The 112,342-nt window shown below is 68.3% G+C and carries 113 protein-coding genes and 4 pseudogenes (1 of these 117 cut by a window edge); 51 read left to right on the top strand and 66 right to left on the bottom strand.

Features of this window, described 5'->3' with window-relative positions:
* The 4 genes from EVU97_RS15130 to EVU97_RS11460 form a co-directional block, all read left to right on the top strand.
* Positions 1-514 carry the 3' portion of an antitoxin gene (locus tag EVU97_RS15130; RefSeq protein ID WP_205744896.1) on the top strand. Its footprint begins 251 nt before the window's first position, so the window shows 514 of its 765 coding nt (coding positions 252-765); its start codon lies off the left edge, out of view; the stop codon is at positions 512-514.
* A 183-nt stretch (positions 515-697) separates the two neighbouring features.
* A complete protein-coding gene (locus tag EVU97_RS11470; RefSeq protein ID WP_129665923.1) occupies positions 698-2,488 on the top strand; it encodes a DNA integrity scanning protein DisA nucleotide-binding domain protein in 1,791 nt (596 codons plus the stop codon).
* 85 nt (positions 2,489-2,573) lie between these two features.
* Positions 2,574-2,951 (top strand): DUF6394 family protein, encoded by a 378-nt coding sequence (locus EVU97_RS11465; RefSeq protein WP_047310957.1) that lies wholly within the window; start codon positions 2,574-2,576, stop codon positions 2,949-2,951.
* A gap of 13 nt (positions 2,952-2,964) precedes the next feature.
* The gene (locus EVU97_RS11460) at positions 2,965-4,692 is read left to right on the top strand and encodes an NAD-binding protein (protein ID WP_129665921.1); all 1,728 of its coding nucleotides are present in this window, start codon (positions 2,965-2,967) and stop codon (positions 4,690-4,692) included.
* Here the strand turns inward: EVU97_RS11460 and EVU97_RS11455 are convergent.
* Together EVU97_RS11455 and EVU97_RS11450 are read right to left on the bottom strand one after the other, a co-directional pair.
* Positions 4,674-5,297, bottom strand: coding sequence for a GNAT family N-acetyltransferase (locus tag EVU97_RS11455; protein WP_129665919.1), 624 nt, complete (start codon positions 5,295-5,297; stop codon positions 4,674-4,676). The genes EVU97_RS11460 and EVU97_RS11455 overlap by 19 nt on opposite strands.
* 32 nt (positions 5,298-5,329) lie before the next feature.
* Positions 5,330-5,719 (bottom strand): VOC family protein, encoded by a 390-nt coding sequence (locus EVU97_RS11450; RefSeq protein ID WP_047310955.1) that lies wholly within the window; start codon positions 5,717-5,719, stop codon positions 5,330-5,332.
* 138 nt (positions 5,720-5,857) lie between these two features.
* Between EVU97_RS11450 and EVU97_RS11445 the strand changes: the two genes are divergently transcribed.
* The 3 genes from EVU97_RS11445 to EVU97_RS11430 all read left to right on the top strand — a co-directional run bounded on the left by EVU97_RS11445 (position 5,858) and on the right by EVU97_RS11430 (position 10,294).
* Positions 5,858-6,286: a hypothetical protein gene (locus EVU97_RS11445; RefSeq protein ID WP_129665917.1), complete on the top strand. Its 429-nt coding sequence runs from the start codon at positions 5,858-5,860 to the stop codon at positions 6,284-6,286.
* A 110-nt stretch (positions 6,287-6,396) separates the two neighbouring features.
* Positions 6,397-8,667: a hypothetical protein gene (locus EVU97_RS11440; protein ID WP_129665915.1), complete on the top strand. Its 2,271-nt coding sequence runs from the start codon at positions 6,397-6,399 to the stop codon at positions 8,665-8,667.
* Between the two features lie 580 nt (positions 8,668-9,247).
* Entirely contained in the window at positions 9,248-10,294 is a 1,047-nt protein-coding gene (locus EVU97_RS11430; protein WP_240730213.1) for a GH25 family lysozyme, read from the top strand.
* 50 nt (positions 10,295-10,344) lie between these two features.
* Here EVU97_RS11430 and EVU97_RS11425 read toward each other — a convergent pair whose 3' ends face one another.
* From EVU97_RS11425 to EVU97_RS11410, 4 genes are all read right to left on the bottom strand, one after another.
* Complete coding sequence (locus EVU97_RS11425; RefSeq protein WP_129665913.1) at positions 10,345-11,289, bottom strand: AAA family ATPase; 945 nt, start codon at positions 11,287-11,289, stop codon at positions 10,345-10,347.
* 26 nt (positions 11,290-11,315) lie between these two features.
* On the bottom strand, positions 11,316-11,915 hold the full coding sequence (locus EVU97_RS11420) for a TIGR00730 family Rossman fold protein (protein ID WP_129665911.1): 600 nt from the start codon (positions 11,913-11,915) through the stop codon (positions 11,316-11,318).
* 66 nt (positions 11,916-11,981) lie between these two features.
* Positions 11,982-12,503 (bottom strand): DUF1697 domain-containing protein, encoded by a 522-nt coding sequence (locus EVU97_RS11415; protein ID WP_129665909.1) that lies wholly within the window; start codon positions 12,501-12,503, stop codon positions 11,982-11,984.
* A gap of 69 nt (positions 12,504-12,572) precedes the next feature.
* Positions 12,573-14,108 carry an amino acid permease gene (locus EVU97_RS11410; protein ID WP_129665907.1) on the bottom strand — a complete coding sequence of 512 codons (1,536 nt, stop codon included), beginning with the start codon at positions 14,106-14,108 and terminating at the stop codon, positions 12,573-12,575.
* Between EVU97_RS11410 and EVU97_RS11405 the strand changes: the two genes are divergently transcribed.
* Positions 14,107-14,349, top strand: a complete 243-nt coding sequence (locus EVU97_RS11405) for a hypothetical protein (protein WP_129665905.1) — start codon at positions 14,107-14,109, stop codon at positions 14,347-14,349. The genes EVU97_RS11410 and EVU97_RS11405 overlap by 2 nt on opposite strands.
* Positions 14,350-14,352: 3 nt before the next feature.
* On the opposite strand, the gene EVU97_RS11400 is transcribed toward EVU97_RS11405, so the two are convergent.
* Entirely contained in the window at positions 14,353-15,042 is a 690-nt protein-coding gene (locus tag EVU97_RS11400) for an HAD family hydrolase (protein ID WP_129665902.1), read from the bottom strand.
* 62 nt (positions 15,043-15,104) lie between these two features.
* Positions 15,105-16,475 (bottom strand): hypothetical protein, encoded by a 1,371-nt coding sequence (locus EVU97_RS11395; protein ID WP_129665900.1) that lies wholly within the window; start codon positions 16,473-16,475, stop codon positions 15,105-15,107.
* Positions 16,476-16,605: 130 nt separating this feature from the next.
* Between EVU97_RS11395 and EVU97_RS11390 the strand changes: the two genes are divergently transcribed.
* From EVU97_RS11390 to EVU97_RS11380, 3 genes are all read left to right on the top strand, one after another.
* Complete coding sequence (locus tag EVU97_RS11390; protein WP_129665899.1) at positions 16,606-17,541, top strand: hypothetical protein; 936 nt, start codon at positions 16,606-16,608, stop codon at positions 17,539-17,541.
* Between the two features lie 31 nt (positions 17,542-17,572).
* Positions 17,573-18,025: a VOC family protein gene (locus tag EVU97_RS11385; protein ID WP_129665897.1), complete on the top strand. Its 453-nt coding sequence runs from the start codon at positions 17,573-17,575 to the stop codon at positions 18,023-18,025.
* Positions 18,026-18,188: 163 nt separating this feature from the next.
* Entirely contained in the window at positions 18,189-19,457 is a 1,269-nt protein-coding gene (locus EVU97_RS11380) for a hydroxyacid-oxoacid transhydrogenase (RefSeq protein ID WP_129665895.1), read from the top strand.
* Between the two features lie 104 nt (positions 19,458-19,561).
* Here EVU97_RS11380 and EVU97_RS11375 read toward each other — a convergent pair whose 3' ends face one another.
* Positions 19,562-19,795 carry a hypothetical protein gene (locus EVU97_RS11375; protein WP_129665893.1) on the bottom strand — a complete coding sequence of 78 codons (234 nt, stop codon included), beginning with the start codon at positions 19,793-19,795 and terminating at the stop codon, positions 19,562-19,564.
* Positions 19,796-19,944: 149 nt separating this feature from the next.
* Between EVU97_RS11375 and EVU97_RS11370 the strand changes: the two genes are divergently transcribed.
* The 5 genes from EVU97_RS11370 (at position 19,945) to EVU97_RS11355 (ending at position 23,772) form a co-directional block, all read left to right on the top strand.
* Positions 19,945-20,676: a DsbA family oxidoreductase gene (locus EVU97_RS11370; protein ID WP_129665891.1), complete on the top strand. Its 732-nt coding sequence runs from the start codon at positions 19,945-19,947 to the stop codon at positions 20,674-20,676.
* 148 nt (positions 20,677-20,824) lie between these two features.
* Positions 20,825-21,718 (top strand): amidohydrolase family protein, encoded by an 894-nt coding sequence (locus EVU97_RS11365; RefSeq protein WP_240730212.1) that lies wholly within the window; start codon positions 20,825-20,827, stop codon positions 21,716-21,718.
* A 110-nt stretch (positions 21,719-21,828) separates the two neighbouring features.
* Positions 21,829-23,112, top strand: coding sequence for a threonine/serine exporter family protein (locus EVU97_RS11360; protein ID WP_205744895.1), 1,284 nt, complete (start codon positions 21,829-21,831; stop codon positions 23,110-23,112).
* Positions 23,109-23,270 carry a hypothetical protein gene (locus EVU97_RS14995; RefSeq protein WP_165357948.1) on the top strand — a complete coding sequence of 54 codons (162 nt, stop codon included), beginning with the start codon at positions 23,109-23,111 and terminating at the stop codon, positions 23,268-23,270. The genes EVU97_RS11360 and EVU97_RS14995 overlap by 4 nt, the downstream gene beginning before the upstream one ends.
* A gap of 118 nt (positions 23,271-23,388) precedes the next feature.
* Positions 23,389-23,772: a hypothetical protein gene (locus EVU97_RS11355; RefSeq protein ID WP_047310940.1), complete on the top strand. Its 384-nt coding sequence runs from the start codon at positions 23,389-23,391 to the stop codon at positions 23,770-23,772.
* 69 nt (positions 23,773-23,841) lie between these two features.
* Here EVU97_RS11355 and EVU97_RS11350 read toward each other — a convergent pair whose 3' ends face one another.
* The 9 genes from EVU97_RS11350 to EVU97_RS11310 all read right to left on the bottom strand — a co-directional run bounded on the left by EVU97_RS11350 (position 23,842) and on the right by EVU97_RS11310 (position 33,556).
* Positions 23,842-25,134 carry a lipase family protein gene (locus tag EVU97_RS11350; protein WP_129665887.1) on the bottom strand — a complete coding sequence of 431 codons (1,293 nt, stop codon included), beginning with the start codon at positions 25,132-25,134 and terminating at the stop codon, positions 23,842-23,844.
* A 123-nt stretch (positions 25,135-25,257) separates the two neighbouring features.
* Positions 25,258-26,262, bottom strand: a complete 1,005-nt coding sequence (locus EVU97_RS11345) for a methylenetetrahydrofolate reductase (protein ID WP_223059602.1) — start codon at positions 26,260-26,262, stop codon at positions 25,258-25,260.
* Between the two features lie 39 nt (positions 26,263-26,301).
* Complete coding sequence (locus EVU97_RS11340; protein WP_129665885.1) at positions 26,302-26,832, bottom strand: hypothetical protein; 531 nt, start codon at positions 26,830-26,832, stop codon at positions 26,302-26,304.
* Positions 26,833-26,996: 164 nt separating this feature from the next.
* Positions 26,997-27,662 (bottom strand): DedA family protein, encoded by a 666-nt coding sequence (locus EVU97_RS11335; RefSeq protein ID WP_129665883.1) that lies wholly within the window; start codon positions 27,660-27,662, stop codon positions 26,997-26,999.
* Positions 27,663-27,739: 77 nt separating this feature from the next.
* Complete coding sequence (locus EVU97_RS11330; RefSeq protein WP_129665881.1) at positions 27,740-29,026, bottom strand: ABC transporter permease; 1,287 nt, start codon at positions 29,024-29,026, stop codon at positions 27,740-27,742.
* A gap of 89 nt (positions 29,027-29,115) precedes the next feature.
* Positions 29,116-30,861 carry a pyruvate dehydrogenase gene (locus EVU97_RS11325; RefSeq protein WP_129665879.1) on the bottom strand — a complete coding sequence of 582 codons (1,746 nt, stop codon included), beginning with the start codon at positions 30,859-30,861 and terminating at the stop codon, positions 29,116-29,118.
* Between the two features lie 211 nt (positions 30,862-31,072).
* On the bottom strand, positions 31,073-32,341 hold the full coding sequence (locus tag EVU97_RS11320; protein WP_129665877.1) for a Dyp-type peroxidase: 1,269 nt from the start codon (positions 32,339-32,341) through the stop codon (positions 31,073-31,075).
* Positions 32,342-32,405: 64 nt separating this feature from the next.
* On the bottom strand, positions 32,406-32,873 hold the full coding sequence (locus EVU97_RS11315) for a copper chaperone PCu(A)C (protein WP_129665875.1): 468 nt from the start codon (positions 32,871-32,873) through the stop codon (positions 32,406-32,408).
* Positions 32,874-33,010: 137 nt separating this feature from the next.
* Entirely contained in the window at positions 33,011-33,556 is a 546-nt protein-coding gene (locus EVU97_RS11310; RefSeq protein ID WP_129665873.1) for a hypothetical protein, read from the bottom strand.
* An 87-nt stretch (positions 33,557-33,643) separates the two neighbouring features.
* Between EVU97_RS11310 and EVU97_RS11305 the strand changes: the two genes are divergently transcribed.
* Both EVU97_RS11305 and EVU97_RS11300 read left to right on the top strand, forming a co-directional pair.
* Positions 33,644-34,213, top strand: a complete 570-nt coding sequence (locus tag EVU97_RS11305; protein WP_129665871.1) for a dihydrofolate reductase family protein — start codon at positions 33,644-33,646, stop codon at positions 34,211-34,213.
* Positions 34,214-34,378: 165 nt separating this feature from the next.
* Positions 34,379-34,687: a hypothetical protein gene (locus EVU97_RS11300; protein WP_129665869.1), complete on the top strand. Its 309-nt coding sequence runs from the start codon at positions 34,379-34,381 to the stop codon at positions 34,685-34,687.
* Positions 34,688-34,867: 180 nt separating this feature from the next.
* On the opposite strand, the gene EVU97_RS11295 is transcribed toward EVU97_RS11300, so the two are convergent.
* The 6 genes from EVU97_RS11295 to EVU97_RS11270 all read right to left on the bottom strand — a co-directional run bounded on the left by EVU97_RS11295 (position 34,868) and on the right by EVU97_RS11270 (position 41,121).
* Positions 34,868-35,752, bottom strand: a complete 885-nt coding sequence (locus EVU97_RS11295; protein WP_129665867.1) for an SDR family NAD(P)-dependent oxidoreductase — start codon at positions 35,750-35,752, stop codon at positions 34,868-34,870.
* A 46-nt stretch (positions 35,753-35,798) separates the two neighbouring features.
* A complete protein-coding gene (locus tag EVU97_RS11290) occupies positions 35,799-37,169 on the bottom strand; it encodes an NAD-dependent succinate-semialdehyde dehydrogenase (RefSeq protein WP_129665865.1) in 1,371 nt (456 codons plus the stop codon).
* A 151-nt stretch (positions 37,170-37,320) separates the two neighbouring features.
* Positions 37,321-38,340: an FAD-dependent oxidoreductase gene (locus EVU97_RS11285; protein WP_129665863.1), complete on the bottom strand. Its 1,020-nt coding sequence runs from the start codon at positions 38,338-38,340 to the stop codon at positions 37,321-37,323.
* Between the two features lie 37 nt (positions 38,341-38,377).
* Positions 38,378-38,938 (bottom strand): rhodanese-like domain-containing protein, encoded by a 561-nt coding sequence (locus EVU97_RS11280; RefSeq protein ID WP_047310932.1) that lies wholly within the window; start codon positions 38,936-38,938, stop codon positions 38,378-38,380.
* 24 nt (positions 38,939-38,962) lie between these two features.
* Positions 38,963-39,760, bottom strand: coding sequence for a sulfite exporter TauE/SafE family protein (locus tag EVU97_RS11275; protein WP_129665861.1), 798 nt, complete (start codon positions 39,758-39,760; stop codon positions 38,963-38,965).
* Positions 39,761-39,765: 5 nt separating this feature from the next.
* Positions 39,766-41,121 carry an MBL fold metallo-hydrolase gene (locus EVU97_RS11270; protein WP_129665859.1) on the bottom strand — a complete coding sequence of 452 codons (1,356 nt, stop codon included), beginning with the start codon at positions 41,119-41,121 and terminating at the stop codon, positions 39,766-39,768.
* A 283-nt stretch (positions 41,122-41,404) separates the two neighbouring features.
* On the opposite strand from EVU97_RS11270, the gene EVU97_RS11265 reads away from it, so the two are divergent.
* From EVU97_RS11265 to EVU97_RS11255, 3 genes are all read left to right on the top strand, one after another.
* Entirely contained in the window at positions 41,405-41,668 is a 264-nt protein-coding gene (locus tag EVU97_RS11265; RefSeq protein ID WP_047310930.1) for a metal-sensitive transcriptional regulator, read from the top strand.
* A 77-nt stretch (positions 41,669-41,745) separates the two neighbouring features.
* On the top strand, positions 41,746-42,762 hold the full coding sequence (locus EVU97_RS11260; RefSeq protein WP_129665857.1) for a glutathione S-transferase family protein: 1,017 nt from the start codon (positions 41,746-41,748) through the stop codon (positions 42,760-42,762).
* 232 nt (positions 42,763-42,994) lie between these two features.
* Complete coding sequence (locus EVU97_RS11255) at positions 42,995-44,395, top strand: cytosine permease (protein ID WP_205744894.1); 1,401 nt, start codon at positions 42,995-42,997, stop codon at positions 44,393-44,395.
* Here the strand turns inward: EVU97_RS11255 and EVU97_RS11250 are convergent.
* Positions 44,346-44,813 carry a carboxymuconolactone decarboxylase family protein gene (locus EVU97_RS11250; RefSeq protein ID WP_129665853.1) on the bottom strand — a complete coding sequence of 156 codons (468 nt, stop codon included), beginning with the start codon at positions 44,811-44,813 and terminating at the stop codon, positions 44,346-44,348. The genes EVU97_RS11255 and EVU97_RS11250 overlap by 50 nt on opposite strands.
* 267 nt (positions 44,814-45,080) lie before the next feature.
* Here EVU97_RS11250 and EVU97_RS11245 point away from each other — a divergent pair, with 267 nt between their 5' ends.
* The 3 genes and pseudogenes from EVU97_RS11245 (at position 45,081) to EVU97_RS11235 (ending at position 47,815) form a co-directional block, all read left to right on the top strand.
* Positions 45,081-46,040, top strand: coding sequence for a pirin family protein (locus tag EVU97_RS11245; RefSeq protein ID WP_129665851.1), 960 nt, complete (start codon positions 45,081-45,083; stop codon positions 46,038-46,040).
* A 33-nt stretch (positions 46,041-46,073) separates the two neighbouring features.
* Positions 46,074-46,406: pseudogene (locus EVU97_RS11240) on the top strand (GNAT family N-acetyltransferase); the annotation flags it as partial.
* A 5-nt stretch (positions 46,407-46,411) separates the two neighbouring features.
* Positions 46,412-47,815, top strand: a complete 1,404-nt coding sequence (locus tag EVU97_RS11235) for an NAD(P)/FAD-dependent oxidoreductase (protein ID WP_129665849.1) — start codon at positions 46,412-46,414, stop codon at positions 47,813-47,815.
* Positions 47,816-47,894: 79 nt separating this feature from the next.
* On the opposite strand, the gene EVU97_RS11230 is transcribed toward EVU97_RS11235, so the two are convergent.
* The 3 genes from EVU97_RS11230 to EVU97_RS11220 all read right to left on the bottom strand — a co-directional run bounded on the left by EVU97_RS11230 (position 47,895) and on the right by EVU97_RS11220 (position 51,252).
* Complete coding sequence (locus EVU97_RS11230; protein ID WP_129665847.1) at positions 47,895-49,802, bottom strand: BCCT family transporter; 1,908 nt, start codon at positions 49,800-49,802, stop codon at positions 47,895-47,897.
* A 189-nt stretch (positions 49,803-49,991) separates the two neighbouring features.
* Entirely contained in the window at positions 49,992-50,411 is a 420-nt protein-coding gene (locus EVU97_RS11225; protein WP_118913589.1) for a DUF6157 family protein, read from the bottom strand.
* A gap of 157 nt (positions 50,412-50,568) precedes the next feature.
* The gene (locus EVU97_RS11220) at positions 50,569-51,252 is read right to left on the bottom strand and encodes a type 1 glutamine amidotransferase domain-containing protein (protein WP_129665845.1); all 684 of its coding nucleotides are present in this window, start codon (positions 51,250-51,252) and stop codon (positions 50,569-50,571) included.
* 205 nt (positions 51,253-51,457) lie between these two features.
* Here EVU97_RS11220 and EVU97_RS11215 point away from each other — a divergent pair, with 205 nt between their 5' ends.
* On the top strand, positions 51,458-52,378 hold the full coding sequence (locus EVU97_RS11215) for a DUF2797 domain-containing protein (protein ID WP_129665843.1): 921 nt from the start codon (positions 51,458-51,460) through the stop codon (positions 52,376-52,378).
* 45 nt (positions 52,379-52,423) lie between these two features.
* Positions 52,424-52,840, top strand: a complete 417-nt coding sequence (locus tag EVU97_RS11210) for a GNAT family N-acetyltransferase (protein ID WP_129665841.1) — start codon at positions 52,424-52,426, stop codon at positions 52,838-52,840.
* Here EVU97_RS11210 and EVU97_RS11205 read toward each other — a convergent pair whose 3' ends face one another.
* The 3 genes from EVU97_RS11205 to EVU97_RS11195 form a co-directional block, all read right to left on the bottom strand.
* Positions 52,841-53,680, bottom strand: a complete 840-nt coding sequence (locus EVU97_RS11205) for an alpha/beta fold hydrolase (protein ID WP_129665839.1) — start codon at positions 53,678-53,680, stop codon at positions 52,841-52,843.
* A 56-nt stretch (positions 53,681-53,736) separates the two neighbouring features.
* Positions 53,737-54,336, bottom strand: a complete 600-nt coding sequence (locus EVU97_RS11200) for a DUF1648 domain-containing protein (RefSeq protein ID WP_118913591.1) — start codon at positions 54,334-54,336, stop codon at positions 53,737-53,739.
* A 96-nt stretch (positions 54,337-54,432) separates the two neighbouring features.
* The gene (locus EVU97_RS11195) at positions 54,433-54,834 is read right to left on the bottom strand and encodes an SRPBCC family protein (protein WP_129665837.1); all 402 of its coding nucleotides are present in this window, start codon (positions 54,832-54,834) and stop codon (positions 54,433-54,435) included.
* A 164-nt stretch (positions 54,835-54,998) separates the two neighbouring features.
* On the opposite strand from EVU97_RS11195, the gene EVU97_RS11190 reads away from it, so the two are divergent.
* Positions 54,999-55,655 (top strand): FMN-binding negative transcriptional regulator, encoded by a 657-nt coding sequence (locus tag EVU97_RS11190; RefSeq protein WP_129665835.1) that lies wholly within the window; start codon positions 54,999-55,001, stop codon positions 55,653-55,655.
* Positions 55,656-55,664: 9 nt separating this feature from the next.
* Here the strand turns inward: EVU97_RS11190 and EVU97_RS11185 are convergent, their stop codons facing one another.
* A complete protein-coding gene (locus EVU97_RS11185; protein WP_129665833.1) occupies positions 55,665-55,991 on the bottom strand; it encodes a DUF3072 domain-containing protein in 327 nt (108 codons plus the stop codon).
* 98 nt (positions 55,992-56,089) lie between these two features.
* Positions 56,090-56,290 carry a hypothetical protein gene (locus tag EVU97_RS11180; RefSeq protein WP_047310919.1) on the bottom strand — a complete coding sequence of 67 codons (201 nt, stop codon included), beginning with the start codon at positions 56,288-56,290 and terminating at the stop codon, positions 56,090-56,092.
* Between the two features lie 154 nt (positions 56,291-56,444).
* Here EVU97_RS11180 and EVU97_RS11175 point away from each other — a divergent pair, with 154 nt between their 5' ends.
* From EVU97_RS11175 to EVU97_RS11160, 4 genes are all read left to right on the top strand, one after another.
* The gene (locus EVU97_RS11175; RefSeq protein WP_129665831.1) at positions 56,445-57,218 is read left to right on the top strand and encodes a GTPase domain-containing protein; all 774 of its coding nucleotides are present in this window, start codon (positions 56,445-56,447) and stop codon (positions 57,216-57,218) included.
* 7 nt (positions 57,219-57,225) lie between these two features.
* On the top strand, positions 57,226-57,876 hold the full coding sequence (locus tag EVU97_RS11170; RefSeq protein ID WP_129665829.1) for a bifunctional 2-polyprenyl-6-hydroxyphenol methylase/3-demethylubiquinol 3-O-methyltransferase UbiG: 651 nt from the start codon (positions 57,226-57,228) through the stop codon (positions 57,874-57,876).
* A gap of 94 nt (positions 57,877-57,970) precedes the next feature.
* Positions 57,971-58,825, top strand: coding sequence for an SDR family oxidoreductase (locus EVU97_RS11165; protein ID WP_129665827.1), 855 nt, complete (start codon positions 57,971-57,973; stop codon positions 58,823-58,825).
* A gap of 167 nt (positions 58,826-58,992) precedes the next feature.
* Complete coding sequence (locus EVU97_RS11160; protein WP_240730211.1) at positions 58,993-60,423, top strand: MFS transporter; 1,431 nt, start codon at positions 58,993-58,995, stop codon at positions 60,421-60,423.
* Positions 60,424-60,550: 127 nt separating this feature from the next.
* Here the strand turns inward: EVU97_RS11160 and EVU97_RS11155 are convergent, their stop codons facing one another.
* Both EVU97_RS11155 and EVU97_RS14990 read right to left on the bottom strand, forming a co-directional pair.
* A complete protein-coding gene (locus EVU97_RS11155) occupies positions 60,551-60,982 on the bottom strand; it encodes a universal stress protein (protein ID WP_047310915.1) in 432 nt (143 codons plus the stop codon).
* Positions 60,983-61,153: 171 nt separating this feature from the next.
* Positions 61,154-61,324 (bottom strand): hypothetical protein, encoded by a 171-nt coding sequence (locus tag EVU97_RS14990; protein WP_156170170.1) that lies wholly within the window; start codon positions 61,322-61,324, stop codon positions 61,154-61,156.
* Positions 61,325-61,412: 88 nt separating this feature from the next.
* On the opposite strand from EVU97_RS14990, the gene EVU97_RS11150 reads away from it, so the two are divergent.
* Positions 61,413-61,631, top strand: a complete 219-nt coding sequence (locus EVU97_RS11150) for a DUF2945 domain-containing protein (protein WP_047310914.1) — start codon at positions 61,413-61,415, stop codon at positions 61,629-61,631.
* Positions 61,624-62,166, top strand: coding sequence for a DUF488 family protein (locus EVU97_RS11145; protein ID WP_047310913.1), 543 nt, complete (start codon positions 61,624-61,626; stop codon positions 62,164-62,166). The genes EVU97_RS11150 and EVU97_RS11145 overlap by 8 nt, the downstream gene beginning before the upstream one ends.
* 33 nt (positions 62,167-62,199) lie before the next feature.
* Here the strand turns inward: EVU97_RS11145 and EVU97_RS11140 are convergent, their stop codons facing one another.
* The gene (locus EVU97_RS11140; protein ID WP_240730210.1) at positions 62,200-63,633 is read right to left on the bottom strand and encodes an LssY C-terminal domain-containing protein; all 1,434 of its coding nucleotides are present in this window, start codon (positions 63,631-63,633) and stop codon (positions 62,200-62,202) included.
* Positions 63,634-63,864: 231 nt separating this feature from the next.
* Here EVU97_RS11140 and EVU97_RS11135 point away from each other — a divergent pair, with 231 nt between their 5' ends.
* From EVU97_RS11135 to EVU97_RS11125, 3 genes are all read left to right on the top strand, one after another.
* Positions 63,865-65,415, top strand: a complete 1,551-nt coding sequence (locus tag EVU97_RS11135; RefSeq protein WP_129665825.1) for an MDR family MFS transporter — start codon at positions 63,865-63,867, stop codon at positions 65,413-65,415.
* A gap of 159 nt (positions 65,416-65,574) precedes the next feature.
* Entirely contained in the window at positions 65,575-66,738 is a 1,164-nt protein-coding gene (locus EVU97_RS11130) for an acyl-CoA dehydrogenase family protein (protein WP_129665823.1), read from the top strand.
* 3 nt (positions 66,739-66,741) lie between these two features.
* On the top strand, positions 66,742-67,797 hold the full coding sequence (locus EVU97_RS11125) for an acyl-CoA dehydrogenase family protein (RefSeq protein WP_047310911.1): 1,056 nt from the start codon (positions 66,742-66,744) through the stop codon (positions 67,795-67,797).
* Between the two features lie 68 nt (positions 67,798-67,865).
* Here the strand turns inward: EVU97_RS11125 and EVU97_RS11120 are convergent, their stop codons facing one another.
* Positions 67,866-69,137, bottom strand: a complete 1,272-nt coding sequence (locus EVU97_RS11120) for an FAD-binding oxidoreductase (RefSeq protein WP_240730209.1) — start codon at positions 69,135-69,137, stop codon at positions 67,866-67,868.
* Between the two features lie 233 nt (positions 69,138-69,370).
* On the opposite strand from EVU97_RS11120, the gene EVU97_RS11115 reads away from it, so the two are divergent.
* Entirely contained in the window at positions 69,371-69,592 is a 222-nt protein-coding gene (locus EVU97_RS11115; RefSeq protein WP_129665821.1) for a hypothetical protein, read from the top strand.
* Positions 69,593-69,613: 21 nt separating this feature from the next.
* Here EVU97_RS11115 and asnB read toward each other — a convergent pair whose 3' ends face one another.
* The 4 genes from asnB to EVU97_RS11095 form a co-directional block, all read right to left on the bottom strand.
* Positions 69,614-71,116, bottom strand: a complete 1,503-nt coding sequence (gene asnB / locus EVU97_RS11110) for an asparagine synthase (glutamine-hydrolyzing) (RefSeq protein ID WP_129665819.1) — start codon at positions 71,114-71,116, stop codon at positions 69,614-69,616.
* Between the two features lie 136 nt (positions 71,117-71,252).
* Positions 71,253-71,564, bottom strand: a complete 312-nt coding sequence (locus EVU97_RS11105; RefSeq protein ID WP_047310908.1) for a putative quinol monooxygenase — start codon at positions 71,562-71,564, stop codon at positions 71,253-71,255.
* A 7-nt stretch (positions 71,565-71,571) separates the two neighbouring features.
* Complete coding sequence (locus EVU97_RS11100) at positions 71,572-72,120, bottom strand: type 1 glutamine amidotransferase domain-containing protein (protein WP_047310907.1); 549 nt, start codon at positions 72,118-72,120, stop codon at positions 71,572-71,574.
* A 483-nt stretch (positions 72,121-72,603) separates the two neighbouring features.
* Positions 72,604-75,282 (bottom strand): excinuclease ABC subunit UvrA, encoded by a 2,679-nt coding sequence (locus EVU97_RS11095; RefSeq protein ID WP_129665816.1) that lies wholly within the window; start codon positions 75,280-75,282, stop codon positions 72,604-72,606.
* Between the two features lie 226 nt (positions 75,283-75,508).
* Between EVU97_RS11095 and EVU97_RS11090 the strand changes: the two genes are divergently transcribed.
* Positions 75,509-76,702, top strand: a complete 1,194-nt coding sequence (locus tag EVU97_RS11090; protein WP_129665814.1) for an alcohol dehydrogenase catalytic domain-containing protein — start codon at positions 75,509-75,511, stop codon at positions 76,700-76,702.
* A gap of 534 nt (positions 76,703-77,236) precedes the next feature.
* Here the strand turns inward: EVU97_RS11090 and EVU97_RS11085 are convergent.
* A pseudogene (locus EVU97_RS11085) lies at positions 77,237-77,527 on the bottom strand (3-hexulose-6-phosphate synthase); the annotation flags it as partial.
* A gap of 124 nt (positions 77,528-77,651) precedes the next feature.
* Entirely contained in the window at positions 77,652-78,113 is a 462-nt protein-coding gene (locus EVU97_RS11080; protein WP_129665812.1) for a phage tail protein, read from the bottom strand.
* Positions 78,114-78,227: 114 nt separating this feature from the next.
* On the opposite strand from EVU97_RS11080, the gene EVU97_RS11075 reads away from it, so the two are divergent.
* Positions 78,228-79,397: a magnesium and cobalt transport protein CorA gene (locus EVU97_RS11075; protein WP_082128684.1), complete on the top strand. Its 1,170-nt coding sequence runs from the start codon at positions 78,228-78,230 to the stop codon at positions 79,395-79,397.
* A gap of 40 nt (positions 79,398-79,437) precedes the next feature.
* A complete protein-coding gene (locus EVU97_RS11070; protein ID WP_047310904.1) occupies positions 79,438-79,869 on the top strand; it encodes a pyrimidine dimer DNA glycosylase/endonuclease V in 432 nt (143 codons plus the stop codon).
* Between the two features lie 97 nt (positions 79,870-79,966).
* Here EVU97_RS11070 and EVU97_RS11065 read toward each other — a convergent pair whose 3' ends face one another.
* From EVU97_RS11065 to EVU97_RS11045, 5 genes are all read right to left on the bottom strand, one after another.
* On the bottom strand, positions 79,967-80,341 hold the full coding sequence (locus EVU97_RS11065) for an ectoine synthase (RefSeq protein ID WP_129665810.1): 375 nt from the start codon (positions 80,339-80,341) through the stop codon (positions 79,967-79,969).
* 178 nt (positions 80,342-80,519) lie between these two features.
* Positions 80,520-81,155, bottom strand: a complete 636-nt coding sequence (locus EVU97_RS11060; RefSeq protein ID WP_129665808.1) for a maleylpyruvate isomerase family mycothiol-dependent enzyme — start codon at positions 81,153-81,155, stop codon at positions 80,520-80,522.
* 97 nt (positions 81,156-81,252) lie between these two features.
* Positions 81,253-82,791 (bottom strand): sodium/proline symporter PutP, encoded by a 1,539-nt coding sequence (gene putP, locus EVU97_RS11055; RefSeq protein WP_129665806.1) that lies wholly within the window; start codon positions 82,789-82,791, stop codon positions 81,253-81,255.
* A 133-nt stretch (positions 82,792-82,924) separates the two neighbouring features.
* Complete coding sequence (locus EVU97_RS11050) at positions 82,925-83,587, bottom strand: HEAT repeat domain-containing protein (RefSeq protein ID WP_052946862.1); 663 nt, start codon at positions 83,585-83,587, stop codon at positions 82,925-82,927.
* A gap of 106 nt (positions 83,588-83,693) precedes the next feature.
* The gene (locus EVU97_RS11045) at positions 83,694-85,328 is read right to left on the bottom strand and encodes a nuclease-related domain-containing DEAD/DEAH box helicase (protein WP_225911274.1); all 1,635 of its coding nucleotides are present in this window, start codon (positions 85,326-85,328) and stop codon (positions 83,694-83,696) included.
* 364 nt (positions 85,329-85,692) lie between these two features.
* On the opposite strand from EVU97_RS11045, the gene EVU97_RS11040 reads away from it, so the two are divergent.
* A complete protein-coding gene (locus EVU97_RS11040) occupies positions 85,693-86,664 on the top strand; it encodes a DUF4268 domain-containing protein (protein ID WP_129665802.1) in 972 nt (323 codons plus the stop codon).
* 70 nt (positions 86,665-86,734) lie between these two features.
* On the opposite strand, the gene EVU97_RS11035 is transcribed toward EVU97_RS11040, so the two are convergent.
* Positions 86,735-87,205 carry a mismatch-specific DNA-glycosylase gene (locus EVU97_RS11035; protein ID WP_323132707.1) on the bottom strand — a complete coding sequence of 157 codons (471 nt, stop codon included), beginning with the start codon at positions 87,203-87,205 and terminating at the stop codon, positions 86,735-86,737.
* Positions 87,206-87,448: 243 nt separating this feature from the next.
* Positions 87,449-88,471, bottom strand: a complete 1,023-nt coding sequence (locus EVU97_RS11030) for a hypothetical protein (protein ID WP_225911276.1) — start codon at positions 88,469-88,471, stop codon at positions 87,449-87,451.
* A gap of 43 nt (positions 88,472-88,514) precedes the next feature.
* Here EVU97_RS11030 and EVU97_RS15255 point away from each other — a divergent pair, with 43 nt between their 5' ends.
* Both EVU97_RS15255 and EVU97_RS15250 read left to right on the top strand, forming a co-directional pair.
* On the top strand, positions 88,515-88,721 hold the full coding sequence (locus tag EVU97_RS15255; RefSeq protein WP_240730208.1) for a hypothetical protein: 207 nt from the start codon (positions 88,515-88,517) through the stop codon (positions 88,719-88,721).
* 48 nt (positions 88,722-88,769) lie between these two features.
* Positions 88,770-88,937 (top strand): hypothetical protein, encoded by a 168-nt coding sequence (locus EVU97_RS15250; RefSeq protein WP_225911270.1) that lies wholly within the window; start codon positions 88,770-88,772, stop codon positions 88,935-88,937.
* Between the two features lie 347 nt (positions 88,938-89,284).
* Here EVU97_RS15250 and EVU97_RS11020 read toward each other — a convergent pair.
* Positions 89,285-89,680, bottom strand: a pseudogene (locus EVU97_RS11020) (hypothetical protein).
* A gap of 27 nt (positions 89,681-89,707) precedes the next feature.
* On the bottom strand, positions 89,708-90,139 hold the full coding sequence (locus EVU97_RS11015; RefSeq protein WP_047310897.1) for a MarR family winged helix-turn-helix transcriptional regulator: 432 nt from the start codon (positions 90,137-90,139) through the stop codon (positions 89,708-89,710).
* A gap of 114 nt (positions 90,140-90,253) precedes the next feature.
* Between EVU97_RS11015 and EVU97_RS11010 the strand changes: the two genes are divergently transcribed.
* The 4 genes from EVU97_RS11010 to EVU97_RS10995 all read left to right on the top strand — a co-directional run bounded on the left by EVU97_RS11010 (position 90,254) and on the right by EVU97_RS10995 (position 93,950).
* The gene (locus EVU97_RS11010; protein ID WP_129665798.1) at positions 90,254-90,682 is read left to right on the top strand and encodes an organic hydroperoxide resistance protein; all 429 of its coding nucleotides are present in this window, start codon (positions 90,254-90,256) and stop codon (positions 90,680-90,682) included.
* A 90-nt stretch (positions 90,683-90,772) separates the two neighbouring features.
* The gene (locus tag EVU97_RS11005; protein WP_129665795.1) at positions 90,773-92,281 is read left to right on the top strand and encodes an NAD-dependent succinate-semialdehyde dehydrogenase; all 1,509 of its coding nucleotides are present in this window, start codon (positions 90,773-90,775) and stop codon (positions 92,279-92,281) included.
* Positions 92,235-92,918 (top strand): type 1 glutamine amidotransferase domain-containing protein, encoded by a 684-nt coding sequence (locus EVU97_RS11000; RefSeq protein ID WP_047310894.1) that lies wholly within the window; start codon positions 92,235-92,237, stop codon positions 92,916-92,918. The genes EVU97_RS11005 and EVU97_RS11000 overlap by 47 nt, the downstream gene beginning before the upstream one ends.
* A gap of 27 nt (positions 92,919-92,945) precedes the next feature.
* Positions 92,946-93,950, top strand: a complete 1,005-nt coding sequence (locus tag EVU97_RS10995) for an NADP-dependent oxidoreductase (protein WP_047310893.1) — start codon at positions 92,946-92,948, stop codon at positions 93,948-93,950.
* Positions 93,951-94,278: 328 nt separating this feature from the next.
* On the opposite strand, the gene EVU97_RS10990 is transcribed toward EVU97_RS10995, so the two are convergent.
* Positions 94,279-94,644 carry an ethanolamine ammonia-lyase light chain EutC gene (locus EVU97_RS10990; protein ID WP_052946860.1) on the bottom strand — a complete coding sequence of 122 codons (366 nt, stop codon included), beginning with the start codon at positions 94,642-94,644 and terminating at the stop codon, positions 94,279-94,281.
* Between the two features lie 69 nt (positions 94,645-94,713).
* On the opposite strand from EVU97_RS10990, the pseudogene EVU97_RS10985 reads away from it, so the two are divergent.
* Positions 94,714-95,025: pseudogene (locus EVU97_RS10985) on the top strand (IS3 family transposase); the annotation flags it as partial.
* On the opposite strand, the gene EVU97_RS15445 reads toward EVU97_RS10985, so the two are convergent.
* From EVU97_RS15445 to EVU97_RS10950, 7 genes are all read right to left on the bottom strand, one after another.
* The gene (locus EVU97_RS15445) at positions 95,012-95,251 is read right to left on the bottom strand and encodes a hypothetical protein (protein ID WP_197078939.1); all 240 of its coding nucleotides are present in this window, start codon (positions 95,249-95,251) and stop codon (positions 95,012-95,014) included. The pseudogene EVU97_RS10985 and the gene EVU97_RS15445 sit on opposite strands and share 14 nt — an antisense overlap.
* A gap of 29 nt (positions 95,252-95,280) precedes the next feature.
* On the bottom strand, positions 95,281-96,645 hold the full coding sequence (locus EVU97_RS10975; RefSeq protein ID WP_129665793.1) for a hypothetical protein: 1,365 nt from the start codon (positions 96,643-96,645) through the stop codon (positions 95,281-95,283).
* Complete coding sequence (locus EVU97_RS10970; protein WP_165357945.1) at positions 96,642-97,334, bottom strand: TnsA-like heteromeric transposase endonuclease subunit; 693 nt, start codon at positions 97,332-97,334, stop codon at positions 96,642-96,644. The genes EVU97_RS10975 and EVU97_RS10970 overlap by 4 nt, the downstream gene beginning before the upstream one ends.
* Positions 97,335-97,604: 270 nt before the next feature.
* Entirely contained in the window at positions 97,605-98,990 is a 1,386-nt protein-coding gene (gene dnaB, locus EVU97_RS10965; RefSeq protein WP_082128679.1) for a replicative DNA helicase, read from the bottom strand.
* A 682-nt stretch (positions 98,991-99,672) separates the two neighbouring features.
* A complete protein-coding gene (locus EVU97_RS14985) occupies positions 99,673-99,984 on the bottom strand; it encodes a DUF2316 family protein (protein ID WP_165357944.1) in 312 nt (103 codons plus the stop codon).
* Between the two features lie 80 nt (positions 99,985-100,064).
* The gene (locus EVU97_RS10955; protein ID WP_052946857.1) at positions 100,065-101,210 is read right to left on the bottom strand and encodes a peptidoglycan DD-metalloendopeptidase family protein; all 1,146 of its coding nucleotides are present in this window, start codon (positions 101,208-101,210) and stop codon (positions 100,065-100,067) included.
* A 391-nt stretch (positions 101,211-101,601) separates the two neighbouring features.
* Entirely contained in the window at positions 101,602-102,642 is a 1,041-nt protein-coding gene (locus tag EVU97_RS10950; RefSeq protein WP_129665789.1) for a peptidoglycan-binding protein, read from the bottom strand.
* Positions 102,643-103,021: 379 nt separating this feature from the next.
* On the opposite strand from EVU97_RS10950, the gene EVU97_RS10945 reads away from it, so the two are divergent.
* Both EVU97_RS10945 and EVU97_RS10940 read left to right on the top strand, forming a co-directional pair.
* Positions 103,022-104,341, top strand: a complete 1,320-nt coding sequence (locus EVU97_RS10945; protein WP_047310890.1) for an MATE family efflux transporter — start codon at positions 103,022-103,024, stop codon at positions 104,339-104,341.
* A gap of 83 nt (positions 104,342-104,424) precedes the next feature.
* Complete coding sequence (locus EVU97_RS10940; protein WP_129665787.1) at positions 104,425-105,249, top strand: serine hydrolase; 825 nt, start codon at positions 104,425-104,427, stop codon at positions 105,247-105,249.
* A 174-nt stretch (positions 105,250-105,423) separates the two neighbouring features.
* On the opposite strand, the gene rplI is transcribed toward EVU97_RS10940, so the two are convergent.
* From rplI to EVU97_RS10910, 6 genes are all read right to left on the bottom strand, one after another.
* Entirely contained in the window at positions 105,424-105,870 is a 447-nt protein-coding gene (gene rplI, locus EVU97_RS10935) for a 50S ribosomal protein L9 (RefSeq protein ID WP_129665785.1), read from the bottom strand.
* A gap of 22 nt (positions 105,871-105,892) precedes the next feature.
* Positions 105,893-106,129 carry a 30S ribosomal protein S18 gene (rpsR, locus tag EVU97_RS10930; RefSeq protein ID WP_006944621.1) on the bottom strand — a complete coding sequence of 79 codons (237 nt, stop codon included), beginning with the start codon at positions 106,127-106,129 and terminating at the stop codon, positions 105,893-105,895.
* 127 nt (positions 106,130-106,256) lie between these two features.
* On the bottom strand, positions 106,257-106,892 hold the full coding sequence (locus tag EVU97_RS10925; protein WP_047310888.1) for a single-stranded DNA-binding protein: 636 nt from the start codon (positions 106,890-106,892) through the stop codon (positions 106,257-106,259).
* Between the two features lie 33 nt (positions 106,893-106,925).
* Positions 106,926-107,213, bottom strand: a complete 288-nt coding sequence (gene rpsF, locus EVU97_RS10920) for a 30S ribosomal protein S6 (RefSeq protein ID WP_047311233.1) — start codon at positions 107,211-107,213, stop codon at positions 106,926-106,928.
* A gap of 244 nt (positions 107,214-107,457) precedes the next feature.
* On the bottom strand, positions 107,458-108,738 hold the full coding sequence (locus EVU97_RS10915; protein ID WP_052946854.1) for a hypothetical protein: 1,281 nt from the start codon (positions 108,736-108,738) through the stop codon (positions 107,458-107,460).
* Positions 108,739-108,794: 56 nt separating this feature from the next.
* Entirely contained in the window at positions 108,795-111,164 is a 2,370-nt protein-coding gene (locus tag EVU97_RS10910; protein ID WP_129665783.1) for a transglycosylase domain-containing protein, read from the bottom strand.
* A 108-nt stretch (positions 111,165-111,272) separates the two neighbouring features.
* Between EVU97_RS10910 and EVU97_RS10905 the strand changes: the two genes are divergently transcribed.
* A complete protein-coding gene (locus tag EVU97_RS10905; RefSeq protein ID WP_047310887.1) occupies positions 111,273-112,253 on the top strand; it encodes a GTP pyrophosphokinase family protein in 981 nt (326 codons plus the stop codon).
* Positions 112,254-112,342 lie beyond the last annotated feature (89 nt).

Below are 112,342 nucleotides of genomic sequence, written 5' to 3'. Positions count from 1 at the left end.
TGCAGGCACGACGACCGGTGACTTCGGCGACACGGCGGTCGGCAGCGAAGAGGCCATCGACCGCGCCATCGGACAGGACGGCCTGCAGACGGCCGACGACCAGTTCGGCGGCGAGAGCGCCGTCGATCGTGCGGTCGGCGCCGACGCACCGACGAGCTCGCTCGACCCGAACACCGCCTACTCCGTCGACGACAACGAGCCTGTCACGGACCCGGAGATCAACTCCGTCCACGGCGAGGCCGACGGTCTCGGCGAGAACCGCACCACCACCGACGGTTTCGGTGACGACGCCGGCGCGCGCGACGTGCGCAACGCCGACATCGACAACGCAGCCGTGACCGATCCCGAGATCAATTCCGTGAACGGCGACTTCGGTGACGACGCGGACACGGGCGAGGCACTGGCCGACCCGGAGGTCACCGCCCTCAGCGGCGAGGCCGAGCAGGAGAACGCGGTGCGCCGCGTCGGTGACGGCCTCCCGGAGGACGGTCCCCACGGCGACACGCTGCGCTGACCGCACGCACGACGACTGACGCTGCGCGCGTCCCGGGTTCGCCTGGGACGCGCGCAGTTTCGGTTCTTCGCACCTGGTAGCCGCGAGCCGGGGGCCGTTCTCTGACCGATGCCGGAGCCCACCGGGATCCACCGCGTGGGACGCGGGTCTTCGCACCGAAATCGGCGTGCGAAAATGCCTGCCATGGAAGCAGTTCGGGGTGGTGCTGCGTCCCTGTGGGGTGATCAGGGCGAGCTTCGGTGGTCGATGGAACGACTCGCCGACGAAGCGCTCGACCGCGCAGGCGTCGAACTCGACCCACGTGGCTTCCTCATCGGCTTCCCCGTCGACGGCAGCGACGCCGTCCTCATCGAGCCCGAGCGCAACGCGTTCGACGTCGAACCGCTCGCCGGACTTCTCGGCCGCGCCGACGCGCTCTTCGAGGAGCAGCGCCGAACGACCTGCCCGGTCTCCTGCCCCGAGGCCCGTTCGGTGGCGGCCGGGGTGCCCCACGCCGCCGACGAGGAATGGCATCCCGAGCACTACCTCACCGCGCTGCGCGAGGGCTGCCACCGTCAGGTTCTCCTCGAAGCACTCGAGGCCGCAGCGCGATTCGACGACCGCCGACTCTTCGTCGGGATGAGCGTCATCGTCGACGCCCACCGCGTCTTCCCCGTGCTCGCCGTGCTGAGCGAACCGTGGGCCGAACTGCCGAAGCTCTCGACAACCACGATCGACGGTTTCGACGCCGCAGCGTGCTTCCCCGAGGCCGTCATCGACGACGTGCTGCGCGCTGCCAGCCACGAACTCGACCGCAAACACCCGGTCTCCCTCATCGGCATCGACGCAGGTGCCGTGCTGCGTTCTGCCGCAGACACCTTCGTCAACGGGTGCGCGTCGCGCGCGGGGCAGGAGTTCGCCCTCGGCCTGCGTGACGCCCTCGACGCCGTGTCGGCACAGACCTACGAGGGGCGCGCCAGCCTCGGCACCCTCGTGCTCGCCCAACCCGGCCACGGGGCCGTTCGCTGCGATGTCGCGTTCGAGCACGAGGTGGCCGTGTCCGTGCCCCGCGCCTTCCGCAAGGCCCTCGAAATGACGGGCCCGGGCCTCGAGCTCCTGTGCGACGGGCGCAACGTGTACGGCCTCGGCACCCTCGTAGACTCCTACGACCCGGCCGACGAGCGCTGCTTCACCGTGCGTGTCGTCGGTAACGGCTCGTGGGAGTTGTGGCACGCGACGACGCCGTTCCTTCGCGTCGACAACGGCCAGCCCACGCTGCCTCGCGACCTCGTCGACGCCGACACGTTCGTGCACACCGTGCGGCGCGTCTTCCCCGAGGCCACCGACCAGCACGCGAACATCCTGTGGGACATGGCCCAGGCCTGCATCCGTCAGCAGCACGGCACGATGCTCGTCGTCCACCCCGATGCTCGCGCCGAGGGCGAACGCCTTCTCCCGCAGGCGTACACGGTGGAGCCGACCCGCCTCGGGCCCAACGCCTTCCACGCGCTGACCAAGATCGACGGCGCCGTCCTCGTCAGCCCGGAGGGCCACTGCCACGCCGTCGGCGTCATCCTCGACGGCGCGGCCACGGGCACCGGCGACATCTCGCGCGGGGCCCGGTACAACTCGGCGATCCGCTACCTCGCAGGGCGTGGCAAGGGCTCGATGGTCATCATCGTGAGCGAGGACGGACGCATCGACATCCTGCCGCAGCTCGCGCGCCGCATGCGCCGTTCGACCGTCGAACGCGTCGTGCAGCAGCTCGTCACGGCAGCCCACGAGGGGCACGACTACGAGAAGGTGGCCCGCCTCGACGCACGCGCCACCCAGCTCGAGTTCTACCTCGACGCCGAGCAGTGCGAGGCCGTCAACGACGCACGCGAGACCGTCGAGCAGCGACGGTGGGCCGAGGAGCGCGTGCGCATGCAGGTCGTTCCCATCGCGCCGCACCCTGCGATGGACGACTCCTACTTCGTCACCCCGGAGCAGTAGCCCGCGAGCCCGCGCCCACCGCGAGGAACCTTCCCATCGGCACCGCGATGGAGGGCGGACCGTTCGACGCCGTACGCTTTCACGCATGAACCTCGAAAAAGTCGTCTTCGGCTTCTTCGTGCTGCTGGCCGCCACGATGAACTTCGGTTACTTCATCGGCGACATGAGCGACCCGAAGCTGCACAACATCAACGAGCTGTATGTGGCGATCTTCGTCAACCTCATCGCGCTCGTGCTCAAGTTCGGTGACCGCACGCAAATCGGCGCTATCCACCTCGCCACGTCCCTCGTGGCTGTGCTCCAACTCGTCTCCGCGGCAGCGTTCTACGTTCTCGCCGGCGGATACGAGAACGACCCCGGCACCACCTCCAGCATCGTCTCGCTCTCCGGCGGCGCCCTGCTGGCGAACATCGTGAGCGTCGTGCTGCTCGTGTCCGAGACCATCTCCTACCGCCGACGCTGAATCCCTGCGCCCCATGAGCGCGATGCTCGCCTTCTTCGCCCGCCACAGCCACCGCCACCGCACCCGGCTGCGGCGGCCCGTGCGCATCCCCGACGAGGCACCGTCGACCGACGCGATCTTCATCGTCATCCGCCGGATGCGTTCGCCGCTCGTGTTCATCACGACGGTGTTCGCCATCTCCGTGCTGGGGCTGTCGATCATCCCGGGCAAGGACGCGAACGGAAACGCGACGCACCTGTCGCCGTTCGAGGCGTTCTACTTCATCTCCTACACCGCCTCGACGATCGGCTTCGGCGAGATCGTGCCCTTCACCACCGCCCAACGGATGTGGGTGACGGTCTGCATCTTCATGACGGTCGTCGGCTGGGCGTACGCCATCGGTACGTTGCTGTCGCTGCTTCAATCGGCGAGCTTCCAGGACGCCGTCGCGATGCAGCGCTTCCGCCGCAAGGTCAAGCGCATCCGCGAGCCGTTCCTCATCGTCTGCGGGTACGGCCAGGCCGGGCGTCAGGTCTGCCGCGAACTCGACGAGGCGGGGCGGCGCTTCGTCGTCATCGACCGCAGCGAGGACCGCATCCAGCGGATCGCCACGGACGAGTTGCAGAGCGACGTCCCTGCGCTCGAGGCCGACGCGAGCCTGCCCAGCGTGCTCGGCATGGCAGGGCTCGCCAATCTGCACTGCGAGGGCGTGCTGGCCCTCACCGACGACGACACCGACAACCTCGCCGTCGTCATGGCGACGACGTTGCTGCGCCCCGGCACGAGCGTCATCGCACGCTGCATGGACCGCGTCGTCGAGGAACGCATGGATGACTTCGCGCCGAACGCCGTCATCAACCCGAGCGACCGGTACGGCGCCTACCTCGTTCTCGCGCTGCAGCGCCCTGCCACGTACGCCCTCGTGAAGTGGCTCATGGACCCGCGCGACGACGAGATGCCCAAGCCGTTCCTGCCCCAACCCGGCGGCAGCTGGGTGGTGTGCGCCGACGGTGAGTTCTCCGAGGAGGTGACGAGCGATCTCGAACGGGCCGGCATGAACGTCACCGTCGCCGACCCCAAGGACGGCCACCCCGATGTCTCGCGGGCCAACGGATTCGTCGTCGGAACGGACAACGACACGACCAACCTCGCGCTCGCCGAGCACGCCAAGATCGCTCGCTCCGACCTCTTCGTCGCCGTCCGCCAGCAGTCGGACGCACGCGCCTCGCTCGTGAGCGCCCTCGCCATCGACTCCGTCTTCACGCCCACCGAACTCGTCGCCCAGGAGAGCCTCGCGCGCGTCGTCACGCCGCTGTTCTGGAGCTTCGTCGAGTACGCAGTCCAGCAGCCCAACGAGTTCGCCGAGGGGATCATCGCGCGCCTCACGGCGCACTGCGGCCATACCGGCAAGGAGCGGATGCTCGTCGACCTGTCGGCCCAGGGCTCACCCGCACTGCACCGCTGGCTGCTCCACGACGAACTCACCGTCGGGCAGATCCTCAAGAGCCCCGACGGCCGCGACGAGCACCTCCCGCTCGTACCGCTCGTCCTCGTCCGCAACGGCGAGCACATCTTCGCTCCCGACGAGTCGACGACCGTGACGACCGACGACCACCTGCTCGTCGTCGGTCACCGCTCGGGGCTGCTCGCGCTGCACGAAACGCAGTACTCGGACGCTGCGGCGGAGTACATCGCGACCGGCGCCCACGTGCCGGAGACGTGGCTGTGGCGCAAGCTCAAGCGTCACCGCCCCGCGGCCTGACCGCCTTCCCACTCACGGCGCAGAAGCGAGTAGAGGCACGCGTCGACGAACTTGCCGTCGATGATGCCGTCGTCGACGAAGTAGCCCTCCTGACGAAAACCGTTGCGTTCGAGCACGGTGCGCGACGCGACGTTGTCGGCGAACACATCGGCCTGAATGCGATGCACGTGCGGCTCGGCGAACAGGTGGGCGACGAGTGCTCCGACGAGTTCGGTGCCCAGGCCGCGCCCCGCCACGTGCGGTGACATCGCGTAGTGGATTCGCGCAACGAGGCTGTCGGTGGGTGCGTCGTTCTGCGTCCAGGCGCGTGCCACCTTGAAGCCGCAGTCGCCGACGACCGCCGCGTCATCGTCCTGAGCGAACGCCTCGACGACGAGCTGGACCTCGCGTTCGACGTCGTTGGCCAAGGTGGTGCGGGCCATCCGGAGCCGCAGCCTGGCCTCGAGCTGGGCGGGCGTAAGCGCACCGTGGCTGAGGTAGGCGCAGACCTCGGGCTGGGCGCGAATTGCCGCAGCCGCCGCGACGTCGTCGCTCGTCATCGGGCGCAGACGGAGGCGCGGCGTCTCGACGGGTGTGTTCGACACGAAACTCGGCAGCGTGCTCATGGCGTCACTGTGCCACGAGCGGCCCAAGCGTTTCAGCCCTGAGCTACGCCACAGCGCTCCGCGTCCGCGGTGAGGACGCAGAACTCGTTGCCCTCCGGGTCGGCGAGCACTGCCCAGCCCTCGTCAGGCTGACGTAGATCGTCGACCATCGTGGCGCCGTGGGCGAGCAGACGCTCAACCTCCTCGTCACGCGTGGTGTCGACCGGGCGAACGCACACGTGCATGCGGTTCTTGACCTGCTTCGGTTCGGGCACCTTGAGAAACACGAGGTCTCGCCCCACGGGGCCGGCCAACCAGGCCTCCTCGTCGGTCCACTCGTCCTGCTCGTCGGCCTCGAAGTCGTCGACCACGTCGGCCCACCACAGGGCCAAGGCCCGCGGGTCGGCACAGTCAATGCAGAAGTTCGCTGTTCTCGTCGTCATGAATCGAGACTGCCACGGCCCGGTGACAACCGCGGCGTTCCGCCGAGCCGCGTTCGACCGCGCGCCTCACCCGCGACGGCGCCGTCACCCGCGGCGGCTATGGTGAGCGCAGTATTTACCCCGTCAGAAAGGCACCCCATGTCTCTGTCCGAGAAGCTCCTCGCCCCCGCCGTGCGCCCCGCTGTCTCCGCCGACCTCGCGGCCACGATCGACACCGAGGTCTCGAACAAGCGCGGCCTCTCCGGCGCCGCCATCAAGACGGGCTACGCCGCCGCCAAGAAGAAGGCCGACGTGCCGAAGGTGCTCAACGAGAACCTCGAGCAGATCACCGCCATCTTCGACCCGTACTGGGAGCAGTTCGGCGGCCAGGGCGACTTCGGCGCCTACCTCGCCGGCCGCGGCGACGAGGTGACCGCCGACATCCTCAAGGTTGCCGACGCCCGCGCTCAGGCCACGAGCCGCGACCAGATCTCGAAGGTCTACGGCAGCATGCGCGGCAAGGCCGCCGACCTCATCAAGGAATCGCTGCCCGCCATCGGCGCCACACTGCAGAAGCACGCCGGCTGAATCAATCACTTCTGCCCCGAGCGTCCACCGTGACACGGTGGACGCTCGGGTGCGTTCGGGGTGACGGCGTGCCTCGCGGAATGCCGCCATGACGCGCTTTATGCTGCGGTGTGCATGTGAACTCCCCCGGCTCGTCCCTCTCTCTTCGCCGTCTCGAGGCCTCCGACGCCGTCGGTGCATTCACGTTCCTCGCCGGCGCTTTCGCCGTCAACCGAGCCGGCGTCGCCTGGCCCGACATCGCGCGTCTCGTCTTCGCGTACGGCCTCACCGTCCTCGGCCCCGGGCTCGTCATCACGCGGCGCTTCCCGACGCTCACACGGGTGGGACGGCTGAGTGTTGCCTTCACCGCCGGCCTTGCCGCGCAACTTCTCGGGTGGGCCGTCGGTGTCGCCACCGGACAGACCTGGCTGGTCCTCGTAACGCCCGCGCTGTTCGCGGGCCTGTGGGAACTCGCGTTCCGCCGCTTCGCGCCCGCACCTCGCACCCAGGAAACTGCCGAGGCGCCCCGCAGCCGCTGGTGGGCCGTCGGCGCACTCCTCGTCAGTAGCGCCGTCGCCCTGCATTCCCTGGCACTCACCCTGTGGCGCATCACGCCTCTCGACCACCACCTGCGCTGGTACCAGGACATGGAGTGGCACGTCGCGATCTCGGCACTCGCCATGCATCAGGTGCCGCCGACCGATCCCCAGTCAGCTGCCGAAGGACCCTTGTCCTACCACTGGTTCAGCAACGCCCACGGCGCGGCACTGAGCCTTGCGAGCGGGGTCGACATCGACGCGGTCTCCGTCGTCGCGTGGTTCCTGCCCGTGGGGTTGGCGACGCTCGGCCTCGCCTACGAGATGGGTCTTGCCCTTTCTCGTTCGGCCCTCGTCGCGGCCCTGGCTCCGCTGCTCATCGCCGTCCCACCCGTCGCGCTGTTCAGCGAGGTCATCGACACCGGCTCGACGTTCGCGCTCATCTGGGTCAGCCCTTCGCACCTTTTCAGCCTGCCCCTGTGCCTGTTGCTCACCTGGGTCGTCATCATCATCCTGCGAACGCCTCGCGTCCCGGTGCCGACGGCGGCGCTGGCTCTCCTGCTCGCTCTCATGGGCCCGGGTACGAAGGTGTCGATCCTGCCGACGCTCATGGGCGGTCTCGGCATCGTCACCGTGCACGCGCTGTGGCGCCGGCGCGGTGTCGTCCGGCCCATCGTGCTCGGCGCCGTCGGCGGAGCCATCGTGCTCGGGACAGCACCTCTCTTCGCCGGCGGCGGGGGCGGTTCGATCTTCCTGCTCGGTGCCACCGCCCGCCAGCTGCGGCCGTGGAGAGAACTTCAGAAGATGGGGCGCGAGCCGGGTTTCGACGTGCTCGCTCTGTTCGTCGTGGCGTTGCTCGCGACCTACGCAGCCATCCTCTTCGTGGCGGCGATCGACGACGTCGTGGCGCGCTCGATGTTCATCGGTATGTTCCTGGTAGCCGTGGCGGCCATGTTCGCGCTCGCTCACCCCTCCCTGTCGCAGGTCTACTTCATGCGCGGGCTGCAGCCCGTGTCGGCGGTCTTCATCGCCTGGGGGTTCGTCGCGTTGGTCAACGGGGCACGCAGACGCTCCGACACGCGGGCGGTGGCCCTGGCCGCTGGAGTCATCGGCGGCGCCTCGTTCGGTGTGGCCCTCGTGTGGCAACGCACGTCCGTCTACGAGCACCTCGCGCCGCTTCAGATGTCGCGTATGGCCCCGATCGCCGGTGTTGTCCTCCTGCTCGCCCTCGTGAGCATCGTGTTGCTCGCGCGCCGCAAGCGGCACCCGCGGGCCGCACTCGCACTGGGGGCTTCCGTTCTCGGCTACAGCCTGGCTGCCCCCGTCCTTGCCACTGCGTACACGATGACCCCCGAATACGCCCCGGTGGTCAAGCCCGCCAATCCGCCGACCGCCACCTCTCCACTCACCGAGGACGAACTCGAGGCGGGTCGCGCCCTTGCGCAGGCGAACCCGGAGTCGTCACTCGTGGCGACCAACGTGCACTGTGCGGCCGTCGTGACCGTCGATCACTGCGATGCACGGGGTTTCTGGGTGTCGGCCATCACGCGTTCGCCGGTCGACATCGGGGCCTGGGCCTACAGTTCCAGCGCCCGGATCCGGAACGGTGTGGGCGGTTACCGCTACATGTACCAGCCGTACTACGACACGACGGCGTTCGCCCAGAACGAGCGAGCGTTCTCGGCTCCGGATCGTCAGGTGCTCGACGCTCTCGCCGCACGCGGGGTGCGCTACCTCTACGCCGACTCCCGCGCGTCGAGGGTCTCGCCGGAGTTGGCCGACCTCACGACCACGATCTTCAGTTCGCCCACGGTCTCCGTCTACGAACTGCGCCCGCCCTCGAAGGCCGCCAGTAGCGCGAGCTGAGCCACCGAAGGGCCCGAAGGGTCGGGCGAGGTGCCTGGCCACCCATTCGGTCTGCCTACCGACTGTCGCGCTACGGTCTCGATCACATCGCGCCTCGATAACGATTCAAACCGTTGGGTCTCTTTGGGCGCACGCGATCCCTACCGTCGAATCCGCAGCCTTCCCACTGCGATTCACGTGGGCGACGGATCTCTTCCCCCGCCCCTGACGAGGAAGCCTCTCACCGTGCCGTCATTCTGACGTTCCGTCGTGCCCGCCACCGCGAGCCTCGGTCTGCTCGTCCCCGCCGAAGCGCCCGCACAGGCCGCTGCCAACTACACCTTCCGTCACGGGCTGTACCAGCAGTCGCACTCGAGCACGCTGGCCGCCTGCGAGGAGGCCCGCACGTCAGCCATCTCCACGATCAAGAAATACAAGGGCACGAGCATCAAGGCCGGCGCCTGCCACCGCATCGACGCCGGTACGGGTGCCGGCCGTCAGACCGGCTACCTCTACGACGTGAGGTACAACCGGGCGCGTACCATCTGGAACGGGGACACCAAGCTGGGCGTCGCTCATCGCCGGTGCGCACTCGTTCAAGGTGAACGGTTCCTACTCCACGAAGGCCGAAGTCGAAACCGTCGAGAAGGCGCGGGTCGCCTCGCTCCAGGCACGAACCTTCGGCGCGAAGGTGACGTGGCGTTCCGGCGTGACGCTCAACGCGGTGACGAAGAAGTGGCAGTACGAGATCGACTACAACTCTCGCGTGCCGCTGTTCTCCGGCCACATCGAGATCTCGCAGAAGCCGAACGTGACCTCCCCCTCGCTCGGTGTCGTCAAGCCCATCCCGACCAACCCGACCACCGATGCCACCACCGGCGGAACCACCGTCGTCACGCCCCCGAGCGGCGACGTGACGCCGAGCGAGCCGACCAGCGTCGCAGGCATCGACATCAGCGGCCATACGGTCCTGTCCGACTGGGCCGGGTGGAAGGAAGCCGGGGTGGCCTTCCTCTACACCAAGGCCACCGAGGGCGACTACTACAAGAACCCCAAGTTCGCCTCGCAGTACACCGGCGCGTACGACAACGGCATCATCCGCGGTGCCTACCACTTCGCGAATCCCTCGTCCGCCACCGGAGCGCAGCAGGCCGACTTCTTCGTGTCGAACGGCGGTGGGTGGTCGAACGACGGCAAGACCCTGCCCGGGGCCCTCGACATGGAGTGGAACCCCTACGGCTCCATGTGTTTCGACATGACCCAGACGCAGATGCGCACGTGGATCAACGACTTCGTCACCCAGTACCGCACGCGTACCGGCGTGAACCCGATGATCTACACCGCCTCGATCTGGTGGAACCGCTGCGTCGGCACCGATGCGAGTGCCGCAGGTTCGAACGGGACGCTCCCGCAGACCGGAACGACGCAGCAGGCCGTCGTCGTCAAGGATTCCGTTCTCGCCCAGAACCCGTTGTGGCTCGCGCGCTACAGCAGTTCGGTCGGCCCGCTGCCGACCATGTGGTCGTCACAGAACCGCAAGCACGCGATCTGGCAGAACGCCGCGCTGGATGCGAAGGGCTACGACACGAACATCTTCAACGGCTCGCTGACGCAGCTGCGTGCCTACGCGACCACCGGCAAGCTCTGATCCCCGCGTGAGCGGCGCCCGGGCCTTCGCTCGGGCGCCGCTCGCCTGCGTCAGGACTCGAGGAACGAAGCCGGATCGTTCATGAAGTGACGCCACTGCCGCACGAGCCCGGCGTCGTCGTGATCGACCTCGCGGAAGCCCCGATCGTCGAGTTCGATGATGGTGGCGCCTGGCAGCGCCGCGAGGATCGGTGAATGGGTGGCGAGCAGGATCTGGTGCCTGCCCGTGCCCATGAGCGCGGTGAGGTGACGCAGGAGGCGCAGTTGGTTGTCGAACGACAAGGCTGACTCCGGCTCATCGAGCACGTAGAGGCCGGGCCGCTTCGGCTTGAACCTCAGTTCCACGAGCGCGACGAACGACTCGCCGTGGCTGAGCTGGTGGAAGAGCGGCTCTTCGGGATCATTGCCCGGGTTGTCCTCGAGGTAACTGAAGAACGAGTGCATCGTCTCGGCGCGCAGGAAGTAGCCGCCCTTGCCCGCACCGGCGTTGCGCACGATGTGCAGCTGATCACCGAGACCGGCCTCGGTGTTGCGCGTGCGGTGCCTGCTGCCCGTCGAACCGCCCTCGGGCGCAAGGCCGTAGGCCATGGCGATGCCCTCGGCGAGCGTCGACTTGCCGCTGCCGTTCTCGCCGAGCAGCACCGTTGCGGGGCCGGGCGTGAACCCCTCGAGCAGGAACTGACGGACGGCGGGGATGCCCTCCCACCAGTGGTAGCCGGGTTCGAGCGGCGCTTCGGACTCGTCCTCTTCGGGCTCCTCCAGCGACAACCACTGACGTTGGAAGTCGGTGAGGCCGTCGTCGGGTTCGGCGGCCTGCTCGGCCGCTGCCGGCTCGGGCGTCCCGGCGGTCTCGGGTGAGTCGTCGGCTTCTTCGCCGGGCCACTCGCCGACCTCATCGTCCTCGAGCGAGTGCGCGATGAGCCGCTCGCGGACCTCGGGCCAGGCCTCGATGGTGCGCACGGGAAGGCGCGAGCGCACCCACTCCTCGTCACTCATGAGACCCCTCCTTGAGGCGACCGTGCTCAGAAACCGGGGCGCAGTTCTTGGCCGGTCACCGTGCATCGCGCGGCGAGGGCGTCGAGGGCCCGCTCGATGGTCGGCTCGACGACGGCGTCGTCGATGACGCTGCCGCGCACGAACCCTGCGTCACTGATGCCCCGCAGCGCGTCGAGCAGCGGCCGCCAGAAACCGTCGACGTCGAGGAAGCCGACGGGCTTCGAGTGGTAACCGATGGTGCGCCAGGTCCACACCTCGAAGATCTCCTCGAGCGTGCCGAGGCCGCCGGGCAGGGCGAGGAAGGCGTCGGCCCGCTCGGCCATGCCTGCCTTGCGGGTGTGCATCGTGTCGACCTCGTGGAACTCGGTGAGGTCCACGCGGCCCCACTCGCGCTCGACCATGAGCGTCGGGATGAAACCGACGACCTCGCCGCCGGCATCGAGAGCGCCCTGGCTCACAGCACCCATGAGCCCGCCGCCACCGGCGCCGTAGACGAGCACGAGATCGCGCTCGGCGATGACACGCCCCGCCTCGTAGGCAACGTCCATGAGGGCAGGGTCGTTACCCGGCGTCGAACCGCAGAAGACGGCGACGCTGCGAAGCGGCGAAGGGGGTGACGTCGACATGCGGCACACCCTAACGGGCACCGGTGACAGCGCTCGATCGCCTCGCGGTGGAGGATTACGCGAACCTCAGTCGGCGGGCAGCATCTTCTCCAGCGTGTTGAGGTTTCGCGTGGTCGTCGTCGCCTTGTACTCCCGCTTCGTGAGCAGCTTCGCCACGGGCGTCGAGGTCGTCGAGCCCTTGAGACAACGCCAGTAGAGGTCTTCCCCGAACGCCGCGACGTGCTCGTCGGTGGGCGCCGCATCGATCGCAGCCTGGGCTGCCTCGAAGGCACTGCCACCGCCCAGCACGATGTAGCGGTGGTGGGCCTCGTCGGGCGTGAACGGCCAGCTCTCGACGAGCTCGCGCAGCGACTCGGCGTCACGCACGAGCACGTACGCCTCGTAGTCGAACGCGTCCCCGATGGCCTGCTCGGCCACCTGCTTGAGCTCCTCGGCACTGCCGTCGAAGTCGAGGCGGACGTTGCCCGTGGCGAGCCACGTCATCACGTCGCGGCACCCCGCGTCGGCGAGCACCTTCCGCAACTCGGGCATCGGCACGCGAATGCCGCCGACGTTGATGCCGCGCAGGAACATGACGTAGGTGCTCATGGGTCGAGTCTGCCCCGTCGCACCGGACTGTGGGGCGCCGTGCCGCCGTCAGTCGTCAGTCGTCAGTCGTCAGACCGAATCGGAGGTCTCGGCGATGCCCTCCTCGGCGGCCTCGACGATCTCGCGGTCGCTACCGCCGCTGAACCCGTGACGCACGAACGACGCCACGAGGACGACGGCGGCCACGGCGAGGCTGAACCACAGGTTCTGGCTCTGCTCCGAGTCGAACGCCATCATGACGAGCACGAGGACGATGAACGCGATCGTCGCGTACGTGAGGCCCGGAAAAAGCCACATGCGAACCCGCACGGCCACGCCCGCGGCGTCCATCGCGCGACGCGAGCGCAACTGCGTGAACGAGATGCACAGGTACACGAAGAGCGCCGCGCAGCCGGCCGTCGACAGGAGGTAGCCGAAGATCTTGTCCGGCAGGACGTAGTTGAGTCCGACGCAGACGAAGCCGACGACGACGCTCGCGAGGATCGCCGCGACAGGAACGCCTCGGCTGTTCGTCCGTCCGAACGCGCCGGGAGCGTCACCGCGTTGGCCGAGGCTGAACGCCATGCGGCTCGCAGTGTAGAGCGCTGAGTTGAGGCAGCTCGCGACGGCGGTGAGGATCGCGAGGTCGAGGACCGTCGTCAGTTGCCCGAGGCCGATCGTCTCGAGGGTGAACTGGTACGAACCAACCTCTGCGAGCTGCGGGCTGCGCCAGTTGACGAGAGCCACGACGACGAAGATCGAGCCCAGGTAGAAGATCGAGATGCGCCAGATGACGCTGTTGACCGCGCGGCGAATGCCGCTGACGGGGTTCTTCGACTCGGCCGCGGCGATCGTCACGATCTCCGTGCCGAGGTAGGTGGTGGTCGTCGTGAGCATGGCGGCGAAGATGCCGCCGAGGCCGTCGCCGAAGAAGCCGTTGGCCGTGAGGCCGGAAAGGCCCGAGACGTCACTCGTCGGCAGCAGGCCGAGGATCGCGAGGAGGCCGACGGCGATGAACGCGATGATGACGACAACCTTGACGAGGGCGAACCAGAACTCGAACTCGCCGTAGTTGCCGACGCTCACGAGGTTGGTGGCCGTGAGGATCGCCGTGATGAGGAAGGCGAAGACCCACTGTGGCCAGTCGATCCAGTTCGTCAGGATCGTCGCCCCGGCCGTTGCCTCGACGGGGATGATGAGCGCCCAGGCCCACCAGTAGAGCCATCCGATGGAGAAGCCCGCCCACTTGCCGAGCGCGCGGTCCGCGTAGACGCTGAACGACCCGGTGTCGGGGTTGACCGTGGCCATCTCGCCCAGCATCCGCATGACGAGGACGACGACGAGACCTGCAGCCGCGTAGCTGATGATGGCGGCGGGCCCGGCCAGTTTGATCGCGTTCGCCGACCCGACGAACAGGCCCGCGCCGATGACGCCGGCGATGGAGATCATCGTGACGTGACGCGGCTTGAGGCCGGATTCGAGGTGGTCGGCGCCCGGCTCGGTGCTCGTCGCGGGCCCCTCCGGGGGCGACGCACACGTGCGCACAGGCTCGTCGTGGCGGGTGTCGTTCTGCTGCTCTGGACTCGGTGACGAACTGCGTTCGTCACCGCCTTCGTGAGTCGACATGGCGTCCACCTTCCTCCTCAGCGGCGGTGAACACCACTCGAACGCCACGATCGGCTCACGTCGTGACGGCGTGCGGCGTCAGCTCGGGCAGGGGGCGCCCTCGCAGCACGGGCGGATCCAGCCGCAGCCGTCGCAGCGTTCGTGGGAGGTTTCCCAGCGCATCATCGTTCCGCAGTTGGGGCAGGGTTCGGTGAGGTCGGCCATGCGTCACACCATGCCACGCACCGGTGACGGCCCGTGAGCCTCAGGCGAGTTCGTCGATCCACGCACCGACGCGCAGGTCGGTGACGGCGTCGTACACGGCCACCGCGCCCGCGTCCTTCAGCTCTGCGGCGGAGAAACCGCCGGTGCGGACGGCGACGCAGAGCATGCCCGGCTGCGGCACGCGACCGGCCGATTCGGCGTCCCAGGTGGCGTCACCGACGAGCACACCGCGTCGGCCACCGGCCTCCTCGAGTGCCGCGACGAGGATGTCCGGCTCCGGTTTGCTGTTGTCCGCGTCGTCGGAGGAGGTGACGGCGTCGACGTCGTCCCGCGTGAGCCCGAGCTTCTCGAGCGCGGCGTCCGTGAACTCACTCTTACCCGAGCTCGCGAGCGCCACCTTGTAGCCCTTCTCCTGCACGGCCCGCACGGCGTCGGCCGCGCCGTCGAAGGCCCGCACGTCTGGCAGCATCTGGCGGTACTCGCCCTCCCACGCGGTGCGCAGTTCGTCGCCGAGGCGCTCCTCGACGTCGTCGCCGACGACGCTCGGCACGAGCTGGTCGCCGCCCATGCCCACGGCGCGGTGGATGCGCCACATCGGCGGGTGGAGGTAGTGCTGCGCGAAGGCGCGGGACCACGCGACGGCGTGGTGGTAGGTGGAATCGATCAGCGTGCCGTCGACGTCGAACAGGACGGTGTCGATGGCCTCCGCGGCCTCATCGTGCGTACTCATGCGATCAGCCAACCGCCCTTCGGGTCGCCCGGCAAGGCAGGGCGCCCGAAGGGGTGACGGCGTCAGTCGCGCAGAGCCGCGAGGGCCGCGGCGCCACCGGAGACGAGCGAGAAGAAGATGACGAACACGAGGCCCCAGCCCACCGACGCGACGTCACTGACATTGCCGTAGTCGATGAGCCCGACGATGAAGGAGATCGCAGCGGCGACCACGATGCCCCACAGGAACTTCGCCGGAACCTTGCCGAGAAGGTGCGCGACGCCGAGGCCGATGATGGCGAGCGACAGCAGCAGGACGATGACGCCGTCGCCGTTCATGCCCGAGACCGAGCTGCCCCACACGCTGGCCCACGGGCCGAGGCATCCGATGATGACGAAGAACTGCGCCGCGAGGGAGGCGAGCAGGCCGACGCGCCCGATGCGCAGCGACCCGTCCGGGTTCTTCACCTGCAGGGCTGCGGCAGCACCCTGGCCGCCGGCACCGAACGGGCTGTTCGCGTTATTCGCGTCACCGCCCTGCCAGGCGTTGTTCTGGCCGTACTGTCCGTTGTGGCCGGGCTGACCGTTCTGGTGGCCCTGCCCGCTCTGACCCGGGAAGCCGTACTGGTTCTGGCCGTACTGCCCGCCCTGCGGGGACGAGTTGTACTGGTTCTGGTTTCCCTGCGGGCTCGACGAGCCGTACCCCGCACCGCCCTGGGGCGCTGAGTCGTACTGGTTCTGGCCGTACTGACCGCCGCCCTGCGGGGCGGAGTCGTGCTGGTTCTGATGGGTCGAGAAGCCCTGGCCGATCGACGAGTTCGCACCCTGGGGGTTCTGGCCGTACTGCGCGTTCTCGGTCTGGTTGGGCTGACCGTACTGGCCAGCCTGCGGCGTCGAACCGTAGGAGTTCTGACCGTACTGACCACTCGACGGCGGGGCGGAGTCGTACCGGTTCTGGTTGCTCTGCGGGCTCGACGAGCCGTAGCCCGCATCGCCTTGGGGCTCCGAGCCGTACTGGGGCGAGCCGTACTGGTTCTGTCCGTTCGAGAAGCCCTGACCGATCGACGAGTTGTTCTGCCCGTACTGCTGGCCCTGAGCGTTGGCGCCGTAGGGAGACTGGCCGTACTGTCCACCCTGCTGCTGCCCGTTCTGCCCACCCGCCGCGGGAGCCGAACCGTACTGAGCCTGGTCACCGGCATTCTGGGTGCCCGACTCGTTGGGAGCGGTGAAGGCCCGCGTGCGGTCCTCCGAGGAGTCGTTCTGTCCCGTCGCGCCGGTGTTCTGGGCGCCTGACTCGTTGGGGGCGGTGAACGCGCGGGTGCGCTCTTCGGACGAGTCGTGCGGGGCCTCGGCGTTGTTGCTCCCCTGAGCCGGCGAGGCACCCCACTGACGCGTCGCGTCGTCTTCCTGCCCGGGCGTGCCCTGCTCGCGCTTGGTCCAGTCGTTGTCGCTCATGACGCTCCCCCGTCGGTGGTGCTCGGTCGGTCCGATGCCGCGAGAATATCCGCCCCGCCCCCGCTACGGAGCGGTTCGGCCCACACGCGCCGTAGCGGGCCACAACTCGCCCCCGACCTACGATGGCAGCATGATCGACCCGAGCCGCCACGCCGTCCTGTGGCTGCTCATCGCGTTCGTCTTCACGACGGCGGCCACCCGCACGACGACGCGCTACATCCGCCACAAGGCCGACCGCGCCGAGGCATACCTCAAGGAGAACGCCGAACCCGGGCTCATCCGCAACATCGTCGTCGCCGGCATCCACGTGCACCACCAGGTGTGGGGCATCCTCATGGTGCTCTTCAGCGGTCTGCTGCTCATCACCTACCTGCCCGAGCGGGGGCTCGCGCTCAACGTCCTCGCGGCCCTGTTCGGCATGGGCGCGGCGCTCACGCTCGACGAGTTCGCCATGTGGCTCCACCTCGACGACGTGTACTGGCAGGAGGAGGGGCGTCAGTCGGTGACGGCGCTCATCGTCGCGGTGACGATCACCGCGGCGCTCGTCATCGGTGCCAACCCGCTCGACGTCGTGCCCACCGGCAACGACCTGCCCGGCGCACTGCTGTCGGCGCTCGGCATCGTCAACCTCGGTTTCGTCGTCGTGACGATTCTCAAGGGCAAGCTGCCCACCGGCCTCGTCGGCGTCTTCGTGCCGCTCGTCGGGATCATCGGCGCCGTGCGCGTGGCGAAGCCGGGGTCGTGGTGGGCGCAGCGGCGCTACAAGAAGGACGGATGGCTCGCGCGACGGGCCGAGCGTCGGTTCGACGCGACGTACGACGCGCGCTGGAACGCCATCCGCGACATCATCGGCGGCCGCCCCTACCCACGCGAGCAGATGCGCGAGGCGGTGCGGGAGCAGATGAAGGCGGCGCGCGTGCGTCGTCAGGAACTGCCGCTCGAGCGAGCGCAAGCGCGGGTGGCCCGCCAGGCCCGACGTCGCGAACGCCTAGGCGACATGCCTGGTGCCGCACAGCGCACCGGCTCGACCCGAGCAGGCGACGAGCGTCCACCCGAGGAACCGTGAGGAACAGCCGCCCCTCGGTAGCGTGTCGCTCATGGCCATCTCCCTGGACAACGTCGGCATTGCCGTCGGCGACCTCGACGCCGCCGTCGCCTTCTTCACCGACCTCGGCCTGAACCTCGTCGGGCGTGACGAGGTGAGCGGCGAATGGGCCGACACCGCAGTCGGCCTCGACGGCAACCACGCGAAGATCGCCCTGCTCGAGGTGCCCGACGGCTCCGGGCGGATCGAGCTGTTCGAGTACCTCCACCCCCAGGCCATCGCGACCGAACCGACCCTGCCGCACGAGATCGGCATGCACCGGGTCGCGTTCCGCGTCGACGACCTCGACGAAGCGCTCGCCATCGCCGCGCGCCACGGATGCCACCCCCTGCGCGGCGTGGCGAACTACCAGGACGTCTTTGCGCTCACCTATCTGCGCGGCCCGAGCGGCATCCTCGTCATGCTGGCCGAGGACCTGACGAAGGCGCGCACGACTCCCTCCTGACGCGGCCGCCGCGATCGTGAGGCGATGGGAGCAGAACGTTGACGATGGGCGCGTTACAGCACGCCCGTCGCACGTGTTTCGCTCCCATCGCCAGGAATGCTCCCGTCGCGAGGCTCAGCCCGCAGTCGCCCACTCGTCGCGCCTCCGGCGTAGCGTCGTCGGTATGAGCGAGACGATCTTCACCTACGGCAGCCCCCAGCTGAAGTACGGCAGCGGAGCCGCTGCCGAAATCGGTCATGACGCAACGACATTGGGCGCCCGCACCGCCGCCGTCGTGAGCGACCCCGGCGTGGCCGCCGCGGGCATCGTCACCCCGGTCGTGGAGGCGCTGGAAACGTCGGGGTTGCGGGTCGACGTCTTCACCGACTCGCACGTCGAGCCGACCGACGCCTCCCTCGAGGAGGCCACCGCGTGGGCGCGCCAGCACGGACCGTGGGACGTCATCGTCGCGGTCGGGGGCGGGTCGAGCATCGACACCGCCAAGGCGATCAACCTCATGACGACGAACGACGGCGAGTTGATGGACTACGTGAACGCGCCCGTCGGAGGGGGCGCGAACCCGACGAAGCCGCTCGTGCCCCTCATCGCCGTACCGACGACGACGGGCACGGGCAGCGAGTCGACGACGATCTGCGTCCTCGACGTGCTCGAGCAGAACGTCAAGACCGGCATCAGTCACCCTGCGCTGCGCCCGCGCATGGCCGTCATCGACCCGGACCTCACGATGAGCCAGCCGGCAGGCGTGACGGCGGCGTCGGGCATGGACATCCTGTGTCACGCCCTCGAGAGCTACACGGCGAAGCCGTACACCGAGTTCGCCCGCAAGGAAGCGTCCGAGCGGGTGCCGTACTGCGGCGCCAACCCGATCAGCGACATGTGGTCGCGCGAGGCCGTACGTCTGCTCGCCGGCTCGTTCCGCACCGCCGTCCAGAGCGGCCACGACGCCGAGGCGCGCGGGGCCATGGCGCTCGCGGCGACGTTCGCGGGCATGGGTTTCGGCAACGCGGGCGTGCACCTGCCGCACGCGAACGCCTATCCGATCGCCGGCATGGTGCGCGACTTCCGGCCTGACGGGTACGACGCCGACCACGCGATGGTGCCGCACGGCATGGCCGTGGCGCTGACGGCGCCGGCGGCCTTCGCACTGCTCTACCCCGCGAACCCGGAGCGTCACCACGAGATGGCGGCGCTGCTCGAACCGGACACATCCACACGCGACCTCGGCCGCGACGCGCTGCCGGATGCCCTGCGTCGGCTCATGCGCGACATCGGTTTCCCCAACGGCCTCGCGGCCGTGGGCTACTCGGAAAACGACGTGGCCAAGCTCGTCGAGGGCACGATGAAGCAGCAGCGCCTGCTCACCACCGCGCCGGTCGAGATCACGGAGGCCGACGTCGAGCGCGTTCTGCGGGAGTCGATGACGCTCTGGTGAGTCAGCTCTAGCCCTGACCCTCGTTGGGCAGGGTTTCCTGCGGTTGGGCAGAGTCTGCCGCTACCCAACCGCAGGGGAGTCTGCCCAGCCTGACGCTGCCCCCGTCAGCGTCCCGCGTACCCGGGCTGCTGCTTCTTCACCCACAGGAACCACGCGAGGAAACTGACGAACGGGAAGAGGAGGGTTGCGAGCAGCGCCAACGCCTTGATTCCCCACGTGTAGCTCGAGCGCAGGATTGACACGATCGTGACGACCCAGAGGGCCACCACGGCAACGGCGAAGACGACGAACGAGCCCGTGGCGACGGCTTGCGCCCCCTCGGATCGGGCCCGGGCCATCGGCCCAGCATGCCCCTCCCGTCGGGCAGCGCCGCTCGGCTCCTGTGACGGGAGGGGGCGTGCGTGTCTCCCCAGAACAACACACCGGGGTGGGGCTCCCGCCGGTGCCTGTGCGGAATCGAACCTGCCCCCACGACGTTGCACCCGGCGTGAAGATCGACATCTGGAGCGACATCGTCTGCCCGTTCTGCTACATCGGCAAGCGCCACCTCGAGCTCGCGCTCGACGGGTTCGAGCACGCCGACGACGTGGACATCGTCTGGCATTCCTACGAGCTCGACCCGACGATCGAGGCCGTGCCCGACACGACGCTCGTCGAGAAGATCGCGGCGAAGTACGGCATGACGCCGGAGCAGTCCGAGCGCAGCCAGGAGGACATCGCCGCCCGCGCGGCCGAGGTCCGCCTCGAGTTCAACTGGCGCGAAGCCAGGTTCGGCAACACGTTCGACGCTCACCGTCTCGTCCACCTGGCCGCCCAGCACGGGCGCGCCACCGAAGCGCACGAGCGCCTCATGCGCGCTTACTTCACCGAGGGCGTTGCGGTCGGCGACACGACCGAGCTGCAGCGCCTCGGCGAAGAGCTGGAACTGCCCTCCGACCAGGTGCGAGCGCTGCTCGCGGGCACCGACTTCGCCGACGACGTGCGCGGTGACGAGGAGCAGGCCCGCGCGCTCGGCATCAGCGGTGTGCCGTTCTTCGTGCTCGGCGAGAAGTACGCCATCTCGGGTGCACAGCCCGTCGAGCTGTTCGAGCAGGCTCTCGCACAGACGTGGAACGAGCTCCACGGCGACACCGCGGCCTCGACGAGCGATGATGCCGTCACGGCTCAGGCTGACCACGACCACGGCCCGTCCTGCGAAGGCGACCACTGCTCCGTCTGATCGGGACGGCCCGAAGGGTCGGTGGGCATGCAAATAACCGCGTGCCACCGGCCTTTTTGTCGTTCTACAGCCTGTTCACCCGACGCGCGCGATGAACGAACGGCCGCGTTCGCCCACCGACACCGCCCCTCTGCGGCATCCTGGCGTGGTGACTAACCCGAGCCGACACGACGAAGCTGCCCAGGTCCGCGCGTACGCCCAGCGTCTCGGGCTGCCGGGCCTCATCGACGTCCACACCCACTTCATGCCGCAGAACGTGCTCGACAAGGTGTGGCGCTACTTCGACGCCATCGAGACCACGGTGGGGCCGTGGACGATCACCTACCGCACCGACGAAGCCGAGCGCGTTGCCACCCTGCGTGACTTCGGCGTCACCCGCTTCAGCTCCCTCAATTACCCGCACCGGCCCGGCATGGCCGCGTGGCTCAACGCGTGGTCCCGCGATTTCGCGGCGAGCACGCCGGAGGCGATTCCCAGCGCGACGTTCTACGCCGAACCCGAGGCTCCCACCTACGTCGCCGAGGCCCTCGACGCGGGTGCGCAGATCTTCAAGGTGCACATCCAGGTCGGCGGCTACGACCCTCTCGATCCCACCCTCGACGACGTGTGGGCACAGCTCGAGGCGAAGGGCACGCCCGTCGTCATCCACTGCGGCTCCGGCCCGATGCCAGGTGAGTTCACCGGCCCCGACCGCGTCGAATCCCTTCTCGAGCGCCACCCCGCGCTGACGCTCCTCATCGCCCACATGGGCAACTCCGAGTACGGGCGCTTCCTCGACCTCGCCGAACGCTTCGAACGCGTCCACCTCGACACGACGATGGCGTTCACCGACTTCACCGAATCGCTCACGCCGTACCCGCGCGAGTATCTGCCGCGCCTCCTCGACATCGGCGACAAGGTGGTGCTGGGCAGCGACTTCCCCAACATCCCTTACCCCTACGTCCACCAGCTCGACGCCCTGGCGCGCCTCGACCTCGGTGACGACTGGATGCGCGGCGTTCTCCACGACAACGCCGCCAGACTGCTCGAGCCCCGCTCCTAGCTGGTGACGTTTGCTGCGGTTGGTGACGGTGCAACGTCACCAACCGCAACGAACGTCACCACGAACGCGAGGGGCGGCTCGGCACGTGAAGGCCCGCGTACCATCGTCCGGTGACTGCGAGCCCCGACGCCCTCACTGACGCCCAGACGCGTCAGCTGCTCGTCTACCTCGCGGCCGCGCACATGGCCGGCGGCGCCGGCGCCCACGAGGCCACCGAGGACGTCGTGCGCGCAGCCCGCGCGATCGGCCTGCCCGGTGCGCAGATCAACGCCACCCCGGACGGTGTCACGCTCAGCCTCGGCCACGGCGCCCCGGCGACGTTCGAGTCGATCGAGGGCTCCCTGCGCCTCGACCAGACGGCCCGCGTCGCCGGCATCCAGCACGGCCTCGAGACGGGCGCCCTGACGCCGACCGCCGCGCTCGAGGCTCTCAAGGGCCTGCGCGCGCAGCGTGCCCGTTTCCCCGTCACCGGCATGTACCTCGGTGGGTTCACCGTGGCGGCGGGCATTGCCGGCATCCTCCAACCGACGTGGCCGAGCGTGCTGTTCGCAGCTGTGGCGAGCCCCATCACGATCGCCCTCATCCGCCTCACCGGGCGACGCCTCGTACCGAGCGCCCTCCTGCCGCTCTTCGCCGGATTCCTCGTCGCTGCGGCGGCCTTCGCCGCGTTCCAAGCGGGCTTCATCACGAGCCCGCTGCGCACGATGTTGCCGCCCGTGGCCGTCCTGTTGCCGGGTGCCCTGCTGGTCACGGGCTTGTCGGAACTCGTCGCCGGGGCCATGGTCTCCGGCGCCTCACGCCTCGCCTACGGCACGACCCAGCTCGTCATGTTCGCAGCCGGGGTCGCCGGCGCGAGCATCCTCCTCGACGTGCCACCGGAAGCCTTCGCCAACGCGCGCGTCGACGAGATCGGCCCGCTCGCAGGCTTCGTCGGTCTCGTCCTGCTCACCCTCGGCATCTGCTTCATGGAGTCGGTGCCGCGCCGCCTCGCGCCCGGCGTCCTGTTCGTCACCGCCTCGACGTACGTGACGCAGTGGTCGGTGCAGAACTGGGTCGACGCCCCGGCCTGGGGTGGCGCGCTCGCAGGCGCCTTCGTCGCGAGCTTCAGCGCGTGGGTCATCGCCCTGGCCCGCCCGACGCTGTCGCGCATGGTGCTCTTCCTGCCCAGCTTCTGGCTCCTCGTTCCCGGCTCGTTGGGCCTCGTGACGGTGACCCAGCTCGGCATCGACCCGCGCGAGTCGTGGCCGACGGCGATGAACGCGACGAGCGTCGTGCTCGCCATCGCCCTCGGCCTCGTCTTCGGCACGAGCGCCGCCCGAGCCCTGCGCTTCACGATCCGCCGCGGCCTTCGCCGCCGCGCGGACGCCCGCGCGGCGTCTACCCTGGTGGAATGAGCAACTCTCCGCGTCTGCGCGTCTTCCTGCTCGGCCTCGCCGGGGTGACCCTGGGTATCGCGCTGGCCAAGCTGTCCGGAGGTTCACTCGCCGCGGTCGTCGCCATCGTCCTGGCGCTCATCTGCTTCGTCCTGTTCCGCATGCGGACCGGTCGCTGATCACAACCTCGGGAAATTACTGTCAGGTAACTGTTTCGTCTCCATTCGCCGCAGTGACGCACGCATGATCACGGCGCGTGGGCACAGTGATGGAGACCCCTTCCTGAGAGGAACCGCCATGACCAACCACACCGACCGTCGCCGCGTCGACGGTGACATCACCTTCTCTGCCGCCGCCTGGATCGCCATCGACCTCGTCGCTCTCGGCGTCCTCGTCCTCCTCCTGTGGATTTTCCAGCCGGAAAAGGGCCTCCTGCCCGAGCCGAGCTGGCTCATCGACCCGGTCGTCGGCTGGCTCATCGGCAACGTGGTCGGCTTCGTCGCCTTCCGCGCGCTGCTGCGCATCCCGCCGGCAGCTGTGGCCGCTGCCTGCCTCGTGCTCGTCGCGCTGTCGCCTATCGTTTTCGTCAAGTACCCAGCGATGGGTGCGTTCTTCGCGGGCCTCGTCATCGGGCTCGGGTCGGGTGCGCTCATCCACCGCGCCCGGGTCGAACAGGCCTGACGCTCCGCGCGCACGAAGGCGCCCACCCGTCGACTTCACGGGTGGGCGCCTTCATGCGTACCGGACGAGCTACTTGAGGCCCGCCGCGGTGGAGCAGTTGCCTGTCGCGGGCGCTCCGGAGAGTCGCTGCACGACCCAGTCACGCGCGGTGAGCTGGTCGGCCAGCATCGGGTTGGCGTGGTTGAGAAGCGACTTCGGCCCGAGCGAGAGGCCCGGAATCGGCGCGTACGTCACGTTCGCGCCCTTGCCACACCAGTCGAGTGCGAGCTGCTTCGACTGAGCGTGCGGGACGACGTCGTCCGCGACGCCCGTGGCGACGCGCACGGCCGCCGTCGGCTTCATCGTGCCAGTGCGCTGCGCGCGCACGAACCCGGTGACTTCCTCGTTGCGCGCCATGACGGCCGCGATGGGCTCACCGGTGGCCGTGAAGTCGCTCGTCTTGCGGTAGCCGTAGGACACGACGGTGTCGACCGTGCACTGACCCGACGTGCGCGAGAGCATCGTCTTGCCCGTGGCGTTGACGCTCTCGTCGGCGAACGCCTTGACGGCCGCGCTCGAGCTGGCCGCCCCGTTGATGAAGTAGCCGATGACGCCCGCGATCGGGCTGCCGTCGACACCGGCGAGCACCTTCTCGAGGTCGGCCGGCGGGGCTCCCACGTAGGCGGCGGCGACGTCGAGATCCGGGGCGTACGTCGGCGCGGCCTCGACGGCAGCGGCCGAGGCGCCGCCGCCCTGGGAGTAGCCGTACGTCGCGACCTTGGAGTTCGCCTTCACGGTGGCGCCGGGCACCTTGCTCGCGACGCGCGCGGCGTCGAGCATGGCGTGCGCCTGGTCGTCACGGTTCATGTACGTGTGCGGGCGGCCCGGCGTACCGAGCCCGATGTAGTCGGTGACGACGACGGCGACGCCCTTGGCGAGCAGGTTGTTCATACCCTGCGTCTCGTAGTTCACCCCGAGCGACCCGGGCGTCGAGAGGTTGATGGAGCTCGCCATCATCCGCGACGGCGCGCACTGGTCGCCCTGGCCGATCGTGCCGACGCCGTAGACGACGACCGGGCGCGGACCCGGGCCCTTCCACGCGGCCCACGGCTCGATGTAGGCGCCCGTGACGGCCGTGGGCTGCCCGTTGTCGTCCTTGGAGGAGTACATGATGCGGGTCGTGTTGCCCCACATGTTGAGGCCGGTGAAGAACTTCTCCGACTTCATGAGGGTGCCCGGCTGAGCCGGAACAGCAGCCGGGGGCGTGTAGAAGTCGCCCGTCGCCGCGGAGGCGGAAGAGGCGGTGGCGGTCGTGGTGACGCCGAGGCCGAGGGAGGCGGCACAGGCTAGACCGAGGGCGGCGGTGAAACGGGAGGGTCGCACGACGGGTCCTTCGTTCGTGGGGTGTGGTTTACGTCACAGTAGCCAGCCCGATCGTCCGATTGGGCCCCTTCCCGAAACTCGAAAAAGGTCGCTCGTCCGTCTCGTGGCGTCGACCGCGCGGCGTCAGCGCGTTCCGGTCCGCGCGAACGCCGAGCGCGGCGAAGCCCCGGACACACTGGACTCCGGTCCGGCCTGCGGACCCCGATCGAGAATGCGCGCGACATCCTGCGCAAGCTGCACCGTGGCCTCGATCTCCACCCTGCGAGTCGAGACGCTCTCGACGTTGAAGCCGAACGGCAACCCGAGATACCGGCAGAAGCGCGCCAGTTCGTGCGCGGCCGCGATGCAGTGTTCGTACGACGCCTCGAGCGTGTCGTGACTGCGGCGCAGTTCGTTCTGCACCCAGCGCGGCACGTCGACTCCGAGCCACTGGAGGAAGTCGAGCGTCTTCTCCGAACCGCACAGCGACAGGGTGAACACGACGCGCGCGGGCGCGACGCCACGCTCCTCACACGCATAGACGTAGTCGGAGATCACGTCCTTCGCCTCGCCCGTGTCATAGACGACCTGGCTGACGAAGAAGCCCACCCCACCGTCCTGCTTGCGCAGCAGACGCTCGTGCTCGTCCTTGCTCCGCGCGTGCCGTTCGGGAATGACGACGCCACCCAGCAGCACGTCACGCTCGACCTCGGCGTGCACCTCAATGGCGCGCGGCAGACTCGTGCGTACGGGTTTGTCCGTCGAACTCGATCCGACGAAGACGGTCGCGTCACCGTCGGCGCACCCGTGGAGGAACGAGGCCAGTTCCTGCTCGTCGTACTTACCGACGCAGCGGTAGACGATGGCGTTGCCCTGCCACGCGGACAGAGGCCCGGCGAGAAAGGCCGCAGGGTCCATCGTCTCGAGGTAGGGGAACGGGCGGTCGTCACCTGCACGGTCGGATTCGTCGTCGAGGTCGTAAAGGATGAGCGCGTCGACATCCAGTTTGTCGAGGCGCGAGAGAGCTGCGTCGGCGATCTCCTGAACCCGCTCGTCGCTCGTCGTGCGCCGCGGTGGCGTCATGGCGAACAGCAGGAGTTCGCGGTCACCGGAGACGAGGTCGGAGAAGGGCGCGGCAGGGTCACTCATGGGTGTCGACCCTAGAGGCGACCCCGCCGCGTCACCGATTCACAGGACGGAGGATGAGACGCCCACCAGCGACTGCGCCTCATGTGCGCGCGTGTCGACGTAGCGCAGCTGCGTGGCGAAGAACGAACCGGGGATTCCGCCCAGCTCGGCCATCGCCTCGGGCACCTTGCGACGCGGCACCTGGTGCGCGACGGTGACGTGCGGCAACCACACGGCCCGGCGCAGGCCCGGCACGGCAGCACGCAGGCGACCCACGGCCTCGGCCAACTCCGGATCGGGCTCGACGGGATACGCGAGGGAGACCTCGGGCCCGTCACCGAGCGCGAGGATGCCACAGACGTCGAGGCGCGCCGGCAACATCGCCCCCACGATGTCGCGCGCCAGCTGCGCCGCCCCCTCCGGCATGGATTCTGCAGTGGCCAGCACGACCCGGGGCGCGCGGGTCATCGGCGACGACGATTCCACTCCATCTGCGGTGAGGCCGGCGAACCTCAGGCTCTCCTGTGCACACTCGACGTCCGATTCGCCCCCCCGACGTCGAGCCCCCAACTCGATCATGATGTCGTTCATAAATCGATCGTCTGCATGATGGGTGTGCATGGCATCTATTTAAGAGAAGTAACCGCACGCAAATGCGCGAATAGCGTTGCCCGGCAATGATTTTCGTTGAAAAGTCTCTTTATGCACTTGTTGGGAAAATCGCCCACAGACGGTATGGAATTAAGAAACTATCGTCAGGAGGACGCGCTCGGACGCTGCCTCAGACGGTGCTGAACGAAGTACACGAGTGCCACGACGACCAGCCCGATGACGATCTTCTCTGCCACGCCGACGTACGGCTCGATCACCGGCCAGTTCGCTCCGAGGACATAACCGGCGAGGACGAAAGCGGTGTTCCACAGGAGGCTGCCCATCGTCGTCAGGACGGTAAACTTCCACACGGCCATGCCGGTGAATCCTGCGGGAACGCTGATGAGCGAACGGAACACGGGCACCATGCGCCCGAGGAACACGGCCTTGTCGCCGTGGCGGGCAAACCAGCGCTCAGTACGTTCGAGATCCTCGACCTTCATGAGCGGCATGCGATCCAGGATGCGCACCAGCTTCTCGCGGCCGATGGCTCGGCCCAGCCAGAACAGGGCAAGTGCACCGATGACCGAGCCCGCCGTCGTCCAGAGGATGGCTCCCCACAGGGTGATGACGCCCTGGGCCGCGGCGAAACCCGCGATCGGCAGGATCGCCTCGCTGGGAATCGGCGGGAAGAGGTTCTCCGCAGCGACGAGCAGCCCTGCCCCCACGCCGCCGATGCTCTCCATGAGGTCGACGGCGAAACCGGCGATGCCGGAGGTGGGTCCACCTTCGACACGCTCGGCGGGCTGGACGGCGAGGACGGTCGTCATACCCGCCAGTTTCTCAATTCCCCCACGGTGAAGCGAAATTCATCGGGGCTGCGGCCGCGTTGCTCACACCAGGCGTGTCAGCCGTCGTGGCGCGGCGATTCGTCCGGCTCCGGCGCCGCGTGGCGCCCTCGTGGTGCCGGGTGGTCACCCGCGTCGGAGTCGGCGTCAACGTCCGTGTCGTCAGCGGTGTCGGCATCGCCAGCGTCCTTCTCAGCCGGCTCGCGCGCCTCGCTCGCATCGGCCTCACTGTGCGACGGCAGGTGGTGCTCGACGAACTCGCCGACGACGCCCACCGAGTCGTCCTCGATCTCGCTGACACCCTGTGGCGAGAAGCGGTAGGTGTTGTTGCCGACCATCCAGATCATCCACAGACCGGCGACGGCCCAGGCCAGCACGACCCACAGCGGGCGTTCGAGGTCGACGCCCCCGAAGTAGGACAGGGAGCGCACCGCGTCGACTCCCGCGCCGTTGGGCAGGTACGGGCCGACCGTGCGCCAGGGCTCCGGCAGCACGTCGTAGGCGAAGGCGCCACCGGCCGAGGGGTTTCCGAGAATGACGAAGATGAGAATCGACAGGCCGATACCGATCGTGCCGAACAACGAGGTGAGCCCGTAGGTGAACGTGCTCACGGCGAAGACGAGTGCCGCCCCCATGAGCGCAATGGGCCAGAAGTCACCGCGCAACGCGTCGAGGCCGTACTGCGCGATAGCCGTGCCGACGACGCCCGACAGGAGGGCGTAACCCGCGAAGAGGAGGAGGCGCATGCGCGCGCCGAGAGCGGAACGCGCACGAGTGCCGACGGCCGTCGTCATCGCCGAGGGCAGGAGGTAGGCGCCCACGAGCCAGGAGAGCACGAGGTAGAACGAGGCCGTACCGCGAGCGTCGTCCGGCGCTGCCTTGACGAGATCGTGCGTCTTCAACCCGCGTTCGGCCTTGTCCGCGACGTTTCGGCCGACCGTCTGCGCGACCTGGGCGCGCGAGGCGCCCTGAGCGGAGGCGTAGTACAGATCGTCGCTGCCCTTCTTCTCTGTCTTCGACGGGTTGAACACGTAGACGCCGACGACCTTGTCCTCGCGCACCTGCTGAAGCGCCGCCTTCTCATCGGTGCTGATCGTGGCGCGCACCGGCTGACCCTCGACGGCGTTGAGCTTGTTCGCGATGTACCCCGCGTTGCCCTCGTGGTGGCTGACGACGAGGAACGGCGCGTTCTTCGCGTCAGGCTTGCCGAAGGCGCCCATGTAGGAAAGACCCATGAGCCCCTGCACGAGGATGCACATGAACGCCAGGATGATCATGCGCGGCACCATCGAGCGGACGAACTGCCTTTGGTCGTTGTGAGCGGACACCGACGCGGGTTGAGACATGAGAGCACTCCTCAAGAACGGGACACCTCACACTATGCCTGTTCCGGACGCTCCGAAATCTCAGCGTCGGCGGCCGACTCACGCGAACGTCACCAGGTTCGGGGAATGTTGCGCAGGTTCGAGCGTCCCATGGCGACGGCCTCGCCCGCACCGCCGTTGAGGACGATCTTGCTCATCGCCGTGGCGAAACCGAAGACCTGGTCGCTGGTGATCTTCGGCGGGATCGACAAAGCCCTCGGGTCGGTGACCACGTCGACGAGGCTCGGACCCTTGTGGGCGAACGCTTCGGCGTAGGCCGCCTCGAGGTCCTTCGGATCCTCCACGCGCACCGCGTGCCAGCCCATGGCCTCGGCGATGGCGGCGTAGTTCGTGCCGGGCACGTCGACACCGAAGTCAGGCAGCTTGTCGACGAGCATCTCGAGCTTGACCATGCCCAGCGTCGAGTTGTTGAACAGTACGACCGTGAGTGGAAGGTCGTACGCGTGCGCCGTCAGCATGTCGCCCATGAGCATCGACAGCCCCCCGTCACCGGACATGGAGACGACCTGCCGCTCGGGGTAGGCGAACTGAGCGCCGATCGCGTGGGGCAGCGCGTTGGCCATCGAACCGTGCAGCGCGGACGAGATGAGCCGTCCGCGACCCGACGGGTGGATGTAGCGCGCCGACCACACGTTGCACATGCCGGTGTCGGCCGTGACGATCGCGTCGTCGGCGAGCGTCCGGTCGAGCACCGACGCGGCGTACTCCGGGTGGATCGGCGTGTGCTTCTCCACCTTGCGCGTGTAGGCGCCGACGGCCTTGTCCATGAGCTTCTCGTGCTTCTTGAGCATGCGGTCGAGGAACTTCGAGTTCTTCTTCTCCTCGACGAGCGGCAGGACGGCGGCGAGCGTCGCCCTCACATCTCCGTGCACCGGCAGATCGACGGCCGTACGACGTCCGAGGTGTTCGGGGCGAGTGTCGACCTGCACGGTACGTGTGTCGGGCAGGAACTGGTCGTACGGGAAGTCGGTGCCGAGCATGATCATGAGGTCCGCGTCCTCGATGCCCTCGGCGACGGCTCCGTAGCCGAGCAGACCCGTCATACCCACGTCGAACGGGTTGTCGTACTGGATGAAGTCCTTGCCGCGCAGCGAGTGCCCGATCGGGGCCTTGATCTTCTCCGCGAGCGCCATGAGCTCGGCGTGCGCGCCCTCGCACCCGGCCCCACCGAAGATCGCCACGGTCTCAGCGCGGTTGATCTCGCTCGCGAGCCGACGCACGACGTCGTCGGTGGGCATGACGACGCCCTTCGTCGGGATGGCGACGGGGGTGACCTCGGCCGTGGCCTCCTCGTCGGCGATGTCACCGGGCAGCGTGACGACCGAGACGCCTCCGATCGACACAGCGTGCTGAATGGCGGCCTGCACGACCCGCGGGCTCTGCGTCGGTGTGCTGACGAGTTCGGAGTAGACGCTGCACTCGATGAAGAGGCGGTCCGGGTGGGTCTCCTGGAAGAAGCCCTGGCCGATCTGGGCGCTGGGAATGTGGCTGGCGATCGCCAGAACCGGCGCACCCGAGCGGTTGGCGTCGTAGAGGCCGTTGATGAGGTGGAGGTTCCCCGGGCCGCACGAGCCCGCGCACACGGCGAGTTCACCTGTCACCTGCGCGTCCGCGCTGGCGGCGAAGGCTGCGGCCTCCTCGTGACGCACGTGGATCCAGTCGATGCCGCCGCGAGCCGCACCGCCGGTGCGACGCACCGCATCGACGATCGGGTTGAGACTGTCGCCCACGATTCCGTAGATGCGGCGCACCCCTGCGGCCTGCAACTGCTCGACGATCTGCTCTGCCAGCTTCATCCGTACTCCTCGGCATCGACGGGCCGCACCCGCGCTTGGCGGGGCGTGGAAAAACCCTGAAAGCTCTGATCAGTCAAGTACCAGCCACCGCTAGCGTCAACCGCTCGCACATGTGACGCTCGCCGCCGGCGCGCGAAAGCGGCCCCAGCGCGTCCCGTGCTCCCGGCATACGGGGAACTCCCGCCCACGCGGGTGGGCGGGAAGCGCGCCGTCAGGCCTCGACGATGTCCTGACCAAGGTAGCGGCCCGGACGTGGCGCCGCAGGCAGGAGGTAGACCCCCGAGCCGATCGGTGTCGTCCAGGTGTTGAGCAGGTCGGCTTCGGCCAACCGTTGCTGGATGGGGACGAACTGTCTGACCACGTCGGCGCAGAACGCGACGAACACGAGCCCGCGATCACTCGTGCCGTCGTCACGCGCGACCTCGTAGCTGTACGGACGCCGCAGGATCCGCTCACCCGTCTTCTTCGGCATAGCCCGCGGCACGTGCGCCGCAGGGTTAATGACGGTGAGGCCGAGCTCGTCGGTCTTCTCGAGGTCGATCGGATCGGTGGTCTTCGTCCCCGTGAGCGGAGCGCCGTTCGTCAGGCGCCTGCCGATCGCGTTCTCCTGAGCCGTGCGGTCAAGCGACTGCCACACGTCGACGTTCATGCGGATGCGGCGGATGACCATGCCGGTCGTCCCCTCCATCCAGGACGCGCCGGGCTGGGCCGCGTTCCACACGCGGCCCGCCTCGGTGCCCGCGACGTTCGGCTGCTCCATGCCGTCGAGCTGACCGAAGAGGTTTCGCGTCACCCCGCCGTCGCTCGGGCGAGCTCCAGCGGCGAACCCCCGTTGCTGCCAACGCGGGGTTGCCGTGCCCTTGAGTGCGCTGACGAGCTGGCCGACGACGTGACTCACCGTGACCGGGTTGTCGGTGTCGACCTGGACGACGAGATCCGTTTGCTTCCACGGCTTCTCGAAGTCGTCGATCGTCATGGACGGAATGGGCTTCAGCCACGCGGGAGCCTCGGCCCGCATGCCGTCGAGGTCGAAGACGCGGGGGCCGACGCCGACGGCTATCGCCACGTCCCCGGCTCGTGGAGCCAGTTCGTGGGCAACGTCGGGCAGGGGTGACGCGCCCTTGACGAAGCGCGCCGCCGCGTCGTCGAGGACGACGAGGGCGCGACGCAGTTCGTCCTTCGTCGCGTCGTCCGGTAGGTCGAGCCCGACCCAGTGCGCGTGCGTGCCGGGCTTCGTCGTGACGCCGCTCTGACGCGGCGGCCCGGAGGCCACCGTCCAGGTGGCGCGTTGGGCCGATGTCGCCGCCGACGACGAGTTCGACGCCGACGACGAGCCGCGAGACTGCGCCTCGCAACCGGTGAGCGCCAGGGCGCCGAGGCCGGAGAGCGCGCCGGCGACAACGCCTCGTCGCGTGGGACGAACTGCCGGCGTTCCGTCGTCGCTCGTCACCGGGCAGGGGCCGGCGAAGAAGTTCTCCATGGGTTCCTCCGGACCGGGCGCGGGGCGTGAAGCCTCGCGCCCGGCCGTGTCGGGACGAGTGGGATCAGTGCGACGACGAGTGCGTCATGCCGGGCATTTCTGACGTGCCCGATGCACCGGACGACGGCGACGCGTCACCCGACCCGGCGTCGGAGTACTTCTCCTTGGCGCCGTCGTAGGCCCGCACGGGGAACGTCAGCTTCGTGCTCGAACCGTCCTTGAAGGTGACGGTGAGCTGCTGCTCGTCGCCGGCCGCGAGCGCCTTGCTCAGCTTCATGAACATGAGGTGGTTGCCACCAGGGGCGAGCTTCAAGGTGCCACCGGGCGCCAGCGTGAAGTTCGACGTCTGCTTCATCTCCATGCCGTTCGCGGTCTTCGTCGTGACGTGGAGTTGGACGGGCCCGGCGTCGCCGCTCGCGCCGGTGATGACGACGGGCTCGTTACCCGTGTTCTTCCAGGTGCCGAAAGCGGCGCTCATGCCGCTTTCGGCTGCCTTGGCCCAACCGTCTGAGGCTTTGAGGGAGGTCGCCATCGTCACCTTCGACGAAGTGGACGACGTGCTCTGGGGGCTCTTCGACGACGCATTGTCGTCCTTCGAACAGGCGGCGGCGCCGCGATCACTCGGGGTGCGCAGGTAGCGCGTCCCGGTGAGGGCGCGTGGGGTGGGAATCAGTGCGAGAGAACGAAAACCGCAGGCGGCGCGCGGGAGGCGCGAGGGCTGCGCACAAACGTCGGACGAGGCACTCGGACGGCGTCGAAAGTCGTGTGGCGGACGACGAACTGGCCCCAGGCGGGGACGACGAGGTGCGGCAGGACGCGGCGCAGTGTCCACGCGAGTGCGCGTTCGCCGTACGCGAGGCACAGCGAGAAGAGCACGGTGGCGACGATGTGAGCGGCCGCCATCTGCGTCCAGCCCTCGTCGGCCTCGACAAGTTGCGGTTGCACATGGTGCCCGGCCGGCATCGACATCGTCATGACGGCGTGCAGCAGAACCTGCGCGAGGCCCATGACGACGACGATCTGGGCGAAGCTCCAGCGGCGCCTGCTCAGCGTGAACATGATCGGCGTGCCGACGGCGGTGAGAAGGACGAGCAGCCCGACGGGCGCTTCGTGGGCGCCCCCGACGACGTGGGCGATGCCGGCGCTACAGGCCGTGAGGGCGGCAACGAGCAGGCTGCGCAGAAGGCGCACCGTCGTCGTCGGCCCGAGGCTCATACGATCAGCCCATGGCACTGCCCTTTCGCGGTTGCGGGCGCGTGGCAGCCTTGGGCGGAGCCGAGCGCCCCGCCCGAGAGGAACCCCATGCGCCCCATCGTCGTCACCGAATTCATCAGCCTCGACGGCGTCGTCGACTCCCCCGGCGGCGGTGAGTACGAGCACGCGGGCTGGACGTTCAAGGACATCGAGTTCGTCCCGGAGGCCTACGCCGTCAAGGGTCGCGAACAGGAGGAGGCCTCCGCGCTGCTCCTGGGCCGCGTGACGTTCGAGGAGTTCGCCCCCGTCTGGCCGACGATGGACGACTTCGCCACGTACAACGCCATGCCGAAGTACGTCGTCTCGCGGACGTTGGACGAGGCGGCCGTCACCGACATCGACTGGGCCGACTGCCACGTGCTGCGTTCGCTTGACGAGGTCGCAAAGCTCAAGGAGGCCGACGGCGGCCCGATCCTCGTCCACGGTTCGGCGGCCCTCGTTCAGAGCCTGTTGGCTGCCGGGCTCGTCGACGGGTTCACGCTGCTCGAGTTCCCCGTCGTCCTCGGTTCGGGTAAGCGGCTGTGGGCCCGAGGGATCGGTCGAACGGATCTACGCCTTCGCAACACCGAGACGTACTCCAACGGCATCCGGCTCGCGGAGTTCGACGTCGTGCAGTGAGGGCGCGCGCAGCTTAGGCCGACGAATTTCCGTTGTCTGACGTAGGCTCGACAAATTAAGAGACGGTCGTCCGACTCGCGATTTCTCCGCCGAGTGGAACTCGCATAACTCGAACTTTGGGACGTGAAAGTAGGAAACCAGACGGTTTCTTATTATTCTCAGTTCATGAAGACCCAGCTGGTCCAGCGACGCGCATCGACCACCCCGGTCGTGCGCGTAGAGGAGACCCTGCGCAACGCAGGCGCCTCGGTGCTGGCCGCCACCGGAATCCTGGCCTCCCCGTGGATCCTCTTCGCCATCGCGTACCAGACGTACATCTACTTCACCACGGGCACGTGGTACTTCCTGGGCGCGCCCACCCCCATCGGCATGTTCAACCGCGTCGTCCTCATGGGGGTTCTTCTCGGAGCGACCCTTGGCGCCACAATGCTGTTCAGTGCCGCTCTGTTACGCAAGAAGCGCCCACGCAAATAAGCACCCTTATGGGTGTAGGTGACTATTACGTCAACCGCGTAACGTCATGCTGATATCCGTTTCTCGGAAAGGTTTCAGCCATGATCACCCTCGGGCTGAATCTCGCGGAGCGCCCCGGTGATTCGGGAAAGGTCAGGTTGTGCGCGATATTTCACGCACAACCTACACGTTGGCGATCAGTCAGGGATGACGCTCGCCCTCACCGGCGAGGATGCTCGCGTAGCCCTCGCGGAACGTCGGGTAGGTGAGGGTGAAGCCCGTTCCACGCAGGCGCGCGTTGCTCAGCCGCCGGGTGGCCGAGGGGCGCGCCGCGCCCTCGTGTCCCGTGAACGGCTCGGTGTCGACGCCGAGTTCGCGCGCGAGAAACGTCGCGACCTCGCGCGCCGGAGCAGGTGCGTCGTCGGTGAGCAGGTACAGCTCGTCGGCTTCGGCGCTCACCGTGAGCAGGTGGACGACGGCCGCCGCGGCGTCGTCGCGGTGGATGCGGTTCGTCATGCGGTCGGGGTCGGCGAGGTTGCCGGCACGCACCTGGTCGATGAACCACTCGCGTCCCGGTCCGTAGAGACCGCTGGGGCGCACGACGATGCCCCGCGTTCCCACCGGCAGGCCCGCGAGGAAGTTCTGCTCGGCCTCGGCGAGCACGCGGCCCGTGGGGGTGTCCGCCGCTTCGGACGAGGTTTCGTCGACCCACGCGTCGCCGTTCTGCGCATGCCCCATCGCGCCGGTCGACGAGACGAACAGGGCCCGCTCCGGCGCCCAGCCGCGTGCTGCGACGTCACGCAGAACGGCGTCGACACCGTCGAGGAAGGTGGCACGGTACCGCTCTTCACTTCGGCCGCCCGCGGTGAGGCAGATGACGAGGAGGCGTGGACCGTCACCAGCACCGTCGAAGGCGGGCAGATCAGGCAGTCTGTCCGAAACGTCGCCCGCCACACCGACGAGCGGAGCGGGCACGAGTGCTGCCCGTCGTCGGACGGCGACGACGCAGCGCCCGGCCGCAGCGAGACGAAGGCCGATCTCGGTGCCGAGGTCGCCGGCGCCGATGAGGAGCGTGTCAGCAGTCATGCCACCAGTCTCCCCGCCGGCGACCGGCGCGTCGAAGAACCCTCGATCAGGAGGCGACTCGGACGAGCTTCGTGTTGGCGAATTCGGTGAATCCCCATCGTCCGAGCTCGCGCCCGTACCCGGAGCGGCGCACGCCGCCGAAGGGCAGACCGGCCTTTGTCGTGCCGTGTTCGTTGACGTAGGTCATGCCGACCTCGAGGCGCCGAGCGATCTCTTCAGCCTTCTCGACATCCTTGGCCCAGACGGAGCCGGACAGGCCGAACGACGAGTCGTTGGCCACGCGCACGGCTTCGTCGACTGAGCTGTACGGGAAGATCATCGCGACCGGGCCGAAGATCTCCTCGGCGTACGCGTCCATCTCGCTCGTGACGCCGGTGATCACGGTCGGCGCCATCCATGCGCCGTCCTTGTCGAGCGCATCACCGCCGGCACGCAGCGTCGCGCCCTCGGAGACGGCCTTGCGCACCTGCTCGACGACGCCGTCACGCGCCTCGATCGACGACAGCGGACCCATCTCGGTGGCTTCGTCGAGCGGGTCGCCGACCTTGAGCTCCCCGACCGTCGTGACGACGACGTCGGTGAACTCGGCGAACATGGCCTGCGGCACGAAGATTCGCTTCGGCGAGTTGCACGCCTGCCCGGCGTTGCTCATCCGCGCCTTGGCGACCGCCTCGGCCGTCGCTGCGACATCCACGTCGTCGAGGACGATGAGCGGGTCCGACCCGCCGAGTTCGAGCACGCTCTTCTTGAGGTTCTTCGCCGCCGTTTCCGCGACGGCGATTCCGGCGCCCTCGCTCCCGGTGAGGGAGACGCCGCGCACCCGCGAGTCCTCGATGATGCTCGTCACCTGGTCGTTGCTGACGAAGAGGTTGATGTACGCGTCCTCGGGTACCCCGGCAGCGTGGAGGATCTCCTCGATGAGCACAGCGGACGAGCCGCAGATCGACGCGTGCTTGAGCAGAATCGTGTTGCCCAGCATGAGGTTCGGCGCCGCGAAGCGGGCCACCTGGTAGTGCGGGAAGTTCCAGGGCATGACGCCCATGAGCACACCGATCGGGTCGGTCACGACGACGGACGACGCCTCGTCACCGATGTCGAGCTTCTCCTCCTCAAGCAGGGCGGGGCCGTGCTCGCCGTACCAACGGAAGATCGAGCCGGCCAGCTCGACCTCGCCCTTGGCTTCTGTGAGGGGCTTGCCCATCTCCGTCGCGATGGTGCGCGCCAGTTCGTCAGCTCGCTCGTCGTAGGCATCGGCGACGCGCTTCATGGCGTCGGCGCGCGTCTGAGCCGATTCACGACGCCAAGTGTCGAAAGCTGCGTGGGCACGTTCGACGGCTGCGCGCACGTCGGCGTCGGAGGTGGAGTCGAACTCCTTCTCGACGACGCCGGTGGCGGGGTTCTCGATGCGGTAGGTCATGGATCTCCCTTCGTGCTTCGTGAAGTGATCTCACTTCTCACGAGGGGGAACAGTGGGTCGTCGAGAATCATTCAATTCAAATGAGATTCAACCCGCAGGGGTGTGTGGTTCCACGTGAAACATCCCTGGGGCACACGACGGGATCAGGTGCCTACTTCGTGCCGAGCCGCCGCCACAGGAGATCGCGGGTGGGCGACAGGGCAACCCGCATTCCCCACCCGGCCGCCGTGCGGGCGACCTGGGTGACGGGCAGTCGGCGCACCTGCCACGATGCGAGCGACCGATTGGTGTTCAGGGTGCGCGCCAGGCAGGCCGCATCGAGGACGGCGTCACTCGCACCGCGTCCCAGGTTCGGCAGAGCGGCGTGGGCGGCGTCGCCGATGACGACGTACCGCCCGGAGACGTAGCGATGCATCGGCGGCGTGACCCACAGGCGGGTCGCGAGTGTGTCATCGCCCGCGGCGTCGAGCACCTCCCGCAGATGCGGGGCAGCCGCGGCGAAGCGCTCGCGCGCCTCGGCGACCACGGTCGTCACGTCGAGCGGCTCCGGGCCGAGGTCGCTCACGTGTCCGGTGAACCAGTAGAGCGCATCCCCGACCGGCGCGAGCCCGAACAGCGTTCCGGCGCCCCAGTACTCACCGACCAGTGGCCGCAACCTGCCGGCCGCAGCGCCGGCGGGCACGATGCCACGCAACGTGACGTAGGGCGTCTCACGACGCTCGGCCGCGCCGGGCTGGACGAGGCCCCGCACCCGCGAGCGCACGCCGTCAGCGCCGACGACGAGGTCGGCGTCGAGGGTGCTCGGATCGGTGACCTCGGCCATCACGCGACGAACGCTTCCGGGCACAGCCGCAGCGAGCGCCTCCATGAGGGCCGGGCGCATCACCATGGCGAGATCCGGGCCGCGGACCGTCGCGACGCGGGCGCCGTCGAGGCGGTAGAGGCCGCCGTGGTCGGCCTTCGTCGGCGCGGGAAGTGCGATACCGAGGCGCGCGAGCGTGCGGCGAGCGCCGGGCCACAGGCCGAGCGCGGCACCCGTCGTCCGCTCGGGTTGGGCCTCGACGAGGGTGACGTCGAAGCGCGCCGGGTCGAGCGCCGCGGCCAACGTCAGGCCCGCGATTCCGCCGCCGACGACGGCAACACGGGTCAGTCCGGAGGGCGCGTCACTCATGCGCCACACGGTAGCGGGACGAGCGAGGGGCCCGCCCTCAACGCAGCTGAGCCGTCACCTGGCGCACCGACGGCGCGCCGGCACCCTGGTTGTAGGGCAGCTTCGACAACAGGTTGCCCATGGCGCAGGTGTTCGACAGGGCCGCGAAGACGAGACCCCCGCCGACCGCGCCCGAGAGCCATTTCGCCTTCGGCACGAGCGTGCTCGCCAGCACACCCGTGGCGACGAGGGAACCCGCCACGAGGCGCACCTGCCGCTCGAGATCCCAGCGTGCCTCGCCGTACTCGACGTCCTGGCCGGCGTCACGCCACGCCTCGAATCCACCCTCGAGCACCGACGTGCGGGTGACACCGACACCGGCGAGTGCTCGCTGAGCGCGCTCGGCGCGCGGCCCGGCGCGGCAAATGAGCACGGCGTCCCTATCGATACGACCACCGATGACGGCGGCGTTCGCGTCGAGCAGATCGACCGGCACGTTGATCGAGCCGGGGATGTGGGCGGTTCCGTACTCGGCAGGCGTTCGCACGTCGAGCAGGAGCAGGTCGTCCGAGTTCGCCGAGGCGAGGCCGGCGGCGTCGATACGGGGCGTGATGGTCATGGGGGTTCTCCTTCGAGAGGTTGATCAGAACAGGTGAGGAATGCCGCGCCACGCCGTGTAGAACGAGACGAGCAGAAGTAAGGACGCGAATCCGAGTTGCAGGGTACGTTTCGGGATCTTCGTCATGAGTCGGCCACCAACGAGCGCACCCGCGACGGCCATGGCGAGGAAGGGCGTCACGATCGACCAATCGATGACGCTCCCACCGGAGGAGTGGAAGAGAAACGAACTGGCGCTGTTGATCGTGACGACGAGCAGCGACGTACCGACGGCAAACGGCATGCCGTAGCCGAGAACCAGAGTCAGAGCCGGGACGATGGCGAATCCACCACCGACGCCGAAGAAGCCGGTGAGCAACCCTACCCCGGTCGCCGTCACGACGAGCTTCACGATTCCGCCGACGTCACGCCTGCCCTCGTCGTCGAAGTGAAGCACGTCGCGAGGCCGGTCCTCGACGTCTGCGGAACCCACGAGCGCCTTGCGGATCATGAGTGCCGCGACGACGACGAGCAAGCCGGCGAACATCGCGAGCAGGAGGTTGCCGTCCACCCCGGCCGCTGCGCGGGTGCCGAGGTAGGCGCCGCCGACGCCCAGCACACCGAACGTCAGGCCCTGGCCCCACTGCACGGCGCCGCGACGCTGGTGCGGCACGAGACCGACGAGGGAGCTAAGACCGACGATGACGAGCGACGCCGTCGTCGCCTCGTGCGGATCCTTGCCCACCGCGTACACGAGCACCGGGACGGTGAGGACGGCGCCACCTCCGCCGAGGCCACCGATGAGAAGCCCGACGACCACCCCAGCGACAAGAGCGATGAGCACGAGGATCAGCCTGCCACCAGGCTCAGGCCCGTCTCGGCTGCATTCGCGAAGCTGTCATCGACGGCGACCACGTGGTGGCCCGCAGCTGCGAGGAGGGAGGCCGCGATCGAGGCGCGGTAGCCACCTGCGCAGTGCACCCACAGTTCGCCGGAAGGAATCTCGTCGAGGCGCTCGAGCACGTCGTGAAGCGGCACGTTGACGGCGCCGTCGATGCGGGACGGGCCGAACTCGTCGGCGCGTCGCACGTCGAGGACGGTCACTTCGCGGTGGTGACGCACCTGAGCGAGGTCGGCGAACGTGGCGCGCTCGAACGACTGGAGCGCCTCGTCGGTCCACTCCTGCGGAGCGCCCGTGGCCTGCCCCCGGAGGCGCTCGATGCCGATGCGCACGAGTTCGCGCTGCGCTTCGGCGACCTGCTCGGGGCTGTCCCCGAGCAGTGTGAGCGAGGCGCCCCAGGGCATGATCCAGCCGAGGTACGTGGCGAACTGGCCGTCGACGCCGAAGTTGACCGTGCGGCCGACGTGCCCCTTGGCGTACGCCTCGCGATTGCGCAGGTCGACGACCCACTCCCCGGCTTCGAGGGAGGCACGGATCTCATCCTTGTCGACGGTGGCGGGCAGGGTGAGATCAGGGGCGTCCTGCGGAGCGTCGGCGTTCGCCGGCCCCATGTGCGCGTAGTACGCGGGCCACTCGGACAGGCCGGCGAGGATCTCCTCGACCCACTCGTCCTCGCTCTTCGTCAGGGCCGGGTTGGTGCGCTTCTCGGTGCCGATGGTCGAGGAATCAGCGTCGGACTGCGTCGCGGAACAGAAGCTGCCGAAACCGTGTGTCGGAAGCACCTGCGCCTCGTCGGGCAGTTCGGAGGCGAGGCGCTGGACGGAGTCGTACTGGTGGTGGACGAGTGCGTCGGTGTTCTCCTCGCCGAGCAGGTCGGGGCGCCCGGTCGAGCCGAACGTCAGCGATCCGCCGGAGAAGACGCCGACCGTGCCCTCGTCGCCGGCGAGGGCGTACGACAGGTGGGTGAAGGTGTGGCCTGGTGTCGCGAGGACGGTGACGCTCATGCTGCCGACGGTGACGACATCACCGTCACGCACACCGACGCGCTCGAACGAGACCTCGTCGTCCGCGTTGACGTGGTACGTAGCGCCGGTCTCGTTCGCGAGCGCCCGGCCCCCGGTGACGTAGTCGTTGTGGACGTGCGTCTCGAAGACATGCGTGATGCGCACCCCTTCGCGCTCCGCCACCGCGAGGACGCGGTCGACGTCGCGTTGCGGGTCGACGACGAGGGCGACCTCGCCGTCGTGGGCCAAGTAGGAGCGGTCGCCGAGTGACGGCGTGTCGATCGGGACGATGGCAACCATCGTGCCCTCCTTCCGCGCGACCACCGGGCCGCGTCTCGCTTCGATTTATACCCCCTGGGGTATCTGGCTCCAGTAGATCACAGATACCCCCACCCGTATCAAGCGGGGTGCCTTCGCCCGCATTTCCGCGGATTCCGCTACGGATGATCCGGGGAGCGCCCGACGTTGACGGGAGCGACATTCGATACCCCACCCCGTATGCTGGGACTCTGCGTCGCCGGGGCGGCACCGTCTCCCTCGGGCACCACCGAGGCCCCGCGACCACCGAACCGAAAGGCTTGCCATGCAGCTCTCACCCGATGACATGACGCCCGTGCTCAACCGCCTCAAGCGGGCTCAGGGTCAGCTCGGCGGTGTCATCCGACTCATCGAGAGTGGCGCCGAGTGCCAGGACGTCGTCACGCAACTCGCCGCGACGAGTCGCGCCCTCGACAGGGCCGGCTTCGCCATCCTCTCCTCGGGGCTGCAGCAGTGCCTCGCCGAGGAGGGTTCCGTCAGCGAGGAGAACGCCAAGACGCTCGAGAAACTCTTCCTCACGCTCTCCTGATCCAGACGCCTGCGACTGTTCGCGGCGGCGCACAGGGCGCTACGGTCGAAGGGCAATCCGATGAGAGGTGGGGACTCATGGCCGACAAGAGCGGCTCCTACAAGCGCGACACCAACTACATCCAGACCCGCATCACCCGCGACGGCGAGGACGGCTACCCGGTGGAGGCGCACCGCTACCGCCTCGCCGCGGCACGTGCGTGCCCGTGGGCGAACCGTGCGCTCATCGCGCGCCGCCTCTACGGCCTCGACGACGTCATCTCCGTCGCCATGGCCGGCCCGACCCACGACGAACGCAGCTGGACCTTCGATCTCGACCCGGGCGGCGTCGACCCCGTGCTCGGCATCCACTTCCTGCGCGACGCCTACAACAAGCGCTTCCCGAACTACGAGCGCGGCATCACGGTGCCCGCCATCGTCGACGAGCGCACCGGCGAGGTCGTGACGAACGACTTCAACCAGATGACGCTCGACTTCGGCACTGAGTGGAAGGAATTCCACCGCGCGGGCGCACCCGATCTTTACCCCGAGGCACAGCGCGAGGAGATGGACGAGCTCATGGAGTTCGTCTTCCACACCGTCAACAACGGCGTCTACAAGTGCGGCTTCGCGACATCGCAGGAGGCGTACGACAAGGCCTACGACGAACTCTGGTCAGCGCTCGACCAACTCGAGAAGCGGCTCGAGACGCGTCGCTACCTCATGGGCCCGAGCATCAGCGAGGCCGACGTTCGCCTCTACCCGACGCTCGTGCGCTTCGACGCCGTCTACCACGGCCACTTCAAGTGCAACCGGCAGAAGCTCGACGAGCTGCCGAACCTGTGGGGTTACGCCCGAGAGCTGTTCCAGACGCCGGGGTTCGGAGACACGAACGACTTCGTGCAGATCAAGGAGCACTACCACATCGTCCACACCGACGTGAACCCGACGGGTATCGTCCCGAAGGGTCCGGCGTTGGACGGCTGGCTCACCCCGCACGGACGCGACCACCTCGAGGCCAACACGTGGGGCGACGGCGGCACGCCTCCCCCGCCGCCGCTCAAGGCCGAGGTCGTCGACCCAGCGAACACGCCCCTGCACGTCGAAGGCCGCTGAAGCGCGGCGAACGCTGGGTTCTGTAGACGTTCGGCGTCGCATGTGACGCCGAACGTCTACAGAATCGGTCCACCCACCCGGCAAACCTGTCCCCAACCCGCCGTGGCACGTCCGTGCCAAACGAAATTTCTGGCACTTTCGCGCCGATAGTCTGCCGATGCGTCATCCGGCGCATCGACGACCCGCGCGAGCCGCCTCCCCCGGCTCAGCTCGGCAGGAGGGAAGCACGCCAGTGAGTACCGCGAGCGCCGCTACGCAGAACGAGGGCACCGCCACCCGACGCACCCCCGACGTGGACGACCTCCACGACGTGCCCACGACCCTCGAGGGCGGGCCGGCCCCGCGCAACCTCGGCCTGCTCGACCAGCTCGGCATGTGGGGCAACCTCGGCATGAGCCTGCTCGCGTTCGCGGGCGCCATCGTCGTCCTGCAGCCCCTGGGCGAGCCCGGCATGGGGATGGGGCAGGCCGTGCTCGCGCTCGTCGTCGGCACCCTCGTCGGCACGGCCGGCGTCTCCGCGATGGCCCTCGCGTCGTCGCAGCAGGGTCAGCCCGCCATGGTCATGCTGCGCGGCCTGTTCGGCGGCCGCCTGTCGTACGTGCCGACGGTGTTCAACATGATCCAGCTCCTCGGCTGGGGCACGTTCGAGATCGTCACGACGACGATGGCCGCCCGCACCCTGTGGCCCGAGCTGCCGCGCTGGCCGATCGTCGTCGTCATCGGCGCCGTGACGACGCTGCTCGCGCTCTACCCGCTGCGTTGGGTCAAGGTGCTGCGCAAGTACGTGACGGTAGCGGTCATCGTCACGCTCATCTATCTCGCCTCGCAGCTGCTCACCCGCGACGTGCCGGCCCACGCCGGGCACGGTTGGGGCGGCTGGATGGTGGCCGTCGACGCGATCATCGCGCTGTCCGTCTCGTGGGTCCCGGTCGCCGGCGACTACGCGCGCCACTCCACGTCCCACCGCGCCGCGGTGCTCGGCAGCTACCTCGGCTACTGCGTCACCCAGATCGCGGTCTACTCGATCGGCATCATCACCCTGCTGCTGGCCGGCGGCAACGGCGACGCCGTGTTCTCGATCTTCCTCGGCGTCGCGGGCGGCTCGCTGTGCTTCCTCGTGCTGACGCTGCGCGAGATCGACCAGTGCTTCGTCGACGTCTACTCGACGACGGTGTCCCTGCAGAACATCGCGCCGCGCCTCGACCGTCGCCTCATCTCGATCGCGCTCGGCGTCACCTCGACGGTGCTCGCCCTCGCCGTCGACATCTACGGCTTCGCGCACTTCCTCGCCCTCATCGGCTCGGTGTTCGTGCCGCTGCTCGGCGTCTTCCTCGTCGACTACTACCTGTTCGGCGGGCGTCACCGCTGGAACACCACCGTCGACGCACCCTCGCGTCCGCTCATGCTCGTCGCCTGGGCAGCCGGGTTCGTCGCCTACGAGCTCGTCGCGCCCGGCACGCTCGGCGCGTGGTCGGACATGTGGCGTTCCATCGGCGAGGCCATCGGCCTCAGCGCACCGACGTGGCTGAGCGCCTCCCTCGTCGCGTTCGGCGTGGCGGCACTCGCCACGATCGTCGTCGAGATCAGCGGCGGCGGCGCGGCGGGTGCGCGCTCGCGATCGACACGCGGTTGAACGCGTTGATGAGCACGATGGCCCACTCGAGGGCCGCGAGCGCCTCCGTCGACATGATGTCCGACGCGTCAGCGATGGCCGCGCGCAGATCGAGTTCGCGCGGGTTGGTGAGGGCCTCGGCCAGCTCCAACGCCGCGCGCTCGACGTCGGTGTAGAGGTCGGCGTCACGCCACGCGGGCAGCAGGTCGATCTTGAGCGGGTCGACGCCGGCGTCGCGGGCGGCGGGCACGTGGACGCTCAGGCACGTCACGCAGCCGTTGATCTGCGAGACGCGCGTGTTGACGAGCTCGATGAGCCCGACGTCGAGGCCGGCCTCCTTCGACGCGGCGCGCGAGCTCTTCGCGGCCTCGATCATCGCCGCGTGCGTGAGGGGCTGAACCTTGTCGATGTAGGGGCGCTCCGGGTCGCCACCGCTCATGTCGGACTCCTTCTCACCGCACCGCACCGTGGGCGGCCCGGCCGAATCGTTCGGGGGACGGGCCCAACCTAACGGCCGTCGGCCCCCGAGACGCTGACCGACGTTGCCGGGGCGCCGACGGCGTCATACGTTTCAGATGCACGCTCGTGTCCGCGACGCGCCCCGAGCGGGGTGCGGGAAGGGGTAGGCGCCGCGAGTCGTTGCACCGAACGTGCCCGCCGCGCCGTCCGCCAGGACGACGTACCGCGAGGAGAAACGAAGGTTCACATGAACGACGTCCCCGTCCAGGTACTCGAGGCCCGTCAGGTTCCCCTCGGCGGCATGCGATCGCTCGAGGTGCGCCGCACCCTTCCGCACAAGGATCGCTCCTTCGTCGGCGCGTGGTGCTTCGTCGACCACTACGGCCCCGAGCCCGTGCGCGACCTCGAACGCGACGGCATGGACGTGCCGCCGCACCCGCACACCGGCCTGCAGACGGTCTCGTGGCTGTTCGACGGCGAGATCGAGCACCGCGACACCGGCGGCGTGCACGGCATGGTGCGCCCCGGCGAGATGAACCTCATGACGAGCGGTCACGGCATCGCCCACTCGGAGGTCTCGACGCCGGAGACCGACACACTGCACGGCGTCCAGCTGTGGGTTGCGCTGCCGGACGCCGACCGCGAGACGGCACGCGCGTTCGAGCACCACGCCCCAGACGACGTCGACCTCACCGGTGACGACGGTGGCTTCGCCGGCGTCGCGCTCGTCTTCCTCGGTGAGCTGCCCGGCGTCGATCGCTCGCCCATGACGACGTACACGCCGTTGCTCGGCGCAGAGCTGCGCCTCGAGGCGGGCACCGAACTCACCCTCGACGTCGACTCGTCGTTCGAGCACGCCGTCCTCGTCGACTCCGGCGACGTGACGTTCGAGGGGACGCAGCTCAAGCGCGGCGACCTCGCGTGCCTCGACCCGGGCCGCTCGCAGCTGCACTTCTCGATCGGCCAGTTCCCCGCCCGTCTCGTTCTGCTCGGCGGCGAGCCGTTCGAGGAGGAGATCGTCATGTGGTGGAACTTCGTCGGCCGCAGCCACGAGGAGATTGTCGAAGCCCGTGAACAGTACGAGGCCGGGGACCCGCGCTTCGGCCACGTCGAGGGCTACACCGGCAAGACCGACCGCATTCCGGCACCGCCCATCCCGCCTGTCCACCTGCGCCCGCGCAACCGTCGCGGCCGTATCGGCGGCTGACCCCGCCTCCGATCCGACCGTCCCGACGCACCCAGATCCCCCGAGGAGATCGCCATGTCCGACCTGACCATGAAGCACAACACCGAAGCCAACCGCTACGAGGCGTGGGACGGTGACGCGCTGGCCGGTTTCGCCGAGTACCAGCTCACCGACGAGCTCGCCGTGTTCACCCACACCGAGGTCGACCCGGCTTACGAGGGCAAGGGCGTCGGCTCGCAGATCGCCCGTTTCGCGCTCGACGACGTGCGTGACGAGGGCACCCGCAAGGTGCTGCCGCTGTGCCCGTTCATCAAGGGCTGGATCGGTCGTCACCGCGAGTACGTCGAGCTCGTCTACGGCGCCCCCGCCACCACCGCGAAGGACTGACCCGGATGACTGACACTGACGAACTCAACGCCGACGTCGTCGTCATCGGCGGCGGGCCGGTGGGTGAGAATGTCGCCCAGTACGCCGTCGAGGGTGGCCTGAGCGCCGCGCTCGTCGAGGGCGAACTGCTCGGCGGCGAGTGCTCGTACTACGCGTGCATGCCGAGCAAGGCGCTCCTGCGCCCCATCGACGTGGCCCACACGACGGCGCACCTGCCCGGCGTCGAAGACGCTGCCGTCCAGCCGAAGGAGCTCCTCGCCCGCCGCGACACGTGGGTGTCGCACTACGACGACTCCGGCCAGGTGAAGTGGGCCGACGGCGCCGACATCACGCTCGTGCGCGGCCACGGCCGCATCGTCGGGGAGAAGCGCGTCGAGGTCAGCGGCCCCGACGGCACGCGCACCGTCACGGCCGATCGCGCTGTCGTGCTCGCGACCGGCTCGGTGCCGGTCGTTCCGCCCGTCTTCGACGGCGTGAGCCCCTGGGGTTCGCGTGACGCGACGGGCGTCGTCGAGGTGCCCGAGCGGCTCCTGGTCGTCGGTGGCGGCGTCATCGCCGTCGAAGCGGCCACGTGGATGGCGGCCCTCGGTTCGCAGGTGCGCATGCTCGTGCGCGGCCCGGCACTGCTCGAGAAGAACGAACCGTTCGCGGGCGACATCGTGCGCTCCGCCCTCGAGAAGGCGGGCATCGCCGTCGTCCTCGGCGCCGACGTCACCTCCGCCGTTCGTGAGCACGCGGACGACACGGGCCTGGGGCGCATCCACGGCGGCGAGGTGACGGTGACGACGTCCGCGTCGGGCACGTTCACCGGTGACGAGGTTCTCGTCGCGACCGGACGCCGCCCCAACCTCGCCGACGTCGGCCTCGACGCGCTCGGTCTGTCCGCCGACGACGTGCGAAGCGGCACCTTGCCCGAGTGGCTGCACGCCGTCGGCGACGCCGGCCCCGGCGCCCCGCTCACCCACATGGGCAAGTACGAGGCGCGCGTGCTCGGCTCGAAGCTCGCGGGTGCCGACGAGGCTCCCGCTCCCGCGAACGTGCCGGTGCCGCAGGTGGTCTTCACCGACCCACAGGTCGCCTCCGTCGGCCAGAGCGAGGCCGAGGCGCGCTCCGCGCTGGGCGACGACGCCGTCGTCACCTCCGAGGTGGGCTTCGGCACCGCCGCCGGAACGTCGCTGCTGCGTGACGATGCCGACGGGCGCGCGAAGATCGTCGTCGACCGCCGTCGCGGCGTCGTCATGGGCGCCACGTTCGTCGGCCCGGACGCGGCTGAACTGCTCCACGCCGCGACGATCGCCATCGTCGGCGAGGTGCCTGTCAGCGTGCTGCGTCACGCCGTGCCGAGCTACCCGACGGCGTCGGAGCTATGGTTGCGCATGCTCGAACAGCTCCCGCGCGACCTGCGCTGACGCGGGTTCGATCCGGCCGCCCACAACGAACGGCGGGCCACCCCTCGTGAGGGTGGCCCGCCGTTCGCGTGCCGCAGCGTCAGTCGGCCTCGGGAGGAGGCGACGTCGGGACGCCGCGTCCGCCGCCGCGCGGTGACGTCGTCCGCGAGATGCGGTAGTCGATGCGCGGCTCGACGTGGCGGCCGAAGTGCTGGTCGAAGCTCTCCTGGAACTCCTGTTGCAGCGCTCGGATGCGCTCGGCCGTCTCGTCACGACGGCGCAGCGCCAGGTCCGCACGCAGCGCTCGCAGCGTGGCGAAGCACATGAGGATGAGCACCGCGCTGAACGGCAGCGCCGTGGCGATCGCCGCGGACTGCAGCCCGCTCAGACCGCCCGCGAGGAGCAGACCGATGGCGAGCGCACCCTCGAGCACAGCCCACAGCACACGCGACCAGGTCGGCGGGTTGGGGTGACCGCCGGAGGCCAGCATGTCGACGACGAGCGAACCCGAGTCGGAGGAGGTGATGAAGAAGACCGCCACCAGTGCGATGGCGAGGATCGACAGCACCGAACCGAGCGGCAGGTCCTCGAGCACGGTGAACAGCACCGTCGAGGCGTCCACGCCCTCCTTCGGGTCGACGAGACCGCCCTTGCCGAAGAGCTCACGGTCGAGGCCCGTGCCACCGAGCACGGAGAACCACAGGAACCCGACGATCGTCGGCACGAACAGCGTGCCCGCGATGAACTCGCGGATCGTGCGACCGCGCGAGATGCGGGCGATGAAGACACCGACGAAGGGTGCCCACGAGATCCACCAGCCCCAGTAGAAGATCGTCCAGCTCGCGTTCCAGGTGGCGCCCTTCTCACCCGTGTAAGCACCGACGTCGAACGTCATGTTCAGCACGTTGGCGAGGTAGACGCCGAGCGACTCGACGAAGTTCTGGAAGAGGAACAGCGTCGGGCCGAGCAGCAGGATGGAGATGAGCAGCAGGCCCGCGAAGCTCAGGTTGATGTTCGACAGGTACTTGATGCCCTTGCCGAGACCCGAGACGCACGAGAGCGTCGACAGGAACGTGATGACGACGATGAGCGTCACGAGCACGGCGTTGTCGGTGTTGTCGACGATGCCGATCGACTTCATGCCCGACGCGATCTGCTGCACGCCGAGACCGAGCGACGTGGCGACACCGAAGACGGTGCCGAAGATGGCGAGGACGTCGACGAGGTCGCCGAGCCAGCCCTTGACCCGATCGCCGAAGAGGGGCTCGAGGGCCCAGCGGATCGAGATCGGACGACCACGGCGGTGGATGGCGTACGCGAGCGCGAGACCGATGACGGCGTAGACCGCCCACGGGTGCAGACCCCAGTGGAGGAAGGTCTGCGCCATGGCGAGTTGCGCCTTCTCCGTCTCGCTGCCCTCCCAGCCCGGCTTCGGGTCGCTCGTCGCGTAGGTGAGCGGTTCGCCGACGCCGTAGAAGACGAGGCCGATGCCCATGCCGGCGGCGAAGAGCATCGCAAACCACGACAGGAGCCCGAACTCAGGGTCTTCCCCGTCGCGGCCGAGACGGATGGTGCCGTACTTGCTGAAGCCCACGAACGCCGTGAAGGCGATGAAGAAGCCGATCGCAAGCATGTAGTACCAACCGAAGTTGGTGACGATCCACGACTGCATGTCGACGAGGACGTCACTCGTCGATTCCGGGGCGGCGATGCCGACCACGGCGACCGCGAGGATGACGATGAGCGCCGGCCAGAAGACCCGCGGGGAAACCATTCCCTTGCCGAGGCGAACTCCCTGGAGCTTCAGCTTCTCGGTGATGGTCTCGTCGTCGTCCTCCTCCGCGATCTGCAGGTGCGGGGCGATCGGCTTGGCCGAGTCGCGCACCTCGACGTCGAGTTCAGGGAAGGAACTCTGCAGGGTGGACGAGTAAGTGGACGCGTGTTCGTCGAACGCGGACGCGCCCTGTGATGCTTCGCTCTCTGGCGGAGCGTCGGATGAGTTCGCCATGTGACCTCCTTGTCGTCAACAGGTCACGGCAGCCCCCACAGCGGGCCCGTAGGCAAGGCGAAGAAAGCGCTGCCGCAACGGATTCGCCTTTCCACCTTGTCACCGATGTGCGGTTCACCCAAGACGGAAGGGGTGGGGTTCCTCACCCCTCGAGGCTCTGAGGTGCTTCAGAGAGCGCTCGAAAACCGCTCAACGACGCGACTTCATGGCCGGGTGCTTGGTCACGGCGTCGTCCTCGACGAGTTCGGCGTAACGGGGCGAGTCGACGGCCACGAGCGCGACGCGGCTGTCGGCGTCGAAGTGGAAACCCCACCCGTACGTCTTCGCAAGCGGTGACGTGCGCAGGCACGGTTGACCGTTGGAGAAGAAGGCCTCGCGTGCGGCGTGACGCTCGCCGTCCGGGACACCGCTGCGATCGGCGCTCACGGTGAACAGAACGTCGTCGCTCGTCAGTTCGTAGTCATGCCCATGGAGCAGCGCGAACTGACGCTCGGCCACGCTGCCCTTGCCGGTGGGCGGCGGCGAGCCCGCCACGGCGCGGGTGTCTGGTGCGACCGTGATGAGAGTGTCGGCGTAGTTGGTGGTGTGCCCGCCCTCTGGTGTCTTCATGAATCGAGCATGACACCCGCCACCCACAACGTGACTCCACGCGCCTCGGGTGCGGAGCCTCCTTGGGCAGAGTTCGGTGCGGTTGGGTAGTCGCACACCCTGCCCAACCGCACCGAGATCGACCCAGCGCCCTGAGGCGCTCGGGCGCGGCGACGCGTCAGCCCAGGCGCTTCTTGAGCTCCTCGGCGAGGGGCTTGCTGGAGGCCGGGTTCTGGCCGGTGAGCAGGTCGCCGTCGACAACGACGTTGGGCTGCCACGCTTCACCGACGGAGAGTTCGGCGCCGTCCTCACGGAGGCGGTCTTCGAGCAGCCACTTGGCGTTGTCGGCGTTGCCTCCTGCGCGCTCCTCCTCGTTGGAGAAGGCGGTGAGCTTGCGGCCCTTGACGACCGGGTCGCCGTTCTCGTCCCGCGCGGGCAGCAGCGCCGCCGGGCCGTGGCAGACGATGGCGACGGGCTTGCCCGCTACGAGGGTATCGGCGATGAGCTTGCCGGACGTGGCGTCGACCGCGAGGTCCTCCATCGGGCCGTGACCGCCGGGGTAGAAGACGGCGTCGTAGTCGTCGAGTGCGACGTCGGACAGGTTGAGCGGCTGCTTGAGCGCGTCGATGGCGTCGAGCTCGGGCCGCACGTCGTTGCCGTCGTTCATCTCGGGGGCGAGGCTCGCCTCGTCCGCGACGGGTGCGACGCCGCCGGGCGTCGCGAACTCGACGGTGTCACCGGCCTCGGTGAAGAGGCGGTACGGGGCGAGCAGCTCCTCGGCCCAGAATCCGGTGGGGTGCTGCGTGCCGTCCGCGAGCGTCCAGTTCGTGGCTGCGCTGACGACGAAGAGAATCTTCGACATGTCGAACTCCTCGTTCGGGGTCGTGGTTCGCAGGAGACAACAGGGAACGAGCCGCACGTGTTCCGCCGAACGCGCGGGCAGCTGATGCACTTCGGTGCACGTGACGCACTCTGAACCCGCTCACAACGCATCAGGCGCGCCGACCTGCGTCAGCCGCGACGACCGGCCAACTCGACCCGACCGCCACCGTGGTTTGCTGGGCACCATGCACGACGACTTCTGGCGCTCCGACGCCCCTGCTCTCGTGCAGACCACCTCGTGGGCGGGCGGTGAGCCGCACCTCGTCGTCCTGACCGACCACGGCGAACGGCTCCGCGCGCCGATCATGAACCGCCGCATGGCGTTCCGCGTCCAGCCCGACGTCCGCTTCTGCACCGGCCGGTTCGACGCAGCCCGCCCCGGCGACGCCCGCCACGTGCCCTGCGACGGGCGGCGCACCGTCACCGTCGGAGTGCAGTGCGAGCAATGTGCCCAGCGCGACGACTCGCGCTTCATGCATCACGTGCACCGCGGGGGCTACGTGCCCGAGTCGCTGACGGGCTATCTCGCGCGGCCGCATTGGCTCTACATCGCGACATTCGCGGACGGCGCGAGCAAGGTCGGCACCGCGTCGGCGTCGCGCGGGAGGGCACGCCTCGACGAGCAGGGCGCCGTGCGTGCCACCTACATTGCCCGAGCAGCCGACGGCACCGCCGTCCGCGTGCACGAGGACGCGGTGACGGCCGAGACCGGCATCCCGCAGACGAAACACAGGAGCAGCAAGGCCGGCTCCCTCACGAAACCGCTCTCCCGCGAGCGCCTCGACGTCGCCCACGCCGACGCGGTCGAACACGCCCGCGCGTTCCTCCAAGCCAGTGGCCTCGAGCTCGCGCTCGACCCGTGGGAGCCACCAGCGCAGCACGCGGGGTTCTTCACCGGTGACAGTGTGTTCGGCACGTACCCGCACCCCCTCAGCCGCGGCGAACACTGCCTCACCCCGACCGCCGTTGTCGGCGGGGTCGCCCTCGCCACCGTGAATGACGACGACGCCCCCCTCGTCGTTGACCTCGACGCGCTGCGCGGGCGACGCATCGCCCCGGCGGACGTGCGCTCCCCGGAGACGATGAGCCAGCAGAGCCTGTTCTGAGGCCACTGTTCACCACGACGACCCCCTGACCCGAAAGGAGCCACCGTGCACCCCGACTACGACCTCACGCTCTCGCCTCCGTCACTCGCGGATTACCTGCGGCTGCGCGCCGATTCGGGCCTGTCACCCGTCACCGAGGCCCAGGGCGAACCGGCACTCGTGAACTCGTGGGCGTGGGTGCACGTGCGTCATCGCGCGAGCGGCGAGGTCGTCGCGATGGGCCGCGTCATCGGCGACGGCGGCTGGTACTTCCACATCGCCGACATGGCGACGCTGCCCGAGCACCAGAAGAAGGGCCTCGGGCAGGCGGTACTGGAAGCGCTCCTGGCGAAGATCCGTGAGGAAGCGCCGCCACGCCCCTACGTCACGCTCATGGCCGACGAGCCGGGGCGCCCGCTCTACGCGAAACTCGGCTTCGTCGAGACGGCCCCGCACTCGCTCGGCATGATGCTGCCGCGCTGATCACTCGCGCACCCGGGCGAGAATCGCGTCGGCCAACGGCTCGGGCTGAAGGTCGCTGATCCAGTGACCCTCGTCGAGTTCGACGAAGGTGTACGGCGCCTCGACGAAGTCGGCCGTGCCCTCGGCGGCGCGGCGTCCGAAGGCCACGTCGGTGTTGCCCCAGACGTACGTCGTCGGCACGGTGACGGGGCCAAGCGCGAGGCCCGTCTCGGGGCGGTAGGCGCGGTAGTAGTTGAGGACGGCGGTGAGGGCGCCGGGCTGGCCGAGCAGACGCAGATGCTCGTCGAGGCGCGCGCCGCCGAGGTTGCCGATCATCCGGCGCAGGTACGCCCAGTCGTCGGCCGCGAGCTTCTCCTCGGCCACCCCCTCCTGACGTAGGAGGTTGATGTACTGCAGCTTCTCGTGCTGCTCGGGGTCTGCCATCGTGGCGCGCACGACGGCCTGCGGGTGCGGGGTGCTGACGGCGGTGTACGTCGTGAGGAACTCGGGGTGCTCGCCGGCAACGAACCACCCGATGATGCCGCCCCAGTCGTGGCCGACCAGGTGCACGCGCTCCGTGCCGAGCGCCTCGATCATGCCGACGACGTCTCCGCTGAGCTGCTCCACGCCGTACGCCTCGACGCCCGCGGGGCGCGCACCGGGCGCGTAGCCGCGCAGGTTCGGGGCGACGACGTCGTAGCCCGCCTCGGCGAGAATCGGGCCCACGTCGCGCCACTGGGCGTTCGACTCGGGCCAGCCGTGCAGCAGAAGGATCGTCTCGCCGTCGCTCGGGCCGCAGCGCAGCGCGTCGAAGGTGAACTCGCCCACGACGAGTTCGTCGTCTCTCCACATCTCAGCCATGCCCCCACTGTGCCCTGCCGCGCCGACACTCGGGGCGATTGGGGCGACGCATGTGCTCAGTCGACGGTGTCGGTCGGCGTGTAGCGACTGCCCAGCATCCGGGTGACGAGGAAGGTGAGCATGCCCACCACGAACAGGAGGAGCACCCCGCCGATGAGCCAGCCGGGCATGGCGCCACCGGGTTGATGTGCGGCCCAGCCCGTCGTCGCGGTGATGAGGGCGAAGAGCGCGAAGATGAGCGCCGACAGAAGCACCATGTCCTCCCGCATCAGCCGCTCGAGCGTGCGCAACCGTTGCGGTGTGCGCAGCCACTCCTCCTTCTGCGGCGCGTTGATGCTCTGGGGCCAGCGCATCACCAGCCCGCTGACGAGCACCAGCAGAGCCGAGATGGCAATGGGCGTGAGAACGAACAGGGCGATGGCGCCCGTGCGGCTCGACCACCCGTCGGGCGTCTCACCCGACCAGTGCGTCGGAACCCGCTCCGGCAGCTTCGTCGCGACCACCGCCACCGTCACGGCCCACACCGCGACGACGAGCCCGAGACATCCCAGCACGCCCCGTTCGAGCTGTTCCCGCGGGAGGTCTCGTGCTTCCTGCGCGACGCGACGAACCTCCTCCGGCGACGGGCCGACGTCGAACGCTGACTTCTTGCTCATGTCTCGACGCTAGCGCCGAGACTCAGGGTGCGCCTCCGCCCAGAGGCGGAAATCCGCGCGGCAATCCGCGGCTCAGGGCCGTCGAGCGGCGGCGGATCAGGGCGCTTCGAGCAACCCCTTGAGCCGCTCGAGGTCTGCCTCGACCATCGCGGTGTCGCGGTCGAATTCCTCGTCGTTCATCGCGAGGCGCCGCAGCGTGAACACGACCTCCGCGCCGTCCGGGTGAGCGAGGACGCGCAGCGGATTGTGGACGACGGCGCCGTCCGGCAGTGTGACGTCGTGGTCGAGCACCCCGAACGGATTGTCGGGGGCGAACGCGAACGTCACTGTGCCCATGGGAGATTCGGCGACGAGTTCGCCGTCGCGATCACCCGGGTGCACCTCGGCGGTCGCGAGGCCCGCCGCCCAGCGCGGCAGGTTCTCGACATCGCGGGCGAAGGCGTAGACGGCCTCCGGCTCACGGGCGATGACGACGCTGAGGTGACGGGTGTTCGACATGCGCTCACGCTAGCGGCAGCCACCGACACCGGTGCCGCGAGGTCGCCCGCCAATCCGCCCGACACAGTGCGACACTGAGGCCTCACCGGCCCGATCGGCCGCCCGCGCGGGCCGTCGTCACGTCCGGAACTCGCAACATCGCACGTCAGCACAGGAGTCGACGCATGGGCTACAACCCCGACCACGACCGGGTCGACGACGTCGACGTGCTCGCAGAGTTCGTCGGCGCCCACCCCCTCGCCACGCTCATCACACATGACGGCGTGACGCCGCAGGCCGATCTCGTGCCACTACTCGCCGTCGACGATGCCGAGACGCCGAGCGGCAAGGCCCTCGTCGGACACGTGGCCCGCGCGAACCCCCTGTGGGAGGACGGCAAACACGTGGGCACGAGCCTCGCAACGTTCGGCGGCGGCGAGCACTACATCTCGCCCACGTGGTACCCGAGCAAGGCCGAGCACCACCGCGTCGTGCCGACGTGGAACTACCTCGTCGTTCACGCGTGGGGGCCGCTCGTCGTCCACGACGACCCGAAGTGGGTGCGCGGCGTCGTCGCCCGGCTCACCGGCGCGATGGAGGCCGGGCGCGACAACCCCTGGCGCATGGGGCAAGCCCCCGGCGATTACATCGACGACATGCTGACGAAGATTGTCGGCATCTCGCTGCCGATCGAGCGCTTCGAGGGCCGCTTCAAGGTGAGCTCACACCGCACGGACGCCGACCGCCTCGGGGCGCGTGACGGCCTCACCCGAGAGTCCGGCGGCACCGCACACGACGAACTTGCCGAAGCGATGACGAACCCGCCGCAGCGCGAGCGCTGAGCGCAGACCTTAGTCGACGCGGTTGCTCTTGCCCTGCAGCCGGTCGATGTGTTCGCTGGCCTCAGCCTTCGTCAGGTTGGCCGGAAGCTGCTCGCCGGATTCCTTGGCCAGCGTGTCGAGGTACGACTTCTGCGCCTCGGTCATGGGCTCGTCACCCGTGGCCCACTCCTGCGGGTCACGCTGAAGCGCGTCGTTGCGGCCCGCGTCGCTGTTCGGCGTGGCGCCGATCGTCTCTGCGCCACCCTGGGCGCCGGACGGCTCACGCGCGGCGCCAGCGTCCTGCGCCGCGGCACTGTCGGGGTCGGTGGGCGGCTGCTGTGCATTCATGTCGGTCATGTTCGCGACACTAGCAACGCCCTCCGACAACCGGTACCCCCCAACGGATTTCACCCCTGGAAGCGCGCCGCGACGCCATTACCCGCCGGTCGGCGCGCTCAGTTCGCGGTCTTCGGCGAGTCGCTCTGGTTGGGCGTGCGCGGGCTCGTGCCACCCGTCGTGTTCTCGGGCACGGCGTCGGCGCCGGCGTCGGAACCGCTCAGCCCGCTCCCGCCCTCGGAACGCTCGGCACCGGAGCCCGGCTTCTCGCCCTTGGGCTCGTCGTTCTCGGCTGCTTCGTGAATGTCATCGCGTGTCATGCCCCCACGTTAACCGGCACGACCCTTCGCACCCCCACCCCTTGGAGGGAGTTTCGTCCCCTGCTGTCGCGGTGGCCGCGCTGACGTGCACGAGTACGCAGGTGACGTCCGTAAGGTTGACCCCGATGTACATCGACGTCACGCGAGGTAGAACGTGAATACCATCGGAAAGGCCGTGAGCGGCTCCGGCAAGGCCGCCATCGGCACGAGCATCGCCGGAAGCGCTCTCACCGCGGTGTCCACGGCACCGGAGAAGTTGTCGACCCTGCTGCACCGCCGTTATCCGACCGTCGCCGTCACCGGCATGACGGGTGTCGGCAAGACACGTCTCGTCGACCGGCTTGCTCGACGCACGACGCCGGAGGCCGTCACCGAGAACGGGTCGGCGACGATGGAGCGCCGTACGTCCAAATCCGCGCGACTCAAGGGTTTCCGCTTCCGCGTGGTGCCGGGTGACAACGCGGCGACGCGCCTGACGGCCCTCGACGAGGTCTTCTACGAGGCACCCGTCGACGGGGTCATCCACGTCGTCGCCTACGGCCACGCCACGCCCCGACGCAGCGGCGGCGTCAGCGGTAGTGCGCCGGAGCGGAGCGTCGAGGAGCAGCTCGCGGCCGAGCTCGAGGACTGGACGATCACCGCGCACCGCATCGCCGCCATGGCGGTGCGTCGCGAGCGCCCCGTGTGGGTCGTCATCGCCGTGACGAAGGCCGATCTCTACCCTGACCGGCTGGAGGAGGCGGTGCGCTACTACTCTCCCGGCAGCGGTTCGCCCTTCGCCGCGAAGCTCGACGAACTGCGCGCCCTCGCAGGCGGCGCGAAGATCTCCATCGACGTGCTGCCCGTGAGCGCCGAGAACTCCAAGGAGCTCGACTCGCTGCTCGCCACGCTCGAAGCACGCATGGCGCAGCTCAGCGGCCACGTCTGATCGCGCGATGAACACCCCCTCGTTCGACCGCGACGGCTGGGAGCAGCGCTGGCAGCAGGTCATGGCGTCGCACGCCGACATGCTTGCCACGAAAGCGCCGAACCCGTACGTCACGGGTGAGCTCGAGGAGCTGTTCACCACACGTCGCCCTGACAGCGAACCGTCCGTTCTCGACGCCGGCGCCGGCCACGGCGCGGAAGCCCTGTGGCTTGCCGCGCACGGCTGGAACGTCACCGCCGTCGACTTCTCGCCCGCTGCGCTGGACTTCGGGCAACGCAACGCAGCACAGGCCGGGGCCGACGTCGCCGAGCGCATCACCTGGGTCGAGGGCGACCTCGGCGTGTGGGCGCCGGAGCCTCGCGCGCACGACGTCGTCCTGTGCCTCTACGTTCACTGCGCGGGCGACATGGCCGAGATGATCACGCGCCTCGCCAGCGGCGTCGCACCCGGCGGGACGCTCTTCATGGTCGGCCACCAGAGCGTCGATCCGGCCACGGGCGAACCCACCCGTGCCGCAGGGCAGCACCAGGTGAGCATCGACGAGGCGGGCGCCGCGCTACGAGGCGACGAGTGGGAGATCGTCACCCTGGAGAACCGCCGCCGCGACGACCAGATGGGCGGGGTCGACGCCGTCGTACGCGCGGTTCGGCAGCCCTGACGCGTCCACCTGCTGGTCCTCGGGCGGCGCCTCGGAAGCATCCGCGTGGGGGCGCTGTTGCATGTACAGCATCCGCCCGTGGAAAGGACCTGCCATGACCACCCTCGCCATTACCGGCGCCACCGGAGCGCTCGGCCGCCTCGTCGTCGCCGACCTCCTCGAGAGCGGCACCGCACCGGACGAGGTTGTCGCCGTCGTCCGTAACCCCGCCAAGGCTGCGAGCCTCGCCGAGCAGGGCGTCACCGTCCGCGAGGCCGACTACGCCGACCCGGCCGCGCTGCGCACGGCGCTCGAGGGTGTCGAGCGGCTTCTGCTCATCTCCGGCGACGCCGTCGGCGCGCGCGTCGAGCAGCACACCAACGTCATCGAAGCGGCCAGGGACGCCGGCGTCGCTCACATCGTCTACACCTCGATCCTCAACGCGGACGCCTCGAGCAACCCCCTCGTCGACGAGCACATCGCGACGGAGAAGGTCCTTGCCGCCAGCGGCGTCGCGCACACCGTCCTACGCAACGCCTGGTACTCGGAGAACTACACGACGCAGCTGCCGCAGTACCTCGCCACCGGCGAGATCCTCAGCGCCACGGACGACGCCCCGATCTCCGCTGCGGCACGCGCAGACTTCGCCGCTGCCGCTGTGGGCGCCCTGCGCTCCGCGGGCGCCGAGTCGCGCACGTTCGAACTGGGCGGCCCTGCCTTCACGCTCACCGAGCTGGCGGAGGCCATCACCGAGGCCACGGGTACGACGGTGGTGCACCGCGTCGTCAGCGCCGACGAACTCGTCGCCACCATGACGAGCGACGGCCAAGACGCCACGTGGCCGAACATCCAGGCACGCGTGGACCGTTCGATCGCCGCCGGTGAGATGCACACCGACTCGAACGCCCTCGAGGAGCTCATGGGTCACGCACCGACGACGATCACGGAGGTCGTGCGCGCGGCCGTCTGACGGCCTCCCTTCGATTCGCCCCGGTGCGCGATCCGCCCTTCGCGGTCGGTCGTGTGCCGGGGCGAATCTCATCCCTGAAGTGGCCCGGAACCCCCGGAACCACGCGGAAAAGTGATCGTGCCCACGTCTGCTAGAGACCGGCGCGAGGGCGGGCGTACAGTCGTTCGGTGAGCACCGAACGGACGACCGAACAAACCCCCGAGGTCAGGCCCCGTCGGCTCCTGACGGTGCTCCTCATCCCCCTCTTCATGGCGCTCGTCGCCATCTCGGTCATCAACGTCGCGCTCCCGGCGATCGGCGAGTCCACCGGCGCGAGTTCGGGTGGCCTGCAGTGGGTCATCTCCGGTTACGCACTGGCCTTCGGCGTCCTCCTCGTGCCGTCGGGCCGCGCCGGCGACGTCATCGGTCGGCGCCGCATGCTCCTCGTCGGCATCGCACTGTTCACGCTCGGCTCTCTCATGGCCGGCTTGGCGCAGGACATCGTCGTCCTCAACATCGCCCGCGTCGTGCAGGGCCTCGGTTCGGGCCTCGTCAACCCGCAGGCCATCGGGCTCATCCAGCAGTACTTCCGCGGCCAGGAGCGCGCGAAGGCGTTCGCTCTCATGGCGACGACGGTCGCTGTCGCCACCGCCGTCGGACCGGTCATCGGTGGTCTGCTCATCCAGATCCTCGGCAACGACGCCGGCTGGCGCTGGATGTTCTTCGTCAACGTGCCGCTCGGCCTCGCGTCGCTCCTCCTCGGCCTGCGCTGGGTGCCCAACGACCGTCGTCGACCCGATCAGAAGCTCGACCTCGACCCTGTCGGCACCGTGCTGCTCGCCCTCGCGGTGCTCGTCATCATGCTGCCGTTCATGGAGCGCGGTGCCGGGGCTGCCGTCTGGGCGCTCCTGCCGGTGGGCCTCGCGCTCGTGGCGGCGTTCGTCGTCTGGGAGAAGCGGTACAAGGGCCGTGGACGCCCGCCGATGGTCGACCTCGACATCTTCCGTGCCGAGTCGTTCCGCAACGGCATCCTCATCGTCACGGCGTTCTTCATGGGCATGACGAGCATCTGGATCCTCATCCCGCTCTACCTGCAGATGCACCTGCACCACTCGGCGTTCGAGTCGTCGATCGTCGGGCTGCCCTCGTCCGTGGGCGCCGCCGTCTCCTCGCAGATCGCCGGGCGCTACGTCATGACGCTCGGGCGTCGCCTCGTCATCGCGGGCTTCGTTGTCGCGTTCATTGCGGTGCTCGGCGTCGTTCTCGTGGCGGGGCCCGTCGAGTCCGGTTCCCTGCCGTACTGGGCATTCGCGGTGCCGCTGACGCTCATCGGCGTCAGCCAGGGCATGACGATCGCCCCCAACCAGACGCTGACGCTCAATGCCGTCGACCCCAAGTTCGGCGGCGTCGCGGGCGGTGTGCTGTCGCTCGGTCAGCGCGTCGGCACGGCCGTCGGCACGGCGCTCATCCCCGGCGTGCTGTTCACGCTGACGGAGGGTGGCACGGCGTGGCCCACGTCGTTCCGCATCTCGATGGGCCTCATCATGGTGCTCATCGTCGTGGCCACCGCGTTCTGCATGTACGACCGCAAGCGCGAGCGCGCCGAGGCCGCCGCCTGAGCGTGCGATGTTGAGCGGTGAACGCGGCACGGATGCCGCACTCATCGCTCAACATCGGTGGCCCGCCTCTCCCCCAGGAAGAGGCGGACCACCGGATCAGGGGCCGACGGTCGTCGGGGCCAGGGTCTCAGTCGCGGACGACGAGCACCGGGCAGTGGGCGTGCGTGACGCAGTAGCCGCTCACGGAGCCCAGCAGCATGCCGGTGAGTTCACCGTGGCCGCGGCATCCGAGCACGAGCATCTCGGCCTCGGAGGAACGGTCGACGAGAACGTTGCGCGGCTCGCCCTCGACGATGTGCGCGAAGAACGTCACGTCACGGTGCTCCGACGCAGCCTTGCGCACGACCTCCTCCACCATTTCGCGGGCCACGTCGTCCGGGCGGTACGTGGTTTCGAAGGCCATCGCGTAGCCGTAGTTGGTCGGCCACTGCCACGTCGTCAACACCTCGACCGGCGCGCCGGTGACCTGCCCCTGCCGCGTGGCCCACGCGAGGGCGCGGTGGGAGGGCTCGGAGCCGTCGAATCCGACGACGATGGGGCGAAGCTCCTGCTCTGACATGGCGACTGCCTTTCTTCGAAGGATCACTTCCCACGCTAGGCGCAGCCACCCCGAAGGCTTAGGGACCTTCGGCCCGGTGAGTCGCGCAACCAGCCTTCTCGCTGCCTGCGCATCCCACCGAGGTACGAGGGGCCACCGAGCGCGTTGCTCGGTGGCCCCTCGTGCGGTGAATCAGGCGTTGTCGGCGTCGCCGTGCTGGCCCTCGTCCTCGCTGCCGGCGTCGGACTGGCCGCCGCTGGCCGTGTCGTTGTACTCACCGCCGTCGCCGCCGGTCTGGGCGCCGGGGCCGCCGTCCTGCTGGTCGACTTCGGGCTTGAAGGTCTCGTTCTCGTTGTCGCTCATGCCTCGAATGTAGACACCTTTGCCCTCACGTTCCAGCCTCCCCGGGGGTGGGAACTCGCAGCGCTATCGTCGAGGCAGGAGGTACGTCATGAGCACGCGATTCAGCAAGGGTGACCACGTCACCTGGAACTCCGAGGCCGGCCACGTCTCCGGCACGATCACCACGGTCCACACGTCCGACTTCGAGTACAAGGGCCGCACCCGCCACGCGTCGCAGGACGAGCCGCAGTACGAGATCAAGAGTGACAAGACGGATCACGTCGCCGCGCACAAGGAATCGGCCTTGAGTCTCGTCAAGGATGACTGACTCACCGGTCGAGTTCCTGACGATCGGCCACTCCGACCGCAGCATCGCGGAGTTCCTCGAACTGCTCGAGGCAGCCCGCGTCGATGTCGTCGTCGACGTGCGCCGCCTACCCGGTTCGCGCAAGTATCCGTGGTTCGACCAGGACGCACTGACGGCCAGCCTGCAGGAGCGCGCCATCTGCTACGTCCACCTCACTGCGCTCACCGGCCGCAGGCCCAAACAGCCGGACGTGCCCGACGAGGTCAACGCCCTCTGGCAGAACCGCAGCTTCCACAACTACGCAGACTTCACACTCAGCGACGAGTTCGCCGAGGGCCTCGCGCAACTGCGTTCACTCGACGCCGAGGTTCCCGCGATGTTGTGCTCCGAGGCGGTGTGGTGGCGCTGCCACCGTCGCCTCATCGCCGACCAGCTCTTGGCCGCCGGAGAGACCGTCCGCCACATCATGGGGCCGGGCGAGCCGAAGCCCGCCACGCTGACGCCGGGTGCCGTGGTCAAGAACGGACGCGCCACCTACCCCGCTGCGACGGACTGAGGCCGCCACGACGTTGTGACGCGGCGAGCGCCGTCAGTCGACGTCCGCGCCCTCGGTCTCGGAGCGCCGGTGTTCGACCCACTCACGGGCCGACAGGCTCGTCAGCGCGAACACGATGAGCAGGTCGATGCTGAGGGCCAGCAGCGCCGTCATCGTGGGGCGTCCACCTTGCAGGTACTGCCACATCTGCCACGCCTGGGACGCCGTGACGAGCGCGATCATCGTCAGCCGCGCCCACAGGCCGCCTCGGAACGTGCGCCACGCGAGCCAGAGGATGGGCGCGTAGGCGAGCACGCTGATCCACAGCGCCGTCGTCTCGGAAACACCAACGGGCACCCCGTTGATGACGTCCGGGCCGCTGTCACCGAGCGCCTCGTGGTCGCGCCACAACAACCCGACCATGGCCAGGAGCGCCGATGCCACCGTCAGGACGAAGGCCGCGACGACCGGGATGGGCCGTCGACCGACCTCCGTCAGCACGTCGCGAGCGCTGTCGCTGTTGGTCGCCTCGAGAGTTCGGTCGCCTGGAGTGGATGTCTGCACCCTCGTGGCGCCGGACGACACCGCATCCGCCGATCCCCCGGCTTCGGGCGCCACCTCCACCTTCTCGAGGTGCAGGGTCGGCAGGTTGCCGTCGGTCTGAACGGCATCGCCGCCGCCGTTGCGCGAGTGGTACCCCGTGGAGAAGTTCTCGATGACGTGGACGTCGGCTTCCTCGACGGCGTGGAGCACCGTGCCGATGACGTAGTCGCGCTCGACGTCGATGTTGCGGTCGATCTTGTGCGTCACCTGGAGTGTGAACAGCGACAGACCAACCGCGCGGTCGTACGTACCCGAAGCCAACCAGTCGACGCGCGTGCCGCCGGGCAGCAGCCAACCCTCCGGCGTCGGCCAGAACCGCACGTGGTGGCGCTGCGACGGGTTGCCCTCGACCTCCTGCTGGTAGGCGAAAGCCTGCGTCTTGTTGAACAGGACGAGTGGGCTCACGGGCGCCGCGGCATAGCTGCGTCGGGCGAGCGAGGAGTACACGATCCGGGCGCTCGAGGCGAGCGTGACGGGGTCGGCGCGCGTCCAACCCGCACGCGTCATCGCCTCGTGGATCTGCTCCTCGCTGCCCATGACGGCGAGGTTGAGCGGATCGCCGAGCAGGCCGTCACTCGTGCGGCTGCGGCCGATGAAGTAGTCGGGAACGTAGATCGACGTGAGCACACGCTGCAGTCGCGGCAGCGCGAGGTAAGCCATGACGACCCAGAACAGGACGAGGAACAGCAGCAGCGACCACGACCAGCGCACCTCGAGCAGGAGCAGGACGGCGAAGCCGAACGACAGCAGCATGACGAGGACGAAGAAGACGTTCTCCACCCACGCACGCCCCAGATGGCGTCCGCTGCGCTCGATCTTGTCGGGGTGGCGGTAGACCGGCTTTCGCCGTCCCCGGCTGGCCCACGTCATGCGGTCGGTGCTCACACCTCGTCCCTTCGACTGCGCCCAGTCTGCCGGGTCGACGACGGGCGGCGTCGAGCCGTCCGGTGAGGGAACCGTTTCGTGGGGAGCGCGACGAAGACCACACGTCACGGCGCGAAAATCGTTCGCTGTGTCAGCGCGCTTCACCGTAGAGTATGAAGCCCGACTTTTCTCCGGACCTCGACGCTCGTCACCTTCGCCGGAATCCACCCTCCACGATGCCGGAGCACCCGCATGCCCGAAACCCCCTCGTCATCGGCAACCGCAGCCGACGAGATCCCCACCCCCGTGCCGCCGGCCGCCACCAGCGACGAGTTCTCCGAGCACGCGGCCGAGAGCGACGCGGTGAGCGCGCCCGGCGCCCCCGAGCCGGTGGGTGACTACAAGCTCGTGCTGCGCATCCTCACCGTGGCCACGTTCATCGTCATCCTCAACGAGACAATCATGGTCAACGCGATTCCGCAGCTCATGTCGTCGCTCCACGTCACGGCGCACGCCGCACAGTGGCTCTCGACGGCGTTCATGCTGACGATGGCCGTCGTCATCCCGACGACCGGCTGGATGCTGCAGCGCTTCGAACGCCGCGCCGTGTTCGCCGCGGCCATGATCTCGTTCGCGCTGGGCACGTTGCTCGCCGCGATTGCGCCGAACTTCGGGGTCATCCTCGTCGGGCGCATCGTGCAGGCGACGGGTACGGCCATCATGATGCCGCTGCTCATGACGACGGTCATGACGATCGTGCCGCTCGCCGAGCGCGGCCGCACGATGGGCAACGTCTCGCTCGCCATCTCGGTGGCACCGGCCCTGGGCCCGACGACGTCGGGGCTCATCCTCCAGTTCGCCTCGTGGCGTTGGCTGTTCCTCCTCGTGCTGCCGCTCGCCGTCGTGTGCGGCGTCATCGGTTTCCGCCTCATGCCGCGCAGTGGATCGCAGGCGGGCGGAACGCTCGACTTCATCTCGATCCCGTTCGCAGCGGTCGGCTTCGGCGGCCTCATCTACGGCATGAGCCAGTTCGGCGGGCACACGCCGGGCGCCGAGCCCGTCGTCGACCCCTGGGTGGCCGTCATCGTCGGCGCCGCATGCATCGCCGTGCTCGTGTGGCGTCAGCTGCGCCTGGCCCGTAACGGCGGCGCGCCCCTCATGGACCTGCGTGCCCTCGCCTCGCCCGGCTTCGGCATCGCGGTCGCCGTCATGTGCATCGCGATGCTCGCGATGATGGGCACGATGATCCTGCTGCCCCTGTGGCTGCAGGCCACCCGCGGCCTCAGCGTGCTCGAGGCGGGCCTCGTCATGATGCCCGGTGGGCTCATGATGGGTCTGCTCGGCCCCCGTATCGGGCGCCTCTACGACAAGGTCGGTCCGAAGCCCCTCGTCACACCGGGCGCGATGATCGTCGTCGCCGCCACCGCGCTCGGCGGGCTCGTCGCGCCGCACGCCGAGTGGTGGGTCTACCTGTTCATCCACCCGCTGCTCAGCTTGGGCCTCGCGCTCATGTTCACGCCGCTGTTCACCGCGGGTCTCGGTTCGCTGCCGGGTCACCTGTACTCGCACGGCTCGTCGATCCTCGGCACCCTGCAGCAGGTGGCCGCCGGCGCCGGAACGGCACTCGCCGTCACAGTGATGACGTCACGCGCCGAGTCGCTCGCGAAAGCGGGCGAGAACCAGGCCGACGCAGTTTCCGGTGGCGTTTCGCTCGCGATGTGGGTGGCCGCGGGTATCTGCTGCCTCGCCGTCGCGCTCACCTTCTTCGTCAAGAAGCCGGCCGAACCTGTTATGGGGCACTGAGCCGAAGCGCTCGCACGAGCGGCCCGGAACGTCCGTCACGGACGCTCCGGGCCGCTTTCGCGTTCCAGGCCGCAGACGGCTTATTGAGCATTGCTCAACAACGGTGTAGACATGGATGAGGAAGGTTCGCCTTCGCCTCGAACACACCAGGGAGTCACCGTGGAGCGAAAACTGAGCGAGGAGGACGTCGCGCTGCAGAACGAATTGCGCGCGTTCTTCGAGAACGAGGTGCCGGACCACCTCAAGAACAGCTACATGAAGGACGGAGAAGCCGTCCCCGAGATCCTGCGTGAATCGCAGAAGTTCCTCGACGAGCACAACCTCGCCGCCCCACAGTGGCCCGAAGAGTGGGGTGGCCGCGGCTGGGACGAGCTGCAACTGCACATCTACCGCTCCGAGCTGCAGCGCGCCGGGCTGCCGAGCCCGCTGCCGTTCAACATCAACATGGTCGGGCCGGTCATCGCGGCGTTCGGCTCCCAGGAGCTGAAGGAGCGTTTCCTCCCGAAGACGAAGAGCCTCGAGATCTGGTGGTCCCAGGGCTTCTCCGAGCCGGACTCGGGTTCCGACCTCGCGTCGCTGCGCACCACGGCGGTGCGAGAGGGTGACGAGTGGGTCGTCAACGGTCAGAAGACGTGGACGACGCTCGGGCAGTACGGCGACTGGATCTTCACGCTCGTGCGCACCGACCCGAAGGCCGACAAGCCGCAGAAGGGCATCTCGTTCCTGCTCATCGACATGAAGAGCGAGGGCCTGACGGTCCGTCCGATCAAGCTGATCGACGGCGGGGTCGAGGTCAACGAGGTGTTCTTCGACAACGTGCGCGTGCCCGCCGACCAGCTCGTCGGCCAGGAGAACAAGGGCTGGGACTACGCGAAGTTCCTCCTCGGAAACGAGCGCACGTCCGCCGCGCCCGTCGGCTCGATCAAGGCCGCTCTCGCCCAGGCGAAGCAGCACGCCCGCGAGACCCGCTCGCCGAACGGCACCGCCCTCGACGACCCGCTGCTCGCCGCACGCTTCGCCGAACTCGAGGCCGAGGTCATGGCCCTGGAGCTGACGGTGCTGCGCGTCGCCGGCGACTCGCGTGACGGCCGGCCCGACCCGGCGTCGTCCATCCTCAAGCTGCGCGGAAGCGAACTGCAGCAGGAGGTCTTCGAGCTCATGGTCGACGTCGCCGGCGTCGAAGCGCTCACCTGGCACACGGGTGATTGGGGTGGAGAGACGCTGCCGCGCTACCTCAACTTCCGCAAGGCCTCGATCTACTCGGGATCGAACGAGGTCCAGCGCAACATCATCTCCGGCGGCATTCTCGGACTGAGGGGCTGACTCATGGATTTCAAGCCGAACGAAGAACAGCGCGCGCTGGCCTCGGCCGTGCGCGACATGGCCCCGAGCCTCACGCCGAAGGACGACGGCAACGGCGCCCCCACGGGCCCGCAGCCGTTCGACCCCACCGGGTGGTCGCGCATGGCGGAGATGGGCCTGCTCGGCCTGCCGTTCAGCGAGGACGCAGGCGGTTTCGGCGCCTCGTCGATCGAGGTCGCTCTCGCCGCTTCGGAGCTGGGCAAGGCTCGAGTCGCTCTGCCTTACGCCGACGCCATGGCTGCGGCTGCCGCGCTCGACGCCGCGGGGAGCGACCTGCTGGCCGACGTCATCGGCGGCGAGAAGGTCGCACTCACCGCCTTCGGTGAGAAGGGCGGCGTCTGGGCGCCCGATCAGCCGACGCGCACGGCGACGGGCTCGGGTGACGGCGTCACGCTGAGCGGCGTCGGCGTCGGCAACACCGATCTCAGCGAGGCACATGCGGTCGTCACGACCGCGCTGGCTGACGGCGAACTCGGCGTCTACCTCGTGGAGGCGCCTTCGGTCGACCGGGCCGTCGCGACGTTCGACGGCGCCTCAGCCGTTCGCCTCGGCGGTCGCGAGGTACTCGACGCCGCACTGGCGCTGGGGAACGTCGCTCAGTCGGGCGAGGCGATCGGCGCGATGGAAGCCGCCCTCGGCATGACGGTGGAGTACCTCAAGACGCGCAAGCAGTTCGGGGTGCCGCTCATGACGTTCCAGGCGCTGACGCAGCGCGCGGCCGACATGTACGTCGGCGTCGAGCTGACGCGCAGCGCCGTGCTGTTCGCCGCCATGGCGCTGGCCGAGGAGGTCAACGTCGACGCGGTCTCCCGCGCGAAGTACCTCGTGGGTACCTACGGGCGCCTCGTCGGGCAGGAGGCCATCCAGTTGCACGGCGGCATCGGCATGACGGCCGAGTACGCAGTCGGTCACTACACGTCACGCCTCGCATCGATCGAGCGCACCTTCGGTGACACCCGCTACCACCTCGCACGTCTCGCGCAGGGCGTGGGCGACCACGAGTCGGTCGACGTCATCTGACGTTTCACGTGAAACGGTCCGCACCGGTTCGGTGCGGACCGTTTTTCGCGTTCGGCTGTCCGGAGTGGTCAGCGCAGCGGGTCGAGCGGACGCAGTTCGTCAGCAACGCGTCCGGTGACGATCTGTTCGGCGAGAAGTTCGCCTGAGAGCGGGCCGAGCGTGATACCCCACATGCCGTGCCCGCCGTTGACGTAGACGCCCGGCACCCGGGTCGCTCCGACAAGCGGCAGGCCGTCGAGCGGCACGGGCCGGTTGCCGCACCACAGGTCGTCGCGCGCCTCCCAGTCGACGCCGGTGAGCAGGTCGCGGCCACTGCGGGCTATGGCGTCGGCGCGGCCCACGTGGAGCGGGTCGTCCGTGTCGCAGAACTCCATTGTGCCGCCGGCACGCAGGCCGTCGTCGATCGGCGTGCACGCGATGCGCTCGTACGGGAAGTAGATGGGGTGAGCGACCGGGCGAGCTGCCGGGTCGGTGATGGGCAGCTTGAAGCTGTACCCGCGTCCGGCGCGCACGGGAACCTTCACACCGAAGCCCGCCGTCAGCTCCGGGAGCCACGCGCCCGTGGCGACCACAACGACGTCAGCAGTGAACGGCTCACCCGCGGTCAGGTCGACGCGCACGCCTTCGCGCACGTGCTGGAAAGCGCGCACGTTGGCGCCCGTGATGACACGCCCGCCACGGGCGGTGACGGCGTCCGCCACAGCTTGGGCGTACTCGCCGGGGTTGATGAAGCGCTGCCCGCGAATGCTCACCGCGCGCTGGACGTGCTCGCTGATGATCGGCACGGTGCGGCGCAGGACGTCAGGGCTCGTTTCTTCCGTCTCGAGGTCGAGCCCGGCGCCGCGGATCATGTCGAACTCGTGCTCGAGTCCCGCGGCGTCATCCGGGTTCTTGAAGGCGGCGACGATCGGCGCCTCGTGCGAGGTCGCCTGCACACCGCCGCGTTCGAGGGTGTCGTAGGCGCCGATGGCGCGCTGGTTGAGTGGCACGAAGGTGGCCATCGTCCGCTTCCACTGACCCGGCGTGCATCGGCGCGCGAAGCCGAGGAGAAAGCGAGCGAGCGACGGATCCGGCTTGAACGGGACGTAGAGCGGCGAGTCTGGATCAAGCAGCGACTTGAGGCCGTAGTTGAGCACAGACGGGTCGGAAAGCGGCACACACAGGCCCGGGGAGATCCAGCCGGCGTTGCCCCACGAACTGCCGGCGGCCACCCCGGAGCGATCGAGGACGGTGACCTCGACACCGTGTTCCTGAAGGTGCCACGCCGTGGCCAGGCCCACCATGCCAGCGCCGACGACGACGGCGCTCTCGACTGGTCGGTGTGCGGATTCCGTTGCCAACTGAGCCAACTCCCCTTGTTGTCGAAGCTGTTGGTTGACGCCTCACGGGTATGTGTGCGTGACGTCCCGAGGTCACTCGCGTGCTCGAGCGACCTCTTCAGGCCATGGTGCCGCCCACGGAGCACCTACCGTTCAGTACGTAGGGATCGGGTGGCTTCCACCGCAGGATCGAACTCCGCAGGGTGGGGCGCTCGCCGGTGTTACGCCGCCATCGGCGTGCCACCATGACGAGCATGCGCAGACCGACCGGGCCGACCGGACGCAAGCCGGATTCCGTCTGGATCGTTCAGCACGACGAGTCCCCTCACAACACAGTGCTCGGGGTTTTCGCCACCGCGGACGAGGCGGACGCGTACTCCGACGAGGTCCTCGTGGACTACCCGAACGGGGTCATCATCACCGAGTTCCCCATCGGGTATCGCTACACCGACGGCGCAGTCCGCTACTCACGGTGAGTCGGGGCTTCGCGCCACGCGTCACGCCGTCGCGAACCGGCCCAGGACGTGCGAGTTCACTCCGGCGAGGCGCGTCGCGAACATCCGCTGGTAAGCGAGTTCTTCGCGGGTACGCGGCGCAGGCAGGCCGGCGACGCGTTCGTCGGCCCAGTCGTCCTCGGGCACGAGGTGGGCCGCGCGTTCGGTCATGACGTCGGCGGTGCCACTGCCGTCTCCGAACTGCTCCTTGGTCCGCCACAGCAGATCCTCGGGGAGCCAGCCGGTGAACGCCTCGCGCAGGAGCGCCTTCTCCTGGCCGAGCTCTCCGGGCAGGCGCCACTCGATCGGAATGCGGCCCGCGAGGTTGACGAGGTCGCGGTCGAGGAAGGGCACGCGCGCTTCGAGGCCGTGCGCCATCGTCACGCGGTCGCAGCGCTGGAGGTTGAGGTTGTGCAGGCCGCTGATGCCGCGACGCAGTTCGTCGGCGAGGTCGTGGGCCTCGTCGATGTCGCGGTAGTGCGCGTAGCCGGCGAACAGTTCGTCGGCGCCCTCGCCGGTGAGCACGACCTTGACGGTCTCGGCGGTCGTCTCCGCGAGGAGGTAGTTGGGCACGGCGCTGCGCACGAGGGACGGCTCGTAGGACTCGATCGACGTGACGACCTCGGGCAGGACGGCCACCACTTCGTCGGCGTCGTAGATGCGCTCGTGGTGGGTGAGGCCGAGGTGCTCGGCGACGCGGCGTGCGGCCGCAAGGTCGGAGCTGCCCGCCGTGCCCGCGGCGAACGAGTGGATCGGGCCGGGCACGTCGTCGGCGTAGCGCGCCATGATGGCTGCGACGAGGCTCGAGTCGAGGCCGCCGGAGAGGAAGACGCCGACCGGGACGTCCGCCATCATGCGGCGGCGCACCGCGGTGACGAGGGTGTCGCGGATGGCGGTGCGGGCCTCGTCCTTCGACGCGACGAACTCGCCGCCGATGTGGAGTTCACGGAAGCGTACGAGGCCTTCGTCGGGCGTCCAGCGGAAGCCGGGCGGGAAGTCCTCGACGGCGCCGCGCATCGACTCGGGGAACGCCGCGAGTTCGGAGGCGAAGTAGACCGCGCCGCCGGAGTGCGCCCAGTAGAGCGGCTTGACGCCGAGCGGGTCGCGGACGGCGGTGACGCGCCCGTCGGGGTGCGCGACGACGAAGGCGTACATGCCGCGCAGGGCCGCGAGCGCCTCCAGGTCACCGTCGACGGCGGCCGCGAGGGCGGCCTCGGAGTCGGAGTCCGTGGCGTCGCGGCGGAAGTGCAGGCCCTCGACCTTGCGCAGTTCGCGGTGGTTGTAGATCTCGCCGTTCACGACGGCCCAGAAGCCGTCGGCTGGGCCGAGCGGCTGGTCTCCGTCCGCGAGGTCGACGATGGAGAGGCGCACGTGGCCCAGCCAGATGGGGCCGGCGAGGTGTTCGCCGACGCCGTCGGGGCCGCGGTGGCGGATACGGGCCAGCATCTCGCGCCCGATCTGTTCGTTCGGACCGGTTGGGTCATGGATCGCCACGATGCCGCACATACTCCGTGAGTCTAGGCAGCCGCGGGCTGCCCGGCGCCGCGTTGCGGTGGGTCGCCCAAGGTGGCCCGGGCATCTGGTGCAGAAATAGCGATCTGGCCGCGATATCGCGGCCAGATCGTTAATCGACGCTGATGCTCTAGGCGGTCTCGCCGGGCAGCTTGTACGCGATCACGTCGACGTTCTGGATGCTCGGCTCGGTGCTGAACAGATCAGCTCCCTGCGCAGCGAGTGCCTGACCGACGCCACCCGAGAGGTGGGTCTGGCGGGCCTCGTCGTCGGGGAACACGTCGAAGATCCCGAAGGTCGATGCGTCGAACTGCAGGGCGAACCAGGCCTGCGTCCCCTCCTCCTGCTCGACGATGGGGCGGGCGCTGCGGAGGAAGTCCGCGACGTCCTGCTCCTTCCCCGGCTTGGCGTGAACGACGACCGACAATGCAACGTTGACCATGTTTTCCTCACTTCTCCTGGCTGAACAGCTCGACCATCGCGGCGTTGAAGGCCGGGAGATCCTCGGGCGAGCGGCTGGTGATCAGGTTCCCGTCGCGCGCCACCTCTTCGTCGACGACGTTCGCTCCGGCATTGCGCAGGTCGGTGCGGATGCTCGGGTACGAGGTCAGCGTCCGACCCTTCGCGACACCGGCCTCGACCAGCGTCCACGGTCCGTGGCAGATCGCGGCGACCGGCTTGTCGGCGACCATGATGTCGCGCACGAATCCGACGGCGTCGGCGTCCACGCGCAGCTGATCGGGGTTGACCGTGCCGCCGGGAAGCAGCAGGGCGTCGTACTCGTCGGCCGAGGCGGACTTCACCAGGGCGTCGACCGAGAACGTTCCGGCCTCGTCCAGGTCGTTCTCGCGGGCCTTGATCTCGCCATCGTGCAGCGAGAGCAGCACGGTCGTGGCCCCGGCGTCCTGAAGCGCCTGTCGCGGCTGCTCGAGCTCCACGCGCTCGACGCCGTCCGCGGCCAGGATCGCGATCCGCTTGCCATGCAATTCGTCTGCCATGTTCTGCTCCGTTCTGCGAGAGATGACGGCTCGCCCGTGGGGGCGAGCCGCACGCCGTCCGTACCGGGCGGCGTGGTTCGGGTGCAGGACGACTCGGGTGCAGTCGTCGTTGCGCTCATCGAGGTACCGGCAGGTGGTGGCTGCCGATTCTCGGGCCGGGTGGTGGGGGACGGAGAAAAACCTTCGGCCCGGAGGTCGTCGCTGACGTTCCGCCATCGACGGTGGGGCTTCTTCACCGGGGCCTGGCCGAATGTGAGCGTCTGGCCCGTCAGCCAGTGTAGACCTCGTACGTCAGCGACGGGGCGCCCGTGGCCATCTCATCCGGGACGCCGGGACGCCGGGACGTCGGGGCACGAGGACGTCGACGACGCCGCAGGACGTCCGTTCAGCGTCGTTCGAGGGTCGCCGATCAGGCGACGCAGCCTGTTCGTCCGATGCGCTCCCTGCGACGAGGTCATCGACCCCGTCGCAGCCGTCCGACGCTCACGTCCGGGAGGCGGCCTCCCGGAGCGCGGCCTCAAGGTACGGTGCCGACGCACCGGCTCCGGACGAGGCGACCTGCGCAGGCGTGCCTGAGGCGACCACCGTGCCGCCATCGTCCCCCGCCCCGGGCCCGAGGTCGATGACGTGGTCCGCCACGGCGACGATGCGCATGTCGAGCTCGACCGCGACGACGGTGTTGCCGGCGTCGACGAGGGCCTGTAGGTGGGTCACGAGCCGATCGGAATCGGCGCTGTGCAGCCCGGACGTCGGCTCGTCGAGGACGTAGAGGGTGTCCCCGCGCTGGGAGCGTTGGAGCTCGGAGGCGAGCTTCACCCGCTGCGCCTCACCTCCGGACAACTCGGTGGCCGGCTGTCCGAGACGGAGATACCCGAGGCCGACGTCGACCAGCGCCGCGAGCGACCGCATGATGTCGAACTCGCCGTGGAAGAAGTCGTGGGCCTCCTCGACGCTCATGGCGAGGATCTCCGCGATGTTGCGGCCGCGCCAGGCGATCTCCAACGTGCTGGACTGGTAGCGGGTGCCGTGGCAGTCGGGGCACTCGGTGTAGACCGAGGGGAGGAAGAGCAGCTCCACCATGACGGATCCCTCGCCCTTGCAGGTCGGGCAGCGACCGCCGGTGACGTTGAAGGAGAACGTGCCCGCTTTGTACCCGCGAGCGCGAGCCTCGGGCGTCTCCGCGAACCTCCGCCGCACGTGGTCGAACAGGCCCGTATAGGTGGCGACGTTCGAGCGCGGGGTGCGCCCGATGGGCTTCTGGTCGATACTCACGACGCGGCGCACCCCGTCGACGTCGCCGCGGATCTCTCCCTCGAGCTCGTCGGGCTCGTCCGACAGCAGGAGCTCGTCCCCTTCGGCGGCGTCAGCGTCCTCCGCCTGGTCAGCTCGTCCCTGCCGTTCGTCGAGCAGCGCGGGGAGGGCCTGGCTGACCAGGCTGGACTTGCCTGATCCCGACACTCCGGTGACGGCGGTGAACACCCCGAGCGGGAAGGAGATCGACACGTCGCGCAGGTTGTTGCGCGTGACGTGCTCGAGCTTCAGCCATCCCTGCGGCTCGCGAGGCGTCCGGTGGGGCAGGCCGCTGCCCCCGAAGACGTATCCGCGGGTGACGGACTCCTCCACCTCGGCGAGCCCTTCGTAGGGCCCGCTGTAGACGACGCGGCCGCCGCGCTCACCCGCGCCGGGCCCGATGTCGACCAGCCAGTCGGCGTGCCGCATCACGTCCACCGAGTGCTCCACCACGAACAGGCTGTTGCCCCGGCGCTTGAGCCCGTCGAGGATGCCGAGCAGCGCGCTGACGTCCTGCGGATGAAGCCCAGCGGACGGCTCATCGAGCACATAGACCACACCGAACAGCTCGGAGGTCAGCTGGGTCGCGAGTCGCAGTCGCTGCAGCTCCCCGCCGGAGAGCGTGGGTGTGGTGCGGTCCAAGGACAGGTACCCCAGACCGAGATCGATGATCGGCCGCAGTCTGTTGACGAGTTCCGCGCCCAATCGCGCTGTCGCTGCCAGCTTCTCGACCGAGCGGTCAGGCGCCGGGATCACGCCGTCGGCGGCCGCGGGCGCTGATCCCGCGGAGTCGGCCCGCTGCCCGGCGTCGCGTCGGGCAGCCCGGCCACCGGTGCTGCCCGCCGAATCGGCCCTGTCGAGAGCGCTGGTGGCCCGTTCGACCGCCCGGTCGATCAGCGTCGAGAGCTCCGCGAGGGGCAGAGCGGAGAGATCGGCGATGTCGAGGCCGTCGAACGTCACGGACAGGGCCTCCGGCTTCAGCCGCTTCCCATGGCAGGCAGGGCAGGGAGCAACCGTGAGGAACTGCGCCACGCGCCGTTTCATCGATTCGCTCTTGGTGTTCGCGAACGTGTCCAGGACGTACCGACGAGCTCCGACGAAGGTGCCCGAGTAGCTCGGTTCCACGCCTGCCGCGGTCGCGGCCTGCGCCTCGGAGAGCGTGAGCCGCGAGTGGACCGGGACGTACGGCGTCTCGTCCGTGTAGAGGATCCAGTCCCGATCCTCCTTCGGCAGGTCCTTCCAGGGCACATCGACGTCGTAGCCGAGCGCGACGAGCACATCGCGCAGCTGATGACCGTGCCAGGCCGTCGGCCAGGAGGCGATGGCCCGCTCGCGGATCGTCAGTGAGGGGTCCGGCACCATCGTGTCCTCGGTGACCTCGTACACCCGGCCGATGCCGTGGCACTCCGGGCATGCGCCCTGCACGGTGTTGGCGGAGAAGTCCTCGGCGTAGAGCATCGGCTGGTCATCGGGGTAGTGGCCGGCCCGGGAGTAGAGCATGCGCACCAGTGACGAGAGCGTGGTGATGCTGCCTACTGAGGACCGCGCGCTGCGGCCCCCGCGCTGCTGCTGAAGAGCGACGGCCGGCGGCATGCCCGTGATGGAATCGACGTCCGGGACGCCTGCCTGGTCGATGAGGCGACGGGCGTAGGGGGCGACGGACTCGAGATAACGGCGCTGGGACTCCGCGAACAGGGTTCCGAACGCCAGAGACGACTTCCCCGAGCCGGAGACCCCGGTGAACACCACCAGAGCGTCGCGGGGCACCGTGAGGTCGATGTCCTGGAGGTTGTGCTCGCGTGCGCCGAGCACCAGCACGTCGGGCTGAACGGGTGAGGAGTCCGACGACGAGGACCTGCGTGCTTCGACCATGCCGGCGACACTAGCAACGCGTTCCACCCATCGGTCGGAGCACGGCCCCGTCCTCCACGGCCCACCTGCCCGTGGCGCCTGTCGCCGCAGCGGGGGCAGGCGCCAGGGTGGAGCACGGGGCTCCGCCTTGTCCTATGCTCGAAACGAGCCGAGGTCGCGGACGACGGGCATCCATATGACCGTGGCACTTCCGCGACCGGGCCATCCCCAACTGGAGGAGATCGTCATGGCAAGCAGCAACCGCGCCGTCGTGTTCCAGAACGTCAAGGACATGCGCGTCGAGACCCTCGACTTCCCGAAGCTCGAGATGCCGAACGGGAGGAGCGCCCCGCACGGCGTCATCCTCAAGATCGTCGCCACCAACATCTGCGGCTCCGACCTGCACATCTACCGCGGTTCCTTCCCCGTACCCCAGGGCATGGTGATGGGGCACGAGATGACCGGCGAGGTCGTTGAGATCGGCTCCGACGTCGAATTCCTCTCCGAAGGCGACCTGGTCTCGGTTCCCTTCAACGTCGCCTGCGGCCGATGCCGCAACTGTCGTGCCCGCCACACCGAGGTGTGCGAGACCGTGAACCCCGACGTGTCCTGCGGCGCCTACGGGTTCAACCTGGGTGATTTCCAGGGTGGGCAGGCGGAGTACCTGTTCGTCCCCTACGCCGACTTCCAGCTGCTCCGCTTCCCGGACAAAGACCAGGCCATGGAGAAGATCCGTGACCTCGCCCTGCTCTCGGACATCCTGCCCACCGCGTTCCACGGCCTCATGGAGGCCGGGGCCAAGCCCGGCTCGACCGTCTACATTGCCGGCGCCGGACCTGTGGGACGCTGTGGCGCCGCAGCAGCCCGGCTCCTGGGCGCTTCCTGCATCATCGTCGGTGACTACCACCAGGACCGGCTGGACCTGATGAAGGACAACGGCTGCGAGACCATCGACCTCAACCAGGACGTGCCGCTGACCGATCAGATCGAGGCCATCCTCGGCGAACCCATGGTGGACTGCGCCGTCGACTACGTCGGCAACGAAGCCCACGGGATCGGCAGTGAGGCCAAGGACATGAGCCCCGCACACGCCATCAACCAGGTCATGGACGCCACCCGCGCAGGCGGTGCCACCGGCATCGTCGGCGTCTACGGCCCCGACCCGCTGGCCTCGTCCAAGGCCGAGCAGGAGGGCACCTACCCGCTCGACTTCGGCAAGGCGTGGATCAAGTCGCCTCGGATCTCCGGCGGCCAGGCCCCGATCATGCACTACAACCGTGAGCTGATGATGTCGATCCTGTGGGACCGCATGCCCTACCTCAGCGACATGCTCAACACCAAGGTCATCAGCCTCGACGAGGCCCCCGACGCCTACGCGAAGTTCGATACCGGTGTCTCGGAGAAGTTCATCATCGATCCCCACGGCATGATCCCCGCCTGATCCCGGGCCGGCTCTGTGCACGGATCCTTCGCCGATCCCGTCCTGGACGATGCCCGGGGCGGGCCTGGCGCCGGTGGGGCCAGCATGCCGGAGCTTCAGCGGCGGTGACGAGTGCGTAGGGGGTGTGATCGGGGAAGACGGGGGCAGGTCGCTGCAACGCTCCTGACGCCCCTCACCCCCCGATTCGGATCGCATCGCGGGGCGAGGGTGGACGATCACTGGTGCCAGGGCCGTCGGCTCGCGCACGTCGCGGAGGGACCGGTGTCACCGGCGCCGGTCCTGGCGGGCAGCTCCAGCGGGGGTGTCACGCGGACGAGCGCCGCTCCACCACGGGTCCGGCGCGGAGAAGGTCCGAGGGGACCGCAGCGACATCGCCCACGGCGGGGCCGTTGGGATGCGCCGCGGCGCCGCCCGGCACGTCACGATCGCCATGACGCGGATCGAGCGCTTCTGCGTCCACCGCACCCGGTGGGAGGGGAAAGGGTCCGGGCGTGCCGCCACCTGCCCCTCACCACGGGATGCGGTGGGCGGTGGTCACCTGATGGCGGAGCGGATGGCGGCGGCCGCGCCGGCGACGTCCGATGCGCTGTAGATGGCGCTGCCCGCGACGGCCACGTCTGCTCCCGCCCGCTGGACGGCCTCGACGGAGTCCGCACTGACGCCGCCGGCGACGGAGAACGGGACCTCGGCGGCCTCGCCGGCGGCGAGCAGGGCGTCGAGGCTGTAGCCGTCCTCCGCCTGCTCATCGAGGCCGGCGTGCATCTCCACGAAGACGGCGCCGAGGGCGACGACCTCTCGGGCCCGTGCGGCCTTGTCGGACACGCCCCAGCAGCAGTTCGTCCTCTCGAGCGGAGGCAAGACGAAGCACTGACGTGCGGTGAGTGTCTACGTTTGCTGCGGTTGGTGACGGCGGAACGTCACCAACCGCAGCAAACGTAGACAGCTGGGATCAGTACTCGCCCTTGATGACGAAGTACGACCCGCGGATCTCGCCGGCCAGCTTCGACTTCTGGCGCGCGAACTTGAAGCTCGAGAGCTCCTCGGGCACCTCCATGCCCTGGCTGAGCTTGAACCCGACGGCGCGCTTTCCGCCGTCCTCACGCGTGTAGAGCACGTTGATCGACAGACCCGACTCGTAGAACACGTGCACCCACGTGATGCCGTCGACGTCGTTCTCACTCACCTCGAGCGCGGGCGACGCGATGACGATGTCGCGCTCCTCCTTGAGGATGCGCGTCACCCATTCCAGCAGTTCTGTTGCGTCCGAAGCCTTCTCGACGACGAACGTCGTCTTGTACTTCGTGTTGAAGTAGCGCGCCTCGTTGGCGCGCAGCCCCGCGAGTGCCTCGGCGGCGGGCGACGACTCGAGCCCCTCGGTCGACACCTCGACGAAATCAACGACCTGACCCACACCCACTCCTCGCGTAGTTCCGATTGCGCCGAGGGTACCCACCCCGCCTTCCGCGCCACCGACGACGCGCAGCGCCGAGAACTCGAACGTTGGGCGCGCACTACGATTCACCTCATGCCCACTTGGCGAGGAAAGCCGATCACCGCGGGGCCGCTCGCCGTCCTGCGCACGGAGCAGACCGGCACGCCCCTGCGCACCGAACGCGACAACACGCCCTTCGAACCCGTACGTGACGAGGACGAGCGTCCGCCTGAGTCGACGATCGTGCAGAGCACCATCTACGACGACGGCTACACGCTCGCGGAGCCGGCCTCGATCCGCGAGACCTTCGAGCATCTGCGCAAGCCCGACCGGCGCGGCAACCCCGTCGCCTGGATCGGCATGACGCACCCCACCGCACGCCAGGTCCAGACCGTCGCGGAGATCTTCGACCTGCACCCTCTCGCCGTCGAGGACGCGATCGTCGCGCACCAGCGGCCGAAGGCGGAACGCTACGGCGGCGCCCTCTTCGTCGTCCTGCGCCCCGCCACCTACGACGACACGTCGGAAACCGTGAAGTTCGGCGAGGTGCACGCCTTCATCGGGCCCGACTTCGTCATCACCGTCCGCCACACCGCGCAGCCCGAGCTCGGTGCCGTGCGTCAGCGCTTCGAGAAGAACCGGCACCTTCTCGCGGCCGGCCCGCAGGCGATTCTCTACGGCCTGCTCGACTTCGTCGTCGACGGTTACGCGCCGGTGCTCTCCGGGCTCGAGAACGACATCGACGAGATCGAGACGCAGGTTTTCGAGTCCGATCCCAACGTGTCGCGCCGCATCTATGAGCTCTCGCAGGAGGTCATGGAGCTGCAGCGCGCCGTGAAGCCGCTGCACCGCGTGCTTGCCGGCCTCGAGCGCGGCGCAGAGCAGTACGGCACCGACCCCGAGATCATCGCGCTCATGCGTGACGTCCACGACCACGTCACGAGCGTCATCGAACGTTCCGACGGCTTCCGCCAATCGCTCTCGGAGATCCTGCAGCTCAACGCGATCCTCGTCGCGCAGGTGCAGAACGACGACATGAAGCGGCTCGCCGAGGTGGCCAACACGCAGGCCGACGAAGTGAAGAAGGCCTCGTCATGGGCCGCCATCCTCTTCGCACCGACGATCGTCGCCGGCATCTACGGCATGAACTTCGACAAGATGCCAGAACTCCATTGGTTCTTCGGCTACCCGTTCGCGCTGCTGCTCATGGCGACCGTTTCGACCGTCATGTGGCTCATGTTCAAGCGCAAGGACTGGCTGTGACGCCCGCGTCGCCGCGGCTCACCTGGCGGCAGGAGTAGCCGTGCGCCTGTGGAGCCTGCACCCCTCCCAGCTCGATCGTCGCGCGCTCGTGGCCGGTTGGCGCGAGGCGCTGCTCGCGCAGAAGGTGCTCGCCGGTGGAACGCGCGGATACACGCATCACCCGCAGCTGCAACGGTTTCGGGCGACCGACGACCCGCTCGTCGCCATCGCGACCTACCTGCACGCCCTCGCCGACGACGCCGATGCCCGCGGCTATTCGTTCGACCGTTCCCGCGTGTCACGCCCCGCCGATGAGGGCCTCCGCCTGAGCGTCACCGCTGGCCAACTCGACTACGAGTGGCAGCACCTGCGCGCGAAGGTCGAGACTCGCGACCCGGAGTGGTTCGAGGCGGTCGTCGTCACCGCGCGCCCAAAACCGCACCCGCTGTTCGACGTCGTGCCCGGCGACGTCGAGCCCTGGGAAGTTCGCTGACGCCGAACGAGAACGAGCACCGCACCCGCGCGGCTGCGCGTCGGTGAGGTGCTCGCCCTCGTCAGCGAACGCCGAGTCCGACGTCCGCTGGCTCCGATCAGTAGGAGCTGAACCCGTCAGGGCTGAGCGTGTGCTTCTCGTTGCCGGTGATCGGCGGGTTGAAGATGCTGAGCAGTTCCATGTCCTCGTGCTCGGAGGCCCGCAGGTAGTGCGGGTCGTGGTTGTCGAGGATGTAGACCGTGCCCGGCGTGATCTCGTAGACGTTGCCGTTCGTGTCCTCGACGTTGCCCGAACCCGAGATGCAGTAACAGGATTCGAGGTGGTTGCGGTACTCGAGCTTCGACTCGGTGCCTGCACGCACGAGGGTGCGGGCGATCGCGTAGCCCATCTTGTCGTCCTCGGTGACGAGGCGGTGGCTCGTGCCACTTCCCCACTCGACGGCTTCGACTTCTTCCATGGAGCGCGTGAACATTCATTCCTCCTCGGGTCGTCAGCCCCGCAGGAAATCAAGCTCTCGCGCAAGCCGCTTCGGCGCGCTGGCAGGGCCGGTGAAAGTTCGTGCTCGCGTTCCACCATGCCAAGCTCGGCGGCAGAACCCCAGCCGATTAGCAATATTGGTTGGCGTTTGGCATGATGCCCCTTCGCCTTCGTCAGGCTGTCGCGCGGCCCAACTCCACGAGGCGCGCAACACCCGCACCACTCAACCCCTCCGTGCGAGGTGCCCGGCCCGTCGCCACCATGAGCAGGTCGAGCGCAGAGCCTTCGACGACCGGCCCGTCGCCAGCGGAGAAGTCTGCGTCCGTGGCGACGGGCCGAACGTCACCCAACAACTCCTTGGCCCCGTCGAAGCGCTGCGGGGTATGCAGTTGATAGTCCAGCGCGTCGAGAACGGACGCGACGGGATAGTCACGCTCGATACCCAAAGGGCGTCGGATGTCCTCTCCGTGCGCGATCTCCTCGACGAGGCGGCTCGCCTTCGGCGCGGGCGGTCCGGAACGCCGGGAGGCGACGTCACGCAACCTCTGGAGCGTCTCCTCCGGCGACGAACCCTTCGCAGCAGCGACGCCGTTCGCGTTCTGCCGGTCGAAGTCGAACCGCGCCTTGGCCATGGCGACGACCAGCCGCAGCGGGGTCGTCCTCGCATTGTCGACGAGGTGAGCCGCCACGTCGTGGATCGTCCACCCGGCCGCGAGCGACGGCTGCTCCCAGGCCTGCGAGGGCAGACCCGCGAGGTCGGCGATGAGCGCCCGACGCTCGTCATGGACACGACTCCAGATGTCACTCATGCGAGCAACCTACCGGCTGACTCCGACATCCCCGTTGACGCCGATCGGCGCGCAACCCGATGCAGGTTGCGCGCCGATCGATTCGTAACGGAACGGGTCAGGCCTTGGCGGCCAGTTCCTCGTCCGTACGCGGCGAGCGGTGCAGACGCAGCATCTCGTCGTAGGTGTCGGTGACCTCCTTGGACGGCGCCGGCGTCACGAGCGAGACGACGATGGCCGCGAGCAGGCCGAGGAGGAAGCCCGGCACCATCTCGTAGAGGTGCTGGTCGCCGAACAGGCCCCACTTGGTGTCGAGCTCGAACTTGCCCCAGACGAAGGAGACGACCGCACCCGTCACAAGGCCCGCGAGAGCGCCCTGACGATTGAGGCGGCGCCAGAACAGCGACAGCAGAACGAGAGGACCGAACGCCGAACCGAAGCCGGCCCACGCGAACGCGACGAGCTCGAGGATCGAGTCGTTGCGCTGCATCGCGAGCAGCATCGCGACGACGGCAACGATGCCGACGCCGGCGCGACCGGCCCACAGCTGCTGGTTCGCCGTCATCGGACGGCTCTGACGGATGCCGGCAAGGTCCTCGACGAGCGCGGAACTCGTGACGACGAGCTGGCTCGAGATCGTCGACATGATGGCGGCGAGCACGGCGGCGAGCAGGAAGCCCGCGACGGCCGGGTGGAACACCTGCTGGGCGAGGTCGAGGAAGACGGTCTCACCCTTCTTCGTGTCGGTGAGGTGCGCGTCCTTGTGCTTCTGGAAGTATGCGAGGCCCGCGAGCGCCGTGAAGATCGCGCCGAGGACGCACAGGAGCATCCAGCCGATACCGATGACGGTGCCGACCTTGGCGTCCTTCGAGCTGCGCAGCGCCATGAAGCGCACGATGATGTGCGGCTGACCGAAGTAGCCGAGGCCCCACGCGAGCGACGAGACGACACCGATGAAGGTGGCGGACGCCGTCAGGGAGGTGAACTCGGGCTTGATCTGGCTGACGGTGTCGAACATCTCGCCCGGGCCCCCGACAGCGAACATCGCGATGAGCGGAACGAGGATGAGCGACGCGAGCATGATGAGGCCCTGCACCATGTCGGTGTAGGTGGCGCCGAGGAAGCCGCCGAACAGGGTGTACGCGAGCGTCACGCCGGCGACGAGGAACATGCCGAGCATGTAGTTGCCACCGAACGTCGACTCGAAGTACGTGCCGCCGGCGACCATGCCGGAAGCCACGTAGAACGTGAAGAAAACGAGCGTGACGAGGCCCGCGGCGACGCGCAGGGCGCGGCTACGGTCGTCCACACGATTCTCGAAGAAGCTCGGGATGGTGATGGAGTTCTTCGCCAGAGCCGTGTACTCACGAAGGCGCGGGGCGATGGACAACCAGTTGACGGCCGCACCGATGAGCAGGCCGATGGCGATCCACGACTCGACGAGGCCGCTCATGTAGAGCGCGCCCGGCAGGCCCATGAGGAGCCAGCCGGACATGTCCGAGGCTCCGGCGGACATGGCCGCGGTGAACGGCCCGAGGCGACGGCCGCCGAGCATGTAGTCGTCACCGTCGTTGGTGCGGCGGAAGGCGAACAGGCCGATGGCCAGCATCGCGCCGAAATAGATCGTCAGCGCGATGATTTTGTACGTGGTGTCCATGGGGATCTATCATGAGGCAGAAACGAACTCTCACCAGAGAACCAGGCGTCATGGCGCAGATCACACTTCACACGCCCGAAAGGGCGAATCGTTATAAGCCCGTTGGGTGAGCGTGTGCGCCTCGAGGGGTGAATCAGCCCGTCGCGCCGCCCATGGCGATGATGCGTTTGGCCTCCTCGAGGGCCCCGGCGAAGGCGAGGTCGGGGCGCGTGCGCATCAGTTCCGTGGCGCGGGCGTGCTCCGCGACGGCGGACTCAGGGCTCTTCATGGCGGCTTGAACGGGCGTGACGGCAGGCTCGCCGAGGCCGAGCAACGCGACGCTCAGGGCCATGCGGACGCCGTCGTCACCGCGGCCGAGTTCCTTGACGAGCTCGCCGGCGAGGGCGCTCACCTCGTCGTCGGGCACGAGGGCAGCCGCGGCGCGCCAGGCGGTGCGGGCGAGGTCGTCGTCGGGGTCGTGGAGGAGGTCGGCGGTGATCCACGGCCAGGCACGGCGGTCGCCGATCTTCGACAGGGTGTGGACGGCCTGGGTGCGCGCGAAGAGGTTCTTCGACGTGAGTTCACGCTGCAGGCGCGGCAGGACGTCGTCGGCCGGCAGGCGCGTGAGCGCCCAGGAGAGGTTCTCGCGGACGAAGAAGTCGGGTTCGACTCCGCACCGGCGCACGAGGGGCTCGACGAGGCTCGGATGCGGGTGGGTGCCCGCCGCGAGGGCTGCGCGCAGTCGCAGCGACTCGTCCTGCGACTCGAGCGCGCGGGCGATGCTGGCGGCGTAATCGTGCTCTTCGGCTGAACTCACGCGACCCAGTAGACACGAACGCGGCCGACGATCCCACCGGCGAGTGACGCGGAAACGTCAGGTTGTGCACGAAATATCACGCACAACCTGACACTTTCGCGATCAATCAGCCGCACCCGAGCCGCGCCGCGACGCCTGGGCCGCCGATCTCGGCAATGACATCCGGGTCGCCGACGACGATGAGCTGCTCCGTTGCACGTGACATGCCGACGTAAAGGCGTTCGCGGGCGCGTTCCTGGCCGACCTTCTCGTTGACGCACAGGATGACGACGCGACGCTCGAGCCCCTTGCAGCCGAGCACGTGGCCGTAGAAGACGTCGTCGCCGTCCCAGAACGAACGCCAATACCCCTCCTGGCCGAGCGATTCCTGTTGCTCGACCTGGACGGGGTGGCGGCGACCGGTGGTGAGCAAGGCGATGTCGGTCGCCTCCCAACCGTCCTCGAAGAGGCTGTCGACGACGTCGTCCGCGGCATTGATCGCCTCGTCCGACGTGCACCGGACGAGTTCCACGTCGGGCCCGGAGTCGCCGCCGGCGTACATGCGCGCCGGCGCGAGGGGACGGAACGCCTCGGCGATCTGTTTGGTGTTGCGTAGGTTGCGGTCGAGAACGAGCGGCACGAGCGCCATCGGCGGGCGACCGAAGCGATCGAAGACCCGCTGGTTCTCGTCGGAGTAGACGTAGAGGCCGCCCTGGTCGGGGTCGCGTAGGAGCGCGACGACGGGCTGCCACCACAGGTCGGCGAAGTCCTGCGCCTCGTCGACGACGAAGGAGTCGAACCTCTTACCGTCGGGCAACTCGGCGGCCTTTGCGGCGATCTGTTCCGGCAGCTCGCGCTCCCAGAAGTCGGGGTTGTCGCGAGCGCCGAACTCGTCGATGCCGCAGTAGCGTCCCAGCTCCTCGAAGGTGCCGACGAACGCGGGACGCTGGCGTCGCGGCCAGGTCTCAGTGAGCCGCTTGAAGTGGGCGGCGAGGCCGATCGAGTAACAGACGAGGGCGACGCGCTGCGCGGGCGATTCCGCACTGCCGCGAGCAAGTTCGCGCGCCTGGGCGAGGGCGAGCACGGTCTTGCCACTACCGGCACCACCCCGAACTTCGACGCGGTTGAGCAGGCGCGTCACCTTGAGCAGAGTGGCCTGCTCGGCGGTGAGTCGTTCGGCGCGCGCTTCGTGTTCGGCGGCGAGGGCGACGACGTCACGCACGGGAAGGCTGCGTCCCGCGAGGATCTCGCGGAGGAGGTCACACTGCGCCGCGCTCGGCACGGCCAGGTCGCCCTTGCGCGCGGCTGCTTCGAGCCGAGCGGGGAGGTCGTCCATGTCTCGGCGGCCGTGGACGGCCCAGCGCGGGCTCTCAGGAGCGGCGAAGTCGTCGGCGAAGTCGGTGTACGGAGCGATGAGCGCCTTCGTCCAGCGCACGCGGCCGCCGGACCACCGCGGGTCCTCCTCGACATAGCGCCGCAGTTCGTAGAGGCCGTCGGTGACCTGGCCCATGGGATCGATGCTGCGTGTCTGCCCACCGGAGGTGAGCCACCAGCCACCGTCCTCGTAGTAGACGCTGCCGCCCTTGACTTCGGCAACGACGATGCCCGCGTCTGGGATGAGGACGACGAGATCGACCTCGTGGTCGCGCCGCTCCGTCATGAGGCGCACGTTGGCGACGACCTGCCAGTCGGGCGGCATCGCATCGGTCAACGTCTGCCAGACGTGGCGTTCGGATTCGGTGGTGAACGTCGGCGTCGTCATCGTCACCTCAGGCATCGTCGGGGTGGACGCCCGGCACGGCGCGCCCTGACAACCAGTCTCACCGACGGGTTGACGCAGTGGGCGGAGTTCACGCCGAACCGGTCGATGGGTTGGCTGACGCCGAAAGGTCAGGTTGTGCACGAAATATCACGCACAACCTGACCTTTTCACGGTCATTCAGCCGACCCGATGTCGAGATGCGACCAAGTCTGCACGCGATCAGCGGGACTACTCTGCGCAGATCGGCGGGCGGCGGGCGACTGTGCAAAGTAGTCGTCACGGGGGGGCAGCGACGACTCTGGTCGCTCGCTCAGGGTTGGGGAGACCGGCGACTAGGCACCCTCGTCCGGGCTAGGCTACGACGGTGAGTGAACTTCCGGCGCTCGGGCGCTTGACGGTCGTACCGCTGCGTGAGGTGTGGAAGCACGAAGCCCACCAGTTCACTCAGTGGCTGCTCCAGAACGCCGACGTGCTCGCCGACGTCCTCGGAGTGGACCTCGAGCTGGACGAGGCGGAGTACCGAGTCGGTGGGTTCGCGCTCGACCTGATCGGCAGAGACATGCAGACCGGGGAGCAGGTCATCATCGAGGACCAACTCGAACAGACTGACCATACGCACCTAGGCCAGTTGCTTACGTATGCCGGCGGCACCAAGGCCAAGACCATAGTGTGGTGCGCAGCGTCTTTCCGCGACGAGCACCGCGCCGCCTTGGACTGGCTCAACGAGAACACGATCGAGGAGATCCGCTTCTTCGGTGTCGAGATAGCCGCCGTCCGCATCGGCGAGTCCACCCCTGCGCCCCAATTCCGCTTGGTGGTCAAACCCAACGACTGGACCAAACGAGTCCAGGGAGCGAAAGAAGCTTCCAGCGCCACTGGGCGCTCTCTCGCGTACGAGGCTCTTTGGGCGACCGTGTTGCAAACGGTAACTACCAAGGACCGCTCGTGGACACGCGCCCGGGCGGCCCAGCCGGTCAACTGGATGACCCTGCCCTTCGGCATGTCGTCCGCTTGGTACCACTTCGTATACGCGGATGGGGTACTCCGCGTCGAACTTTACTTCGGATCCGCCGACGCCGAACTCAACGCACGCCAGTTCAGCGACTACAGCACACAACGCTCCCAGATCGAGAACGACTTCGGCGGCAGCCTCGAGTTCCTCCCCCTCCCTGAGCGCAAAAGCTGCCGGATCCAAGTCACGTCGGACCCCGGATGGGACATTTTCGACCACAGCCAATACCCCGCCATGGCCCAATGGTTTGTTGACACCTTCTCACGCTTCCGCGCTGCAACCCAGGCAGCCAAGAAGCGGCTTGAGAATGTGCCCTCCCTCTGAATCATCGTCGGGGCTCGGCGCCATGGGCGCAGGGTCAGCCACTCCGCGGCATCGCGGCCACAGCCGCGTCTCAAACTGCCACCAGGGCCGCCAAGGCCGTCCACCAGCGCAACTTTTCGGCGTACGGCATGCTCGCGTAGGCACCGCTGCTGTTCGGTAGCACGAAGACCCTGCTCGTGCCGAGGGTCCATGGTTGTTCGCCAAGAGCAACGGAGCCGCCGTAACGGAGTATGCGTGCTGCCTCCCGCCCCGCGGTCAAACCGTTGAACGCCACCCAGCGTGGGCAGGCTGCCACCAGGTGAGCCGCCACCCCCGCAGCCCCGCTGAAGTCCAGTCCGCGATCGTGGCTCTGGGCAACGCCCTTGACTAGGTCCGTGATGCCGATCCCGAAGTCAAACAGGGAGGCATCCTCCTCCGGTGCTAGGAGCCTGGGCGTGAGTTTTGCTTCGTGAAGTAGCTGCCAGAACCGGTTTCCCCTCCCCGCGTAGTAGTGGCCTCGCTCGGCAGATGCGGTCCCGACCGCGGTACCCACAAACACCACGCTGAGTCCGGGGCCCAATATGTCAGCGAGGGCAGGCTCATTGACGCCATCGCGACGGTGTTCTCCTGGCACGATCCCGCCCCCCCGCTCTTCATCGGCCCACGATTTCGAGATGACGGAGCCCTCGGGCCAGACCAGTCGCGGTAGGCGAGGCCCCGCGAGCGACAGCGCGTGACGCGCCGCCGCATTGAAGACCTGCCGAGAACCCAACCGGGTCGCGGCCTCGTGGGCGCCAACCGCCGGCTAGTGCCCGGCCTGCACAACCGCCACTGGAACAGCGGTGTTGTCGAGTTTTCCATTTCCGAGTTGACCGACCTGGTTGGCCCCCCAGCAGAACACGTTCTTCTCCTTGGTGGCGGCACAGGAGTGCGTGTCTCCTAGGGCAATGCTCGCGGTCGGGGTGGGGAGCCCCCTGATCTGCGTGGGAGTCACGTCGATTGGCGTAGCCCCGCCGGTTTGACCGTTGAAGTTGACGCCCCAGCACCAGACGTCGCCGCTATTGGCGAGTGCGCAGGCGTGATCGCCTCCGGTCGATACCTCGGAGATGCCGGTCCCTAGCCCGACGACCGCCATGGGGGCGGTGAGGTACTGCGCGCTGCTTCCAGACCCCAAGCTGCCACCCAAGTTCCACCCCCAGCACTCGACGCCACCCCGAGCCGTCACCGCGCAAGTGGAATTGCCACCCGGGCTGATGCTGGTCAGCCTGCTCGTGGTGCTTACGCGCTGGGGCGTGTTTGCGTTGACGAGCGTGCCGTCGCCCAGCTGCCCATACGAGTTGTCGCCCCAGCACCAGCCCACGCCGTCGCGCGCAACGGCGCACGTCTGGTTGCCGCTCGCGCGCAGCGACTTAACCTTGCCGGGAAGCTGGACGTGAACAGGTGTGCTTGAGTTGGTGCTCGTTCCGTCACCTAGCTGCCCCTGCATATTCCATCCCCAGCACCACGCGCCACCGTCGCGCGTGAGGGCACAGGTGTGGTTGTAGCCAGCCGTGATTGAGGTGACCTTGCCGTCGATGCCCTCCACATTCACCGGCGCAAGGGAGTCCATGGTCGCCCCATTGCCCAACTGCCCCGTCGAGTTCCAGCCCCAGCATTCGATGCTCCCGTGACGCAAGAGGGCACAGGAATGGCCAAGGCCGGTCGCAAGCGCGAGTACACCGCCAGCAAGCTGTTCTTCGGGATGATGGGCGTCGCCCGCTCGGAGGCGACCACGCTGAACGACCCGTCCGCGCACTCCGTCCCTCCCACCCCTCGGTGGCGGCAACATCGACATCCGCCACCTCGGGCTGGACAGCACCTTCTACCTGCCCGTGGCGGCCGAGGGCGCCCTGTTCTACGTCGGCGACCCGCACCACGCGATGGGCCCGGGCGAGGGCACTCACTGCGATGGAGGGTTCCCTGCGCGGCACCTTCCGCCTGTCGGTCTGCAAGAAGGGGTCTGGGGATGCCCCGTCGGTCGCCTTCCACCACCCCTTCGGCGAGACCCGCGACGCGTGGATCCCGATCGGCCTCAGTGACCCTGACGGCCTGGTCGGCGGCGACGACACCGACCTGAACGTGGGGCGATGCGCAGGGCGGTCATCAATGCGCTCGACCACCTGCAGGTCGACGTGGGCATCCCCCGCGCTGTCGCCTACGCCTACCTGTCGGCGGCCAGCGACTTCTACGTCAGCCAGTTCGTCGACAAGACCACCGGCGTGCACGGCCTGATCCGCAAGTCCGACTTCTGCTGAGACCGGGGCCCGACCGCCGTGACAGGGCTCATGGCGGCCGGTGGCACCGTCGCGCTCCTACGGGGTGCCGGCCTGCATGCCAGGGCTGGCACTCCAGCGTGCCTCCCGGGTTGGACGGTCAAGGCCGCGAAGCCGGTTCCGCAGGGCCCGGGAGGTGCCACCCGTCGCGTTCGACCTCCTTCTCCACACCTGCGTGTCGTCCACGCCCAGCACGGTGTGCTGGGCGTGACGGCCATGGTCGAGACCTCCCCGTCCTGACAGGAGGTGCGCTGCGCGTGCACCTCCACGTCGCGATGCCGACCGGTTGCGCCCGGCCCCTGGGCGTGGGGCCCGGGGTCGGTCTTCTGCTACGACCGGGGCAGGCCGGCCGACCACAGCGCCGCGGCGATCAGGGCGGGCTGGCCGAACAACCGCGCGAGTCGCTTGCCATCGGTGTCGAGGCCAAAACCGTCTCGCCGCGCCGCATACTGGTCGATGTTGCCGGGGAAGACCGCGGCATAGAACCCAGCCAGGGCACCACCGGTCAGCATGCGATGACGCGGCAGCGCCAGCATCGCGCTGCCGGCCAAGACTTCGGCGACGCCGGAGCCGATGACCACGGAATCCTTGTCACCGGGGAATCAGTCGGGCACCTGTGCCTGGAACTCCTGGCGCTTGAAGCTCAGGTGGGAGACGCCGGCGTAGACCATGAACGCTCCGAGCGCGATTCGTGCGAGTTCTTGGGAGCGGTGTGTGGTGGGCATGGAAATGATCCTCCTGGATGGTGGTTGTCACTCGAGTTGGGTGGACAGGTCGTCCAGGAATGCCTTCACCTGGACGAGCTTTTCTGGTGGGCCCGGGTAGAGCGCGAGCATCTGTGCGGGGACTCCGGTTGCCCTGCACCGCAGCGAACTCCCCTCCTGGGTCAGGCTGATCAGGCGGCGCCGTTCATCGTTGCCACTCCACGACCGGGTGACGAGACCAGCCTGCTCCAGCCGTCGCAGCAGGGGGGTCAGGGTGCCGCTGTCGAGGTGCAGCCGAGCTCCGATGTCATTGACACCGACGGGCTTGTCAGCGTGCCACAGGACGAGCATGACGAGGTATTGGGGATAGGTGAGGCCGATGTCCTCGAGCAGTGGCCGGTAGGCGCGCGTCACCGCCCTGCTGGCCCTGTACAGGGAGAAGCAGAGCTGGTGGTCGAGGTCGGGGATCTGGTCACTCACACCCCAATCCTACCTCAGACACAATCTGATTGTGCGCAATCCACTTGTGCGCTATGTTGTCTCTGCAATCGCGAGGCAGGAGAGGCCTCGCACAGACGCCGCCCAGGAGGCACCATGATCGAGATCGAGCCCGTCTACACCACCGAGGCCATCGCCACCGGCGCAGGCCGCAACGGCCACGTCCAGACCGCCGACGGCCGGCTCTCGTTCGACCTGGCCATCCCGCGGGAGATGGGCGGCAGCGGTGAGGGCGCCAACCCCGAACAGTTGTTCGCCGCCGGTTACGCCGCCTGCTTCCACTCCGCCCTGCAGATGGTGGCCCGCCACGCGCACAAGGATCTCGGCGATTCGTCGGTGGGTGCCCAGGTGAGCATCGGCAAGGCCGGTGAGGGGTTCGGCCTGGCAGTCACCCTTGAGGTCGTCATCCCCGACCTGCCCGACGACGAGGCGCAGCAGCTGGCCAACCAAGCCCACCAGGTGTGCCCCTACTCGAACGCCACCCGCGGCAACATCCGCGTCGACGTCGTCGTCGTCGACGACTGACCCTCCCGCCTCGCCGCGACACCAACGCGTTGGGCCCCACCCACCGCGCCACCTGCACCGCCCCAACCCATCGACACAACGGGGGCAACCATGACCACCTACCGCACACAGAACCCCTCGACAGGCAAGGTCGTCCGCAGCTGGGACTCCCTCGACCCACGCGAGGTGGGCACGGCCATCGACACCGCCGAGGAGGCCTTCACCTCCTGGCGGCGCACGAGCGTCGAGGAGCGCGCCGGTGTGCTGGCCCGGACCGCGCACCTGTTCGAGCAGAGGGCGGAGGAGCTCGCCGGAATCGCGGCCTCCGAGATGGGAAAGCCCGTCTCCCAGGGCATCGCCGAGGCGCAGCTGGTCGCCCAGATCTTCGACTACTACGCCCAGCGCGCCGACGAGCTGATGGCCGACGAGGTCCTGCCGGACCAGGGGGCGAACTCCTCCCGCGTGGAGAAGCAGCCCCTGGGCGTCCTGCTGGGCGTGATGCCGTGGAACTTCCCCTACTACCAGATCGCCCGGTTCATCGCACCCAACCTGCTGCTCGGCAACACGCTGCTGCTGAAGCCGGCCTCGATCTGCGCTGCTTCCGCCCTCGAGGTGGAAAAGCTCCTCGACCAGGCCGGTCTGCCGAAGGGAGTCCACCAGACGCTCCTCGTGGACAGCTCCCAGATCGAGGACATCATCGCCGACCCGCGCGTGCGCGGTGTCTCCCTCACCGGGAGTGAGGGCGCGGGGGCCTCGGTCGCCGCCGCAGCCGGCAAGCACCTCAAGAAGGTGGTGCTGGAGCTCGGAGGTTCCGACCCGTTGATCGTCCTCGGTGGTGACATCGACGCGGTGGCGAGCACCGCCGCCCGGGCGCGGTTGAGCAACGCCGGCCAGGCCTGCAACTCGCCCAAGCGGATGATCGTGCTCGACGAGTTCTACGACACCTTCGTCGACAAGCTGTCGGCTGCCTTCTCCGCAGCGGTCGTCGGGGACCCCCAGGATGGGGCCACCGACGTGGGCCCCATGTCGAGCACCGATGCCCGCGACGAGCTGATGGAGCTTGTCGACGATGCCGTGGGCCACGGCGCCCACGTCCTCGTCGGCGGCTACCCGCGCGAGGGTGCCGGCGCCTTCATGGAGGCGACCGTACTGACCGACGTGACCCGCGACATGCGGGCCTGGTCGGAGGAGCTGTTCGGACCGGTCGCGGTCGTGTGCCGCGCCGCGGACGTGGACGAGGCCGTTGCCCTGGCCAACGAGACCGACTTCGGACTGAGCGGCTCGGTGTGGTCCGACGACCTCGAACTCGCCGAGGCCACCGCCCGCCGCCTCGACGTGGGCATGGCCTACGTCAACGAGCACGGCACCAGCCTCGCCGGACTGCCCTTCGGCGGCGTCGGCCGCTCTGGCTTCGGCCGGGAACTGGGCGACTACGGCGTCGACGAGTTCGTCAACAAGCGTCTGGTCCGCGTTTCCGACCCCGTGGGTCCTGAGCAGTGGACCCCGCCCCAACCCGGGGCACAGCCACCCCTGACCATGGAACCACTCCACGAGACATCGAAAGGAAGATGCCATGTCCCGCATCCTGATGATCCTCACATCCCACGACCAACTCGGTGACACCGACCGTAGGACCGGTTTTTGGCTCGAGGAGTTCGCCGCTCCCTACTACGTGTTCCGCGATGCCGGACACGACATCACCCTGGCCTCGCCGAAGGGCGGGCGACCGCCGGTCGACCCGACCAGCACGCTGCCGCAGATGCAGACCGACTCCACCCGTCGATTCGAGGCCGACGACGCGGCCAAGGCTGCCCTGACGACCAGCACCCCTTTGTCGGAGGTTGACGTGAGTCAGTTCGACGCGGTCTTCTACCCGGGCGGCCACGGCCCGCTGTGGGACCTCGTGGAGGATCCCACCTCGCAGCAGATCATCCTCGACAGCGGCGCCGCCGGCAGGCCGCTGGGCCTGGTCTGCCACGCCCCCGGCGTGCTGCATGCCATCAAGAAGCAGGACGGGACGTCGTTCATCACCGACCGTTCGGTGACTGGCTTCACCAATGGCGAGGAGGAGGCCGCCGGGCTGACCGACATCGTCCCGTTCCTGGTCGAGGACTCCCTCAGGGAAGCGGGCGCCCGCTACAGCAAGGGCCCCGACGGTGACAGCTACGTCGTCACGGACGGCACGCTGGTCACCGGGCAGAATCCGGCCTCGTCGGCTGATGCCGCCCGCCGCCTCCTCGACCTGCTGACCCACTGACCACCACCCACCCACAGGAGTACAGGGATGACCACACACACCCGCGAGATCCACCTCGCCTCCCGCCCCGACGGGAAGCCCACCCTTGACAATTTCCGCACCGTCGAGGTCGACCTGCCCGATCTCGATGACGGTCTGGTCCTCGTCCGCAACACCATCATGTCGGTGGACCCGTACATGCGCGGCCGCATGAACGACGTCGAGTCCTACGTGCCCCCCTTCCAGATCGACCAGCCGCTGGACGGCGGCGCCGTCGGCACGGTGATCGAGTCACGGGTGGAGCAGTTGCCCGTGGGCACCAAGGTGACCCACGGCCTCGGGTGGCGGGAACACGCCATCCTGGCCGGTGATGCGGTGCGACCGTTGACAGCCCGGGGCGTGCCGGACAGCGCCTACCTGGGCGTACTGGGCATGCCCGGCCTGACCGCCTACGCGGGTTTGCTGCTGGCCGGCGAGATGCGTGAGGGCGATGCCGTCTTCGTCTCCGGCGCGGCGGGAGCAGTCGGCTCGGCCGTCGGACAGATTGCCAAGCTCAAGGGCGCTTCCCGGGTGATCGGCTCGGCTGGCACCCCCGAGAAGATCGCCCGTCTGGAGGAGCTCGGCTTCGATGCTGCCTTCAACTACCACGACGGCGACGTGACCGAGCAGCTCGCGAAGGCCGCCCCGGAGGGCATCGACGTGTACTTCGACAACGTCGGCGGTGACCACCTGGAGGCCGCGATCGCGAACCTGCGCACCGATGGCCGGGTGGCGATGTGCGGGGCCATCAGCCAGTACAACTCCACCGAGCCGGCCTCCGCCCCGCACAACCTGGCGCTGGCCATCGGCAAGCGGCTCACGCTGCGTGGGTTCGTGATCGCCAAGTACGCCGAGCAGGCGAGGGCGGACTTCGAGCGGGACATGGGCCGTTGGATCGCCGACGGCTCCATCCACTGGGACGAGACCGCCCGTGACGGTCTCGACGCCGCCCCACAGGCCTTCATCGATCTGCTGGACGGTGCCAACACCGGCAAGATGATCGTGAACCTCTGAGCAGGTCATCGGCTGCCTTCGTCCGCGGTGACATCACCACGGACAGTTGACCGGGGGGACCTCCGAATGGGCTGGGCGTTGGCATGCCCACGATCCTGCGGAGGTCCCCCCGGTGCGCCCCGAGGCCTGGTGGCCGCCAGGCAGGGGGTCGTCTCGAATGGCCGCTGCCCCCCGGTAGACTGGACGCATTGCTCCACAACCTCTCGCAACGCCTGGTGCAAGCCCCTGCGCTTCCTGCCATCCCGGCCGAGGCGGAGACCACGGCGAGTTCGACCCACCTGCACGGCGCCACAACGGCCGCGACGTCATCCTCATCAGCGCGGTCACCCTACAGCGAACTGTTCGCCTGGACCACCGGTGCTGGTCGGTTGGTGAGGGGGGCTGGCTCCGCGACGTCCTTCACGTCGACGCCTGAACGGCCGAGCTCCCGCATGCGGCGCACCAGCCTCAGCGTGGTGACGGCGGCCTGCTGGTAGCCGACGCCCCTCGGCGGCCGCACGTTGCTGATGCAGTTGCGCTCCGCGTCGTGGCGTCCGGGGCGTGGCTGGTGGGTGATGTAGATGCCCAGACTGTTGACGGCGCTGAGGCCCGGACGCTCGCCGATGACGACGAGCATCGTCTCGACGCCCAACTGCTCGCCAACCTGGTCGCCGAGCGCCACGCGCGCCTGCGTGGCCAACACCGGCGTGGCCACGCTGGGGCCTGACCCTTGTTCGTGGACACGCTGATTCCAGCATTGGCTGGGGAAGCGAGATTATGAACCATGGCCAGAAAGAACTACTCCGAGGAGTTCCGCCGGCAGGCGGTCGACCTGTATGAGTCGACTCCGGGAGCGACGCCCCGCGGTATCGCGGAGGACCTCGGGATCGTCCGGGGAACGCTGCGGCAGTGGCTGGAGACTCACGGGACCGGGAAGAAAACGGCGGCTGACGGCACGCTGACAGACAGCCCGTTGCGGTCCGCGCCGACGGCTTCCACATCGAATCCTGATGAGCCGCTCGAGCAGCGCGTGGCACGGCTGGAGGCGGAGAACGCCCAGCTGAGAGCCGAGACGACGAAGCTCACCCCTGCACGCTGACGGGGACATTAGAGCTCGTTCTCGTTCCGTCACCGAGCTGACCGTCGGAGTTGTCGCCCCAGCACTCGACACCGCCACCGTCGGTTACCAGGCACGTGTGCGCCCGCCCGGCAGAAAGCCACCCATTCTCCCCGGAAGGGGAGGCGCTAGATGCAGCCGGCACGGCCGCACATAACGCAGCGGCCACTACGGCGAGCGCGCGGCGGACGGTGAGAGATCGCATCGTCGGACCTTTCGGGTCGTTTTGCCCCATCATGTCAGGCCAGGCTGTCGGCCGGCGCCCGAAACAGTGAAGCCTTCGCGTTGTGCGCAGTGCGCGCCAAATGCAGCCAGGAGGAGGTGGATGTCCAGACGATCGCACACCATCATGAAGTGCCGGCTGGTGAAGATGCTGCCGTGATCGGCTCTGATCGCCTCGGGCAGGACGCCTGGGATCACGTGCTCCCCGATCAACGGGCGCACGGACAACTCCTCGGCCTTGACAACCGCATTGCTGATGGGGCCGAAGAACTCCGGCGCGCCGGCCCACCGCCAGTCATCTGCGCGGTCCTTGCTGACGGCCTGGCTGAACGGGCGCAGCACGTCGTACAGCAGGAGCCCGGCTTCTATGGACGTCGCGCTTCGTGGGACCACCCTCAGGGCGAGAGCCACCCGGGAGCTCACGTCCAGCGCCGTCATGATCTCCACCGAGATCGCCTCGCCGGTCCACGGGTCCACCACGAAGTTGTCGGCTCGGGTCACGTCCACCGCCACCACCTGCCCAGGCCGCAAGGCCGGGTACGACGTGACGGCCATGGCCCCGCGCAGGCGCGTCGTCGTCTGCCTACGCGTCGTCCGTCCGCGCTGGTTCAGGCCACGAGACAGGTAGGCCCGCAGAGTTGCTTCGGGAACGTGGACGTCGTGCAGACCTTCGCAATTCAGCGCCAGTCGGGTGCGCCGGTACAGTTCGTTGATCTCAAGCAGAGACTGGGTCCCGTCCATGGCCGACAGGACCTCGTCGGCGACTCGCATCAACTCGGGGTCAAGGCTGGCGAAGTCCTTGTGAGACTTCTTGCTCCGTCCATCGATCAGGGCGAGGACACCGCCGTTGACGGGATCGTTGTAGGCCTGGACCCACGCCTGGATCGTGCGTAACGCGGTGCCGCCGATCGACTCGTACGGGCGGCGTTCGCGGTCCTCGCGGGCGCGCTGCGCGCGACGGTTGATCGCAGCCTCCGACTCCAAGAGAGCGGCCATGGACAGGCACCTTGCACGTTCGCTGAAGCCTCCCTTGGGGTCGAACGCCGAGAACGGTTCCCCTTCCCGGGCGAGAGCAGGATGTCCGTTGGCGTATCCCGTCAAGATGGTCTGCACCACCTCCAGCCGGTCAAGCGCCGCATCCCTCGCAGGTTTGCTCAGGCCGGCCAGCAAGGAGGCCACCGGAAGTGCCACCGCGTCTACGCGTCCATCCGCAACCCTGCGAGCTGTCTGCAGGTCAGCCCACAAAAGCGTCGTGGCGTCGCCGGAGAAGTCCTTCACGACCACTCCGGTCGGATTCACCGACACCACCACGCGAACACCCTTGGGCAGCAGAACACTTGAACCCGCAACCAGGTCTACACGCACCCCGCCGTTCATGCTTCCGCCCCACCGCGGGCCACCACGAGAGTGTCCTCGTCCCACAACTCGTCCAGCTCCATCACGAGGTCTTCGGTCCACACCAGGTGCCAGAACGCCCGGGTCCGAAATCCTCGTCCGTCATCACTGGCCAGCACGTCCCTGAGCGGCCGAGGGCCCGCAGTGAACAACTCCATCAGGGCCGGCCTGGCCGCCTCCAACCACTCGGGGATTCGCCGCGCACCGGCGATCCACCGCAAATTGGACGAAGCCACCGCCGGCAGGCCGGCGAAGGTCGAGTATGACCATCCCACCCGCTCACACTCGGCCCCAGTGCGAGCAGCCTTCAGATCGAATGCGTCATCCTGGCGCGCCGCAGGGCGGGCGTCCCACACCTGAACCTGTCCATACGAATTGACCGCAAGAATGTCAGGGCAATGGGAGATCCCGTCAGACCACGTCAGTCGAACAGGTTGCGCGACGATCCACTCCACGTCCCGACGATGGTCGAGCCAGGTCACCAGCTCGTGCTCCAGACCTGACTCCAGCAGCAGTGGGCCGCCGATCGTAGACACGCGCGCCCGCACCGGGATGTGGCGGGACAACGCCGCGGAGCGCACCTTGCGGACCGGCAGAGATCTCTCACCGGTGGCGCCCCGGAAGCCCAGTCCCACTCGGACAGGACGCCATCCGGCCCAATAACCCTCCACGTCGGTGAACCTTCCAGCGGGCTCACCAGCGACAGTCCTACACTGGACACGACAGAACTCATCTTCAACGTCGCGAAGCAGGTCTTTGTCATCGAGGGCGTCCCGCTGCAACGGGACGCCCTCACTGCGTCTACACGAACTAAGCACACTCACCCCCAACGCGGGGTGCCTTTATCATGCAACAACTCTCCTGATCCCGTAGACACGCCGTCGCCTCCGTATGCTGCATACGCGGGCAGTTGTGCAAAGTAGGGGCGGTCTCGACAACGATCAGAAGTTCTGGCCGCCCATGTCCTTGAAGCGCGACAGGTGGCCCTGGAAGGCGACGGTGATGTCCTTCGTTGCGCCGGCACGGTGCTTGGCGACGATGATGTCGGCCTCGCCGGGGCGCTGCGAGTCCTTGTCGAAGTAGTCGTCTCGGTGGAGCAGGATGACCATGTCGGCGTCCTGCTCGATCGAACCCGATTCACGCAGGTCCGACATCTGTGGACGCTTGTCGGTGCGCTGCTCCGGGCCACGGTTCAGCTGCGAAATCGCGATGACCGGAACCTCGAGCTCCTTCGCGAGCAGCTTGAGCGCACGTGAGAACTCCGACACCTCCTGCTGACGCGACTCGACGCGCTTGCCCGAACTCATGAGCTGCAGGTAATCGATCGCCAAGATCTTCAGGTTGTGCCGCTGCTTGAGGCGGCGCGCCTTCGCCCGAATCTCCATGAGCGACATGTTCGGCGAATCGTCGATGAACAGCGGCGCCTCGTTGATGCGCCCCATCGTCGTGGCGATCTTGACCCACTCGTCGTCGGTCATCGTGCCCTTGCGCATGTTCTGCATCTGGATGCCCGCCTCGGCGGCCAGGATGCGCATGGTGATCTCCGTGCGCCCCATTTCCAGGGAGAAGAAGGCCGCGCAGTGCCCGTGCTGGATGGCCGCGTTGCGGATGAAGTCCATGCCCAGCGTGGACTTACCCATCGCCGGTCGCGCCGCGATGACGATCATCTGGCCGGCGTGCAGACCGTTCGTCAGTTCGTCGAAGTCGGCGAAGCCCGTGAGGATGCCGGCCGCCTGCCCGCCACCCTGAATCTGCTCGATCTCGTCGACCGTCAGCTCCAGCACGTCACCGAGCTGGACGTAGTCCTCACCGCCGCGCTTGTCGGCGACCGCATAAACTTCTGCCTGCGCCGCGTTGACGATGTCCTCGACATCCCCGCCGTCATCGCCATAGCCCATCTGCACGATGCGCGTACCCGCGTCGACGAGGCGACGCAGCACCGCTCGCTCCGCGACGATCTGCGCGTAGTACCCGGCGTTCGCCGCGGTCGGCACGCTCGAGATGAGCTGGTGCAGGTACGCCTGCCCACCGATGCGCCCGAGTTCGCCGCGCTTCGTCAGCTCGTCGGCGACGGTGATGGCGTCCACCGGCTCGCCGCGCCCGTACAGGTCGGTGATGGCGTCGAAGACGACCTCGTGCGCCGGACGGTAGAAGTCGACGCCCTTGACCTCTGCAATGACGTCGGCGATGGCGTCCTTGCTCAGCATCATGCCGCCGATGACGCTCTGCTCGGCCTGCAGATCCTGCGGCGGCAGCTTGCCGGGCGGCATCGCGTCGCCGGGTGCGTCGAACTCCGGCGGCGCCTCGTACGGCTCCAACTCGGCCATGCCGCCACTCCTCATCCCGGCGCGAACTCGCCGCGTCGCACTGCCCGTCGGTGCCACCTCGAGCGGCACAGAAGGCACCATCTCACTCAGCACCGACAACCGTACGGAGCAACCCCGTCCGTTCACCAACCGGCCTGTGGACAACGTTGTGCACAACGTGTTGGAAACGCCGTCCACCCCTGTGGGAAACACGGGGACAAGCCTGTGGACGAATTGAACCGACCCTCACGAAAATCCCGTCATGACGGCGCAACCTTCGTCCCCAGCCTGGGGACGAAAATCTCTTCCGTCCTGTGCGACAAGAAATATTGCCGTCCACAGGCGTTGGGATCGTTCACCGTACGATCAACAGCCGTTCGGGCCCCGTCCGCCCGACCTGGCTGGGCGAAATCACGACGTGAAACCGGCCTGCCGGACGCGAAGGCGACGTGGTGGCGTCCCGGCTCGCGATGGTGCTCGCCGACGAACCCCGGACGCCGACCCGCGAAGCGAGCCTGCGTCCTTCGGCGACGAGCGGTTGGGGGCTGACGAACCGAGACGCCACCCTCACCAAATCAAGAAACCGACCGTGCAGCACGCTTCGACACGCAACCACCCGGCACAGACCGAAATCCGAAGCGACGCCGCTGCGCTCGGAGCACCGGGTCGGAGCCGGCCACCGGTAAAGCCCCGGCGGCCTTCGTCACCCCTTGAAGGACTCCACCGGTGGAACCGCCCGCAGACGGAACCAGCGCTGCGCGGCTTGCCGGGACGAGTCCGTCAACACCGTCCACCCACCTGCGTTCACGCCGCGGTGACGCGCCAGCGCGTCCAGCCCGTCCCGCACGAGCCACACGACGACAGGATCCGCACCCCGCATGGCAACGGTGTCCTCCACCGCCTGCGGTTCGAGGTCAAGCCAGGCTGCCAGCGCCTGCTCGCTCACCCCGAGCACCTCGACGTGACGACGCAACTGCTCACCGGTGACTTCACGTTCACGACTGTTCAACGACACGTCCCGACCCCTACGCTCGCGAACGCCGACGGGCGCCTCTCCCAGTCGGAAGAGGCGCCCGTCGGTGAGCACACGGCGGGTCAGCCGTTGCGCGACATCGCGAGTGTGCCGGGCACGTACGACGTACCGAGCTCCTTCGACTCCGCGATCTTGATGCTCACGAAGTTGCGTCCGTCCACGATGCCCCAGTGCAGGTGCGGGCCGGTGGAGTTGCCCGTGTTGCCCGAGCGAGCGATCTGCTGACCCTGGACGACACGCTGACCGGGAACGACGTTCATGGACGACAGGTGCGCGTACTCCATCGCGTGACCGGAGGCGTCGCGGATGAGGATGGTGTTGCCGCCGCCGGTGTTGTACTCCGCCATGATGACGACGCCGGAGGCCGACGCGACGACGGGCGTCCCTGCGGGCACCGCGAAGTCGACGTGGTGCTTGTCGTTCCACTTGTAGTGGCTGGCCGAGCCGTACGGGCCCTGCGAGATCGGCGCCGCGTAACCGCTCGGGAACGGCAGTTCGTAGGGGGCGTTCGGGCTCACGAGCGTCGGACGAGCAGCCTTGCGGGCCACCTTCTTCGACGAGCTCTTGGGCGTGCTCTTCTTGGCGGAAGCAGCATCCGTCTTGGCGAGCGCGTAGGTCGTGCGGACGCCGACAATGCCGTCGACGGCGAGGCCCTTATCGGTCTGGAACGCCTTGACGGCGGTGAGCGTCTTCGGGCCGAAGACACCGTCGGCCGTGATGCCGAGCTTCTTCTGCACCGCGCGCACGACGGCGCCCTCGTCGCCGATGTTGACGACCGAGTCCTTCGAACCCGGCTTCGAGGCGGGCTTCGTCGACGTGGCGTTGAGAACGGACCAGGTCTTCGATCCGACGACACCGTCGACGGAAAGGTTGTTGGCGCGCTGGAAGTCCTTGACCGCGGCGGTCGTGATGGGGCCGTAGATGCCGTCACGCACGAGCGCCAGGCGGGCCTGGACCTGCGTCACGTCACCACCACGAGCGCCGAACGCCACCGTCTTGGGGGTGTCACCGGCAGCTGCCTCGGCGGCCTTGTCGCCTTCGACGGCGAGAGCGGGGGCCGCCATGAGGGCTGCCGCACCGGTCGGAAGGGCCGCACTCACACCGAGCGCGACGGCGGAACGACCACTGCGCGCAGCTGCGGCACCGACACGAGCCGAGTCGAGGTAGCCGGCATGCGAGGAGAGATGCTTGGGCACGTACTTCGTCATGGCTTCTGCACTCCGTGAGTTCGTGGAGCGCACGGGCGAAGCCGACAACGCGCTCACAGGGATCTGAGGCCACGCTGAATGCGTGACATGACCGAGGATGCCCCACCGAATGAGCGCTTCAAAGCACCGAAAAAATTACACTCGTGTCGTTCAGAGCCGCCGTGATCTGCCTGTGATGACGGGAAATTCGGGCGAATTGTGCGAGTTTTCGGGCAGCACGAATCGAACATCCTTTCGCTCTTCGAAAAAATGTTCGACAGAAAATTTCTTCTTCAATTTTGTCCACGATGTGGGACGGCGCTCAGCTCGTCGACCGTGTCAGCTTCCCCACTGCCGGTACCGAACCGATCCGAGCGCCATCCCCGTCACACCGCGGAGGCTTTGGTGATCCCTACTTGATGACGCGCGCGTACCCCGACGGCAATCTGTAGACCTTGCGCATCGCAACCGGAACGCCCGGCTGCGACGAGTCGATCATCATGCCGTTCCCCACGTAGATACCGACGTGGTACGCCGGGTAACCCCAGAAGACGAGGTCACCGGGCTGCGGGTCGGAGACACGCGGGAAGTACGCCTGCTGCTGAGCCGCGGTACGCGGCATGTAGTAGCCGAAGTTCTTGAACACGTAGCTCGTCAGACCGGAGCAGTCGAAGCCGGCAGGCGACGAACCGCCCCACACGTACGGCGTTCCCGCGAACGTCTGGGCGAAGGCGATGACCTGCGCCGCGGTACCCGTGGCCGGAGTACTCGGCACGGACGGCGTCGACACCGGCGGCGTCGTCGGCTGCGGGGCGTTCGGGCCGACGCATCCGAGCTTCGTCCACGTGCGCGGGCCGACGATGCCGTCCGCGTACAGACCGGTTGCGCGCTGGAAGGCGAGCACCTTGGCCTTCGTGTCGGCACCGAACCAACCGTCCGTGGGCAGGCCGAGACGGTCCTGCAGCACCTTGACGAGCTGGCCCGAGTTGCCCATGCGCAACGTCGTCGACGTCGGCGAGCAGGCCGGGGTCGTGGTCGTCGGCACCGTGGGCGTCGTCGTGCCCGTGGTGGGTGTCGTCGGACGCGTCGGCGTGACGGCCGAGCCGCCCACCTTGGCCCAGGTGCGCGCTCCCACGATGCCGTCCGGCACGAGGCCGTTGGCGCGCTGGAACGTCTTGACCGCGCTCAGCGTGGCGGGGCCGAAGATGCCGTCGGCGGTGACACCGACGCGGGCCTGAACGATCTTGACGGCGGCGCCGCGCGAGCCGTACGAGAGCGTCGGGCGGGGGGTGGAGGCGGAGCCGTTGGTGGTGTCGTCACCGGGCGCGGCGAGCGCCGGCGCGGCCGCCATCAGCGTGCCACCCGTCGGAATGGCGAGCGCAACACCGGCGCCGACGGCTTGCTTGACCGTCAGGCGCGGCAGCGCAGAGGTAGAGCGTTGGCGCCGCCTCATGTGCAAGGGAACGTGGGTACTCAAATGAGCAGCCTTCCTAGGTGAAGTCGTCACGACGTGCACACCCCCGACGTCTCGGACGTCGGGTGCGTGCGCACGTCACTGCCACACCCCTGCCAGCCCCCGCTCACAAAGGTGCTCGTTTACTGTGCCTGACCGGACCCTGTGAAGAAAGTGAAAGTTGCCGACACGCAGGGGTGGATGCTTGACTCGTCGAGCAGTATGCGCGTAAAAGCACGACGCTGTGAATCACCCGATCGTGCGTGGTTCTGCAGAATTTCGGCCCATATCAGATACAGGTCGAACGTCATGGAAGGCGCGCCGACACTCCGCGAAAAAATGTGTGGTGCATCTCGCATCGTGAGACGTTAGGAGCCGTGTGACGCACCCCATCGCCCGACTCGCGGTGCCTGCGTTCTTCACCCTGATCGCAGAGCCCCTGTTTCTCCTCACCGATTCGGTCGTCGTGGGGCGCCTCGGAACGTCGGCGCTCGCCGCGCTCGGAGCCGCGAGCGCGATCCTCCTCACCGCCACCGGCATCTTCGTCTTCCTCGCCTATGCGACGACCGCCGTCGTGGCACGACACCTCGGCCGCGGCCACCAGGACGACGCCGTCCAGGCCGGCCTCGACGGTGTCTGGTTGGCCCTCGCTCTCGGCCTGCCGCTGTCCGCCGTCACCGCAGTCCTCGCCCGTCCCGCAGCACGCGCCATGAGTGGCTCGGGCGGGGCCGACGTGGTCGACCAAGCCACGACCTACCTCCAGATCAGCTCCGTCGGCATCCCGGCCATGCTCATCGCCCTCGCGGCACAGGGCCTTCTCCGGGGCCTCCAGGACACGAAGACGCCTCTGTGGGTGACAGGCATCGGTTTTGCGGTCAACGCCGCTCTCAACGCCTTTCTCGTCCTCGTGGTCGGCTGGGGGCTGGCCGGTGCCGCCGTGGGAACGGTGGTCGCACAGTGGCTCATGGCCCTGGCGCTACTCGTCTCCATCGTGCGCCGCACCCGCCACCTCGACCTGCGTCCCCATCCCGCCCGCGTCCTGGCGGCTGCCCGCTTCGGCGCGCCGCTGCTCGTGCGCACGGTGGCGCTGCGCGCCGTCCTGCTGCTGACGACGGCGGCGGCCGGCACGTTCGGTGCCACGACGCTGGCCGCGCACCAGGTCGCGATGACGATCTTCACCTTTCTCACCTTCGCCCTCGATGCCATTGCCATCGCCGCGCAGGCACTCATCGGGGAGTCGCTCGGGCGCGGCGACCACGACGAGACGCGCGAGCTCTCGGCCGTCATCACCCGCTGGGGCTGGTACAGCGGTGCCGCAGCGGGCCTGCTGACACTCGCCGCCGCGTGGCCCCTGCCCCACCTGTTCTCCGACGACCCCTCGGTGTTGCGCGCGACCACGGGCGCCCTGGTCGTCATCGCCCTCGTCCAACCGGTCGCGGGGGTCCTCTTCGTCCTCGACGGCGTCCTCATGGGGGCCGGAGACGGCCCATTCCTCGCCAAGGCACAGGTCGCCCTCCTGCTCGCCTACCTCCCGGCCCTGGGCGTGCTCATGCTCGCCGACGAGTGGCTCGAGGGGCTGGACGTCGCGGCCCCGCTGACCGCTCTGTGGGTTTGCTACTCGCTCTACCTGACGGCTCGCTGCGTCGTGCTGGATCGTCGCCGCCGCGTGGACGCGTGGATGGAACTGGCTGTTCCGTAACCGAATCGACATGCCGAAGTCGACAGAACGACGCTTGACTGCACGTACCCTGAGGGCCACACCACAGAAGTTCGGGAGGCCACATGGCTCGCGTCGGAAAGCATCATGAAACCCCCAAGGGGTACACTCGACGAGGCGTCGTCCTGGGCGCCGGTGGCGCTGGCACGGCTCTCGCGCTGCCGAGTCTCGTCGGCGCAGCTGAGGCCTCTGCCACCACCGTGGGCCTTCGCGACAAGATCTACGCCATCGATGCGGCGACGACCGGAACCCTGTCGGTCGCCGTCTACGACCGCCGCTCCGGCCGGTTCTGGCAGTACAGCGCGGGAGTGCGCAACGAGTGCGCCAGCATCGTCAAGGTGCTCATCCTCGCCACGGTGTGTGACCGTGCTCAGCGCCTCGGGCGCGCCCTGACGGCGTGGGAGAAGTCGCAGGCGAGCATCATGATCCGCTACAGCGACAACAACGCTGCGACGAACCTGTGGAAGAGCGTCGGCGGCGCGCCGGCCGTTCAGGCCATGGCCACGAAGCTGCGCATGTCCCAGACGGTGACGAACAAGGCCTGGGGCCTGACGACGACGTCCGCCTACGACCAGATGGTGCTCATGGACGAGATCTTCTGGTTCGGGCGGGTGCTCAACAGCACCAACCGCGGCTACATCAGCACGCTCATGGGTCAGGTGACCTCCGGCCAGCGCTGGGGTGTCGGCACGTACGGCACCTCCCAGGTCAAGAACGGGTGGCTGCCCTACAACGGTCAGTGGCGCATCAACAGCGTCGGCCACGTCGGTGGCTACGGACGCAACCACACGCTCGCCATCCTGCAGCGCACCCCCACGATGGCCATCGGTACGAGCGTGGCCAACCGCGTCGCGAAGACGATGTGGGATCACCTCGCGACGCCACTGTGACAGTCCTCGAAGTGTGACGGCGAAGGCCCCGTGGACATCCGAGGAGGATGTGCCGGGGCCTTCGCCATGCGTACGCGAGATCGAACGTCGTCGAGGACAGTTCTGCCCACGACATGCAGAAGCTCCCACCCTCGCCAGGAGGGTGGGAGCTTCTGCGTGGTCTACGCGAACGCGTCAGGCGCGCGCGACGTTCAGCTTGACCCTCGCCTGGACCTCCGGGTGGAGGCGGACGAGGACGCTGTGGTCGCCGAGCGAGCGGATCGGGGTGGTGATCTCGATCTTGCGCTTGTCGACGGAGCCGGCGCCGGCTTCCTTGATGGCGTCGGCGATCTCGTGCGTGGTCACGGCGCCGAAGAGGCGACCGTTCTCACCGGAGCGCGCCTTCAGCGTCACCTTGGCGTTCTCGAGGTTGCCCTTGATGGACTGAGCCTCTTCGAGCGTCTTGACGGCGCGGGACTCGCGAGCCTTCTGGATGGAGTCGACCTGCTTCTGGCCGCCCTTCGTCCATTCGGTGGCGAGGTTGTTCGGCAGGAGGTAGTTGCGGGCGAAGCCGGGCTTGACGTCGACGACGTCACCGGCCGTGCCGAGCTTGGAAACCTCGTGCGTCAGGATGACCTTCATGATGGTGTTCCTTTCCGCCTGATCAGCGAGCCGAGCTCGAGTACGGCAGCAGGGCCATCTCGCGGGCGTTCTTGACGGCGTTGGCGATTAGGCGCTGCTCCTGGACGGAGACGCCCGTGACGCGACGCGCACGGATCTTGCCGCGGTCGGAGATGAACTTGCGCAGCAGGGCTGCGTCCTTGTAGTCGATGTTCTCGACCTTCGCCGCCTTCAGCGGGTTGGCCTTCTTCTTGGGCTTACGCACAACGGGCTTTGCCATCGTGGTGCTCTCCTTCTATGAGAGCCCGAGTGGGTGACTCGGGATAGCGAGTGTCTTGTTTCGCCTCGGCCGTCGGCCGGTGCGAGGTGGGTCGTGACGAATCACGACCGGTGTGAGGAGGAGCCGATCAGAACGGGGGCTCGTCGTAGGACGGGCCGGTGGACCAGCCACCATTGCCGCCCTGCTGACCGCCGGCGTTGCCCTGACCACCCTGCTGGCCGCCGGTGTTGCCACCGGTTGCCCACGGGTCGTCGTTGGGGCTGCCACCGAAGTTGCCGCCCTGCTGGCCGCCACCGAAACCACCACCGTTGCCGCCCTGCTGGCCGCCGAAGTTGCCCTGGGAGACGTTGCCGCCCCCCTGGCCTCCTCCGAAGCCGCCGCCGGGGCCGCCGGAACGCTGGGTCTTGTTGACCTTCGCCGTGGCGTAACGCAGCGAGGGGCCGATCTCGTCGACCTCGAGCTCGGTCGTCGTGCGCTTCTCGCCTTCCTTCGTCTCGTACGAACGAGACTTCAGTCGGCCGGTGACGACGACCCGAGTGCCGCGCTGCAGGGACTCGGAGACGTTCTCCGCCGCTTCACGCCAGATGGAGCAACGCATGAAGAGGGTCTCGCCGTCCTTCCACTCGTTCGACTGACGGTCGAACTGGCGGGGGGTCGAGGCCACGGTGAAGTTGGCGACCGCTGCCCCGTTCGGCGTGTACCGAAGCTCGGGGTCGGCGGTGAGGTTGCCGATCACGGTGATGTTGACGTCGCCTGCAGCCATGGGTGGTTCCTCCTACTTAAGTGTGGGGAGTTCTCAGGCGTCCTTGCGCAGGATCTTGGTGCGCAGGATGGACTCGTTGAGGCCCAGCTGGCGGTCAAGCTCTGCGGCGGTGGCCGGGGTGGACGTGAAGTCGACCACGACGTAGATGCCTTCGGACTTCTTCTTGATGTCGTACGCCATGCGACGACGGCCCCAGGTGTCGACGTTGTCGACGGTGCCACCGTCCTTCGTGACGACGGTGAGGAACTTCTCCAGCGAGGGCTGGACCGTACGCTCGTCGAGCTCGCCGTCGAGGATGATCATCATCTCGTAGTGACGCATGCGGTAACCCACCTCCTTTGGTCTAAAGCGGTCACGGTCTCTCCGTGACAGGAGGGTTGCAGCGTTGCTCGCCCTCACCGCCTCCTGGCCCGATCGTGCTCGTCGTGAGCGCTTTCGGGAAGAAAGTGGCGTCCACGGGTTGTGGACAAGAGGGCGTAAGCCTCTCAAGACTACCCGTTGCCGTCACGACGGACGAAATCTGTGGACGACTGCCCATGAGTCGGTGCGTCGGCTCGGGCGGCGATCACTTCGCCCGGCGGGCGGTGCCGGCCACGGAGTCGATGCAGGCTCGCACGAGGAAGAGAACGGCGATGAGCCGCACGGCGACGAAGACCGCGAACCACTCCTGCGGCAGCGCCTTGGCCGAGTTCGAGGAACGCGCGATGAAACCCCACACGACGACGAAGTAGGCGAACTCTGCTCCCGCCCACGCGAGGTGGTCGCGCCAACGAATCGCGCACAGGGCGACGAGCGGAAGCACCCACAGAGCAGCCTGCACCGGCAGCGCCCGCGAGGTGAGCATGACGACGACGAGCATGAGCAGCGCGACGGCCGCGGGCGTCATCGTCTCGTCGCGGCTCGCGAGAAGCCAGCCGAGACCGATGGCGAGGATCCAGCCGGTGACAGCGAGCGCCGTCAGGGACGTGGGCGAGAGTGTGAAGCCTGCGAACGAGAAGATCTGCCACAGCGAGCCGTACGACGCGCCCTGCGCCTTCCACGTCGTGAAGGACGCGAACGGGTTGGCTCCGGAGATCAGCATGAGACCCCCGACGACGGCGAACGTCACGGCTGCGCCGAGAGCAACGCCGGCCAGATCGCGGGTGCGCCGACGAGCCAGAGCCACGAGGATGACGGCGAGCAACACGGTGCCCAACGCGGGCCTGGTGAGAAGCGCTGCGGCGAGCAACCCGCCACTCAGCGCCGCCCGGTTGCGGCTCCAGGCCCACAGCCCGGCCGCAACGAGCAGCACGGCGAACGCGTCGAACGAGATGAGAGCCGTCGTGATGAGGACGGGCGAGAGGGCAACGTGCGCAGCAGCCCACGGTCCCTTCGGCAGCGACGCCGCGGTGAAGCAGACGGCGAGGGCGATGAGCAGGGCGATGAGCGCTGCGCCCCAGGCGAACATGCCCTGCTGCAGACGCAGCTGCGAACCACCGGGCACGAGGATCCTCACGATCCAGGTGATGGCCGCGGTCAGCGGTGGCTGCCCCGCATTCCCCGGTGACGACCACGGCGTGCTGCCTGCGTCACCCGCAACGGCCACGGGGAGATCCGAGTAACAGGCGCGCCACAACGATCCGGGCGTGGCCCAGCCCGTCGAGACACAGTGGTTCTTCTGGAGCACGCCCAGCGCGACGAAGACCGAGCTGAGGGCCGACAGAACCGCCGCAGCGGGCCGCCATCCGCGCACCCCCGGCACGGCGTGACGCCCGAGCGGGCCTCCGATGACGTGCGAAGCCGCTGCGACGACGGAGTCGGTGCGCGAGGGCATCGCGGCGCGCCGCGGCACACGCTGAGGACGCATGCTCTTCCTCTGCGCACCTGAACTCATGGGCCCAACCCTAGAGCGTGGCCGCTAGGTCACGGAGCCGAGGTGAGGGAACCACTCGGTGTCGGCGTCGGGCTCGGCGGAGAACTCGACGTTGGCCGCGGCGTCGACGGCCTGGGACTCGACGTACTCGAGGAACGGCTCGGGGACGAACTCGACGAACTGGGCAGCTTGCCCGAGCTGCTCGAGGACGACTCCGGGGAGTCGCTCGTCTCCGGCGAGGGCGACGACGTCGAGGACGTGCTGCGCTCCGGGTAGGGCGTCGGTGCCGTTGACGGGGGCACGTAGGTGCTGCTCGGCAGAGGATCCTGGGTCTGCGGCTTGTTTTGGTTGTAGTACGAGCGCTCCGGCAGCTTCGTGACCTCCTGGCCCTGGAGCGCGGCCTTCATGAAGTCGACCCACACCTTGCGAGGCAGGCCGGCGCCGTAGACGTCCGCCGACGGGATGCCGGGCAGGTTCTGCATCGGCTTCGCCGTGCGTCCGTCCTCGCTGTAGTACATCCCGACGGAGGTCGTGAGCTGGCCCGGCGTGAATCCGTTGAACCAGATGTACTTGTTACCCGTCGCGGTACCCGTCTTCGCGGCCAACGGACGGTTCAGCTGGTACTGCGTGCCGGCGGCCGTTCCGTAGACGCCGGTCTTGCCCAGAGCCCACGTGACGTCGTCGGCGATGCCCTTGTCATAGGCCTGCTCGCCCTCGACCTTCACGTCGTAGCTGTAGCTCTCGTCGTACGTACGCACCTTCGAGATGAGGTAGCGGTCGTAGCGCTTTCCGCCGGAGTTGAGCGTGTTGTAGCCCGTGGCCTGGTCGACGACGCGGCTGTCACCGGTACCGAGGACGTTGAGGATCTCCTTGGTGTCGTTCATGCCACCGAGGGTCTTGGGCATGCCCGAATCCTGTGCGGCCTTGAGGGTCTTCTCCGGGCCGATGTCCTGGTTGAGCCGCACGAACGCCGTGTTGATCGAGTACGCGAGCATGTTCGTGATCGGCTGGAAGCCGTACGACTTGTTGTGGTCGTTCTGCACGAACGAGTTCGGCCCGAGCCGCATGTAGTTGTTGCCGTTGTACCGCGTGTCGATGGTCTTGCCGTCGCGCAGCGCAGCGATGGCTGCGTAGATCTTCATCGTCGAGGCACTCTGCAGCATCGAGCGGTCGGCGTCGGAGTAGGGCGCCTTGACGGGGTCGTAGTCGGCTCCGCCGTACATGGCGACGACGGCACCGTTGTTCGCCTTCTCCGCGACGAGACCCGTGTGCAACTTGCCCTGCAACACGACAGGCGTGTGGGCCTCGACGGCGCGGACGGCGGCGTCCTGGGTGCGCTTGTCGATCGTCGTCGTGATGCGCAGACCGCCACGGTCGATGTCGGTGGTCGAGAGCTTGAGCTTGCGCGACAGCTCCTGACGCACCGATACGACGACGTACCCCTCGGGTCCGTCGGCGTACTTGACGGGCTCACGCTTGTAGAACGTGGGCATCGTCGCCTTGGAGCGCTCCGCCTCCGAGAGCCACCCCATGCTCACCATGCCGTTGAGCGTGTACGCCATACGCGCGTTGGCGCGCTTCTCGGAGTTGGGACCGACCGTCGGATCCATGTTCTCCGGGTTGTTGACCACCGACGCGAGGAAGGCGCCCTCGACCGGCGTCAGCTTCGAGACGTCCTTGTGGAAGTAGGACTTGGCCGCAGCCTGGACGCCGTACGCGCCACGTCCGAAGTAGACGTTGTTGAGGTAGGCCTCCAGGATCTGGTTCTTGCTCATCTCCTGGTCGACCTTGAGGCTGATGACGACCTCTTTGACCTTGCGGGTAATCGTCTTGTCCTGGGTGAGGAAGTAGTTCTTGACGTACTGCTGCGTCAGGGTCGAACCACCCTGACTGCCGCTTCCCTCACCCTTGAAGTTGTTGATGAACGCTCGGGCGATGCCCTTCGGTGAGATGCCTCGGTTCGAATAGAAGCTGCGGTCCTCCGCAGCGATGAAGGCGCGCTGGACGTGCTCGGGCACCTTCTCGATGGCAACGGGATCGCGGTTCGTCGTGGTGAAACGACCCATCTCCGTCTTGCCGTCGGCGTAGTAGACGACAGAGACGGACTGGGTGGCTTGCGCGTTGGCCTTGGGAATGTCGATGGCCATGTAGAGAACGACGAAAGCCAGGACGGCGAGCAGGAACAGGCTGGCGAAGCCGATGAGAGCACCGCGCAGGATGCGCACCGGCATCGAGCGCTTGGACGCCTTGGCGCGGCGGGAGGCGATCCACCCGGCCGCAGCGCTCTTCGAGGAACCCTTCGAAGAAGCCTGCGGCTTCCTGCCTCCGGCGGCGGGGCGACCACCCGCGTTACCGCGCCCCTGGCCCGACTCATTGACCACGTACTTGCCTCGCTTCGTGCGGCGCGAGCCTCGGAGCACGCGCGGATATTACCTTCCAGGGTACCGACCGTCTCCGACATCGCCTTCCCACCGATTCGAAACCCGCACCTCCCGACAGCCGTCGGTCGTTTCTGTTTGGATTCCCCCATGAGCCGCAAGTCACTGCAGCGAGCGAACGCGACGTACGCGTCCCGTCACCCTCGTACCGTGCGGCGCACCGACGAAACGGTGCGCCGCATCCGCGCGATCGTCGACGACGCCGGCATCAACTACCTGTCGGTGACGGGTCGCGCGAAATCTCCTGCGTCCTTCTCCGCCAAGGTGGTTCGCCGCGCGGAGCAGCTGGGTCACACCGACTTCGACCCGCTCGTCGAGATCACCGACCAGGTGGGCGTGCGCATCGTGACGTACACGCTCAGCGACATCGAGCCGGTCGCCCAATTGCTCGGCGACCACTACACCGTCCTCGAGGATCGCGACATGGGACGCGAAACCGCGAGCGAGGGACGGTTCGGGTACGCGAGTCGTCACATGCTGATCTCGACCGACCCCGACGCGACGGGGTACGAGGCGTCGAAGTGCGTCTCGGTGCAGTTGCGCACGGTGCTGCAGCACGCGTGGGCCGAGTTCGAGCACGACGCGCGGTACAAGGGTGAGGTGCCGAGCGAGCACGCGTCGGAGCTGGACCGCCGCTTCACACTGGCGGCAGGGCTCATCGAGTTGGCCGACCGGGAGTTCTCGGTCATCCGCGACACCTTGGCGTCGGGGGTGCGTGAGCGCGACTTCGACGATGCCGGTGGGCGCATCGACCCGCGCGAGCTCGCGTCGTTCCTCGCAGGCCGCTACGCCGATTCGCGCTTCTCCCGTGTCGATCACTACGTCGACACGGCCGACTTGCTGACGGAACTCGGCGTCGAGTCGATCCACGACCTGCGCGTGGAGTTGCAGGGTGTCTCGTCCGAGCGGGTGTCCCGTGCGATGGGCTACAGCTTCCCGCCCGGCGCGGTTCGCCGACTCGAGGACGACCTGCTGGCTCGGTTCCGGGAGCGCTTCGTCGAGCTGCCGGGCAACGCCGAGCGTCAGGATTCGCTGCGCGGCCGCCTGCAGCGCCTGGGCAACCTGTCGTAAAGGCGAGGGCGAAGGCCCGCGACGCATCCGGTGCAGTTATCTCGATCTGGCGGCGATATATCGCGGCCAGATCGACACAAGTGCACCGG

The organism is Dermacoccus sp. 147Ba, from assembly GCF_004151355.1.
Lineage (GTDB): Bacteria > Actinomycetota > Actinomycetes > Actinomycetales > Dermatophilaceae > Dermacoccus > Dermacoccus abyssi.
The sequence above is the reverse complement of the archived record's forward strand: the minus strand, read 5'-3'. Positions and strand labels throughout refer to the sequence as shown.

Bases quoted from the DNA above. Each gene is read 5' to 3' on its own strand.
- EVU97_RS11470 (WP_129665923.1), top strand. From the start codon at position 698: ATGGAAGCAGTTCGGGGTGGTGCTGCGTCCCTGTGGGGTGATCAGGGC.
- EVU97_RS11465 (WP_047310957.1), top strand. From the start codon at position 2,574: ATGAACCTCGAAAAAGTCGTCTTCGGCTTCTTCGTGCTGCTGGCCGCC.
- EVU97_RS11460 (WP_129665921.1), top strand. From the start codon at position 2,965: ATGAGCGCGATGCTCGCCTTCTTCGCCCGCCACAGCCACCGCCACCGC.
- EVU97_RS11455 (WP_129665919.1), bottom strand. From the start codon at position 5,297: ATGAGCACGCTGCCGAGTTTCGTGTCGAACACACCCGTCGAGACGCCG.
- EVU97_RS11450 (WP_047310955.1), bottom strand. From the start codon at position 5,719: ATGACGACGAGAACAGCGAACTTCTGCATTGACTGTGCCGACCCGCGG.
- EVU97_RS11445 (WP_129665917.1), top strand. From the start codon at position 5,858: ATGTCTCTGTCCGAGAAGCTCCTCGCCCCCGCCGTGCGCCCCGCTGTC.
- EVU97_RS11425 (WP_129665913.1), bottom strand. From the start codon at position 11,289: ATGAGTGACGAGGAGTGGGTGCGCTCGCGCCTTCCCGTGCGCACCATC.
- EVU97_RS11420 (WP_129665911.1), bottom strand. From the start codon at position 11,915: ATGTCGACGTCACCCCCTTCGCCGCTTCGCAGCGTCGCCGTCTTCTGC.
- EVU97_RS11415 (WP_129665909.1), bottom strand. From the start codon at position 12,503: ATGAGCACCTACGTCATGTTCCTGCGCGGCATCAACGTCGGCGGCATT.
- EVU97_RS11405 (WP_129665905.1), top strand. From the start codon at position 14,107: ATGGCGTCCACCTTCCTCCTCAGCGGCGGTGAACACCACTCGAACGCC.
- EVU97_RS11410 (WP_129665907.1), bottom strand. From the start codon at position 14,108: ATGTCGACTCACGAAGGCGGTGACGAACGCAGTTCGTCACCGAGTCCA.
- EVU97_RS11400 (WP_129665902.1), bottom strand. From the start codon at position 15,042: ATGAGTACGCACGATGAGGCCGCGGAGGCCATCGACACCGTCCTGTTC.
- EVU97_RS11395 (WP_129665900.1), bottom strand. From the start codon at position 16,475: ATGAGCGACAACGACTGGACCAAGCGCGAGCAGGGCACGCCCGGGCAG.
- EVU97_RS11390 (WP_129665899.1), top strand. From the start codon at position 16,606: ATGATCGACCCGAGCCGCCACGCCGTCCTGTGGCTGCTCATCGCGTTC.
- EVU97_RS11385 (WP_129665897.1), top strand. From the start codon at position 17,573: ATGGCCATCTCCCTGGACAACGTCGGCATTGCCGTCGGCGACCTCGAC.
- EVU97_RS11380 (WP_129665895.1), top strand. From the start codon at position 18,189: ATGAGCGAGACGATCTTCACCTACGGCAGCCCCCAGCTGAAGTACGGC.
- EVU97_RS11375 (WP_129665893.1), bottom strand. From the start codon at position 19,795: ATGGCCCGGGCCCGATCCGAGGGGGCGCAAGCCGTCGCCACGGGCTCG.
- EVU97_RS14995 (WP_165357948.1), top strand. From the start codon at position 23,109: ATGAGCAACTCTCCGCGTCTGCGCGTCTTCCTGCTCGGCCTCGCCGGG.
- EVU97_RS11355 (WP_047310940.1), top strand. From the start codon at position 23,389: ATGACCAACCACACCGACCGTCGCCGCGTCGACGGTGACATCACCTTC.
- EVU97_RS11345 (WP_223059602.1), bottom strand. From the start codon at position 26,262: ATGAGTGACCCTGCCGCGCCCTTCTCCGACCTCGTCTCCGGTGACCGC.
- EVU97_RS11340 (WP_129665885.1), bottom strand. From the start codon at position 26,832: ATGAACGACATCATGATCGAGTTGGGGGCTCGACGTCGGGGGGGCGAA.
- EVU97_RS11335 (WP_129665883.1), bottom strand. From the start codon at position 27,662: ATGACGACCGTCCTCGCCGTCCAGCCCGCCGAGCGTGTCGAAGGTGGA.
- EVU97_RS11330 (WP_129665881.1), bottom strand. From the start codon at position 29,026: ATGTCTCAACCCGCGTCGGTGTCCGCTCACAACGACCAAAGGCAGTTC.
- EVU97_RS11325 (WP_129665879.1), bottom strand. From the start codon at position 30,861: ATGAAGCTGGCAGAGCAGATCGTCGAGCAGTTGCAGGCCGCAGGGGTG.
- EVU97_RS11320 (WP_129665877.1), bottom strand. From the start codon at position 32,341: ATGGAGAACTTCTTCGCCGGCCCCTGCCCGGTGACGAGCGACGACGGA.
- EVU97_RS11315 (WP_129665875.1), bottom strand. From the start codon at position 32,873: ATGGCGACCTCCCTCAAAGCCTCAGACGGTTGGGCCAAGGCAGCCGAA.
- EVU97_RS11310 (WP_129665873.1), bottom strand. From the start codon at position 33,556: ATGAGCCTCGGGCCGACGACGACGGTGCGCCTTCTGCGCAGCCTGCTC.
- EVU97_RS11305 (WP_129665871.1), top strand. From the start codon at position 33,644: ATGCGCCCCATCGTCGTCACCGAATTCATCAGCCTCGACGGCGTCGTC.
- EVU97_RS11300 (WP_129665869.1), top strand. From the start codon at position 34,379: ATGAAGACCCAGCTGGTCCAGCGACGCGCATCGACCACCCCGGTCGTG.
- EVU97_RS11295 (WP_129665867.1), bottom strand. From the start codon at position 35,752: ATGACTGCTGACACGCTCCTCATCGGCGCCGGCGACCTCGGCACCGAG.
- EVU97_RS11290 (WP_129665865.1), bottom strand. From the start codon at position 37,169: ATGACCTACCGCATCGAGAACCCCGCCACCGGCGTCGTCGAGAAGGAG.
- EVU97_RS11285 (WP_129665863.1), bottom strand. From the start codon at position 38,340: ATGAGTGACGCGCCCTCCGGACTGACCCGTGTTGCCGTCGTCGGCGGC.
- EVU97_RS11280 (WP_047310932.1), bottom strand. From the start codon at position 38,938: ATGACCATCACGCCCCGTATCGACGCCGCCGGCCTCGCCTCGGCGAAC.
- EVU97_RS11270 (WP_129665859.1), bottom strand. From the start codon at position 41,121: ATGGTTGCCATCGTCCCGATCGACACGCCGTCACTCGGCGACCGCTCC.
- EVU97_RS11265 (WP_047310930.1), top strand. From the start codon at position 41,405: ATGCAGCTCTCACCCGATGACATGACGCCCGTGCTCAACCGCCTCAAG.
- EVU97_RS11260 (WP_129665857.1), top strand. From the start codon at position 41,746: ATGGCCGACAAGAGCGGCTCCTACAAGCGCGACACCAACTACATCCAG.
- EVU97_RS11250 (WP_129665853.1), bottom strand. From the start codon at position 44,813: ATGAGCGGTGGCGACCCGGAGCGCCCCTACATCGACAAGGTTCAGCCC.
- EVU97_RS11245 (WP_129665851.1), top strand. From the start codon at position 45,081: ATGAACGACGTCCCCGTCCAGGTACTCGAGGCCCGTCAGGTTCCCCTC.
- EVU97_RS11235 (WP_129665849.1), top strand. From the start codon at position 46,412: ATGACTGACACTGACGAACTCAACGCCGACGTCGTCGTCATCGGCGGC.
- EVU97_RS11230 (WP_129665847.1), bottom strand. From the start codon at position 49,802: ATGGCGAACTCATCCGACGCTCCGCCAGAGAGCGAAGCATCACAGGGC.
- EVU97_RS11225 (WP_118913589.1), bottom strand. From the start codon at position 50,411: ATGAAGACACCAGAGGGCGGGCACACCACCAACTACGCCGACACTCTC.
- EVU97_RS11220 (WP_129665845.1), bottom strand. From the start codon at position 51,252: ATGTCGAAGATTCTCTTCGTCGTCAGCGCAGCCACGAACTGGACGCTC.
- EVU97_RS11215 (WP_129665843.1), top strand. From the start codon at position 51,458: ATGCACGACGACTTCTGGCGCTCCGACGCCCCTGCTCTCGTGCAGACC.
- EVU97_RS11205 (WP_129665839.1), bottom strand. From the start codon at position 53,680: ATGGCTGAGATGTGGAGAGACGACGAACTCGTCGTGGGCGAGTTCACC.
- EVU97_RS11200 (WP_118913591.1), bottom strand. From the start codon at position 54,336: ATGAGCAAGAAGTCAGCGTTCGACGTCGGCCCGTCGCCGGAGGAGGTT.
- EVU97_RS11195 (WP_129665837.1), bottom strand. From the start codon at position 54,834: ATGTCGAACACCCGTCACCTCAGCGTCGTCATCGCCCGTGAGCCGGAG.
- EVU97_RS11190 (WP_129665835.1), top strand. From the start codon at position 54,999: ATGGGCTACAACCCCGACCACGACCGGGTCGACGACGTCGACGTGCTC.
- EVU97_RS11185 (WP_129665833.1), bottom strand. From the start codon at position 55,991: ATGACCGACATGAATGCACAGCAGCCGCCCACCGACCCCGACAGTGCC.
- EVU97_RS11180 (WP_047310919.1), bottom strand. From the start codon at position 56,290: ATGACACGCGATGACATTCACGAAGCAGCCGAGAACGACGAGCCCAAG.
- EVU97_RS11170 (WP_129665829.1), top strand. From the start codon at position 57,226: ATGAACACCCCCTCGTTCGACCGCGACGGCTGGGAGCAGCGCTGGCAG.
- EVU97_RS11165 (WP_129665827.1), top strand. From the start codon at position 57,971: ATGACCACCCTCGCCATTACCGGCGCCACCGGAGCGCTCGGCCGCCTC.
- EVU97_RS11155 (WP_047310915.1), bottom strand. From the start codon at position 60,982: ATGTCAGAGCAGGAGCTTCGCCCCATCGTCGTCGGATTCGACGGCTCC.
- EVU97_RS14990 (WP_156170170.1), bottom strand. From the start codon at position 61,324: ATGAGCGACAACGAGAACGAGACCTTCAAGCCCGAAGTCGACCAGCAG.
- EVU97_RS11150 (WP_047310914.1), top strand. From the start codon at position 61,413: ATGAGCACGCGATTCAGCAAGGGTGACCACGTCACCTGGAACTCCGAG.
- EVU97_RS11145 (WP_047310913.1), top strand. From the start codon at position 61,624: ATGACTGACTCACCGGTCGAGTTCCTGACGATCGGCCACTCCGACCGC.
- EVU97_RS11135 (WP_129665825.1), top strand. From the start codon at position 63,865: ATGCCCGAAACCCCCTCGTCATCGGCAACCGCAGCCGACGAGATCCCC.
- EVU97_RS11125 (WP_047310911.1), top strand. From the start codon at position 66,742: ATGGATTTCAAGCCGAACGAAGAACAGCGCGCGCTGGCCTCGGCCGTG.
- EVU97_RS11115 (WP_129665821.1), top strand. From the start codon at position 69,371: ATGCGCAGACCGACCGGGCCGACCGGACGCAAGCCGGATTCCGTCTGG.
- asnB (WP_129665819.1), bottom strand. From the start codon at position 71,116: ATGTGCGGCATCGTGGCGATCCATGACCCAACCGGTCCGAACGAACAG.
- EVU97_RS11105 (WP_047310908.1), bottom strand. From the start codon at position 71,564: ATGGTCAACGTTGCATTGTCGGTCGTCGTTCACGCCAAGCCGGGGAAG.
- EVU97_RS11100 (WP_047310907.1), bottom strand. From the start codon at position 72,120: ATGGCAGACGAATTGCATGGCAAGCGGATCGCGATCCTGGCCGCGGAC.
- EVU97_RS11095 (WP_129665816.1), bottom strand. From the start codon at position 75,282: ATGGTCGAAGCACGCAGGTCCTCGTCGTCGGACTCCTCACCCGTTCAG.
- EVU97_RS11090 (WP_129665814.1), top strand. From the start codon at position 75,509: ATGGCAAGCAGCAACCGCGCCGTCGTGTTCCAGAACGTCAAGGACATG.
- EVU97_RS11075 (WP_082128684.1), top strand. From the start codon at position 78,228: ATGCCCACTTGGCGAGGAAAGCCGATCACCGCGGGGCCGCTCGCCGTC.
- EVU97_RS11065 (WP_129665810.1), bottom strand. From the start codon at position 80,341: ATGTTCACGCGCTCCATGGAAGAAGTCGAAGCCGTCGAGTGGGGAAGT.
- EVU97_RS11060 (WP_129665808.1), bottom strand. From the start codon at position 81,155: ATGAGTGACATCTGGAGTCGTGTCCATGACGAGCGTCGGGCGCTCATC.
- putP (WP_129665806.1), bottom strand. From the start codon at position 82,791: ATGGACACCACGTACAAAATCATCGCGCTGACGATCTATTTCGGCGCG.
- EVU97_RS11045 (WP_225911274.1), bottom strand. From the start codon at position 85,328: ATGACGACGCCGACGTTCACCACCGAATCCGAACGCCACGTCTGGCAG.
- EVU97_RS11030 (WP_225911276.1), bottom strand. From the start codon at position 88,471: ATGTTGCCGCCACCGAGGGGTGGGAGGGACGGAGTGCGCGGACGGGTC.
- EVU97_RS15250 (WP_225911270.1), top strand. From the start codon at position 88,770: ATGCGCAGGGCGGTCATCAATGCGCTCGACCACCTGCAGGTCGACGTG.
- EVU97_RS11010 (WP_129665798.1), top strand. From the start codon at position 90,254: ATGATCGAGATCGAGCCCGTCTACACCACCGAGGCCATCGCCACCGGC.
- EVU97_RS11005 (WP_129665795.1), top strand. From the start codon at position 90,773: ATGACCACCTACCGCACACAGAACCCCTCGACAGGCAAGGTCGTCCGC.
- EVU97_RS11000 (WP_047310894.1), top strand. From the start codon at position 92,235: ATGTCCCGCATCCTGATGATCCTCACATCCCACGACCAACTCGGTGAC.
- EVU97_RS10995 (WP_047310893.1), top strand. From the start codon at position 92,946: ATGACCACACACACCCGCGAGATCCACCTCGCCTCCCGCCCCGACGGG.
- EVU97_RS15445 (WP_197078939.1), bottom strand. From the start codon at position 95,251: ATGCGATCTCTCACCGTCCGCCGCGCGCTCGCCGTAGTGGCCGCTGCG.
- EVU97_RS10975 (WP_129665793.1), bottom strand. From the start codon at position 96,645: ATGAACGGCGGGGTGCGTGTAGACCTGGTTGCGGGTTCAAGTGTTCTG.
- dnaB (WP_082128679.1), bottom strand. From the start codon at position 98,990: ATGGCCGAGTTGGAGCCGTACGAGGCGCCGCCGGAGTTCGACGCACCC.
- EVU97_RS10955 (WP_052946857.1), bottom strand. From the start codon at position 101,210: ATGACGAAGTACGTGCCCAAGCATCTCTCCTCGCATGCCGGCTACCTC.
- EVU97_RS10950 (WP_129665789.1), bottom strand. From the start codon at position 102,642: ATGAGGCGGCGCCAACGCTCTACCTCTGCGCTGCCGCGCCTGACGGTC.
- EVU97_RS10940 (WP_129665787.1), top strand. From the start codon at position 104,425: ATGGCTCGCGTCGGAAAGCATCATGAAACCCCCAAGGGGTACACTCGA.
- rplI (WP_129665785.1), bottom strand. From the start codon at position 105,870: ATGAAGGTCATCCTGACGCACGAGGTTTCCAAGCTCGGCACGGCCGGT.
- rpsR (WP_006944621.1), bottom strand. From the start codon at position 106,129: ATGGCAAAGCCCGTTGTGCGTAAGCCCAAGAAGAAGGCCAACCCGCTG.
- EVU97_RS10925 (WP_047310888.1), bottom strand. From the start codon at position 106,892: ATGGCTGCAGGCGACGTCAACATCACCGTGATCGGCAACCTCACCGCC.
- rpsF (WP_047311233.1), bottom strand. From the start codon at position 107,213: ATGCGTCACTACGAGATGATGATCATCCTCGACGGCGAGCTCGACGAG.
- EVU97_RS10915 (WP_052946854.1), bottom strand. From the start codon at position 108,738: ATGCGTCCTCAGCGTGTGCCGCGGCGCGCCGCGATGCCCTCGCGCACC.
- EVU97_RS10905 (WP_047310887.1), top strand. From the start codon at position 111,273: ATGAGCCGCAAGTCACTGCAGCGAGCGAACGCGACGTACGCGTCCCGT.